Origin of the sequence: Micromonospora sp. NBC_01699, assembly GCF_036250065.1 — a bacterium.
Lineage (GTDB): Bacteria > Actinomycetota > Actinomycetes > Mycobacteriales > Micromonosporaceae > Micromonospora_G.
In genome coordinates this window covers 2,528,654-2,643,996 of sequence record NZ_CP109199.1, presented here as the reverse complement: position 1 = coordinate 2,643,996, position 115,343 = coordinate 2,528,654, and the positions used below count along the sequence as shown (strand labels likewise).

General features: G+C 70.5%; 93 protein-coding genes, 3 rRNA genes, 3 pseudogenes and 1 riboswitch (2 of these 100 running past the window's edge). Of the genes and pseudogenes, 20 read left to right on the top strand and 79 right to left on the bottom strand.

The features are described from left to right. From OG792_RS11875 to OG792_RS11845, 7 genes are all read right to left on the bottom strand, one after another. A protein-coding gene (locus tag OG792_RS11875; RefSeq protein ID WP_329109448.1) for a copper transporter crosses the window boundary here: on the bottom strand, nucleotides 1-889 show its 5' portion. The gene continues 56 nt to the left of window position 1, outside the view; the window shows 889 of its 945 coding nt (coding positions 1-889); it begins with the start codon at nucleotides 887-889; the stop codon falls past the left edge of the window. 27 nt (nucleotides 890-916) lie between these two features. Continuing rightward, on the bottom strand, nucleotides 917-2,095 hold the full coding sequence (steA, locus tag OG792_RS11870; RefSeq protein ID WP_329109446.1) for a putative cytokinetic ring protein SteA: 1,179 nt from the start codon (nucleotides 2,093-2,095) through the stop codon (nucleotides 917-919). A gap of 132 nt (nucleotides 2,096-2,227) precedes the next feature. Further along, on the bottom strand, nucleotides 2,228-3,985 hold the full coding sequence (recN, locus tag OG792_RS11865) for a DNA repair protein RecN (RefSeq protein ID WP_329109444.1): 1,758 nt from the start codon (nucleotides 3,983-3,985) through the stop codon (nucleotides 2,228-2,230). A gap of 253 nt (nucleotides 3,986-4,238) precedes the next feature. Then, nucleotides 4,239-5,123 (bottom strand): NAD kinase, encoded by an 885-nt coding sequence (locus OG792_RS11860; protein WP_329109443.1) that lies wholly within the window; start codon nucleotides 5,121-5,123, stop codon nucleotides 4,239-4,241. Further along, nucleotides 5,120-5,959, bottom strand: a complete 840-nt coding sequence (locus tag OG792_RS11855; RefSeq protein WP_329109442.1) for a TlyA family RNA methyltransferase — start codon at nucleotides 5,957-5,959, stop codon at nucleotides 5,120-5,122. Before OG792_RS11855 ends, OG792_RS11860 begins: the two co-directional genes overlap by 4 nt. Before the next feature lie 33 nt (nucleotides 5,960-5,992). Beyond that, entirely contained in the window at nucleotides 5,993-6,247 is a 255-nt protein-coding gene (locus tag OG792_RS11850) for a hypothetical protein (RefSeq protein ID WP_329109441.1), read from the bottom strand. Next, complete coding sequence (locus tag OG792_RS11845; protein WP_329109439.1) at nucleotides 6,244-6,840, bottom strand: hypothetical protein; 597 nt, start codon at nucleotides 6,838-6,840, stop codon at nucleotides 6,244-6,246. The genes OG792_RS11850 and OG792_RS11845 overlap by 4 nt, the downstream gene beginning before the upstream one ends. A gap of 115 nt (nucleotides 6,841-6,955) precedes the next feature. On the opposite strand from OG792_RS11845, the gene OG792_RS11840 reads away from it, so the two are divergent. After that, complete coding sequence (locus OG792_RS11840; RefSeq protein ID WP_329109438.1) at nucleotides 6,956-7,294, top strand: alkyl sulfatase C-terminal domain-containing protein; 339 nt, start codon at nucleotides 6,956-6,958, stop codon at nucleotides 7,292-7,294. 98 nt (nucleotides 7,295-7,392) lie between these two features. On the opposite strand, the gene OG792_RS11835 is transcribed toward OG792_RS11840, so the two are convergent. Both OG792_RS11835 and OG792_RS11830 read right to left on the bottom strand, forming a co-directional pair. Continuing rightward, entirely contained in the window at nucleotides 7,393-8,442 is a 1,050-nt protein-coding gene (locus tag OG792_RS11835; RefSeq protein WP_329109436.1) for an HAD-IIA family hydrolase, read from the bottom strand. Beyond that, the gene (locus OG792_RS11830; RefSeq protein ID WP_329111220.1) at nucleotides 8,439-9,401 is read right to left on the bottom strand and encodes a Replicase polyprotein 1ab; all 963 of its coding nucleotides are present in this window, start codon (nucleotides 9,399-9,401) and stop codon (nucleotides 8,439-8,441) included. Before OG792_RS11830 ends, OG792_RS11835 begins: the two co-directional genes overlap by 4 nt. Between OG792_RS11830 and OG792_RS11825 the strand changes: the two genes are divergently transcribed. Then, nucleotides 9,372-11,198: a hypothetical protein gene (locus OG792_RS11825; protein ID WP_329109435.1), complete on the top strand. Its 1,827-nt coding sequence runs from the start codon at nucleotides 9,372-9,374 to the stop codon at nucleotides 11,196-11,198. The genes OG792_RS11830 and OG792_RS11825 overlap by 30 nt on opposite strands. Nucleotides 11,199-11,417: 219 nt before the next feature. On the opposite strand, the gene rrf is transcribed toward OG792_RS11825, so the two are convergent. The 4 genes from rrf to tyrS form a co-directional block, all read right to left on the bottom strand. After that, a 5S ribosomal RNA gene (gene rrf, locus OG792_RS11820) occupies nucleotides 11,418-11,534 on the bottom strand. A gap of 91 nt (nucleotides 11,535-11,625) precedes the next feature. Then, nucleotides 11,626-14,734, bottom strand: a 23S ribosomal RNA gene (locus OG792_RS11815). A gap of 372 nt (nucleotides 14,735-15,106) precedes the next feature. Further along, a 16S ribosomal RNA gene (locus OG792_RS11810) occupies nucleotides 15,107-16,621 on the bottom strand. Together the 16S, 23S and 5S rRNA genes form the textbook arrangement of a ribosomal RNA operon. A gap of 663 nt (nucleotides 16,622-17,284) precedes the next feature. Further along, on the bottom strand, nucleotides 17,285-18,529 hold the full coding sequence (gene tyrS / locus OG792_RS11805) for a tyrosine--tRNA ligase (RefSeq protein WP_442932465.1): 1,245 nt from the start codon (nucleotides 18,527-18,529) through the stop codon (nucleotides 17,285-17,287). Between the two features lie 139 nt (nucleotides 18,530-18,668). Between tyrS and OG792_RS11800 the strand changes: the two genes are divergently transcribed. The 3 genes from OG792_RS11800 (at nucleotide 18,669) to OG792_RS11790 (ending at nucleotide 21,580) form a co-directional block, all read left to right on the top strand. Beyond that, on the top strand, nucleotides 18,669-19,115 hold the full coding sequence (locus OG792_RS11800; RefSeq protein ID WP_329109434.1) for a PaaI family thioesterase: 447 nt from the start codon (nucleotides 18,669-18,671) through the stop codon (nucleotides 19,113-19,115). 360 nt (nucleotides 19,116-19,475) lie between these two features. Next, the gene (locus OG792_RS11795; RefSeq protein WP_329109433.1) at nucleotides 19,476-20,402 is read left to right on the top strand and encodes a sulfite exporter TauE/SafE family protein; all 927 of its coding nucleotides are present in this window, start codon (nucleotides 19,476-19,478) and stop codon (nucleotides 20,400-20,402) included. A gap of 233 nt (nucleotides 20,403-20,635) precedes the next feature. Next, nucleotides 20,636-21,580 carry an acyltransferase domain-containing protein gene (locus OG792_RS11790; RefSeq protein WP_329109432.1) on the top strand — a complete coding sequence of 315 codons (945 nt, stop codon included), beginning with the start codon at nucleotides 20,636-20,638 and terminating at the stop codon, nucleotides 21,578-21,580. Nucleotides 21,581-21,652: 72 nt separating this feature from the next. On the opposite strand, the gene OG792_RS11785 is transcribed toward OG792_RS11790, so the two are convergent. From OG792_RS11785 to OG792_RS11760, 6 genes are all read right to left on the bottom strand, one after another. Next, nucleotides 21,653-22,666, bottom strand: a complete 1,014-nt coding sequence (locus OG792_RS11785; protein WP_329109430.1) for an ABC transporter permease — start codon at nucleotides 22,664-22,666, stop codon at nucleotides 21,653-21,655. Beyond that, nucleotides 22,663-24,219, bottom strand: a complete 1,557-nt coding sequence (locus tag OG792_RS11780; RefSeq protein ID WP_329109429.1) for a sugar ABC transporter ATP-binding protein — start codon at nucleotides 24,217-24,219, stop codon at nucleotides 22,663-22,665. Before OG792_RS11780 ends, OG792_RS11785 begins: the two co-directional genes overlap by 4 nt. A gap of 32 nt (nucleotides 24,220-24,251) precedes the next feature. Further along, nucleotides 24,252-25,304, bottom strand: coding sequence for a sugar ABC transporter substrate-binding protein (locus tag OG792_RS11775; RefSeq protein WP_329109428.1), 1,053 nt, complete (start codon nucleotides 25,302-25,304; stop codon nucleotides 24,252-24,254). A 126-nt stretch (nucleotides 25,305-25,430) separates the two neighbouring features. Continuing rightward, the gene (locus OG792_RS11770) at nucleotides 25,431-26,207 is read right to left on the bottom strand and encodes an SDR family NAD(P)-dependent oxidoreductase (RefSeq protein ID WP_329109426.1); all 777 of its coding nucleotides are present in this window, start codon (nucleotides 26,205-26,207) and stop codon (nucleotides 25,431-25,433) included. Nucleotides 26,208-26,250: 43 nt separating this feature from the next. Further along, a complete protein-coding gene (locus OG792_RS11765) occupies nucleotides 26,251-27,561 on the bottom strand; it encodes an L-fuconate dehydratase (RefSeq protein ID WP_442932401.1) in 1,311 nt (436 codons plus the stop codon). Beyond that, the gene (locus tag OG792_RS11760) at nucleotides 27,558-28,412 is read right to left on the bottom strand and encodes a fumarylacetoacetate hydrolase family protein (RefSeq protein ID WP_329109424.1); all 855 of its coding nucleotides are present in this window, start codon (nucleotides 28,410-28,412) and stop codon (nucleotides 27,558-27,560) included. Before OG792_RS11760 ends, OG792_RS11765 begins: the two co-directional genes overlap by 4 nt. Nucleotides 28,413-28,689: 277 nt before the next feature. Between OG792_RS11760 and OG792_RS11755 the strand changes: the two genes are divergently transcribed. The 4 genes and pseudogenes from OG792_RS11755 to OG792_RS11740 all read left to right on the top strand — a co-directional run bounded on the left by OG792_RS11755 (nucleotide 28,690) and on the right by OG792_RS11740 (nucleotide 34,051). After that, the gene (locus OG792_RS11755; protein WP_329109422.1) at nucleotides 28,690-31,146 is read left to right on the top strand and encodes a glycoside hydrolase family 95 protein; all 2,457 of its coding nucleotides are present in this window, start codon (nucleotides 28,690-28,692) and stop codon (nucleotides 31,144-31,146) included. Between the two features lie 79 nt (nucleotides 31,147-31,225). Next, a complete protein-coding gene (locus OG792_RS11750; RefSeq protein WP_329109420.1) occupies nucleotides 31,226-32,140 on the top strand; it encodes a hypothetical protein in 915 nt (304 codons plus the stop codon). Nucleotides 32,141-32,142: 2 nt separating this feature from the next. Beyond that, nucleotides 32,143-33,533 (top strand): annotated as a pseudogene (locus tag OG792_RS11745) (isoprenylcysteine carboxylmethyltransferase family protein). Next, on the top strand, nucleotides 33,461-34,051 hold the full coding sequence (locus OG792_RS11740; protein WP_329111217.1) for a TetR/AcrR family transcriptional regulator: 591 nt from the start codon (nucleotides 33,461-33,463) through the stop codon (nucleotides 34,049-34,051). The pseudogene OG792_RS11745 and the gene OG792_RS11740 overlap by 73 nt, the downstream one beginning before the upstream one ends. A 70-nt stretch (nucleotides 34,052-34,121) precedes the next feature. Here OG792_RS11740 and OG792_RS11735 read toward each other — a convergent pair whose 3' ends face one another. Both OG792_RS11735 and OG792_RS11730 read right to left on the bottom strand, forming a co-directional pair. Further along, the gene (locus OG792_RS11735) at nucleotides 34,122-34,613 is read right to left on the bottom strand and encodes an alpha/beta hydrolase (RefSeq protein ID WP_329109419.1); all 492 of its coding nucleotides are present in this window, start codon (nucleotides 34,611-34,613) and stop codon (nucleotides 34,122-34,124) included. 56 nt (nucleotides 34,614-34,669) lie between these two features. Then, nucleotides 34,670-35,284: a DNA-3-methyladenine glycosylase gene (locus OG792_RS11730; protein ID WP_329109418.1), complete on the bottom strand. Its 615-nt coding sequence runs from the start codon at nucleotides 35,282-35,284 to the stop codon at nucleotides 34,670-34,672. A gap of 301 nt (nucleotides 35,285-35,585) precedes the next feature. On the opposite strand from OG792_RS11730, the gene OG792_RS11725 reads away from it, so the two are divergent. After that, nucleotides 35,586-35,753 (top strand): hypothetical protein, encoded by a 168-nt coding sequence (locus tag OG792_RS11725; protein WP_329109417.1) that lies wholly within the window; start codon nucleotides 35,586-35,588, stop codon nucleotides 35,751-35,753. Beyond that, a complete protein-coding gene (locus OG792_RS11720) occupies nucleotides 35,753-36,010 on the top strand; it encodes a hypothetical protein (RefSeq protein WP_329109416.1) in 258 nt (85 codons plus the stop codon). The genes OG792_RS11725 and OG792_RS11720 overlap by 1 nt, the downstream gene beginning before the upstream one ends. A 51-nt stretch (nucleotides 36,011-36,061) precedes the next feature. Here OG792_RS11720 and argH read toward each other — a convergent pair whose 3' ends face one another. From argH to argC, 8 genes and pseudogenes are all read right to left on the bottom strand, one after another. Beyond that, complete coding sequence (gene argH, locus OG792_RS11715; protein WP_329111216.1) at nucleotides 36,062-37,525, bottom strand: argininosuccinate lyase; 1,464 nt, start codon at nucleotides 37,523-37,525, stop codon at nucleotides 36,062-36,064. Nucleotides 37,526-37,533: 8 nt separating this feature from the next. Beyond that, entirely contained in the window at nucleotides 37,534-38,745 is a 1,212-nt protein-coding gene (locus tag OG792_RS11710; protein ID WP_329109414.1) for an argininosuccinate synthase, read from the bottom strand. A gap of 103 nt (nucleotides 38,746-38,848) precedes the next feature. Next, nucleotides 38,849-39,325 (bottom strand): annotated as a pseudogene (locus OG792_RS11705) (arginine repressor); the annotation flags it as partial. Beyond that, a complete protein-coding gene (gene argF, locus OG792_RS11700; protein WP_329109413.1) occupies nucleotides 39,322-40,317 on the bottom strand; it encodes an ornithine carbamoyltransferase in 996 nt (331 codons plus the stop codon). The gene argF and the pseudogene OG792_RS11705, both read right to left, overlap by 4 nt. Continuing rightward, nucleotides 40,314-41,522 carry an acetylornithine transaminase gene (locus tag OG792_RS11695; protein ID WP_329109411.1) on the bottom strand — a complete coding sequence of 403 codons (1,209 nt, stop codon included), beginning with the start codon at nucleotides 41,520-41,522 and terminating at the stop codon, nucleotides 40,314-40,316. The genes argF and OG792_RS11695 overlap by 4 nt, the downstream gene beginning before the upstream one ends. Then, entirely contained in the window at nucleotides 41,519-42,451 is a 933-nt protein-coding gene (gene argB / locus OG792_RS11690; RefSeq protein WP_329109410.1) for an acetylglutamate kinase, read from the bottom strand. The genes OG792_RS11695 and argB overlap by 4 nt, the downstream gene beginning before the upstream one ends. Continuing rightward, nucleotides 42,448-43,620 carry a bifunctional glutamate N-acetyltransferase/amino-acid acetyltransferase ArgJ gene (gene argJ / locus OG792_RS11685; protein WP_329109408.1) on the bottom strand — a complete coding sequence of 391 codons (1,173 nt, stop codon included), beginning with the start codon at nucleotides 43,618-43,620 and terminating at the stop codon, nucleotides 42,448-42,450. Before argJ ends, argB begins: the two co-directional genes overlap by 4 nt. A 58-nt stretch (nucleotides 43,621-43,678) precedes the next feature. Next, the gene (argC, locus tag OG792_RS11680; RefSeq protein ID WP_329109406.1) at nucleotides 43,679-44,686 is read right to left on the bottom strand and encodes an N-acetyl-gamma-glutamyl-phosphate reductase; all 1,008 of its coding nucleotides are present in this window, start codon (nucleotides 44,684-44,686) and stop codon (nucleotides 43,679-43,681) included. A gap of 254 nt (nucleotides 44,687-44,940) precedes the next feature. Here argC and OG792_RS11675 point away from each other — a divergent pair, with 254 nt between their 5' ends. Then, the gene (locus OG792_RS11675; RefSeq protein WP_329109405.1) at nucleotides 44,941-47,265 is read left to right on the top strand and encodes an AfsR/SARP family transcriptional regulator; all 2,325 of its coding nucleotides are present in this window, start codon (nucleotides 44,941-44,943) and stop codon (nucleotides 47,263-47,265) included. Between the two features lie 15 nt (nucleotides 47,266-47,280). Here the strand turns inward: OG792_RS11675 and OG792_RS11670 are convergent, their stop codons facing one another. The 15 genes from OG792_RS11670 to OG792_RS11600 all read right to left on the bottom strand — a co-directional run bounded on the left by OG792_RS11670 (nucleotide 47,281) and on the right by OG792_RS11600 (nucleotide 60,910). Further along, nucleotides 47,281-49,152 carry an ABC transporter ATP-binding protein gene (locus tag OG792_RS11670; RefSeq protein WP_329109404.1) on the bottom strand — a complete coding sequence of 624 codons (1,872 nt, stop codon included), beginning with the start codon at nucleotides 49,150-49,152 and terminating at the stop codon, nucleotides 47,281-47,283. Beyond that, nucleotides 49,149-49,694, bottom strand: coding sequence for a TlpA family protein disulfide reductase (locus tag OG792_RS11665; protein WP_329109403.1), 546 nt, complete (start codon nucleotides 49,692-49,694; stop codon nucleotides 49,149-49,151). Before OG792_RS11665 ends, OG792_RS11670 begins: the two co-directional genes overlap by 4 nt. A gap of 181 nt (nucleotides 49,695-49,875) precedes the next feature. After that, a complete protein-coding gene (locus OG792_RS11660; RefSeq protein ID WP_329109402.1) occupies nucleotides 49,876-50,454 on the bottom strand; it encodes a MauE/DoxX family redox-associated membrane protein in 579 nt (192 codons plus the stop codon). 475 nt (nucleotides 50,455-50,929) lie between these two features. Further along, the gene (locus tag OG792_RS11655; protein ID WP_329109399.1) at nucleotides 50,930-51,400 is read right to left on the bottom strand and encodes a S26 family signal peptidase; all 471 of its coding nucleotides are present in this window, start codon (nucleotides 51,398-51,400) and stop codon (nucleotides 50,930-50,932) included. Between the two features lie 8 nt (nucleotides 51,401-51,408). Next, nucleotides 51,409-53,937, bottom strand: coding sequence for a phenylalanine--tRNA ligase subunit beta (gene pheT, locus OG792_RS11650; RefSeq protein WP_329109397.1), 2,529 nt, complete (start codon nucleotides 53,935-53,937; stop codon nucleotides 51,409-51,411). A 40-nt stretch (nucleotides 53,938-53,977) separates the two neighbouring features. Next, the gene (locus tag OG792_RS11645; protein ID WP_329109396.1) at nucleotides 53,978-55,039 is read right to left on the bottom strand and encodes a phenylalanine--tRNA ligase subunit alpha; all 1,062 of its coding nucleotides are present in this window, start codon (nucleotides 55,037-55,039) and stop codon (nucleotides 53,978-53,980) included. Nucleotides 55,040-55,217: 178 nt separating this feature from the next. Then, complete coding sequence (locus tag OG792_RS11640; protein ID WP_329109395.1) at nucleotides 55,218-56,078, bottom strand: TrmH family RNA methyltransferase; 861 nt, start codon at nucleotides 56,076-56,078, stop codon at nucleotides 55,218-55,220. A gap of 32 nt (nucleotides 56,079-56,110) precedes the next feature. After that, nucleotides 56,111-56,503 carry a 50S ribosomal protein L20 gene (gene rplT, locus OG792_RS11635; protein WP_329109394.1) on the bottom strand — a complete coding sequence of 131 codons (393 nt, stop codon included), beginning with the start codon at nucleotides 56,501-56,503 and terminating at the stop codon, nucleotides 56,111-56,113. A gap of 34 nt (nucleotides 56,504-56,537) precedes the next feature. Next, a complete protein-coding gene (gene rpmI / locus OG792_RS11630) occupies nucleotides 56,538-56,732 on the bottom strand; it encodes a 50S ribosomal protein L35 (protein WP_329109393.1) in 195 nt (64 codons plus the stop codon). A 19-nt stretch (nucleotides 56,733-56,751) separates the two neighbouring features. Continuing rightward, nucleotides 56,752-57,378 (bottom strand): translation initiation factor IF-3, encoded by a 627-nt coding sequence (infC, locus tag OG792_RS11625; RefSeq protein ID WP_329109391.1) that lies wholly within the window; start codon nucleotides 57,376-57,378, stop codon nucleotides 56,752-56,754. Between the two features lie 337 nt (nucleotides 57,379-57,715). Next, nucleotides 57,716-58,129, bottom strand: a complete 414-nt coding sequence (locus OG792_RS11620) for a PH domain-containing protein (protein ID WP_442932464.1) — start codon at nucleotides 58,127-58,129, stop codon at nucleotides 57,716-57,718. 71 nt (nucleotides 58,130-58,200) lie between these two features. Further along, nucleotides 58,201-59,130: a DMT family transporter gene (locus OG792_RS11615; RefSeq protein WP_329109389.1), complete on the bottom strand. Its 930-nt coding sequence runs from the start codon at nucleotides 59,128-59,130 to the stop codon at nucleotides 58,201-58,203. A gap of 10 nt (nucleotides 59,131-59,140) precedes the next feature. Continuing rightward, a complete protein-coding gene (hisG, locus tag OG792_RS11610; RefSeq protein WP_329109388.1) occupies nucleotides 59,141-59,986 on the bottom strand; it encodes an ATP phosphoribosyltransferase in 846 nt (281 codons plus the stop codon). 61 nt (nucleotides 59,987-60,047) lie between these two features. Then, the gene (locus OG792_RS11605; RefSeq protein WP_121159833.1) at nucleotides 60,048-60,311 is read right to left on the bottom strand and encodes a phosphoribosyl-ATP diphosphatase; all 264 of its coding nucleotides are present in this window, start codon (nucleotides 60,309-60,311) and stop codon (nucleotides 60,048-60,050) included. A 71-nt stretch (nucleotides 60,312-60,382) separates the two neighbouring features. Then, entirely contained in the window at nucleotides 60,383-60,910 is a 528-nt protein-coding gene (locus OG792_RS11600; protein WP_329109386.1) for a SigE family RNA polymerase sigma factor, read from the bottom strand. Nucleotides 60,911-61,142: 232 nt separating this feature from the next. Here OG792_RS11600 and OG792_RS11595 point away from each other — a divergent pair, with 232 nt between their 5' ends. Genes OG792_RS11595 through OG792_RS11585 form a run of 3 tightly spaced genes read left to right on the top strand, consistent with a single transcriptional unit; the run spans nucleotide 61,143 to nucleotide 63,640 of the window. Beyond that, nucleotides 61,143-62,006 (top strand): ABC transporter substrate-binding protein, encoded by an 864-nt coding sequence (locus tag OG792_RS11595; RefSeq protein WP_329109385.1) that lies wholly within the window; start codon nucleotides 61,143-61,145, stop codon nucleotides 62,004-62,006. 50 nt (nucleotides 62,007-62,056) lie between these two features. Beyond that, a complete protein-coding gene (locus OG792_RS11590) occupies nucleotides 62,057-62,872 on the top strand; it encodes an amino acid ABC transporter permease (RefSeq protein ID WP_442932463.1) in 816 nt (271 codons plus the stop codon). A gap of 3 nt (nucleotides 62,873-62,875) precedes the next feature. Then, complete coding sequence (locus OG792_RS11585; protein ID WP_329109383.1) at nucleotides 62,876-63,640, top strand: amino acid ABC transporter ATP-binding protein; 765 nt, start codon at nucleotides 62,876-62,878, stop codon at nucleotides 63,638-63,640. 25 nt (nucleotides 63,641-63,665) lie between these two features. Here the strand turns inward: OG792_RS11585 and ribH are convergent, their stop codons facing one another. The 10 genes from ribH to OG792_RS11535 all read right to left on the bottom strand — a co-directional run bounded on the left by ribH (nucleotide 63,666) and on the right by OG792_RS11535 (nucleotide 78,647). Further along, the gene (gene ribH, locus OG792_RS11580) at nucleotides 63,666-64,166 is read right to left on the bottom strand and encodes a 6,7-dimethyl-8-ribityllumazine synthase (RefSeq protein ID WP_329109381.1); all 501 of its coding nucleotides are present in this window, start codon (nucleotides 64,164-64,166) and stop codon (nucleotides 63,666-63,668) included. Nucleotides 64,167-64,168: 2 nt separating this feature from the next. Further along, nucleotides 64,169-65,470, bottom strand: a complete 1,302-nt coding sequence (locus OG792_RS11575) for a bifunctional 3,4-dihydroxy-2-butanone-4-phosphate synthase/GTP cyclohydrolase II (protein WP_442932400.1) — start codon at nucleotides 65,468-65,470, stop codon at nucleotides 64,169-64,171. Next, nucleotides 65,467-66,072 (bottom strand): riboflavin synthase, encoded by a 606-nt coding sequence (locus OG792_RS11570; protein WP_329109378.1) that lies wholly within the window; start codon nucleotides 66,070-66,072, stop codon nucleotides 65,467-65,469. Before OG792_RS11570 ends, OG792_RS11575 begins: the two co-directional genes overlap by 4 nt. Nucleotides 66,073-66,075: 3 nt before the next feature. Beyond that, the gene (ribD, locus tag OG792_RS11565; RefSeq protein ID WP_329109377.1) at nucleotides 66,076-67,137 is read right to left on the bottom strand and encodes a bifunctional diaminohydroxyphosphoribosylaminopyrimidine deaminase/5-amino-6-(5-phosphoribosylamino)uracil reductase RibD; all 1,062 of its coding nucleotides are present in this window, start codon (nucleotides 67,135-67,137) and stop codon (nucleotides 66,076-66,078) included. Nucleotides 67,138-67,306: 169 nt separating this feature from the next. Continuing rightward, nucleotides 67,307-67,484: riboswitch (FMN riboswitch) on the bottom strand. A 123-nt stretch (nucleotides 67,485-67,607) separates the two neighbouring features. Further along, nucleotides 67,608-68,570: a GGDEF domain-containing response regulator gene (locus OG792_RS11560; RefSeq protein ID WP_329109375.1), complete on the bottom strand. Its 963-nt coding sequence runs from the start codon at nucleotides 68,568-68,570 to the stop codon at nucleotides 67,608-67,610. Continuing rightward, a complete protein-coding gene (gene rpe / locus OG792_RS11555) occupies nucleotides 68,567-69,247 on the bottom strand; it encodes a ribulose-phosphate 3-epimerase (protein WP_329109374.1) in 681 nt (226 codons plus the stop codon). Before rpe ends, OG792_RS11560 begins: the two co-directional genes overlap by 4 nt. 543 nt (nucleotides 69,248-69,790) lie before the next feature. Further along, nucleotides 69,791-70,141 (bottom strand): hypothetical protein, encoded by a 351-nt coding sequence (locus OG792_RS11550; protein WP_329109372.1) that lies wholly within the window; start codon nucleotides 70,139-70,141, stop codon nucleotides 69,791-69,793. Between the two features lie 3 nt (nucleotides 70,142-70,144). Then, nucleotides 70,145-71,338 (bottom strand): polymorphic toxin-type HINT domain-containing protein, encoded by a 1,194-nt coding sequence (locus OG792_RS11545; protein WP_329109370.1) that lies wholly within the window; start codon nucleotides 71,336-71,338, stop codon nucleotides 70,145-70,147. A 66-nt stretch (nucleotides 71,339-71,404) separates the two neighbouring features. Beyond that, entirely contained in the window at nucleotides 71,405-71,812 is a 408-nt protein-coding gene (locus tag OG792_RS11540; RefSeq protein ID WP_329109368.1) for a hypothetical protein, read from the bottom strand. Between the two features lie 10 nt (nucleotides 71,813-71,822). Beyond that, entirely contained in the window at nucleotides 71,823-78,647 is a 6,825-nt protein-coding gene (locus tag OG792_RS11535) for a polymorphic toxin-type HINT domain-containing protein (protein ID WP_329109367.1), read from the bottom strand. A 310-nt stretch (nucleotides 78,648-78,957) separates the two neighbouring features. Here OG792_RS11535 and OG792_RS11530 point away from each other — a divergent pair, with 310 nt between their 5' ends. After that, entirely contained in the window at nucleotides 78,958-83,271 is a 4,314-nt protein-coding gene (locus OG792_RS11530) for a LamG-like jellyroll fold domain-containing protein (RefSeq protein ID WP_329109365.1), read from the top strand. Nucleotides 83,272-83,421: 150 nt separating this feature from the next. Here the strand turns inward: OG792_RS11530 and OG792_RS11525 are convergent, their stop codons facing one another. Then, nucleotides 83,422-84,369: an NAD-dependent epimerase/dehydratase family protein gene (locus OG792_RS11525; RefSeq protein WP_329109363.1), complete on the bottom strand. Its 948-nt coding sequence runs from the start codon at nucleotides 84,367-84,369 to the stop codon at nucleotides 83,422-83,424. 328 nt (nucleotides 84,370-84,697) lie between these two features. Between OG792_RS11525 and OG792_RS11520 the strand changes: the two genes are divergently transcribed. Continuing rightward, the gene (locus tag OG792_RS11520; protein ID WP_329109362.1) at nucleotides 84,698-85,588 is read left to right on the top strand and encodes a septum formation family protein; all 891 of its coding nucleotides are present in this window, start codon (nucleotides 84,698-84,700) and stop codon (nucleotides 85,586-85,588) included. 79 nt (nucleotides 85,589-85,667) lie between these two features. On the opposite strand, the gene OG792_RS11515 is transcribed toward OG792_RS11520, so the two are convergent. The 19 genes from OG792_RS11515 to pyrR form a co-directional block, all read right to left on the bottom strand. Next, nucleotides 85,668-87,062: an RsmB/NOP family class I SAM-dependent RNA methyltransferase gene (locus OG792_RS11515; protein ID WP_329111210.1), complete on the bottom strand. Its 1,395-nt coding sequence runs from the start codon at nucleotides 87,060-87,062 to the stop codon at nucleotides 85,668-85,670. Between the two features lie 179 nt (nucleotides 87,063-87,241). After that, entirely contained in the window at nucleotides 87,242-88,186 is a 945-nt protein-coding gene (gene fmt / locus OG792_RS11510; RefSeq protein ID WP_329111209.1) for a methionyl-tRNA formyltransferase, read from the bottom strand. Between the two features lie 5 nt (nucleotides 88,187-88,191). Then, entirely contained in the window at nucleotides 88,192-88,752 is a 561-nt protein-coding gene (gene def, locus OG792_RS11505) for a peptide deformylase (protein WP_329109360.1), read from the bottom strand. Between the two features lie 112 nt (nucleotides 88,753-88,864). Next, nucleotides 88,865-90,079, bottom strand: a complete 1,215-nt coding sequence (locus OG792_RS11500; RefSeq protein WP_329109359.1) for a cytochrome P450 — start codon at nucleotides 90,077-90,079, stop codon at nucleotides 88,865-88,867. A 103-nt stretch (nucleotides 90,080-90,182) separates the two neighbouring features. Beyond that, nucleotides 90,183-91,181: an AAA family ATPase gene (locus tag OG792_RS11495; protein WP_329109357.1), complete on the bottom strand. Its 999-nt coding sequence runs from the start codon at nucleotides 91,179-91,181 to the stop codon at nucleotides 90,183-90,185. A 144-nt stretch (nucleotides 91,182-91,325) separates the two neighbouring features. Then, entirely contained in the window at nucleotides 91,326-93,467 is a 2,142-nt protein-coding gene (locus tag OG792_RS11490; RefSeq protein ID WP_329111208.1) for a primosomal protein N', read from the bottom strand. A gap of 59 nt (nucleotides 93,468-93,526) precedes the next feature. Next, on the bottom strand, nucleotides 93,527-94,720 hold the full coding sequence (metK, locus tag OG792_RS11485) for a methionine adenosyltransferase (protein ID WP_329109355.1): 1,194 nt from the start codon (nucleotides 94,718-94,720) through the stop codon (nucleotides 93,527-93,529). Between the two features lie 88 nt (nucleotides 94,721-94,808). Beyond that, entirely contained in the window at nucleotides 94,809-96,017 is a 1,209-nt protein-coding gene (gene coaBC, locus OG792_RS11480; protein ID WP_329109354.1) for a bifunctional phosphopantothenoylcysteine decarboxylase/phosphopantothenate--cysteine ligase CoaBC, read from the bottom strand. A gap of 19 nt (nucleotides 96,018-96,036) precedes the next feature. Further along, nucleotides 96,037-96,300 carry a DNA-directed RNA polymerase subunit omega gene (gene rpoZ / locus OG792_RS11475; RefSeq protein WP_007075826.1) on the bottom strand — a complete coding sequence of 88 codons (264 nt, stop codon included), beginning with the start codon at nucleotides 96,298-96,300 and terminating at the stop codon, nucleotides 96,037-96,039. 20 nt (nucleotides 96,301-96,320) lie between these two features. Then, entirely contained in the window at nucleotides 96,321-96,860 is a 540-nt protein-coding gene (locus tag OG792_RS11470; RefSeq protein ID WP_329109353.1) for a guanylate kinase, read from the bottom strand. Between the two features lie 26 nt (nucleotides 96,861-96,886). Further along, nucleotides 96,887-97,204, bottom strand: a complete 318-nt coding sequence (mihF, locus tag OG792_RS11465; protein ID WP_329109352.1) for an integration host factor, actinobacterial type — start codon at nucleotides 97,202-97,204, stop codon at nucleotides 96,887-96,889. Nucleotides 97,205-97,374: 170 nt separating this feature from the next. Beyond that, nucleotides 97,375-98,217: an orotidine-5'-phosphate decarboxylase gene (gene pyrF, locus OG792_RS11460; RefSeq protein WP_329109351.1), complete on the bottom strand. Its 843-nt coding sequence runs from the start codon at nucleotides 98,215-98,217 to the stop codon at nucleotides 97,375-97,377. Between the two features lie 104 nt (nucleotides 98,218-98,321). Next, entirely contained in the window at nucleotides 98,322-99,596 is a 1,275-nt protein-coding gene (locus OG792_RS11455; RefSeq protein ID WP_329109350.1) for an adenosylmethionine--8-amino-7-oxononanoate transaminase, read from the bottom strand. Continuing rightward, nucleotides 99,593-100,603, bottom strand: a complete 1,011-nt coding sequence (locus OG792_RS11450; protein ID WP_329109349.1) for a quinone-dependent dihydroorotate dehydrogenase — start codon at nucleotides 100,601-100,603, stop codon at nucleotides 99,593-99,595. Before OG792_RS11450 ends, OG792_RS11455 begins: the two co-directional genes overlap by 4 nt. After that, entirely contained in the window at nucleotides 100,600-103,974 is a 3,375-nt protein-coding gene (carB, locus tag OG792_RS11445) for a carbamoyl-phosphate synthase large subunit (RefSeq protein WP_329109348.1), read from the bottom strand. The genes OG792_RS11450 and carB overlap by 4 nt, the downstream gene beginning before the upstream one ends. Then, complete coding sequence (carA, locus tag OG792_RS11440) at nucleotides 103,967-105,172, bottom strand: glutamine-hydrolyzing carbamoyl-phosphate synthase small subunit (protein ID WP_329109346.1); 1,206 nt, start codon at nucleotides 105,170-105,172, stop codon at nucleotides 103,967-103,969. Before carA ends, carB begins: the two co-directional genes overlap by 8 nt. Then, nucleotides 105,172-106,449 (bottom strand): dihydroorotase, encoded by a 1,278-nt coding sequence (locus OG792_RS11435; protein WP_329109345.1) that lies wholly within the window; start codon nucleotides 106,447-106,449, stop codon nucleotides 105,172-105,174. Before OG792_RS11435 ends, carA begins: the two co-directional genes overlap by 1 nt. Nucleotides 106,450-106,477: 28 nt before the next feature. Beyond that, nucleotides 106,478-107,404, bottom strand: a complete 927-nt coding sequence (locus tag OG792_RS11430) for an aspartate carbamoyltransferase catalytic subunit (RefSeq protein WP_329109343.1) — start codon at nucleotides 107,402-107,404, stop codon at nucleotides 106,478-106,480. Beyond that, nucleotides 107,401-107,985 (bottom strand): bifunctional pyr operon transcriptional regulator/uracil phosphoribosyltransferase PyrR, encoded by a 585-nt coding sequence (pyrR, locus tag OG792_RS11425; RefSeq protein ID WP_329109341.1) that lies wholly within the window; start codon nucleotides 107,983-107,985, stop codon nucleotides 107,401-107,403. Before pyrR ends, OG792_RS11430 begins: the two co-directional genes overlap by 4 nt. Nucleotides 107,986-108,270: 285 nt before the next feature. Here pyrR and bldD point away from each other — a divergent pair, with 285 nt between their 5' ends. Continuing rightward, nucleotides 108,271-108,759, top strand: coding sequence for a transcriptional regulator BldD (bldD, locus tag OG792_RS11420; protein WP_121159805.1), 489 nt, complete (start codon nucleotides 108,271-108,273; stop codon nucleotides 108,757-108,759). A 116-nt stretch (nucleotides 108,760-108,875) separates the two neighbouring features. On the opposite strand, the gene nusB is transcribed toward bldD, so the two are convergent. Continuing rightward, nucleotides 108,876-109,286, bottom strand: coding sequence for a transcription antitermination factor NusB (gene nusB, locus OG792_RS11415; RefSeq protein WP_329109338.1), 411 nt, complete (start codon nucleotides 109,284-109,286; stop codon nucleotides 108,876-108,878). Nucleotides 109,287-109,309: 23 nt separating this feature from the next. Then, nucleotides 109,310-109,867 (bottom strand): elongation factor P, encoded by a 558-nt coding sequence (gene efp, locus OG792_RS11410; RefSeq protein ID WP_329109337.1) that lies wholly within the window; start codon nucleotides 109,865-109,867, stop codon nucleotides 109,310-109,312. 168 nt (nucleotides 109,868-110,035) lie between these two features. On the opposite strand from efp, the gene mptB reads away from it, so the two are divergent. Next, on the top strand, nucleotides 110,036-111,610 hold the full coding sequence (gene mptB / locus OG792_RS11405) for a polyprenol phosphomannose-dependent alpha 1,6 mannosyltransferase MptB (RefSeq protein WP_329109336.1): 1,575 nt from the start codon (nucleotides 110,036-110,038) through the stop codon (nucleotides 111,608-111,610). After that, nucleotides 111,607-112,833 (top strand): annotated as a pseudogene (locus tag OG792_RS11400) (glycosyltransferase 87 family protein); the annotation flags it as partial. The gene mptB and the pseudogene OG792_RS11400, both read left to right, overlap by 4 nt. Here the strand turns inward: OG792_RS11400 and aroQ are convergent. The 3 genes from aroQ to OG792_RS11385 all read right to left on the bottom strand — a co-directional run. Then, the gene (aroQ, locus tag OG792_RS11395; protein WP_329111207.1) at nucleotides 112,738-113,214 is read right to left on the bottom strand and encodes a type II 3-dehydroquinate dehydratase; all 477 of its coding nucleotides are present in this window, start codon (nucleotides 113,212-113,214) and stop codon (nucleotides 112,738-112,740) included. The pseudogene OG792_RS11400 and the gene aroQ overlap by 96 nt on opposite strands. Nucleotides 113,215-113,219: 5 nt before the next feature. Continuing rightward, nucleotides 113,220-114,299, bottom strand: coding sequence for a 3-dehydroquinate synthase (gene aroB, locus OG792_RS11390; protein ID WP_329109335.1), 1,080 nt, complete (start codon nucleotides 114,297-114,299; stop codon nucleotides 113,220-113,222). 105 nt (nucleotides 114,300-114,404) lie between these two features. Then, on the bottom strand, nucleotides 114,405-115,343 hold the 3' portion of the coding sequence (locus OG792_RS11385; protein ID WP_329109334.1) for a helix-turn-helix transcriptional regulator. It continues 60 nt past the right edge of the window; only the last 939 of its 999 coding nucleotides appear in the window; its start codon lies beyond the right edge, outside the window; it ends in the stop codon at nucleotides 114,405-114,407.

Sequence of the window (115,343 nt, the reverse complement as noted above, 5' to 3'; positions counted from 1 at the left end):
CGTACTGGCCGGCCTTCTTGACGACGATCTGCTCGATCGCCGCCATCGCGGTGACCACCTGTCCCTGGAGGGTGTTGGCGTGGTCGACGGTGGAGATCGTCTTGGCCAGGGCGGGGTCGTCGCGGACGGCCGCGACCACGTTGCCGGCGCTGGTGCCGCTGCCGGCGACGATCAGCGGGACCGCCTTGTCGAACTGTTCGGTCATGGTCACCACGGCCTGGTCCTTCTGTGCGGAGTCGCGGTCGACGTACGGCTGCCCGCTGACCAGGACGACCGCCTCGGCCGGGCCGCCGACCTTGTCGCCGACGGTGAGGTACCCGGCGTTGGCGTACGCGTCGAGCACGGCCCGGCGGTCGGCGTCGGTGACGGTGATCCCGTCCGGCCGGTCGAGTACGGCACCGGCCAGGAACGCGCTGGAGGTTTCGACGCCGTTGCTGTTGCCCGGCAGGCCGTTGGCCGGCACCGTGGGCTTGGCGGACCGTTCGGCGAGCCCGAGCAGGTCGACGCTGTTGTCCGGGTTGACGAACTTGTCCTGGAGGTCGATCTGGCCGGTGATGGTGGCCCCGGTCTGCCGGAGCATCTCGATCACCCCGTCGACGTGTTTCTCCCCGCTGGGCAGGGCGAGTACGAGCAGCCGGCGGCCGGTGAGGGTGCCGCCGAGCAGGCCCGGCGCTGTCTCCCGGGCGTAGTCCTCCTCGCGGGTGACCTCCTCCTGGAGGCTGCCGACCGTCTCGCGCAACTGCTGGTTGTCCTTGCGCAGCGCGTTGACGTTGGCGCTGAGCGAGTCGGCGACCGGGCCGTTGAGCGCCGCCGTACCGACCACCAGTCCGATGGCCAGGGCGAGGAACACCGCGGTGAGGGACACCACGTGGTACCGAAAATTGATCACGCTTGCAGCCCCTTGATCGTGGACGGCCTAGAAGAGCTGCCCGAGCTGGAAGACCAGATTGTCCCACCATTCGGAGACCACTCCGAGATAGGCCTTGCCGACGGTCGAGACCGCCACCGCGGAGGCCATCGCGGCCACCGCCGACAGGACCAGCAGCAGCAGCGACGAGCCGGAGATGTTCTGCCGGTAGAGCCGGCTCACTCCCTTGGCGTCGACCATCTTGCCACCGACCTTGAGCCGGGTGAGGAACGTCGAGGCCATGCCGCCCCGGCCCTTGTCCAGGAACTCGACCAGGGTGGCGTGGGTGCCGACCGCGACGATCAGCGAGGCACCCTTGCCGTCGGCGAGCAGCATCGCGAGGTCTTCGCTGGTGGCCGCGGCCGGGAAGGTGGTGGCGGCGACCCCGAGCTGCTGCACCCGGGCCAGGCCGGGTGCGCGTCCGTCCGGGTACGCGTGCACGATCACCTCGGCGCCGCAGCGCAGTACGTCGTCGGTGACCGAGTCCATGTCACCGATGATCATGTCGGGCGTGTACCCGGCCTCGACCAGCGCGTCCGCGCCCCCGTCGACGCCGATCAGGACCGGCTTGAACTCCCGGATGTACGGCCGCAGCACGTCGAGGTCGGCCTTGTAGTCGTAGCCGCGTACGACGATCAGGCAGTGCCGGCCGCGCATGGAGGTCTCGACGTCGGGCAGCCCGACCCCGTCGAGCAGCAGGTCACGTTCCTGCTTGAGATAGTCCATGGTGTTGGCGGCGAATGCCTCCAACTGCACGGAGAGTCCCTCCCGCGCGTCGGCCATCGCCTTGGCCACGGTTTCCGGGTCCTGCCGGCCACCGTGCGCGATCGGCTCGTCGCCGATGAACACGGTGTTGCCGTCGATCCGGACCGTGTCGCCGTCGCGGACCAGTTGGAAGACGTCCTCCCCCAGGTCGTCCAGGAGCGGGATGCCGGCCTTGACCAGCACCTCCGGCCCGAGGTTGGGGTAGCGACCGGAAACCGAGGGCTTCGCGTTGAGTACGGCGGCGACACCGACCGCGACCAGCGAGTCGGCCGCGACCCGGTCCAGGTCGACGTGGTCGATCACCGCGATCTCACCTGGGCGCAGACGACCGACCAGGCGCTTGGTCCGGCGATCGAGGCGGGCTGTGCCCACGACGATGCCGGGTTCCGCGCTCCGGGTACGGCGCAAGATGGGTAGACGCATCGGGACCATCCTGGCATGCGCGAGCACGACTTATCGGTCGCGACATGCTTGAGCAGGGCCGCAAGCAGGTCGTTACCTGAGGGAAGCACATCCGTTGCCGAATCGATGTGCCAGATGTCACATATTTCCCCGCTACGGGCGACGGTCCCTGGCCGCCACGGCCAACAACTCCTCGGCGTGTGCGATACCCAGATCCGAGTCCGGCAAACCCGCGAGCATCCGGGCCAGTTCCCGGGCCCGGTCGGTGTCCTCCACCACCCGCACCCCGCTGGTCGTCACCGCGCCACCGGTGTCCTTCTGGACCACCAGGTGCCGGTCGGCGAACGCCGCGACCTGCGGCAGGTGGGTCACCACCAGTACCTGGTGGCTGCGCGCCAACCGGGCCAGCCGGCGCCCGATCTCCACCGCCGCCTGCCCGCCGACACCCGCGTCGACCTCGTCGAAGACCAGCGTCGGCGGTCCACCGGAGCCGGCGAACACCACCTCGATGGCCAGCATGACCCGGGACAGCTCACCGCCGGAGGCTCCGCGCTGCAACGGCAGCGAGGGCGCCCCCGGATGGGCCAGCAGCCGCAGTTCGACCTCGTCGGCACCGTCGGGCCCGACTCCGACCTCGGCCCCGTTGACCGTCAGCGCCGGTTCCGTACGCCCGACCGGCCGGGGCAGCACCGCCACCTCGATCCGGGCGTGCGGCATGGCCAGGCCGGCCAACTCGACACTGACCTGCTCGGCGAACCGCACCGCCGCCTCGCGTCGGGCCGCCGACAGCCGGGCGGCCAGTTCGGCCACCTCGCCGGCCAGCCGCAGCCGCTCCCGGTCCAGCTCCTCAAGCAGATCGTCCGAGGTGTCCAACTCGGACAGCCGGGTCCGGGCCCGGTCCGCCCAGGCCACCACCCCGTCGACGTCGTCGGCGTACTTGCGGGTCAGGCCGCGCAGCGCGGCCCGCCGCTCGTAGATCGTCTCCAGCCGGGCCGGGTCGGCGTCCAGGCTGGCGAGATAGCCGGACAGCTCGGCCGAGACGTCCCCGACCAGCGTCGCCACCTCGGCCAGCCGACCGGCCAGGTCGCCGAGGAACCGGTCGACCCCCGCCTGCGCCTCCAACGTCCGCCGGGCGGTGCCCAGCAGCGCGGTCACGTCCGGGGTCTCGTCCGCCGGCTCGGTGCCACCGGCGACACACTGGTGTGCCAGTTGCGCCGCAGTCCGCAGCCCCTCGGCGTGCTCCAGCCGCTGCGCCTCGGCCTTGAGGTCGTCGTCCTCACCGACCTGCGGGTCGACCCGGGTGATCTCGTCCAACCCGAGCCGGAGCAGGTCCGCCTCCTGGTGGCGCTCGCGGGCGTTGCGCCGCCGGTCGGCCAGGTCGTCGGTGACCCGGCGCCACTGGGCGTACGTCTCCCGCAGCGCTTCGAGCAGCTTCTCGTGCTCGGGGCCACCGAACCGGTCCAGCGAGGCGCGCTGTTCGGCGGGTCGCAGCAGGCGCAGCTGGTCCGACTGCCCGTGTACGGCCACCACCTGCTCGCCGATCTCGGTCAGCATCGCCACCGGCATGCTGCGCCCGCCCACGTGGGCCCGCGACCGCCCCTCGACCGTGACGGTACGACTGAGCATGAGCGTGCCGTCGTCGTCCGGCTCGCCGCCGGCGTCGATGATCCGGGTGTGCACCGCGGTCGCGGTCGGCTCGGTCAGCCGCAGCCGCCCCTCGACCAGTGCCCGCCCGGGGTCGGCCCGGACCCGTCCCGCGTCGGCCCGGCCGCCGAACAGCAGCCCGAGACCGGTCACCACCATCGTCTTGCCCGCGCCCGTCTCGCCCGTGATGACATTCATGCCACTGGTCAGTGGCAGTGTGGTGTCCTCGATGACGCCCAGCCCGGTGATGCGAAGCTCTTCCAGCACAGCACCCGACAGTAGTGGCGGGGCCCGACACTTGACCACCCGACGGGCGGCAGCAAACCGAGCGGTCGGGCCGGGACCGGGTCCCACCGCGACGAAACGCCGACCCGCCGCGCCCCGAAGACCGGACAGAACCGGATCGGACAGCGCTGCGTCAGGTCAGGACACCGGTGTGTCACCGACAACGTGGGACAATGTCCGAAAGGTGACAAGAGCCTGTTTCATCACGCAGTCGAGAACGCAACCTCACGTCCCGTCAGCTACGGCCGCCGCGCCAGCCCTGCACCGGCAGGCCGAACTTGGCCACCAGCCGGTCGGTGAACGGTCTCGGCCGGAGCCGGACGATCCGTACCGGCAACACCCCGCGCTGCACCGTCACCCGCGCGCCCGGCGGCAGGTCGTAGACCCGCCGGCCGTCGCAGCAGAGCACGGCCAGGGTGGTGAACGGGTCCACAGTGATCACGAAGGTGGACGTGGGTGCGGTGACCAGCGGCCGGCTGAACAGGGCGTGTGCGCTGATCGGCACCAGCAGCAGCGCCTCCACCTCCGGCCAGACCACCGGCCCACCGGCCGAGAAGGCGTACGCGGTCGAGCCGGTCGGGGTGGCACACACCACTCCATCGCAGCCGTACCGGGACAGCGGCCGGCCGTCGACGTCGACCATCAACTCCAGCATCTGGGCCCGCTCGCCCTTCTCCACACTCGCCTCGTTGAGCGCCCAGGACTCGATCGTCGGGCCGCCCTCGAACTCGGCCCGTACGTCGAGGGTGAGCCGCTCGTCCACTGTGTAGTCCCGGCTGACCACGTCCCGAACGGCCAGGTCGAGGTCGTGGATCTCCGCCTCGGCCAGGAATCCGACCTTGCCGAGGTTGATCCCGAGCAGCGGCGCCTTGGCCGGTCGGGCCAGGTCGGCGGCGCGCAGGAAGGTGCCGTCACCGCCGAGCGCGAAGACGATCTCGGCGCCCTCGGCGGCGGTCGCGCCACTCACCGGCAGCACACCGGGCAGGTCGAGGTCCTCGGCCTCCTCGGCGATCACCCGTACCTCGAAGCCCGCGGCGATGAGGTCCGCCGCGACCGTACGGGCGTGCTCGGTGCTGCGCCGCCGTCCGGTGTGCGTGACGAGCAGTGCCGTACGGCTCATCGAACCTCCTCCTGGGTAGCCGGCCCGTCGCCGGGCAGCCCGGCCGTCACCACCGCGCGCACCCGCTCCTCGTCGGCGGGTGGTGCGCCCCGGCGCAGCCAGACGAAGAACTCCACATTGCCACTCGGTCCCGGCAGCGGGCTCACCGCCACGCCAGCCAGACCGAGGCCGAGGTCGGCGGCGGTGGTGGCCACGTGGAAGACGGCCTCGGCGCGCAGTTCCGGGTCCCGTACCACCCCGCCCGGACCGACCCGGGTCCGGCCGACCTCGAACTGCGGCTTGACCATCAGCGCCAGGTCGCCGTCCGGGCTGGTGCAGCCGGCCAGCGCGGGCAGCACCAGCCGGAGTGAGATGAACGACAGGTCGGCCACGGTGAGGTCGACCTGACCGTCGATGAGTTCGGGGGTCAGCGTACGGACGTTGGTCCGCTCGAACAGCCGTACCCGCTCGTCGCTCCGCAGCGACCAGGCGATCTGCCCATAGCCGACGTCGACCGCGACCACCTCGGCCGCGCCGTTGCGCAGCAGGACGTCGGTGAACCCGCCGGTGGAGGCGCCCGCGTCCAGGCACCGCCGACCGGTCACCACCAGCCCGTCCGGTCCGAAGGCGGCCAGCGCGCCGGCCAGCTTGTGCCCGCCCCGGGATACGTACTCCTGGGTCGGGTCGTCACCGATCACCCGGACCGCGTCCGCCGGGTCGACCATGGCCGCCACCTTGTGGGCGGCCATCCCCCGGACCTGGACCCGTCCGGCCTCTACGAGCGAGGCGGCCTGCTCGCGGGAACGGGCCAGACCGCGGCGGACGAGTTCGGCATCAAGCCGGGTGCGACGTGCCATGCGAGGGCTCTCCGGTGGGAAGGGGTTCTGCCGTCAGGCCTGGTCGATGGTGGCCAGGGTCTCCTGAAGCGTATGGTGCGCGGCTTCGTACTGGGCGATCTGGTCCGCCGGGGGTAGGTCGGCGGCGTTCGCGATGGCGTGCAGGGCCGCGTCGACCGCCGGGTGCCCGGAACCGTCGGTGGCAGCCGGGGCACCCCGGTCGGCCGGACCGGCGACCGGGGGCGGTGCCGGCCGAAAGGCCCCGGGTACGCCGGTACGCGGCGGTCCGGGTACGGGAGCGCTGGTCATGGCGTGTCCGGACCGGTGGCGGGAGGCAGCTTCTCCGCCGTCACCTTCTTAGCCGGCCGGGGCAACCGCTTCGCGGCGATCTTCTTGGCGGTCGCGGGCGGCGGCTGCTCGGCAGCGGCCTTCTTCGCCAGGCTCGCGGCCTTGTTGTCCACCACCGTCTTCGCCACCGCTTTCTTGGCGACGGCCTTCTTCGCGACGGCCTTCTTCGCCGGAGTCGCGGGTGCGGGTACGGGCACCGCCGGGGCCGGCTCCGCGCCGCCCGGCCGGGCCACGTTCGGGGCGGCGGCCGCTGTCCGCGCGGCGCGCAGGTCCCGTTCCAGCTCGGCGACCCGGTCGTTCAGGCTCGCGACCTCGTCCGCCGTCGCCAGCCCGACCGCGCCGAGCGCACGCTCCACCTCGAACCGGACAAGCTTGGTCATCGCCTCCCGGTTGGCGAGCCCGGTGGACCTCAGCTCCTCGGCCAGGGCCTGCAACTGGGCCGCGGTGGCACCGCCCTGACCGACCAGCTTCTTGGCGACCTTCTGGGCCCGCTTCCTGGACGATTCCGTCACGCCCATGGCCAGTTCCAGGTAGGCCCGCCACGCGTCCTGCATACCCGATTCCCTTCGCTGTCGGACTATCGGCTCTCACGCTACCGGGCGCCGGTCACCCCCCGGTGCGGTACGGTGCCGGGGAACGTGCGTGGCGTGCGACGAGGAGGGGCGAGCATTGGCCAGCGTTGACGAGTGCCGACAGGCGTTGCACGACCTGGCAGCGCGGATGGATGCGAACGCGGCACAGGTCCGGGACCACGCCAACCTCGAACGGACCCTGGCCTGCCGGGTCAGTGACCTGGACTACGCCTTCCACGGCCGAATCAGCGACGGACGACTGCTGGACCTGGCCGACGGCGACAATCCGGACGCGAAGATCGCCCTGACCACCACCAGCGAGGACCTGGTCGCCCTGGTCGCCGGCCAGCTCGACATCCCGAAGGCGCTCGCGGCCCGCCGGGTGTCGGTCGACGCCAACCCGTTCGACCTGCTCAAACTCCGCAAACTGCTCTAGCGGAGCAAGCCGGCGAAGCGGTGGCACCGTCCTCGGCCAACCGGGTCGCGAACGTGTGCCGCAACGCGTGCAACCGCGCCGGCGAGCGTGCCCGCCGGTCAGCGCCCGCCGGTCAGGCCAAGCTCGCCCAGTGCCGTGCCGGCGGCGTCCGACCCGGGTCGGACCGCACCAACGGGGTGGCCGGACCAGGCGCACGCGCAGAGCAGCCGGAGTGCGTCCAGAGCACGACCGGCCCCGGTGAGCGTGGGCACCCCGTCGAGGGTGAGCTCCCAACCGTCTCCGGCAACAGCGAGCGGGTTCCCCTGCGGCGTCGGCAGGTCGTCCAGCCGGACCACCGTGCCGGCGTCGAACAGCCCCCGCAGGTCGTGTGCCACGTACGTGGGCCGGGCAGACGGCGGCGTGACGAGCAGGTCGGCGGCCCGGCTGACACCGGTCAGTACGAGCAGGCTGTCCATGCCGGCCCGACCGGCCCCCTCGATGTCGGTGTCCAGCCGGTCACCCACCGTCAGCGGCCGCTGCGCCCCGTGCTGATGCGCGGCGGTGCCGAACAGGGCGGATTCAGGCTTGCCGACAACGAGGTCCGGTTCCCGGTCCAGCGCCGTACGGAGCACCGCCACCAGCGAGCCGTTGCCGGGCAGCGGACCCCGCGGACTCGGCAGGGTGCGGTCGGTGTTGGTGGCGATCCAGAGCGCACCGGCCCGGATCGCCACCGCCGCCTCGGCCAGTTGGGTCCAGCCCACCTGCGGGCCGTACCCCTGGACGACCGCGGCCGGCGACTCGTCGGCCCGTTCGACCGGCACCAGCCCGACGGCACGGACCTCGGCCCGCAGCGCCTCGGCGCCGACCACGAGCACGGGCGCACCCGCCGGGAGACGCTCGGCCAGCGCCGCCGCCGACGCGACCGCAGAGGTGAGCACCTCGCCGGGCTGGGCGTTGACACCCAGCCCGACGAGCAACTCGGCCACCTCGGCGGGGCGGCGGGACGCGTTGTTGGTCGCGTACGCCACCGGCTTGCCCTCGCGGTGCAATCGGGCCACTGCCTCGACCGCGCCCGGAATCGGCCGGTCAATCAGGTAGATCACGCCGTCCAGGTCGAAAATGACCAGATCGTACGCGTCGACCAGCCGTTCGCCCTGGACGACGCTCACGACGCGGCCGGTCCGGTACGGTCCGCCGACTTGTCCTCGTCACGCTTCTCCGACGAGGTCGACTCAGAATCGGTGTCGGTCACCGTCGCGCTCCCACTGACCGCTCCACCCTCGACTCCGTCAGCCTCATCCTCGTCATCGCTGTCTTCATCTTCGTCGTCATCGCTGTCGTCATCATCATCGTCGTCTTCGTCATCGTCATCGTCATCGTCATCGTCATCTTCGTCGTCGTCGTCTTCGTCGTCTTCGTCGCTGTCGTCATCGTCTTCGTCGTCTTCGTCGCTGTCGTCATCGTCTTCGTCGTCTTCGTCGCTGTCGTCATCGTCGTCGTCTTCGTCGGTGACAGCCGCTTCGTCGTCTTCGTCGTCGACCTCTTCGTCGCCTTCAAGCACGACGCCGTCGAGTTCGAGCAGCCGTTCGGCAGCGTCGGTCTCGGCGTCCTCGTCCGCTTCGGCCGCACGGGCGAACCACTCACGCGCTTCCTCACGCCGCCCGACGGCGAGCAGCGCGTCGGCGTACGCGTAACGCAGCCGCGCCGCCCAGGGCTCGTCGACCGCACCGGTGAGCTCGCGTACCTGGAGCATTGCCACCGCCGCGTCGCCCTGTCCCAGGTCGCCCCGAGCACCAGCGGCCACGATCAGCAGCTCGATCGCCTGCGCGGGGTCCATCGACTCGCGGTCGGCCCCGCGGAACAGATCGATCGCCCGCTCCGGCCGCCCCAGCGCCCGCTCGCAGTCGGCGAGTACGGGCAGGTGCGTCTGCTTGCCGCTCATCCGGTGATAGGTGCGCAGCTCAGCGATAGCCGTCTGCCACTCCCCCGCGTGGTACGCGGCCAGCCCCACTGCCTCTCGTACGGCGGCGATGCGCGACGCGAGTCGCCGAGCGGCAAGGGAGTGTGCCAGCGCCAGTGCCGGCTCCTCGTCGATCAGTTGCCCGGCCGCCACCAGGTGCCGGGCCACGGTGTCGGCTACCGGCTTCGCCAGCGACAACAGTTCCGCCCGTACGCCGTTGTCCAGGTCGGTGGCGACGATCTCGTCGGGCAGCGCAGGAGCGTCGGGGCCGCCGAGTTGGTCCCCGTCCCGGGACGTACCCCGGTCGAACCGGTTGGGGCCGCTGTCGCCGCGACCCCGGTCGCCACCCTCGCGGGCACGGTAGCCGCCGCCCTCGCGGGCCGGGCCGGCCGGCCCGCGCCGGTCATCCTGACGCGGGCGATCGTCCCTTGCCGGACGCGGTCCGTTCTGGTCACGTCGGAAGCCGCCACGGGAATCCCCGCCGGCACCACCGTCACGCGGCGGGCCGGAGCGGTAGCCACCGTCGCGGGGACCGCTACGGAAGCCACCGTCACGCGATCCACCACGGGAGTCCCGGTCACCACCGGACCCACCCTCGCGGGGCGGACCGGACCGGAAACCACCGTCACGGGAACCGCCACCGTCGCGGGGGCCACTGCGGAAACCACCATCACGGGAACCGCCACGGGAGTCCCGGTCACCACCGAAACCGCCTTCACGCGGCGGACCGGACCGGAAACCACCCTCACGCGGCGGACCGGACCGGTAGCCACCGTCACGGGAACCGCCACCGTCACGCGGACCCGACCTGAAACCACCATCACGCGAACCGCCACCCTCGCGGGGGCCACTACGGAAACCACCGTCACGGGAACCGCCACGGGAGTCCCGGTCACCACCGAAACCACCCTCACGCGGCGGACCCGAACGGAAACCACCGTCACGGGAACCGCCACCCTCGCGGGGACCACTGCGGAAACCACCATCACGCGATCCACCACGGGAGTCCCGGTCACCACCGAAACCGCCTTCACGCGGCGGACCGGACCGGAAACCACCCTCACGCGGCGGACCGGACCGGTAGCCACCGTCACGGGAACCGCCACCGTCACGCGGACCCGACCTGAAACCACCATCACGCGAACCGCCACCCTCGCGGGGGCCACTACGGAAACCACCATCACGCGATCCACCACGGGAGTCCCGGTCACCACCGAAACCACCGTCACGCGGCGGACCGGACCTGAAACCACCGTCACGGGAACCGCCACCCTCGCGGGGACCACTGCGGAAGCCGCCGTCACGGGAACCACCACCGTCACGCGGACCCGAACGGAAACCACCATCACGGGAACCGCCACCCTCGCGGGGGCCACTACGGAAACCACCGTCACGGGAACCACCACGGGAGTCCCGGTCACCACCGAAACCACCCTCACGCGGCGGACCCGAACGGAAACCACCGTCACGGGAACCGCCACCCTCGCGGGGGCCACTGCGGAAACCACCATCACGGGAACCACCACGGGAGTCCCGGTCACCACCGAAACCACCCTCACGCGGCGGACCCGAACGGAAACCACCGTCACGCGAACCGCCACCCTCGCGGGGACCGGAACGGAAACCACCGTCACGCGAACCGCCACCGTCACGCGGACCCGACCGGAAGCCACCCTCACGCGGCGGGCCGGAGCGGAAACCGCCCTCGCGGGAACCGCCGTCGCGCGAGCTGGAACCACCGGCGCCGTCACGCGGGCCGCCACGGTAGCCACCCTCACGGGAGCCACCGGCGCCATCGCGGGAACCGCCACGGAACCCACCGTCGCGCGATCCGCCACGGGAGTCCCCACCACCAAAGCCACCATCGCTGCGGCCGCCACCTCGGTAGCCGCCGGAGCCCGAGCCGCCGGAGCCGCCCCGCTGCCCAGCGCCACCACCACCGGCGTAGCCGCCACGTTCGCCTGACCCACCACGGGAGTCCCGATCGCCCCGGTAGGGCGGGCGGTCATCCCGGCGCGGGGATCCGCCGCGACCACCGTCGCGGTAGGGGCGATCGTCGTTTCGGCGCTGACGGTCGTCGCCCTGCGGTCCTGAACTCACGGGTACATCCTTCCTCATGGCACTGATGCCGGAACAACGCAGTCAAGGGCCGACCCGGATGGGGCGGCCCTCGACTGGAAGATTGTCCGGCGGCGTCCTACTCTCCCACACCCTCACGAGTGCAGTACCATCGGCGCTGGAGGGCTTAGCTTCCGGGTTCGGAATGTAACCGGGCGTTTCCCCACCGCTATAACCGCCGTAACACTATCGACTTAACAAACAACTCAACCCAAACCATATTTGGGGTGTTGTTCGTTTGTCGGGAATCACACAGTGGACGCGTAGCACCTTAGTAATCAAGTCCTCGGCCTATTAGTACCGGTCAACTCAACCCGTTACCGAGCTTACATCTCCGGCCTATCAACCCAGTAGTCTAGCTGGGGGCCTTACCCCATTTGCATGGGTGGGATACCTCATCTCGAAGCGAGCTTCCCGCTTAGATGCTTTCAGCGGTTATCCCTTCCGAACGTAGCCAACCAGCCGTGCCCCTGGCGGGACAACTGGCACACCAGAGGTTCGTCCGTCCCGGTCCTCTCGTACTAGGGACAGCCCTTCTCAAGTATCCTACGCGCACGGCGGATAGGGACCGAACTGTCTCACGACGTTCTAAACCCAGCTCGCGTACCGCTTTAATGGGCGAACAGCCCAACCCTTGGGACCTGCTACAGCCCCAGGATGCGACGAGCCGACATCGAGGTGCCAAACCATCCCGTCGATATGGACTCTTGGGGAAGATCAGCCTGTTATCCCCGGGGTACCTTTTATCCGTTGAGCGACACCGCTTCCACTCGCAAGTGCCGGATCACTAGTCCCGACTTTCGTCCCTGCTCGACCTGTCAGTCTCACAGTCAAGCTCCCTTGTGTACTTGCACTCAACACCTGATTGCCAACCAGGCTGAGGGAACCTTTGGGCGCCTCCGTTACATTTTAGGAGGCAACCGCCCCAGTTAAACTACCCACCAGACACTGTCCCTGAACCGGATCACGGTCCGAAGTTAGATACCCAAATCAACCAGAGTGGTATTTCAAGATTGCCTCCACCCATACTGGCGTATGGACTTCACCGGCTCCCACCTATCCTACACAAGCTAATTCGGATACCAATGTCAAGCTATAGTAAAGGTCCCGGGGTCTTTCCGTCCTGCCGCGCGTAACGAGCATCTTTACTCGTAATGCAATTTCGCCGGGCCTGTGGTTGAGACAGTGGGGAAGTCGTTACGCCATTCGTGCAGGTCGGAACTTACCCGACAAGGAATTTCGCTACCTTAGGATGGTTATAGTTACCACCGCCGTTTACTGGCGCTTAAGTTCTCAGCTTCGCCCCGAAGAGCTAACCGGTCCCCTTAACGTTCCAGCACCGGGCAGGCGTCAGTCCATATACATCGAATTACTTCTTCGCATGGACCTGTGTTTTTAGTAAACAGTCGCTTCCCCCTGCTCTCTGCGGCCATACAACGCTCCACCCGCAAGGGGCTTCACGTCTCCGGCCCCCCTTCTCCCTAAGTTACGGGGGCAATTTGCCGAGTTCCTTAACCACAGTTCGCCCGATCGCCTCGGTATTCTCTACCTGACCACCTGTGTCGGTTTGGGGTACGGGCCGCTAAGAACTCGCTAGAGGCTTTTCTCGGCAGCATAGGATCACTGACTTCACCTGAATCGGCTCGGCATCACGTCTCAGCCTATATGCGTCGCGGATTTGCCTACGACACGGCCTACACGCTTACCCCGGCACAACCACCGGCCGGGCTCAGCTACCTTCCTGCGTCACCCCATCGCTTGACTACTACCCACCAGGTTCCCAGAATCAACCACCAAAACCCGAAGGCCCCAGCAGAATCAAATGGTTAGCACAATGAGGTTCACCACGGACGCTCTTTCGCGGGTACGGGAATATCAACCCGTTGTCCATCGACTACGCCTCTCGGCCTCGCCTTAGGTCCCGACTCACCCAGGGCGGATTAGCCTGGCCCTGGAACCCTTGGTCATCCGGCGGAAGGGTTTCTCACCCTTCTTTCGCTACTCATGCCTGCATTCTCACTCGTGCCGCGTCCACAACTGGATCACTCCGCTGCTTCACCCGCGGCACGACGCTCCCCTACCCATCCACACACCTGCACAAGATTCCGAAGAACCCCGCGAAGTAAAATATGAATGCCACAGCTTCGGCGGTGTACTTGAGCCCCGCTACATTGTCGGCGCGGAACCACTTGACCAGTGAGCTATTACGCACTCTTTAAAGGGTGGCTGCTTCTAAGCCAACCTCCTGGTTGTCTATGCGATCCCACATCCTTTTCCACTTAGCACACGCTTAGGGGCCTTAGCTGGTGATCTGGGCTGTTTCCCTCTCGACTACGAAGCTTATCCCCCGCAGTCTCACTGCCGCGCTCTCACTTACCGGCATTCGGAGTTTGGCTGATTTCGGTAAGCTTGTAGGCCCCCTAGATCATCCAGTGCTCTACCTCCGGCAAGAAACACGCGACGCTGCACCTAAATGCATTTCGGGGAGAACCAGCTATCACGGAGTTTGATTGGCCTTTCACCCCTAACCACAGGTCATCCCCCAACTTTTCAACGTTGGTGGGTTCGGCCCTCCACGCGGTCTTACCCACGCTTCAGCCTGCCCATGGCTAGATCACTCCGCTTCGGGTCTAGGACACGCGACTGAATGCCCTATTCAGACTCGCTTTCGCTACGGCTACCCCACACGGGTTAACCTCGCCACATGCCACTAACTCGCAGGCTCATTCTTCAAAAGGCACGCCGTCACCCCTAAAGGCTCCGACGGATTGTAGGCGAACGGTTTCAGGTACTATTTCACTCCCCTCCCGGGGTACTTTTCACCATTCCCTCACGGTACTAGTCCGCTATCGGTCACCAGGAAGTATTTAGGCTTACCAGGTGGTCCTGGCAGATTCACGGCAGATTACAGGGGTCCGCCGCTACTCGGGAACATCCACAGAAGACCAGCCACTTTCACCTACCGGACTCTCACCGTCTACGGTTGGCTTTCCCACACCATTCGGCTAGCAACTGGTTTTATAACTTCTCGACCCAATGTCAGTTGAATCAGCAGAGTCCCACAACCCCAACCACGCAACCCCTGACAGGTATCACACGCAGCCGGTTTAGCCTCAATCCGCTTTCGCTCGCCACTACTCACGGAATCACATTTTGTTTTCTCTTCCTACGGGTACTGAGATGTTTCACTTCCCCGCGTTCCCTCCATACACCCTATGTGTTCAGGTGCAGGTGACAGCACATGACTGCTGCCGGGTTCCCCCATTCGGACACCCTGGGATCACAGCTAGGTTGACAGCTCCCCCAGGCCTATCGCGGCCTCCCACGTCCTTCATCGGCTCCTGGTGCCAAGGCATCCACCGTTCGCCCTTGACAACTTGACCACAAAGATGCTCGCGTCCACTGTGCAATTCTCAACAAACGACCAACCCACAACCCACAACCACCACACCAAACCCCACCACCCAAAAAACCAGGCTCCGGAGATCCGTTTGCAGCGACAGGCCATGCCTGGCAACCCGAAACAACAAACACACAGTGTTTGTTCCTTCAGGACCCAACAGGGTGCTCATCATCCACCACCAGCCGCACCACCAACCACACTCCCACCACGATCCAAAGACCGCAGCTGTACTAGCGATTGAGTAGCCGTTGCCAGCCGTGAACTCACCAGTGTCTCCGCCATCTGAGCACCCCACCACCACACTCGGGCGATGCGGGCTCCTGACCCACCTTCGTGGGCAGGTGCTCCTTAGAAAGGAGGTGATCCAGCCGCACCTTCCGGTACGGCTACCTTGTTACGACTTCGTCCCAATCGCCAGCCCCACCTTCGACGGCTCCCTCCACAAGGGTTGGGCCACCGGCTTCGGGTGTTGCCGACTTTCGTGACGTGACGGGCGGTGTGTACAAGGCCCGGGAACGTATTCACCGCAGCGTTGCTGATCTGCGATTACTAGCGACTCCGACTTCACGGGGTCGAGTTGCAGACCCCGATCCGAACTGAGACCGGCTTTTTGGGATTCGCTCCACCTCACGGTATCGCAGCCCATTGTACCGGCCATTGTAGCATGCGTGAAGCCCTGGACATAAGGGGCATGATGACTTGACGTCATCCCCACCTTCCTCCGAGTTGACCCCGGCAGTCTTCGATGAGTCCCCGCCATAACGCGCTGGCAACATCGAACGAGGGTTGCGCTCGTTGCGGGACTTAACCCAACATCTCACGACACGAGCTGACGACAGCCATGCACCACCTGTGAACGGCCCCGAAGGACCCGACATCTCTGCCGGATTTCCGCCCATGTCAAACCCAGGTAAGGTTCTTCGCGTTGCATCGAATTAATCCGCATGCTCCGCCGCTTGTGCGGGCCCCCGTCAATTCCTTTGAGTTTTAGCCTTGCGGCCGTACTCCCCAGGCGGGGCGCTTAATGCGTTAGCTGCGGCACAGAGAACCGGAGAGGCCCCCCACACCTAGCGCCCAACGTTTACAGCGTGGACTACCAGGGTATCTAATCCTGTTCGCTCCCCACGCTTTCGCTCCTCAGCGTCAGTATCGGCCCAGAGACCCGCCTTCGCCACCGGTGTTCCTCCTGATATCTGCGCATTTCACCGCTACACCAGGAATTCCAGTCTCCCCTACCGAACTCTAGCCTGCCCGTATCGGCTGCAAGCCCGCGGTTGAGCCGCGGGATTTCACAGTCGACGCGACAAGCCGCCTACGAGCTCTTTACGCCCAATAAATCCGGACAACGCTCGCACCCTACGTCTTACCGCGGCTGCTGGCACGTAGTTGGCCGGTGCTTCTTCTGCAGGTACCGTCACTCTCGCTTCGTCCCTGCTGAAAGAGGTTTACAACCCGAAGGCCGTCATCCCTCACGCGGCGTCGCTGCATCAGGCTTCCGCCCATTGTGCAATATTCCCCACTGCTGCCTCCCGTAGGAGTCTGGGCCGTGTCTCAGTCCCAGTGTGGCCGGTCGCCCTCTCAGGCCGGCTACCCGTCGTCGCCTTGGTAGGCCATTACCCCACCAACAAGCTGATAGGCCGCGAGTCCATCCCAGGCCGAAAAACTTTCCACCACCAGTCATGCGACCAGCAGTCATATTCGGTATTAGCCCCCGTTTCCGAGGGTTATCCCAAAGCCTAGGGCAGGTTACTCACGTGTTACTCACCCGTTCGCCGCTCGAGTACCCCGAAGGGCCTTTCCGCTCGACTTGCATGTGTTAAGCACGCCGCCAGCGTTCGTCCTGAGCCAGGATCAAACTCTCCAACAAAAATCCTTGGAAAAAATGTCCCGACAACAAAAAAGTTGCCAAAGGAATCCAACCAAACCAACCTGTCCCCAAAAGAACAAGCAAGCCGGCCGGGGTAAAATCATAATTGGCACTGGCTTATCAAGCACCCTGTTGAGTTCTCAAAGAACAAACACACACCGAACCGCCAACCCCAATCAAGGGGCCCACAACCCGGGGCTTTTTACTCCCACATTCACACCCGGCGTTCCCGCCCGGCGCTTTTACTACGCTACCCGGTCGTTTCCGCCGAGTCAAACCGGAAGTTCCCGGTTTGTCTTACTCATCCCCATGGAAAGTCGCGGCGGGTGATCCGCCGTAGAAGATCCAGAGGGATGTGCAGGCCGTCCTGTCTGCGGTTTCACCCGCACGTCGTCCGGTTCCCTGCCGACCTGCAACCATACTCGGTCGGATGCGCGACGCCAAATCGACCCGCTCAGCAGATCATCCGTGTCGCTCCGCCCGCCGGACTCGTACCACGCGGTTGCCCGCTGGAGAGCCTGGAGGTTGTCCAGCAGATCCGGCCTCGCGGTGTTGTTCGCACCGTTTCCGTCCGTTGCCCTGCTGGCAGAGAGAAAGTTACGCGCCCGGTGGATTGGTCGTCAAATCCACCGGGCGCGTTCCGCGTCACATCAGCGGAAGCGACTAGCCGGCCAGCTCGACGCCGGCGAAGGTGCGCTTGCCCCGGCGCAGTACGAGGTACCGCCCGTGCAGCAACGACTGCGGGGCCACCGTGGCGTCCACATCCGACACCCGCTCGTTGTTGACGTACGCGCCGCCCTCGCTGATCGCCCGCCGGGCCTCGTTCAGGCTGCTCACCAGACCGGCCTCCTTGAGTAGCACCGCAACGGGCGGCAGCTCGGTCAGGCGTACGAGTCCGGCCTCGGCGAGCGCGGCCCGCAGCGTGTGCGGGGCGAGCTCGTCCAGCGAGCCCCGACCGAACAGGGCCTGACTGGCGGCGACCGCCTGACGGGTCTCCTCCTCCCCGTGTACCAGCGTCGTCAGCTCCTCGGCCAGCGCCCGCTGGGCCAGCCGGGCCGCCGGCCGTTCCGCCGTCGCCCGCTCCAACTCCTCGATCTCGGCGTGCGAACGGAAGCTGAAGTACCGCAGGTACTGGCCGACGTCCTGGTCGGTCGCGTTGATCCAGAACTGGTAGAAGGCGTACGGGCTGGTCATGGTCGGGTCGAGCCAGACCGCACCACCCTCGCTCTTGCCGAACTTGGTGCCGTCGGACTTGGTGACCAACGGGGTGACGAAGGCGTGCACCGGCCCCGCGCCGCGCCGCCGGATGTAGTCCACCCCGGCGGTGATGTTGCCCCACTGGTCCGAGCCGCCGAACTGCAACTGGCAGCCGTACCGCTGGTGCAGCTCGAAGTAGTCGTGCGACTGCATGAGCTGGTAGCTGAACTCGGTGTAGCTGATCCCGGTCTCCAGCCGGGCCCGGACCACCTCACGGGCCAGCATCTTGTTGACCGGGAAGTGCTTGCCGACGTCCCGCAGGAACTCGACCACCGACATCACGCCGGTCCAGTCGAGGTTGTTGACGAGCCGGGCGGCGTTGTCGCCGGTGTAGCTGACGAACGGGGAGAGCTGGTCGCGGATCCGATCCACCCAACCGGCGATCACCTCGGGCGGGTTCAGTGACCGCTCGGCGCTCTCCCTCGGGTCACCGATCTGCCCGGTCGCGCCCCCCACCAGCAGCAGGGGGTGGTGTCCGGCCAGTTGCAGGCGGCGCGCGGTGGTGATCTGCATCAGGTTGCCGACGTGCAGGCTCGGTGCGGTCGGGTCGAAACCGACATAGAACGTCACCGGCCCGGCGGCGAACTGCGCCCGCAGTTCGTCCGGGCCGGTGGAATCCTGGATCAGGCCCCGCCATTGCAGGTCGTCCATCAGCGGTCCCGACCCGGTCGACCCGGTGGGAGAGGCGCTGCTCTCGGTCACGGTGCTGCTATCGGTCACGCCAGGGATTCTCCCCCATCGGCCCTGCTCGGCCCCACCCGGTTAACCGGCCCGGTAGGCTGTCCGGCGGATGATCACCGCCGGGGCCCGCCGGGCCCGCCCGGGAGGAGCAGCCGTGGAGTTTTCCGAACTGACCGGTGGCTTTGCCGGCCTGCTCGGCCTGCGACTGGACGAGGCGACCGCGGAGCGCGTGGTGATCACCTGGGACTGCCGGCCGGACCTGCACCAGCCGTACGGGATCCAGCACGGTGGCGTCTACAGCTCGGTGGTCGAGACGGCGGGCAGCATCGGCGGCGCGATCTGGTGGGGTGCCCGGGGCCGGGTGGTCGGCGTGTCGAACCAGACCGACTTCCTCCGCGCGGTGCGCGAGGGCGAGTTGACCGCGGTGGCCACCCCGGTACACCAGGGCCGCAGCCAGCAGTTGTGGCAGGTCGACATCACCGACGCCGAGGGCCGGCTGGCCGCGCGCGGCCAGGTCCGGTTGCAGAATCTGACCCCCGCACCGCCCGCCCGATAGCCGCCGGCTCCCCCACCGCAAGCCCGTTCCGGGGTACGCGCACAGCCGCGTACGGCCTTCGTCGCGATCGGCAGTGGTGTCCGCACGGGTGGCCGACGAGGCGTGCGGCGGCGCTCGGCGTACCCCGGTCGGAGGAATGTTGTGGTGAGCCGGCGGCTGCCGGCGGGGCGTCGGCGGGCCGGTGCCGGCGCACCGCCGTTGGAGACGGACCGAATGGGGGATCGACCGCTCTTGACCCGGGGATCCCTATCGCTCACAATCCCTATCAACTAAGTAGGGATCGACTCCGCTCGTGTCCTGTCCTCGCGCCGAACCCCCACGCACCGCTCTCGGCGACCGACCGCAGGGAAAGGAACCACCGTGCGCAAACTCCTCCTTCTCGCCCTGGTGGGCCTCGGCGCCCAACTCGTGGACGGCAGCCTGGGCATGGCCTACGGCGTCACCTCCACCACCCTGCTCCTGGCCATCGGCACCAACCCGGCCGCCGCCTCCGCGACCGTGCACCTGGCCGAGATCGGCACCACGCTCGCCTCCGGCGCCTCGCACTGGAAGTTCGGCAACGTCGACTGGAAGGTGGTCGCGAAGATCGGCATACCGGGCGCGGTCGGCGCGTTCGCCGGAGCGACCTTCCTCTCCGGGCTGTCCACCGAGGTCGCCGCGCCGGTGATGGCACTCATCCTGCTCGCGCTCGGCATCTACATCCTGGTCCGGTTCACCGCCTTCGGCATCCCGCGCGACCGGCTCGGTCAGCCGCTGCGCAAGCGGTTCCTCGGGCCGCTGGGGGTGGTCGCCGGTTTTGTCGACGCCACCGGCGGCGGTGGCTGGGGCCCGGTCGGTACGCCCGCCATCCTGGCCAGCGGCCGGATGGAGCCGCGCAAGGTGATCGGGTCGATCGACACCAGCGAGTTCCTGGTCGCGATCGCGGCCAGCCTCGGTTTCCTGGTGGGCATCGGCAGCGAGAACATCGACTTCGGCTGGGTGGCCGCGCTGCTGATCGGTGGTGTGATCGCCGCGCCGATCGCGGCCTGGCTGGTCCGGCACATCCCGCCGCGCATCCTCGGCTCCGCGGTCGGTGGCGTCATCATCCTGACCAACGCCCGCTCGCTGCTGCGCAGTGACTGGATCGACGCCTCGGACGGCACCCGCTATGCCTTCTACGCGGTGATCTACCTGGTCTGGGCGGGGGCGCTGGCCTACTCGATCCGGCAGTACCGGGCCAACCGGGAGGCGGAGCAGCTTGAGGCGGACGCCGCCGGGCAGCAGCCCTCGACGGTCACCCCGGTCTGACCCGCGACGAGGCCGCTCGCCGGCCCGGTCGTGGCGATCGGGGTGGCCGGGTTGAGCCGGGCCCGCGGCCAGGACGCGGCCGCGGCGACCGGTGTCGTCCTGGCCGGTGGCTTCGCCCTCGGCATCGATCCTGATCCTGTCCCTGGTCTGCGGGCGACGAGGCGGCTGAGCGCCGGTAGGCCGGCGAGTTCGGGCCTGTCGCGGCGACCCCGCCGGTCGGTAGGGTCGTTGGCGTGGACCTGGACGACACCGCCGCCCGGCTGGGCGTACCCGTCGAGGACATCGTCCGCGTGCACCGGCTCGCCGGCGACCGGCCGTCGGCCCCGCTGCCCGCCAAGCCCGACGCGCCCGCGATCCTCGACCGGCTCGCGGTGCGCCCGGACGACGCCGCCGAGATCATGGCGGGCTGGCCCGACCCCGACTCTCCGCCGTGGACTCCGGAGCTGCGCTGGCTGCTCGACCGCTCGATCGCCCTGGTCCGCGCCGACCTCGGGGGCCACGACTGGCTGTCGCCCGGTCCGGTGCTGCCGCGCGAACGGGGCCCCGCCTGGCGGCACCTCTACGTGTACGCGTACCTGGCCCTGGTCGACGTCGTCACGGCGTACCACCGCGACCATGGCATCGCCGATGCCGTGTCCCGGGTGACCCTCGCGGACCTGGGCCGCAACCTCGCGATCGACCGGCGGATGCAGCGCGAGGGCTGGCCGGTCATGCAGAGCTGGCTGACGCTGCACGCGCGCGGCGGCGTCTACGAGCTGGGCCGGTTGCAGCACCAGCGCGGCGGCACCGCGATCGACCTGCACGTCCCCGAGTCGGGGCCGCTGACCCCGGAGGCGGTCACGGCGTCGCTGGACGAGGCGCGCAGGTTCTTCCCGCGCCACTTTCCCGACGAGCACTACCCGGCGTTCGCCTGCGGCTCGTGGCTGCTCGACCCGCAACTGCGGGAGTACCTGCCCGGTGACTCGAACATCGTCCGGTTCCAGCGGAGGTTCGAGCTGGAGCCCTACGAGAAGCCGGAAGGGCTGGACGCCGACGTCGAGGCGCTGCGGTTCGTGTTCCGTACCCTGACCACACCGCTCGGCCGGCTGCCGCGCCGTACCGTGCTCCAGCGCGCGATCGTCGACCACCTGAACGCCGGGCGCCACTGGCACTGGCGCCGCGGCCGCTTCCCGATCTAGCCCCCGGGCGTGCGTGCGTCCGGCGGTCGCGGGTTCCGGGAAACGTACGGAACCCGCGACCGCCGGAGGTGTTCAGTCCTGTGCCTTGCCGGTGGTGAGCCGGGCCAGCAGCAGCGCGACCAGGATGATCAGGCCGTAGATGGCCTGGATCCACTGCGCGGAGACCCCGGCCAGGGTCAGGATGTTGTTGATCAGACCGAGCACGATCACGCCGCAGAGGGCACCGAACAGGGTGCCCTTGCCGCCGTCCATGCTCACCCCGCCGATCACCGCCGCGGCGAACACGGTGAAGATCATGCCCTCTCCCTGGGCGGCGGCGACCGAACCGAGCCGACCGGTCATCAGCAGCCCGGCCAGGGCGGCCAGCACACCGGCCACCATGAACACGATGAACACCACCCGGTTGGTACGGATACCGGCGGCCCGGGCGGCGTCGGCGTTGCCACCGATGGCGTAGATCGAGCGACCCGAGCGGAAGAACCCGAGTACGACGATGCCGATCGCGAACAGCGCCCCGCAGATCCAGATCGAGGCCGGCAGCCCGAGCCACAGCGCGTTGCCCAGGTAGAGCACCGACGGGGGCAGCTCGAACAGGTTCTGCCCACCGGTGATGCCGATCTGCAAACCCCGCAGCACGATCAGCATGCCCAGCGTCACGATGAACGCCGACAGCCCGAGCCGCAGGATCAGCACCCCGTTGAACGCGCCGACCAGCAATCCGATCAGCAGGCAGATCGGGATGGCCAGGGTGGTCGGCCAGTCCGTACCGAGGCCGTTGCTGACCGCCGGGATGACCAACGCGACGGCGAGCGCGGGCGCCAACCCGACGGTCGACTCCAGCGAGAGGTCGAACTTCCCACCGATCAGGATGATCGCCTCGGCCAGCACCAGCAGGGAAAGCTCGGTCTGCTGCTGCAACACGTTGGTGATGTTCGCGGTGCTGAGGAACACCGGATCGACCAGCGCACCAACCAGGATCAGCACCAGGATCGCGGGCACCAGCGCGAGGTCGCGCATGCGGGCCAGGCGCAGCCGGCGTCCGGCGGCCACCGTGGGGGGCGCCACGGCGGTGGTGGTTCCGGTCATTTCTCGGCTCCTTCCGGGGCCGCCGACTGTTCCGCGGCCACTCCTTCCACGGCGGCGACGACGTCCGCGTCCGCCCAGCCGGGTGCCAGCTCCCGCGTCACCCGACCGTGGAACATCACCAGGACCCGGTCACACGTACGCAGGTCGTCGAGCTCGTCGGAGATCATCAGCACCCCGGTGCCGGCAGCGGCCGCGTCGCGTACCGCGCCGAGCAGTGACTCCTTGGACCGCACGTCCACCCCTGCGGTCGGATTGATCAGCACCAACACCCGGGGATCGGTGGAGAGCGCGCGGGCGAGCACCACCTTCTGGGCGTTGCCGCCGGAGAGGCTGTTCACCGGCGCGTCCGGACCGGGTGCCTTGATGTCGTACCGCTCGATCATCGCCTCGGCGGCGGCGTCACGCCGCTTCGGCACGATCAGCCCGGCCGGTCCGAACCGGCCGGAGATCGGCAGGGTGGCGTTCTCGGCGATGCTGAGCAGCGGGATCAGCCCCTCCCGGTGCCGGTCCTGCGGCACCGTGCCGATCCCGGCGGCCAGCGCCGCGGGCACGCTGCCCGGCGGTACGACCCGGTCGCCGACCACTACCGTTCCGGCATCGGCCCGGCGCAGGCCACTGATGCTCTCGGCCAGTGTCACCTTGCCGCTGCTGCCGGAACCGGTGACACCGACCAACTCGCCGGCCCGCACCTCGATGCTGACCTCGTCGTACGCGTCGGCCAGCCGCAGCCCGTCGACCCGCAGCGCCACCGGCGCGTCCGCCGGAAACGGTGGCCGGTTGCCACCGTCCACCAGGCCGACCGCTTCCCCGGTCATCGCCTCGACCAGCGCCTCCCGGCCCAGTTGCGCGACCGGTCGGGTGAGCACCCAGCGGGCGTCACGCAGCACGGTCACCGTGTCGCAGACCTCGTACACCTCCTGGAGGTGGTGCGAGATGAACAGCAGCGTCACCCCGGCCGCGGCCAGGGTGCGCAGCCGGTCGAAGAGCCGCTCGATGGCGACGCCGTCGAGCTGCGCGGTCGGTTCGTCCAGGATGATGAACCGGGCGCCGGTGGACAGCGCGCGGGCGATCTCCACCAGTTGCCGCTGCTCGACGTTCAACTCACCGGCGAGCCGGCTCGGGTCGACCGCCAGGCCGAACTCTTCCAGCAGGTCACCGGCCCGGCGGCGGAGCTGCCGCCAGGCGATCGGCCCGCGTTCGGTCTGCCGGTTGAGGAAGAGGTTCTCCGCCACGCTCAGCGTGGGGATGATGGTCGACTTCTGGTACACGCAGGCGACCCGCCGCCGCCAGGCGTTGCGGTCGGCCAGCGGCGGTGCCGGCTCGCCACCGAACCGGACCTCGCCGCTGTCCGGCCGTTGCAGGCCGGTCAGGATCGAGACCAGGGTGGACTTGCCGGCACCGTTGCGGCCGACCAGGGCGTGTGTCTCACCCGTGGTGATCGAGATGCCGGCGTCGGCGAGCGCGATGGTGGCGCCGAACCGCTTGCTGACGCCCACCGCCTCGACGGCGACACCCGGTGCCGCGCCCGTGCCCGGGGCGGTGGCCCCGGGCACGGCGACACTGTTCGGAAGGTCGGGTGAGGACATCACTTCTTGACCTGGTTGCCCCACAACCCGGCGTCGTCGACGTTGGCCGCGGTGACCAGCGGCGCCGGGAGTTGGTCTTCGAGCAGGCCGTTGCCGACGTCGACGATGGTGCTGTCGTGGTCGGTCGGGCCGGGGGTGAAGGTCTTACCCTCGACCGCGGCCTTGGCGTAGAAGAGGGCGTACTTGGCGTACAGGTCGGCCGGCTGGGAGACGGTCGCGTCGATCTCGCCCTTGCGGATCGCCTCGAACTCCTGCGGGATGCCGTCGTTGGAGACGATGAAGATGTGCTTGGGGTCGGTCGGCGGCACCAGCAGGTTCTTCGACCGCAGCAGTTGCAGGGTCGGGGCCAGGAACACGCCGCCGGCCTGCATGTAGATGCCCTTGATGTCCGGGTGCTGGGCGAGCCGGGTCTGTAGGGCGGCGGACGCCTTGGGGCCCTCCCACTCGGTCGGCTCGGCGAAGACCGTGATGTTCGGGAACTTGGTCTTCATGCACTCGGCGAACGCCTCGGAGCGGTCCCGGCCGTTGACCGAGGAGAGCGAGCCCTGGAACTCGATCACCTTGCCGTTGCCGCCGAGCTTCTCGCCGAGGAACTCACACGCCTTCTGCCCGTACGCCCGGTTGTCGGCGCGTACGACCATGAAGACCTTGCCCTTGTCCGGTCGGGTGTCGACCGACACCACCGGGATCTTCTTCTGTTCCAGCTGGGCGAGCGTGGTGGCGATGGCGCCGGTGTCCTGCGGCGCCATCACGATCGCCTTGGCACCCTGGCTGGTCAGGGCCTGGGCGTTGGCGACCAACTTCGCGATGTCGTTCTGCGAGTTGGTCGGGTCCATCAGGTTGATGCCCTCTTCGGACGCGTACTGCGGGATGTACTTCGCGTACGAGTTCCAGAAGTCCGAGTCCGCGCGGGGCAGGTCGACGGCGATCTGCGCCTTCGCGCCGGCCGCGCCGTCGGTTCCGGTGTCGGCGGAGTCGCCGCAGCCGGTGGCGGTCAGGGCAAAGGTGACGACCAGCGCCGCGGTGACCGCGGCGCGCCTGGTCAGTTCCATGGTGATCCTCACTGTCGGGACGGAAACGCTGGGTGGGGATGCGCTGGTCTTACCGTGTGACAGGTTGCTAACCGTGGTGACAGGTGTCGCTTGGGTGCTGCTACTTCGATTTCCTCGGGTGCGTTGCTACTTCGGTGGTGCTGGTAACCGGAGCCCGTGCATGCCGCCGTCGACGGCGAGCACGGTGCCGGTGGTCGCGCCGGCCAGCGGACTGGCCAGGTAGGCGATGGCCGCGGCGACCTCGTCCGCGCTGACCAGCCGGCCGGTGGGCTGGCGGGCGCGCAGGGCGGCAAGTTCGGCGTCCGGGTCGGCGGCGGCGGCGAGCAGCCGGCGTACCCAGGGGGTGTCCACGGTGCCGGGGTTGACGCAGCAGACCCGGATCCCCTCGCGTACGTGGTCGGCGGCCATCGCCGCGGTCAGCGCCTGCACCGCGCCCTTGGTGGCGCTGTAGAGCGCCCGGTTCGGCAGGCCGGCGTGCGCGGCGATCGAGCAGGTGTTGACGATCACCGGGTGCCGGGACTCGCGCAGCCGGGGCAGGGCGGCCCGGCTGACCCGGACCAGGCCGACCACGTTGACGTCCCAGACCCGGTGCCACTCGTCGTCGGAGTTGCTCTCCACCGTGCCGACCGCACCGATGCCGGCGTTGTTGACCAGGATGTCGAGCCCGCCGAGTTGCTCGACCACCCGGTCGATCGCGGCCCGGACCGAGTTGTCGTCGGAGACGTCGGCGGGTACGCCGAGCAGCGGCTCGGGCACGGCGGTGTGGTCGAGGTCGAGGCAGGCCACCCGTGCTCCCCGGGCGGCGAGGAACCGGGCGGTGGCCAGCCCGATGCCGGAGGCGCCGCCGGTGACCACGGCGACCAGCCCGGCGAACTCCCGACTGATCTGGACCGGTTCGCTCACGACGGTTCCCCCACCTGGACGGATCGACTCATATCGGATCGGCTCATGACGGATCTGCCTTCCACACCGGGCCGTCGGGGTACACGTGGTCGGCCAGGCTGCGCGGGTGCATGGTGGAGCTGAACCCGGCGGTGGTCGGCGCCTGGTAGCGGCCGGCGCGGATGCGTACCGGGTCGACGAAGTGTTCGTGCAGGTGGTCGACGTACTCGATGATCCGGTTCTCCATCGTCCCGGAGACCGCCACGTAGTCGAACATCGACAGATGTTGTACCAGTTCGCAGAGGCCCACGCCGCCCGCGTGCGGGCAGACCGGGACGCCGAACTTGGCGGCGAGCAACAGGATCGCGATGTTCTCGTTGACCCCGGCCACCCGCGCGGCGTCGAGTTGGACGAAGGAGACCGCTTCGAGCTGGAGCAACTGCTTGAACATCACCCGGTTCTGCACGTGCTCGCCGGTGGCGACCGGGATCGGCGCGATCCGCCGGGCGATGGCCGCGTGGCCGAGTACGTCGTCCGGACTGGTCGGCTCCTCCACCCACCAGGGCGAATACTCGGCGAGCGCCTGCACCCAGGTCACCGCAGCGTCCACGTCCCAGCGCTGGTTGGCGTCGACGGCGATCCGGATGTCCGGACCGCAGGTCTCCCGGGCGATCCGCATCCGTCGGATGTCGTCGTCCAGGTCGGCGCCCACCTTGAGCTTGATCTGGGTGAAGCCGTCGTCGATCGCCTCCCGGCAGAGCCGGCGCAGCTTGTCGTCGTCGTAGCCGAGCCAGCCGGGCGAGGTGGTGTACGCCGGGTAGCCCTCGGCGAGCAGCCGGGCCACCCGCTCGTCGCGCCCCTGTGCGCCGGCGCGCAGGATGGCCAGCGCCTCGTCCGGGGTCAGCGCGTCGGTCAGGTAGCGGAAGTCGACCAGTGCGACCAGGTCCTCCGGCGTCATCGAGGCGAGCAGTTGCCACAGCGGCATGCCGGCCCGTTTCGCCTTCAGGTCCCACAGGGCGTTGACCACGGCGGAGATCGCCATGTGCATGACGCCCTTCTCCGGGCCGAGCCAGCGCAGCTGCGAGTCGTGCACCAGCTCGCGCCAGAGCGCGCCGAGGTCGTCGAGCACGTCCTTGACCAGCCGGCCGACCAGGTACGGGCGCAGCGCGGCGATGGCCGCCTCCTGCACCTCGTTGCCCCGGCCGATGGTGAAGGCGAAGCCGTGTCCCTCGTGGTCGTCGGGCGCGTCGGTGCGCAGCACCACGTACGCGGCGGAGTAGTCCGGGTCGGGGTTCATCGCGTCGGAGCCGTCCAGCTCGCGCGAGGTGGGGAAACGGATGTCGTACGTGTCCAGGGCGACGAATCGGCTGCTCACCACGCGACCCCCAGTCGCTGACGCTGGCGACCGAGTCCGTCGATCTCCAGCTCGACCACGTCACCGGGACGCAGGTACGGCTTCGGGTCGGGCATGCCGAGCGCGACGCCGGCCGGGGTGCCGGTGTTGACGATGTCGCCCGGGTAGAGCGTCATGAACTGGCTGACGTAGCGGATGATCTCCGGCACGTTGAAGATCATGTCTTTGGTGTTCCCGTTCTGCCGCAGCGTGCCGTTGACCCAGAGCCGCAGCCCGAGTTGCCCGGGATCGGGGATCTCGTCGCGGGTGACCAGCCACGGGCCGAACGGGTTGAAGGTCTCGCAGGACTTGCCCTTGTCCCACTGGCCGCCGCGTTCGAGTTGGAACGCCCGCTCGGAGACGTCGTGCGAGATGGCGTAACCGGCCACGCACTCCATCGCCTCCTCGTCGGAGGGGAGGTACCGCGCGGTCCTGCCGATGACCACGGCCAATTCGACCTCCCAGTCGGTCTTCTCGCCGCCGTGCGGCACCAGCACCTCGTCGCAGGCGCCGACGATGGTGTCCGGCGCCTTGAGGAAGAGGATCGGCTCGGTGGGAACGGCCGCACCGGTCTCGCGGGCGTGGTCGTGGTAGTTCAGCCCGACGCAGACGATCTTGCCGGGCCGGCGCAGCGGCGGGCCGAGCCGCAGCCCGCGTCCGCGCAGCGCCGGCAGCCGGAGTTCGAGCAGCCCGCGTACGCGGTTGATGCCGCCGTCGGCGAGGAAGTCACCGTCGAAGTCGGTGATCGAACCGGAGAGGTCGAGGATCGTACCGTCCTCGGCCAGTACGGCGGGGCGCTCGCCGCCGGGTGGACCGACCCGTAAGAGCTTCACGGCAGCGGTTCCTTTGTGTCGATGGTGTTTCCCCGCGTCATACATCGGATGTCTATCAGTCCATCGACAAGCGCACAAGGCCGAGGACGGGGCGTTTAGGCCCATCTACTGCGCTCCACACCGGATTGTGCACTCGGGGTAATGCCCGTACGTCTCATCTTGACTGAGCCATACATCCAATGTTAACTCCGAGTGACGGGGTGAGCCGGATCGACGACGGCCACCGACCGGGCCGCAGACCGCAGGTGGACACGTCAATGCGCTGGTGGGAGGGCCGATGAGGGGCGGACCGGAGCGCCCCACCGGCGCCGCGACGGATCCGGCCCTCGCTCCCCGGTACACCCCGCCCGCGACGGATCCGGCGCTCGCTTCCCGGTACACCCCACCCGTGGCGGAGCCGGCGCTCACCCTCCGGTACACCCCACCCGCGACGGATCCGGCGCTCACCCTCCGGTACGACCGGCCCGCCACCGACTGGGAGACCGAATCGTTGCCGATCGGCAACGGGGCACTGGGCGCCAGCGTCTTCGGCGGCATCCACACCGAGCGGCTCCCGTACAACGAGAAGAGCCTGTGGACCGGCGGACCGGGCGGCGCCGACGGCCCCTACCGGCACGGTGACCGGGCGCTGCCCCGGCCGACCGCGCTGGACGAGGTACGGGCCCGGATCGACCGGGACGGCCGGGTCCCGCCGGAGGCGGTGGCGGCCGAACTGGCCGGGCCACGGGCCGGGTTCGGCGCCTACCAGCCGTTCGGCGAGGTCCGGTTGGAACTGGGCGGCACTTCCGCCGGTCCGGTCGACGACTACCGGCGTGAGCTGGACCTGGCCGAGGCGACCGTGCGGGTCGGCTACCGGCGCGACGGCGTACGCCACCTGCGGGAGTACCTTGCCAGCTTCCCCGCCAACGTGATCGTGGTCAGGTTGACCGCCGACCGGGCCGGACAGATCTCGTTCACGCTGCGTCACCGCTGCCCGCACGCCGGTCACACGGTGACGGTCACCGGCGACCGGCTGACCGTGCGCGGCGCGCTGCCCGACAACGGCCTGGTCTACGAGTCGCAACTGCGGGTGGTGGTTGAGGGCGGGATCCTGACGAGCGCCGGTGACCGGATCACGGTCAGCGGCGCCGACCGGGCCACCATCGTCCTGTCCGCCGGCACCGACTACGCACCCGAGTACCCGCACTACCGGGGCGCCGACCCGCACGACCGGGTCCGCCGGGCGGTGGACGACGCCGCCGGGCTGACCTGGGCGGCGCTGCGGCAGGCGCACCTGGCCGACTACACCGCCCTGTTCGACCGGGTCCGGCTCGACCTCGGCCAGCGGATGCCCGACCTCACCACCGACCGATTGCGGGTGGCCTACACCGGCGGCGACGGCGCCGCCGACCGCGCGTTGGAGGCGCTCTTCTTCGCGTACGGGCGCTACCTGCTGATCTCGTCGTCGCGACCCGGTTCGCTGCCGGCGAACCTCCAGGGGGTCTGGAACACCTCGGTCAGCCCGGCCTGGAGCGCCGACTACCACGTCAACATCAACCTACAGATGAACTACTGGCCGGCGGAGGCCACCAACCTGGACGAGACCGCGCAACCGCTGTTCGACCTCGTCGAGGCACTGCGCGCCCCCGGTCGGCGGTCCGCCCTGACCCTGTTTGGCTCCCCCGGCTGGGTGGTGCAGAACGAGACCACCCCGTACGGCTACACCGGTGTGCACGACTGGCCGACCGCGTTCTGGTTTCCCGAGGCGAACGCCTGGCTGTGCCGGCACCTGTACGACCACTTCCGGTTCGGCCGCGACGTCGGGTTCCTGCGTGACCGGGCGTACCCGACGATGCTGGAGGCGGCCGAGTTCTGGCTGGCCAACCTGCACACCGACCCGCGCGACGGCACGCTCGTGGTGTCGCCCAGCTACTCCCCGGAGCACGGCGACTTCACCGCCGGAGCGGCCATGTCGCAGCAGATCGTCCGGGAGCTGCTCGCCGACACCCTCGCCGCCGCCACCCTGCTCGACCGGGATCCGGTGCTGCGCGGACGGCTGCGGTCGGCACTGGACAGGCTCGATCCGGGGCTGCGGATCGGCTGCTGGGGGCAGGTGCAGGAGTGGAAGGGCGACTGGGACGACCGGACCGACACCCACCGGCACGTGTCGCACCTGTTCGCGCTGCATCCCGGCCGGCAGTTGCGGGTCCTGGACGATCCGGGGCTGGCCGACGCGGCCAGGGTGACGCTGGAGGCGCGCGGCGACGGCGGCACCGGCTGGAGCAAAGCCTGGAAGATCAGTTTCTGGGCGCGGCTGCGCGACGGCGACCGGGCCCGCAAGCTGCTGGGCGAGCAGCTGCGGGAGAGCACGCTGCCGAACCTCTGGGACACCCACCCGCCATTCCAACTCGACGGGAACCTCGGCGCGGTCGCCGGCATGGCCGAGATGCTGCTCCAGAGCCAGCACGACATCATCGACCTACTGCCGGCGTTGCCGGGCGGGTGGGCGGCGGGCTCGGTCACCGGGTTGCGGGCGCGCGGCAACGTCACCGTCGACGTGTGGTGGCGGGACCGGGTCGCGACCCGGATCGTCCTGGCCGCCGGCAGTTCCGGCGAGCTGACCGTACGCAGCCCGCTGCTGCTCACCGCGCCCGTGGTCGACCTGGACACCGGCCGGACCGTAGCGGTCGTTCGGAACGGACCGGAGGTCACCTTCGCCGCCGTTGCCGGCCACCGCTACCGCGCCGAAGCCTGACGGACTCCTCTTTGAGCGGTCGCTCAAACATGGGCTATGGTGCCGTTTGAGCGATCGCTCAATTCAGGGGAGGAACAGCATGACCGAGCCCTCGCTGGCCGCACCACCGCCGGACCTGCCCCCGGCGGCGGGTCGCGCCCGTTGGATCCTGGCCGGGCTGATCGCCTGCTTCGGCGTGGCCACCTTCGCCTACGCCGTCCGCAGTGGACGAGGCGACAGCGCCCTGCTCTTCGTCGGCCTGCCGGCACTGCTCGCGGCGGCGCTGGCGCTCGTACCGGCCCGGACGACCCACGGTCGGACGTTTCTCGTCACCACGATCGTCCTGCTGATGAGCGCGGTAGTGCTGCACGAGGGCGCCATCTGCGTGCTCCTGGCCGCACCCCTGGTGTACGCGGTCGTGCACGGCACCGCCGAGCTGATCGACTTCTGCAAGCATCGCAACCGGCGGTACGCCCTGCTGCCGTTGCCGCTGCTGCTGCTCGGCGGGGTCGAGGGCACCGGCGACCAACTCCGGATCAACCCGGACCAGAGCACGGTGGTGACCCGTACCGTCGCGCTGACGCCGGAGCAGGTGCGGGAACGACTGGGCCGGGGACCGGTGGCGACGCCGGCCCGGTCGGTACCGCTGCGGCTGCTCGGGATGCCGCTGCCGGAGCGGGTCACCGGAGACGGGCTGGCGATGGGCGACCGCTGGCTGTTCGCGTACCACGGATCCGCCCACGGACCCGGCGGCCACCTGCTCGCCGAGGTCGACGGGACGGGGCCGGACCGACTCGGCTTCACCTTCGTCGAGGACAGCTCGATCATCGCGCGCTGGATCACCTGGCAGGACGCGGAGCTGCGCTGGCGGGCGGTGGACGCGGGGCACACCGAGATCCGGCTGACCGTCGGCTACCGGCGCGGACTCGACCCCTCCTGGTACTTCGGGCCGGTGCAGGACGCCCTGATGCACTCCGGCGTCGGCCACCTGCTGGACATGCTGGCGCTGCGGTGAGCCTGACCCTCGCCCGTTACGTCAGCCTGGCCATGCCCGTCCTCCTTATGATCCCGGCCCGGTGGACCGACGGGGGCCGCCGGGCCGGGGTCGGGGCACTGCTCGCGTTCCTCACCGCCGCGGTCGGGCTGGCCGCGCTGCACGAGGTCAGCCTGCACACCAACTGGTACGCCTTCGCGTCGGTCGACGGTGCCTACCGCGGTTTCCCGATCGACCTCTGGCTCGGCTGGGCGGTGCTGTGGGGACCGCTGCCAGTGCTGCTGCACCGGATCGCGCCGGTGCCGATCGCGCTGGGCCTGCTGCTCTGGCTGGACGCGGCGGCGATGCCGGCCCTGCACCCGCTGGTGCGGCTCGGGCCGGACTGGCTGATCGGCGAGATCATCGGGCTGCTCGCGGTGGCCCTGCCGGCACAGTTGCTCGGCCGGTGGACCGTACGGCAGCGGCGGCTCGGTGCCCGTACCGTGCTCCAACTGGTCGTCTTCACCGCGCTGACGCTCTGGCTGCTGCCGAGTGTCGCCTTCGAAATCGGCGACGGCTCGTGGGCCCGGCTGACCAGCCTGCCACCGGCCCGGCTGTTCGTCCTCGGGCAGGTGGGACTGTTGCTGGCGGTGCCGGCACTGGCCGCCGTGCTGGAGTTCGCCCGGCGCGGCGGCGGCACACCGTTCCCCTGGGACCCGCCCCGACGGCTGGTCAGCACCGGGCCGTACGCCTATCTCGGCAGCCCGATGCAGTGCAGCATGCTGTTGTTACTGCTGCTCGCGGCGCTGGTGACCGGCAGCACCGCGCTGGCGGTGGCCGCACTCGCCACGGTCGCGTTCGGCTACGGGGTGGCCCGGCCACACGAACGCCACGACCTGTCCGGCCGGTACGGGCAGCCCTGGCACGACTACCACCTGCGGGTACGTGACTGGTGGCCGCGCGCCGCGCCGTACCCGGAGACTTCCCCGGCCGTCCTCTGGCTGGACCAGGACTGCGGACCGTGCGCGGCGACGGCCGGCTTCCTGCGCCGCCGCTCACCGGTCGGGCTGACCCTGGCCCCGGCCGGGGCACACCCGGCGCCGCTGTACCGGGCCCGCTACGAGGCGGCCGACGGGTACCACGCGGACGGGGTGGCCGCTGTCGCCCGCGGACTGGAACATGTCAACCTTGGCTGGGCCTATCTCGGCTGGCTGCTCCGGCTGCCCGGGATCGGCTGGCTGGCCCAGGTGGTGACCGACGCGATGATCGCGCCACCGCACCTGGCGAAGCGGCGTACGCCGGAACCGAGGGAGCGCGATGTCCAGCACGAAGCAGCGGCTGCTCGACGGGGCGCTGACCGCCATCCGTGAACACGGCATCGCCGGTGTCTCGGCCCGGACCATCGCCGCCGCCGCCGGGGCGAACCAGGCGCTGATCTTCTACCACTTCGGCAGCGTCGACGAACTGCTCTCCGCCGCCTGCCGGGCCGCCACCGCCGAGCGGGTCGCCCGGTACGTCGACCGCTTCGCCACCGTCACCTCCCTGCGCGAACTGCTCGACGTCGGCCGGGCGCTGCACGCCGAGGAACGCCGGCTGGGCAACGTGTCGGTGCTGGCCCAGCTGCTCGCCGGCGCGCAGCACGACGTACGCCTGGCCGCCCCCACCGCGGCCGCGTTGCAGCTCTGGATCGACGAGATCGAATCGGTGCTGCACCGCCTGCTGGCCGGCTCGCCGTTCGCCGAGATCGCCGACATCCCCGGACTGGCCCGCGCGCTCTCCGCCGCCTTCGTGGGGCTGGAACTCTACGGCGGGGTGGACGAGGCCGGCGCGGAGCAGGCGCTCGGCGCGCTGGAACAGCTGGCGGTGCTGGTGGAGGTGGTGGACGAACTCGGCCCCGTGTCCCGTCGCGCCCTCCGCTCGAAGATCACCCGGGCGACGACGAGACGGAGCTGAGGGTGGGCGGGGACCACCGGCGGCCGTCGGGGCGTTTCCTGCCAGCAGCGCGGCGATCCGTTCGTCACCGTCACACCACCGGCGGTGTGACGTGCCGTCCACGCTCAGCCAGCGCTTCCAAGCGGTGAACCGGGGCCAGCTCGCGGTCCAGTCCGGGTTGATCAGCAGCCGCCCGCGCCACCAGGCACCAGGCACCGGGCACCGGGCACCGGGCACCGATGATCAGAAACGGTCGATCCAGGTCCCGGTCGAGAGTTGACTGGAAGGCTCCGTCCAGGTTGACCCCGGCCCGGATCCGCCGGTCGACCAGCATCGACCGGACGGCGGCGGCACCGCCCACGGAATGCCCCGCCACCGCGATCCGGGACCGGTCGATCAGTCGACCACCCCACCAGGCCGAATTCGAGCCGATCAGTCGGTCGAGCACGAACGACACGTCGGCGGCCCGGTCACCGGCCACGGTCGGCCCGTCCGGATCCGGCTCGCCGGCCAGACACTCGGCGATCCGACCGCCCGGAAAGGTGATCGCCACCGATTCGTAGGCATGATCGATACCGGCCACCTCGGGACCGGGTCGTGACAGGTGAGCTTGAGTGACGGTTTGGGGACGAGACCGAATCAGGGGTTGCGGGGCACGTGCCGGCGGTAACTGCTCACCGTCGGGTCGCCGGACAGCCAGAACCGCCACGGCAGGTCGTGCGCGCCGGTCACCCCGACCCGTGGCCCGGCCACGATCGCGGCGGCCGGAACCGGTTCGGTGGGCGGCGCCAGGCGTACCGGACCGTCGCCGAGCAGGAACAACCCGTAGGCCGCGCGGTCCACCCCGAGCGCCGCACAGAGCCGGGCCGGCCCACGGGCAAGGTCCAAATCCCGGCGTACGGCGGTTCGCCGGCTCCGCGCCAGGTCGAGGCCGTCGACCACCTCTCCCGCCCGAAGGAGTACGGCCGACGCCTCGCCCTCCGTACCGGTCACCACGTTCATGCACCAGTACATGCCGTAGGTGAAGTAGACGTAGGCGTACCCGGCGGGACCAAACATCACCGAGTTGCGGGGCGTACGACCTCGGTGCGCGTGCGAGGCGGCGTCCCCGCCCGTCCCGGCGTACGCCTCGACCTCGGTGAGCCGGACCGTGACGCCGCCGGCGGAGAGGGTGCAGTTCAGCAGGCCGCGCGCCGCGGGCACCAGGGGCCCGGCCAGCAACGCCGCCAGGTCGGTACGCGCGTCGTCAACCATTCGATCAGCACAGCACAGCCGAGGTCCGGTTTTCCCACCGCCCCCGCTTCCCGCTCCGCCGTTGCGGCTGTTTCGTTCCGGCGGTTTCGTTGCCGCTTCTTCGGCGCGGGTGCTTCGTTACTGACAGGGTGTGACGTGAGCGAATGGAGATGATTCACCGCGCGAATGACTCACTCGCTCGGCAACAAGCGACGAAGTCTTGCAGCTCACACGCTGGTGCCACCATTGTTACCTTCTGTCGCCAATACCCCGGGCGGCGCCCCCGCGCCGCCGCGACCGGTCGATGGACGGAGGACTTGTCGTGCTCGTCACCGTGACAGCGATCAGCGGCATGACGGTGGGCTTCATCGCCGGCCTGTACGCATATCGGGCTTCCCGGCGCTGGTGCGCCGCCTGCGGCAGCAGCCTGTGCTGCCCCGCCTGTTCGACGTTGGGCGTACGACGCAACGCCGCGGCGCGGCGGTTCTGATGGACGCCACCCCGTCACCCCCGCGTGTACCGGCCGGCACCGTGTTGCAGCTGGCCAAGGAAGACTGGCGCTACGGCGGCTTCACCCTGTTCCTCCGCGTCGAGTCGGTACGCGACGACCTGTCCAGCTACTACGACGACGACTGGATCTGGGTCAGCGGACAGCAACTCGCCCGCGACGGCACCCCACTCGGGCAACTGGACGCGCTCGTACGCGTCTCGGCCCTGCCCCGGCCGGGCATCGATCCGCCGTCATAGCGGCGAGAGGAGCCCGGCCGGGTGGTGACGCCTGCGGCAGGCACCGGCCGCTCAGCGCGGGACGACCTGCTCGATCGCCCATACCCGCCAGCCGTCAAGCTGCTCGACGACGGCGGCGAGTTGATCGGCGACCGGACCCGGACCGGTGGAGCCGGGTGTGGTTCGGGCGGCCAGCGCCGACCGGACCGACAGCACACTGCGGACCTCGGGGTCAAGGTGCTCGCTGACCAGGGCGAGGTCGGAGTCGGACACCTCGTCCAGGGCGCAGTCCCGGGCCACGCAGAGGGCGACCAGGCGTCCGGTCACCTCGTGCGCGTCGCGGAACGGCACGCCCCGACGGACCAGCCAGTCCGCGACCTCGGTGGCGAGCGAGTAGCCGACCGGGGCGGCGGCGGCGAGCCGATCGACCCGGACCGTCATGGTGGAGATCATGCCGGCGAGGGCCGGCAGCAGGAGTTGCAGCGTGTCGACCGCGTCGAACGCCGGCTCCTTGTCCTCCTGCATGTCCCGGTCGTATGTCAGCGGCAGACCCTTGAGCATGGTCAGCACCGCCACCAGGCCGCCGACCAGCCGGCCCGACTTGCCCCGGGCCAGTTCGGCGATGTCCGCGTTCTTCTTCTGCGGCATGATCGACGAACCGGTGGCGAAGGAGTCATCCAGCTCCACCCAGCCGAACTCCTGGGAGGTCCAGAGCACGACCTCCTCGCCGAGGCGGGACAGGTGCACGCCGACCATCGCCGTGATGAAGAGGAACTCGGCGACGAAGTCGCGGTCGGCGACGGCGTCCATCGAGTTCGCGAACGAGGACCGGAAGCCCAGTTCCTTGGCCACCGCCGCCGGGTCCAGCGGCAGACCGGAGCCGGCCAGGGCGCCGGCACCGAGCGGACTGATCGCGGTGCGGTGGTCCCAGTCGCGCAGCCGTTCGAGGTCGCGCAGCAGCGGCTGGACGTGTGCCAGCAGCCAGTGCCCGAAGGCGACCGGCTGCGCGTGCTGCACGTGGGTCATCCCGGGTGCCGGGGTGTCCAGGTGCCGTCCGGCCTGCTCGGTCAGGGCATCGGCCAGCTCGACCAGCCGGGCCGCCACCCCACGGGCGTGATCGCGCAGGTAGAGCCGCAGGTCGGTGGCGACCTGGTCGTTGCGGGACCTGCCTGCCCGCAGTTTGCCGCCGAGGCTGCCGAGCCGCTCCAGCAGGCCCCGTTCCAGGGCGGTGTGCACGTCCTCGTCGTCCACTGTGGGCCGGAACGCCCCGGAGGCGCAGGCGGCCTCCAGGTCGTCCAGGGCGGCGAGAATCTGCCCGAGTTCGTCGGGGTCGAGCAGACCCGCCCCGGCCAGCACCCGGGCGTGGGCCCGGGAGCCGGCCAGGTCGTACGGGGCGAGGCGCCAGTCGAACTGGACGCTGACCGAGAGTCGCGCCAGGGCCTCGGCGGGGCCACCGGCGAACCGGCCGCCCCACAGGCTCGTGCGGTTGGTGCCGGCGCTGTTCTCGGTCAGGCTCTTGTCGTCCACGCCCGCTATTCTGAACGTCACTGTGCAGAGCCACCCAACCGGGCGTCCCGGGCCGTGGCGAGCCGGCTGGGCAGGCCCCAGAGCTGCACAAAACCCTTGGCGAGCGACTGGTCGAAGGTGTCGCCGGTGTCGTAGGTGGCCATGCCGAAGTCGTAGAGGCTGGCCTCGGAACGCCGGCCGGTGACAACCGCGCGACCGCCGTGCAGGGTGAGCCGCACCTCGCCGGAGACGTACCGCTGGGTGTCGTCGATGAACGCGTCCAGCGCCCGCTTCAGCGGGGAGAACCAGAGGCCGTCGTAGACCAGTTCGGCCCAGCGCTGGTCGACGCTCTTCTTGAACCGGGCCACGTCCCGCTCGACGGTGACGTTCTCCAGCTCCTGGTGGGCCACGATCAGCGCGATGGCCCCCGGCGCCTCGTACACCTCGCGGCTCTTGATGCCGACGAGCCGGTCCTCGACAATGTCCAGCCGGCCGATGCCCTGCGCACCCGCGCGCCGGTTCAGCTCCACGATCGCCTGGTACGGGGTGACCGTCTCGCCGTCGATCGCCACCGGCACACCGGCCTCGAAGGTGATCACGACCTCGTCCGGGTCACGGGCCTCGGCCGGGTTGGCGGTGTAGGAGTAGACGTCCTCGATCGGCGCGTTCCAGATGTCCTCCAGGAACCCGGTCTCGACCGCGCGCCCCCACAGGTTCTGGTCGATCGAGTACGGCGACTTGTGCGTGACGTCGATCGGCAGCCCCTTCTCCTCGGCGTACGCGATCGCCTTGTCCCGGGTCCAGGCGAAGTCCCGGGCGGGCGCGAGGACCTTCAGGTCGGGGGCGAGGGCACCGATACCGACCTCGAAGCGAACCTGGTCGTTGCCCTTGCCGGTGCAGCCGTGCGAAACGATGGTGCCGCCGTACTTCTTGGCCGCCTCGACCAGGTGCCGGACGATCAGCGGCCGGGAGAGCGCCGAGACCAGCGGGTAGCGGTCCATGTAGAGCGCGTTCGCGCGCAGTGCCGGCAGGCAGAAGTCGGCGGCGAACTCCTCGCGGCCGTCAACCACCTCCGACTCGACCGCACCGCAGTCCAGGGCCCGCTGGCGGATGGCGTTCATGTCCTCGCCGCCCTGGCCCACGTCGATCGCCACCGCGATCACCTCGGCGCCGGTCTGCTCGGCCAAATACGGGATGGCAACCGAGGTGTCAAGGCCCCCCGAGTACGCCAAAACCACGCGCTCAGTCATGGTGTGCTGCTCCTTTCAACATTGGTGAATCCACGACCCACGTCGGCTGGCCGCCGAGTCCCGGTCGGTTCTGGTCGACGATCGGTAGACCGGGGTGGCTCGCGGCCCACCCGGAAAGCTGTTCCCCCAGCGCCGCGCCGCCGGTGGCCTCACGCGCCACGACGAGGATGGTGTCGTCGCCGGCGATGGTGCCGACCACCTCGGGCAGCCCCGCCCGGTCCAGTGCGCTGGCGAGGTACTGCGCCGCGCCCGGCGGGGTACGCAGCACGGTGATGTTGCCGCTGGAGTCGACGCCGGTGAGCAACTCGCGCAGCAGCCGGACCAGGCGCGCGGGGGCTTGCTCGGCGTCGCGCAGCGGCCGCTTGCCGTCCTCCGGGATCAGGTAGACGGCCGGGCCGTCCCCACCGCGCACCTTGACCGCGCCCAGCTCGTCCAGGTCGCGGGAGAGGGTGGCCTGGGTGACCTGCACCCCGTCACCGGCGAGCAGTTCGGCCAGCTCGGTCTGTGAGCGAATCGGCTGCTCGCGGATCAGTTCCACGATCCGGGCGTGCCGGGCGGTCCGGGTGAGTGGGCTGGTCATGATGCCATCGCCCCGGCGCTCGCGGTGGCTGACGCGGCCGGTGCCGTCGGCTCGGTGCCGGCCGCTGCCGTCGTCACGCCCACCAGCCAGGTGAGCAGGGCCTTCTGCGCGTGCAGCCGGTTCTCGGCCTGGTCGAAGACCGCGCTCTGGGTACCGTCGAGCACCTCGTCGGTAATCTCCTCGCCGCGGTGGGCCGGAAGGCAGTGCAGCACGATCGCCTCCGGCGCGGCCGCGCCGAGCAGTGCCTTGTTGACCTGGTAGGGCCAGAACGGGGTGAGCCGGTCCCGACCGTCGCCCTCCTGCCCCATCGAGGTCCAGGTGTCGGTCGCGACGACGTGTGCGCCGTCGACCGCTTCGCGCGGGTCGCGCAGCACCTGTACCGAACCGCCGGTCCAGGCCGCGATCTCGGCGGCCCGGCTCACCACCGCGGAGGAGGGGTCGTAGCCGGGCGGGCCGGCCACCCGTACGTGCATGCCGGCGGTGGCACCGGCGAGCAGGTAGGAGTGGGACATGTTGTTCGCCGCGTCGCCGACGTAGGCCAGGGTCCGGCCGGCCGTGCCACCGCACCGCTCCCGGATGGTGAGCAGGTCGGCCAGGAGCTGGCAGGGGTGGAAGCCGTCGGTGAGCGCGTTGACCACCGGCACGGTCGCTCCGGCGGCGAGCTCGGCCAGCCGGGCGTCGCCGTGGGTACGCAGCACGATCGCGCTGACGTAGCGGGAGAGCACCTGGCCGGCGTCGGCGAGTGTCTCGCCCCGGCCGAAGTGGGTGGCCTGGGTGTCCACGATGATCGGGTGGCCGCCGAGTTCGGCGATGCCCACGTCGAAGGAGATCCGGGTCCGCAGGCTCGGCTTGTCGAACAGCACGGCGACGGCGCGCGGACCGGCGAGCGGTCGGGCGCCGAACCGGTCGGCCTTCAACCGCCCGGCCAGGTCGAGCACCTCGGACTGTTCGGCGGGGGTGAGGTCGTCGTCCCGCTGGAAGTGACGGATCACGACGTCACCGCCGGTACGCCCGATGCCTCGGTCGGTGCCGGGGCGGCGGCGTCGAGGGCGGCCGGCAGGGCGGCGAGGAACGCGTCAACCTGCTCGGCGGTCAGGATCAGCGGCGGCGCGAGCCGGACCACGCCCGGCTGCACCGGGTTGGTGAGGAACCCGGCGTCGCGCAGCAGCCCGGCCAGCGCCGGGGCGGCCGGGGCGTTCAGCACCAGGCCGAGCAGCAGGCCGGCGCCGCGTACCTCCGCCACCAGCGGGTGGCCGAGGGCCTCGACCCCGCGCCGGATCCGTTCGCCGGTCCGCTTGACGTGGTCCAGCAGCCCTTCGTTGGCGATGGTCGAGACGACCGCGAGGGCGGCGGCACAGCTGATCGGGTTGCCGCCGAAGGTGCTGGCGTGGGTGCCGGGGCCGAGCAGCTCGGCGGCCGGGCCGAAGGCCAGGCAGGCGCCGATCGGCAGCCCGCCGCCGAGCCCCTTGGCCAGGGTGACGACGTCCGGCTCGACGCCCTCGGCCTGGTGGGCGAACCAGTGTCCGGTCCGTCCGATGCCGGTCTGCACCTCGTCGAGCACGAGCAGGGTGCCGTGTGCCGAGGTGATCCGCCGGGCCGCGGTCAGGTAACCGGCCGGCGGGACGACCACGCCGCTCTCGCCCTGGATCGGTTCGAGGATCACCATGGCGGTGTCGTCGGTGACGGCGGCCTCAAGCGCGGCCACGTCGCCGTACGGGACGTGGGTGACGTCGCCGGGCAGGGGTCGGAACGGGTCGGCCTTGGTCGGCTGCCCGGTCAGTGCGAGCGCGCCCATGGTCCGGCCGTGGAAGCCGCCGATGGTGGAGACCACGTGGGTACGGCCGGTCCGGCGGGAGAGCTTGAAGACGGCCTCGTTCGCCTCGGCGCCGGAGTTGGCGAAGTAGACCCGACCCTGCCGGCCGGCGAGGGCGAGCAGCAGCTCGGCGAGGGCCACCGGCGGTTCGGCGACGAACAGGTTGGAGACGTGGCCGAGCGTGGCGACCTGCTTCGACACCGCGGCGACCACCGCCGGGTGGGCGTGGCCGAGGGCGTTGACGGCGATCCCACCGAGCAGGTCGATGTACTCACGGCCGGCCTCGTCGACCACCACCGCCCCGTTGCCTCGGACCAGTGCCAGCGACGGGGTGCCGTAGTTGTCCATCATGGCCTGCGACCAGCGGTCGACCAGCGACGTCATGACGAGCTCACCATGGTTCCGAATCCTTCCGAGGTGAAGACTTCCAGCAGGGTCGAGTGCGCGACCCGGCCGTCGACCACATGTGCCGCCGGTACGCCGCCGCGCACCGCGCGCAGGCACGCCTCCATCTTCGGCACCATGCCGGACTCCAGGCTGGGCAGCAGTTCGGCCAGCTCGTCGGCGGTGAGCGCGGAGATGAGGCTGGAGGTGTCCGGCCAGTTCGCGTAGAGCCCCGGAACGTCGGTGAGGACGACCAGCTTGCGCGCCTCCAGGGCGACCGCGAGTGCGGCGGCCGCCGTGTCGGCGTTGAGGTTGTGCAGCACGCCGTCGACGTCGGGCGCCACGGTCGAGATGACCGGGATCCGGCCGGCGGCGAGGATGTCGGTCAGCGCGTCGACGTTGACCGCGTCGACGTCACCCACCTGGCCGATGTCGACCGCCTCGCCGTTGACGTACGCCGGGCGGCGCACCGCGGTGAACAGCCGGGCGTCCTCGCCGGAGAGGCCGACCGCGTACGGGCCGTGCTCGTTGATCAGCCCGACCAGTTCCCGCCCGACCTGGCCGACCAGCACCATCCGGACGACGTCCATCGCCTCGGGGGTGGTGACCCGCAGCCCGCCCTTGAACTCGCTGACGATGCCGAGCCGGCTCAGCATCGCCGAGATCTGCGGGCCACCGCCGTGCACCACGACCGGGCGTAGTCCGGCGTACCGCAGGAATACCATGTCGGCGGCGAATGCCCGCTGCAACTCCGGGTCGATCATCGCGTTGCCGCCGTACTTGATCACGACGGTGGCGCCGGAGAAGCGGGCCAGCCACGGCAGCGCCTCGATCAGGGTGGCGGCCTTGAGCTGTGCCTGGCTCAGGTCACGGGAGAGCGTGCTGCCGGCCGGCGAGCCGCCGTTGCCGGCCGAGGTGTGCGCCGTCATGACGAGTACGCCGAGTTCTCGTGCACGTAGGCGTGCGAGAGGTCGTTGGTCCAGATCGTGGCGGCCTCGGCGCCGGCGTTCAGCCGGACCTGGATGGTCACGTCACGGGCGGCGAGGTCGACCTTGGCCCGGTCCTCGGCGGCGGCGCCGGAACGGCACACCCAGATCCCGTTGACCGCCACGTCGATCCTGTCGGGCTCGAAGGTCGCGCCGGTGGTACCGACGGCGGCCAGGATGCGTCCCCAGTTGGGGTCGTTGCCGAACAGCGCGGTCTTGACCAGGTTGTTCCGGGCCACCGATCGGCCCACCTCGACCGCGTCGTCCTCGCTCGCCGCCTCGGTCACGTCGATCGCGATCTGCTTGGTGGCACCCTCCGCGTCGGCGACGAGTTGCTGGGCCAGGTCGTGGCAGGCGGAGGTCACCGCCGCGGTCAGCTCGGCCTGGGTCGGCTCGATCCCGGACGCGCCGCTGGCCAGCAGCAACACCGTGTCGTTGGTCGACATGCAGCCGTCGGAGTCGACCCGGTCGAAGGTGACCCGGCAGGCCGCCCGCAGCGCCGTGTCGAGCGCCTCCGAGCCGGCGACCGCGTCGGTGGTGAGCACGCAGAGCATGGTCGCCATCGCCGGGGCCAGCATGCCGGCGCCCTTGGCCATCCCGCCGACGGTCCAGCCGGTGCCGGACACGATGGTCGTCTTCGGCCGGGTGTCGGTCGTCATGATCGCCTCGGCGGCGGCCAGGCCACCGTCGCGGGCCAGCCCGCGCACCGCGGCCCGGACGCCGGGCAGCAGTTTGTCCATCGGCAGCCGCTCGCCGATCAGCCCGGTCGAGCAGACCGCCACCTCACCGGCGCCGAGGATGAGCCGGGCGTTGGACCCGGTCAGGCTGGCCGCGGTCTGTTCGGCGGTGGCGTGGGTGTCCTGGAAGCCGGGTGAACCGGTGCACGCGTTGGCTCCACCGGAGTTGAGCACCACCGCGCGGACAACGCCGCCGCGGATGATCTGCTCGGTCCAGAGCACCGGCGCCGCCTTGACCCGGTTGGTGGTGAACACACCGGCCGCGGTCGCGTCGGGTCCGTCGTTGACGACCAGCGCCACGTCGGCCGAACCTGTGGTCTTGAGGCCGGCGGCGACCCCGGCCGCCCGGAAGCCCCGCGGTGCGGTCACGCTCATGATTCGCCCTCCTGACTCGGGTGCGGCGCGGCGTCGCCGCGGCCGATCGTCGATCCGGTCACGGCGCCACCCCGTAGACCGGCAGGCCGGCGGTCTCCGGCAGGCCGAGCATCAGGTTCGCGCACTGCACGGCCTGACCGGCCGCGCCCTTGCCCAGGTTGTCGATCGCGCTCACCACGATCACCCGGCCGGAGTCGACGTCGACGGTCGCCTGGAGGTGGCAGGAATTGGAGCCGTAGGTGGCGGCGGTGTGCGGCCAGCTGCCCTCGGGCAGGACGTGCACGAACGGCGAGTCGGCGTATGCCTCGGCGAGCACCGCGCGGGGGTCGGTCGCACCGGCGCCCAGCGGCAGCGCGGTGACGGTGGCCAGGATGCCGCGCGGCATCGGCGCGAGCACCGGGGTGAGGGAGAGGCTGGTGGCCCCGGTCGCCTGCTTGATCTCCGGCACGTGCTGGTGGGCACCGACCTTGTAGGGCGTCAGGTCGCCCATCACCTCGCTGCCGAGCAGGTTGACCTTCGCCGACCGGCCCGCGCCGGAGGTGCCGGAGGCAGCCACCACCACGACGTCCCGAGCGGCGACCGCACCGGCGGCGACCAGCGGCGCGAGCGCCAGCGTGATCGTGACCGCGTAGCAGCCGGTGGCCGCCACCCGGTTCGAGGCGGCGATGGCGGACCGCTGACCGGGTAGTTCGGGCAGGCCGTAGGTCCACCAGCCGGCGTGGCTGCCCCCGTAGTAGCGGTGCCAGGCCGCGCCGTCACGCAACCGGTGGTCGGCGCCGAGGTCGACCACCCTGACCGTCTCCGGCAGGGTCGCGGCCACGGCCGCCGACTGGCCGTGCGGCAGGGCGAGGAAGACCAGATCCGCGTCGGCGAGGGTGTCCGGGTCGGTCCGGCCGAGGATCAGGTCCAGCCCGACCAGGTGCGGGTGCACGGCCGACACCGGTGTGCCGGCCTGACTGTGCGCGGTGGCGGCGACGAGATCGAACTCGGGATGCCCGGCGATCAGGCGCAGCAGCTCACCACCCGCATATCCACTGGCCCCGGCGACCGCGACTCGGATACCCATGCCCACCTCCGCATTTGTATACGGACAAGTTATCAGGAGAGGAACCCGGAACGCAATACTATGCGGTCCACCGGATGATCACTCATGGCAGGTTTCGGCCATCCCCGAATGGCCGCCCCGTCCACCCGTGGATCTGACATCCGAGCCATCGACGACCACAAAGCCGTCACATCGACTGGCATACTTCTGCCCGAGCCGACGTGAGGCGGTGCCGGTGACAGACCGGCACCTCGGGGGCACACATCGGAGGGCACATGGCGCTTGCCTTTCACATCCTGGGAGCCGTACGGGTCCGGCACGACGGCCGACTCCTGCGACCGCCCACCGGCCGACCGACCGCCCTGCTGGCGACCCTGCTGGTGCAGCACAACCAGATGATCTCCGCCGAGGCCCTGGTCGACGAGCTGTGGGGCGCCCGGCCACCCACCTCCGCCGTGGCCAACCTGCGCAGCCATGTCTGTCAGCTACGCGCGCTGCTCGCCCCGACCGACCCGGCACCCCGGATCGTCGCCGAGGGCGGTGGTTACCTGCTCCGGGTCGGCGCCGACGAGCTGGACGCCACCGAATTCGAGCGGCTGGCCGGTGCCGGACACGCCGCGCTCGACCGTGGTGAGCCGGCGGTCGCGGCGGACCTGTTCGACCGCGCCCTGGAGCTCTGGCCGGCCGGACCCGGCACCGCACCGGCCACCGGCGGCCCGCTGGTCACCGCCGCCCTCGACCGGCTGCGGGAACGGCGGGTCAACGCCGCCGAGGCGTACTACGCCTGTCGGCTGGAGCTGTGGGACGGCGACCTGCCCGGCCTGATCGCCCGGTTGCGGGAGCACGTCGCCGAGAACCCACTGCGGGAACGCCCGTGGAGCCAGCTGATGACGGCGCTGTACCGGGTCGGCGACCCGGTCGGTGCGGCGGAGACGTTCGGCGCCGCCCGCCGGGTGCTGGCCGGGGACCTGGGCGTGGCACCGGGACCGGAACTGGTCGACCTGCACCACGCCGTACTGCGGCGGGACCCGGCGCTGCTGCACCCCCGCCAGCGCCGTCGCCGGCCGACCGGCGACGGCACCGCGTCCGGCCCCCGGGGCGTACCCGGGCCTCCCGGACCCGCGCCGGTCCCGGCGGCCGGCGGCGGCCGGACCCCGGCGCCACCGGTGCCGCACGAGCTACCCACCGCCGCACCCGGATTCCTCGGCCGGCGGGCCGAGCTGGTCCGGTTGCGCGCCGCGCTCGCCCCGGTCGACCACCACCCACGGATCGCGACCATCTACGGCATGCCCGGCACCGGCAAGTCGACGCTGGCGCTACAGGCCGCCGCCGGCCTGCTGGACCTGTTTCCCGACGGTCAGATCTACCTCGACCTCGGCGGCTCCACCATCGACGTCGCCCCGCTCACCCCGGCGCAGGTGCTGGCCCGGCTGAACCGCTCGCTGGGCGCAACGCACGACCGGCCCGCCGGGACCGAGGAGGAGGAGCGTGGCCGGATCCGTTCGCTGCTGTTCGAGCGGCGGATCCTGCTGGTGCTCGACAACGCCACCCGGCCGTCCCAGGTCGCCGACCTGCTCCCGGTACGCGGCGGCGCGGCGCTCCTGGTCACCAGCCGGGACCGGCTCTCCTGCCTCGACGGACCGCACCTGCGCCTCGGGCCGCTCAGCGCCGTCAACGGCATCGAACTGCTCCGCCGTACCGCCGGTCCGGACCGGGTCGACGCCGACTCCGACGCCACCGCGACCGTGGTCGACCTCTGCGAACGGCTCCCGCTGGCGGTCCGGACCGCCGGCAGCCGGCTCGCCGCGCATCCGCACTGGTCGGTCGCGCACCTGGCCGCCCGGATGAACGACGACCGGCACCGGTTGGACGAGGCCGGCGTACGGCCCCGGCTGGCGGCCAGCTACCGCTCGCTCGGCGGGGCCAGAACGGCGTTCCGCCGGCTCGGGCTGCTCCGGCTCGGGCACGTCACCCCCGAGGTTGCCGCGGCGCTGCTGGACACCGACACCGAGTGTGGTCGCGCCGCACTGGACCAACTGGTCGAGGCGCAGCTCGCCGAGCCGGCCGGCCCCGGGCGGTTCCGGATCCCCAAACTGCTCTGGCTGTACGCGGCCGAACTCGCCAGCAGCACCGAGCCGACCAGCCGGGAGGCCGCCGTACGCCGGGTCCTGCTCGACTATTCCGCGACCGCCGCGCGGGCCGCCCGTGCGCTGGGGCTTCCCGCCGCCCGCGCCGCCGACGACCCCGCGCCGACCCGGCGCCCCGGTCCCCGGCTGGGCTTGCCCGCCGAGGCGGCCCGGTGGCTGCGGGACGAGCGCGACAACCTGATCTGCCTGGCCCGGCAGGCCGCGCTGAGCTGCGAGACGGCCGTCTTCGCCGTCCAACTGCTCCGGGTACTGGATGACTATCTCCGCACCGACGGGCTTCGGTCGGAGGCCACCGAGCTGAGCCGGGTGGCGCTCGCCGCGCCCCGGTTGACCGGGGACCGGGACCGGGACCGGGACCGGGACCGGGCGGCGCCGGCGGCGGCGGCGCCGGCGGCGGCGAGCACCGTGGTCGCGGCCCACCGGACCGGGTCGGGCCGGCCCACCCCGGTCTGAGCGGCCCGGCCCCCGTCAGGCCCGTGCCGCCGTCTCCTCCCGGTAACCGCGCGCCTGGAGTCCGAACAGCCGGGCGTACGCGCCGCCGGCGGCGATCAGCTGGTCGTGGGTGCCCTGCTCGGCCACTCGTCCGTCGGCGAGCACCACTATCGCGTCGGCCTCCCGAACCGCGTTGAGCCGGTGCGAGATCAGCAGACCGGTACGCCCGTGCCGCAGCTCACGCAGCCGGGTGTGCAGATCGTGTTCGGCTTCGGCGTCCAGCCCGGCGCTCGGTTCGTCCAGGATGAGCAGGTCTCTGGTGGACCGCAGGAACCCCCGGGCGAGGGCGAGCCGCTGCCACTGTCCGCCCGACAGCACCACCCCGGCGTCCGGGTCGTCCCGGTCGGCGTGATCGAAGAAGATCCGGCTCAGCAACGTGTCGTAGCCGCGCGGCAGGGCCTCGACCGCCTCGGTCAGCCCGGCTGCGGCGACCGCCTCCCGCAGCCGCGCCGGATCCTCCCGCGCGGTCAGGTCGCCCACCGCGACGTTCTCGGTGACCGTCAGGTCGTACTCCATGAAGTCCTGGAACACCGCCCCCATCCGCTCCCGCAGCGCGGCCGGGTCCAGGTCGCGCAGGTCGACCCCGTCCCAGCGGATCTCACCCCGCTCCGGGTCGTAGAACCGGCAGAGGAGCTTGACCAGGGTGCTCTTGCCGGCCCCGTTCAACCCGACGAGCGCCGTCGTCGCACCGGCCGGCAGCCGCAGGTCGACACCGCGCAGCACCCACGGGTGCGCCGGGGAGTACCGGAACCACACGTCGTGCAGCTCGATCCCGCTACGCAGCGGTGGCACCGCCACCGGCAACGCCGGGGTGGGCAGGTCGACCTCGGCCCGCAGCACCTCGTCGTAGTGCTCGAACAGCAGCAGCGCCTGATGGATGGCGCCGACCTGGCCGACGATCCCGGCCAGCGCGGCCTGCACCCCGGGTACGGCGGCCACGAAGAGCACCACGTCTCCGACGGTCAGCGCCCCGTTGGCGGCGACACCGACGGTGTAGACGATGCCGGCTCCCCCGGCGGCCGCGCCGAGCAGCCCGAGCAGCCCCTGGGCGCGCATCTCCCGGCGGTCCAGCCGGTGCTCCTCGGCGTGCATGCCGCGTACCTCGGCGAGCATCCGGTCGCCGAAGAACCGGCCCAGCCCGAACAGCCGCACCTCCTTGGCCGCCGGGATGCCGACCAGCAGTTGGGCGAAGAACAGGTCCCGGCGCTGGAAGTGCTCCAGCCGCAGCATGATCGCCGCCCGCCACCGGTTGAGGCGCAACTGGATCCAGAGCGTCGGCAGCGCCGCGAGCAGCACCAGTACCGCCAACCACGGGTTCAGCACCACCAGGATGCCGAGGAAGCCGGTCATGCCGATCAGGCTCTGTACGGTGGCCAGCGCGTTCCCGGCGAGCTGGCTCGGCCCGAGGTGGCCGGTCTGCTGGGCGATCTGGAGCCGGTCCTGGAACTCCGGGTTCTCCAGCCGGGCGAGTCCGGTGAACCGGAGCACCGCCGCGTACAGCCGCTGGCGGACCAGCCGGGCAACGGCCCGGGACCGCTCGGCCTCGACGTATTTACGCAGGTGTGGCAGGACCGCGGCGGCCGCCCCGAGCCCGGCCAGGCCGACGCCGAGCCCGGCCAGTCCGTCGGCGCCCGCACCGCTGCCGGTGCCGGCGCCGGTGAGCCGGTCGACCAGCAGCTTGGTCAGCCAGGCGGCGAGCACCGGCAGCACCCCGCCGACCAGGACGAGCAGCAGGTCGGCGAGGGTGCCACCGGGCGCCGCCCGCCAGGTCAGGCCGAGTGCCTGCCGGGCGTACCGGGCCGCGCGGCGGGGAGCCAGCCGGGGCCCGACGGCGGCGTCGGCCCTCATCGGGCCACCGGCAGGTCCAGCCTGGCGATGCCGAAGGTGCTTCCCGCGACCGTGCCGTCGTGGTCGACGAGCCCGAACGCGGGATATCCGTTGATCTTGAATGCGAGCGGCAGCTCACCGTTGCCGAGCTGGATGAAGACCGTGGCCACGCCGTGGAACCGGTCCGCGTACTCGACGACCTCCGGATCCCCGCTCTTGCCGACCACCACGACCCAGACGTGGTCCGGCCCACCGGGCATCGACCGGGCCCGGTCCAGCAGGTCCGGGATCTGCCCCTCGCACAGGTCACAGCTGGGGGTCACGAAGGCCACCAGGGTCATCGGTGGCAGGGTGTCCCGGCTGACCAAACGACCGTCCACGGTGGTCGCGACGAACTCCTCCGGGCGACCGCCGGCTTCGATCATCGCCTCCGGACGCTGCGACTGGCGGTCGCCGAGCAGCTCGGTGTGCTCCCGCAGGCGCCGGATCACCCCGAGCATGAGTACGAGGTTGACCAGGCCGAATGCGCCGACGAGGACAACGGCGACGGTGAGGTACCACATGACGGTCTCCTTGATCAGATGGTCGAAACGGATTGCCCCGGACAGGAAGCAGCAGAGCGGACAGCCGGTCCGGGAGTCGGTCGGGGCGGCACGGGCCAAGAGGCAGGCACGGGCCAAAAGGCAGGCACGGGCCAAAAGGCAGGCACGAGCGAAGGGGGCGGACAGCGAGCACCGGGGGCGGTCAGCCGGTCCGGCCGGATCCGGGGCCGGTCAGGGACCTGGTCCGCCCCCGCACGGGCGGAGCCGGGGCGAACAGGGCCGCGAGATCGTCGAGCCGGACGACCAGCGCGGTGAGCGGTACGGCGGCCGCTACCACGAGCAGCAGCCCGGCCGACCGGACCGGACCGGTGGCGGCGTACGACAGCGCCAGCCCGGCGGCGGCCACCACGAGCAGGGCCACGTTGCGCAGCACGTGCCGCAACCCGATCGGGGCGCCGCTGGTGCCGAAGCACAGGCAGGACGGTCGCCGGCCCCGGAGCAGGGCGGTCACCATCGCGGCGGTGAGCACGGTGAGCAGGCCGAGCGCGACCGCGTACCCGATCGGCACCGTCACCGGCGCGACCAGCAGCAGGACGACGGACGCCTCGGCCGCGACCACGACCCCGGCCACCGGCGTCGTCCACCCGCTCGGCAACAGTCCGAACTGGTCGACCGACCCGACGAACTCGGTGAAGGCGTCGCGGCCGCGCACCTTACCGACGACCGCGGTCAGGAAGACCAGACCCAACAACAGCCGGCCGGTCAGTTCGAGGTATTGCATTCCGGACGCCTCCCTGGAGCTCTCTCGGCGAGAAAACCCACCGTAGGAGCCGGGGCTACAGCCGGAATACATCGACGACAACCACCAACCGGTACGGACCGTGGCGCGCTGTATCTCCGCTGTAGCCGGCCGCCGTAGCGTTCCGCCCAACCGATCCTCGGAGGGAGGTGATCGAAGAATGTTTCGTCGTCTCGAAGCTCTGGGCGAGCGCATGCTCGGCCTCGTGCTGCCACGGGTGACCGCGGCGGCCGGCTGTCCGCCGGACCCCTACTGCCGGAGCTGCGGCGCCAGCTGCCGGTTCCAGCGCTGCGCCCTGAACAGTGCCTGCAACGAGTACTGCGGCTCGTGCAGCTTGTCCTGTAGTGCGAACTCCGTCAGTGGCACGATGTCGTTGTGCTGATCGGTGTCCGGTGCTCCGCGAGGGCGGTATCCGCCCTCGCGGGGCACTCCGCGCGCGGGCGGGCGAACCCGCCGGTCACTCCCGCCGGTCCGGCCGCAGCCGGGGGCGGATCACCACCCCGAGCACGCTCTCCGCGGTGAGGTAACCACACTCCCGCGAGTCGTAGCTCCACGGTGGATTGTCGCCGAGCACCACCAGGTGACCCGGCGGCACCTCGGCGTCGGGCAGGCCGCGCAGGGCCGGCACCCGGTCGACCGGTGCCGGATCACCCGGCACCGCGAACGCCCGCTTGATCAGCAGCCCCCGCTCCGCCTCGGCCGCCTCCGGCCGCATTTTCGCCGGAGCGACGACCACCACCACGTCGCCCCGGCGTACCTCGTCGACCCTCGCCCGGCGGGCCAGCACCCGGTCACCGGCCCGGAGGGTGGGCTCCATGCTGCGCCCGACCACCGAGACGAGCAGCAGCCGTCGCCGGACAAAGAGCAACGCCACGGCGGCCGGCACCAGCACACCGGCCACCGCGACGTACACCCAGAACTGGCTCATCCGACGACTCAGGCGCCGCGCAGGGTGGCACCGAGCCGGGACGCGGCCTCGGCGACCGCCGCATCCCGCGCGGCCACCGCCTCCTCCACCGTCAGGGTCCGGTCCGGCGCCCGGAAGGTGAGCTTGTACGCCAGCGACCGGCGTCCCGCCCCGAGCTGCGTCGAGGCGTACACGTCGAACAGCCGGACCGACTCCAGCAGGTCCCCCGCCCCGTCGGCCAACGCCCGCTGTACGTCGGCGGCGGCGACCTCCTCCGGCACCACCAACGCGACGTCGATCAACGCCGGCGGGAACCCGGAGATCCGGGGCGCGGACGGCACCGGGGTCGGCGGCAGCAGTTCCAGGTCCAGTTCCATCGCGCTGGTCCGGCGGGGCAGCTCCAACGCCTCGACGGTCGCCGGGTGCAGCTCGCCGGCGTACCCAACGACGGTGTCGTCGACCAGCACCTCGGCGCAGCGGCCCGGGTGCCAGGGCGCCCGTTGCGCCGCCCGTACCGCGACCCGGCCGGCGGGCAGACCGACGGCGGCGAGCACGGCGCGGGCCGCCTCGACCGCGTCGGCCCAACCGGCCGGCTTGCCGGCACCCCACCAACCGGTGCGCTCGATCTCACCGGCGAGCACCGCGGCCACGTGCCGGGGCTGGTGCGGCAGGACCGCGTCGGCGGCCGCGAACTCGGCGTCGCCGGGCCGGTGCTCGACCCCCATCGGCGGCGGGCTGCCGGCACCGGGGCGCGACTCGAAGACCGTACCGATCTCGTAGAGGGCCAGGTCGCGCTGACCACGGCCGAGGTTGCGCTTCAACGCGCCGAGCAGCGGGCCGAGCAGCGTCGTACGCAGCAACGGTTCCTCGTCGGAGAGCGGGTTGGCCAGCCGGACCGCCCGTCGACGGGTGTCGTCGGCCGGCAGCCCGAGCAGGTCGAACAGCTCCGGTGACACGAACGGGAACGACACCGCCTCGACGTACCCGTTCTCGGCCAGCATCCGGGCGACCGCCCGGACCCGCCGCTGGGCCGGGGTGAGCCCGCTCCCCGGCGGGGCCAGCGGCAGCACCGACGGCACGTGCTCGTACCCGTCCAGCCGGACGACCTCCTCGACCAGGTCGGCCGGGCCGGTCAGGTCGGGCCGCCAGGTCGGCGGGACCACCCGGAGCAGGTCCGGCTCGGCGACGACCGTGCAGCCGACCTCCTCCAGCAGCGCGACCACCCGCGCGGCGGGGTACTCCACGCCGACCCGCCGGGTCGGCAACTCCGGGTCGAGTTCGATCGGCGCCGGGGGGCTGAGCTGCGCGAAATCGAGGATCTCCGCGCCGGCCGAACCGCCGCCGTACGTGGTGAGCAGGGTGACCGCCCGGTCCAGCGCGACCAGCGCCACGGCCGGGTCGACGCCGCGCTCCCAGCGCTTGGCCGCCTCGCTGAACAGCCGGTGCCGGCGGGCGGTGCGCCCGACCATCGCCGGGTCCCAGTGCGCCGCCTCGAACAGCACGTCGGTGGTGCTGGCGATCACCTCGCTGGTCTGACCGCCCATCACCGCGGCGAGCGAGATCGGCAGCCCGTCGCCGTCCCCGGCCACCGGGTTGGGCTGCCCGGCGTCGCAGATCACCATGTCCTCGGCGTCCAGCGCCCGGGTCACGCCGTCCAGCGTGGTCAGCTTCTCCCCCGGTACGGCCCGGCGGACGACCAGCCCGCCGGTCAGCCGGTCGGCGTCGAAGGCGTGCATCGGCTGGCCGAGTTCGAGCATCACGTAGTTGGTGATGTCGACCGGCAGCGAGATGTTGCGGATGCCGGCGACGGTGAGCCGCTGCCGCATCCACTGCGGGCTCTGCGCGGTCGGGTCGACCCCGCGCACCAGGCGGGCGGCGAACCGGTCGCAGCCGACCGGGTCGCGCACCTCGACCGGGTACGCCGGCCGCTCGGTCCCGCCCGGTGCCGGCACCAGCGCCGGGTCCCGGAACGGCACCCCGAAGGCGTGCGACAGCTCGCGGGCGATGCCGCGTACGGACAGGCCGTAGCCACGGTCGGGGGTGATCTCCAGTTCGACCACCACGTCGTCGAGCCCGACCACCGGGCGGGCGTCGTCACCGGGCTTGGCGGCCGTCTCCGGCTGCAGGACCAGGATGCCGGCGTGGTCGTCGCCGAGCCCCAGCTCCCGCACCGAGCAGATCATGCCGTTGGAGTTGTGCCCGTACGTCTTGCGGGCACCGATCGCGAAGCCGCCGGGCAGGACCCCGCCGGGCAGGATCACCACCACCCGGTCGCCGGGGGCGAAGTTGGTGGCGCCGCAGACGATCTCCTGCAACTCGCCGGTGCCGTTGGCGGCGCCGACGTCGACCCGGCAGAACCGGATCGGCTTCTTGAAACCGGTCAGTTCCTCGATCTCGCGTACCTCGCCGACGACCAGCGAGCCGGTGACCGTGGTGCGCAGGTCCACCATGGCCTCGACTTCGAGGCCGAGGTTCACCAACGCCCGTTCCAGCTCCTCGGTGCCGAGGTCGACCGGCAGCTCGACGTGCTCGCGCAGCCAGGAAATAGCAACTCGCATGACTCAGACCACCGCTTCCGAAGTTCGATTCCGCATGCCGCTACGCCTCGACACCGAGCGCGCCGGTGAACCGCACGTCACCCTCGAACAGGTCACGCACCTCGCTCACCCCGTTGCGGACCATCACCGTACGGTCGACGCCCATGCCGAACGCGAAGCCGGAGTAGACGTCCGGGTCGATCCCGCAGGCGCGCAGCACCTTCGGGTTGACCATGCCGCAGCCGCCCCACTCGACCCACTGTGGTCCGCCACGGTGCTCCGGGAACCAGACGTCGAACTCCGCCGACGGCTCGGTGAACGGGAAGTAGTGCGGCCGCCAGCGGGTCCGCGCGTCCGGCCCGAACATCGACCGGGCGAAGTGGTCGAGTGTGCCGCGCAGGTGGGCCATGGTGATGCCCCGGTCCACGACCAGCCCCTCGACCTGGTGGAAGACCGGGCTGTGGGTGGCGTCCAACTCGTCGGTGCGGTAGACCCGCCCCGGGCAGACGACGTAGATCGGGGGCTTGCGGGCCAGCATCGTCCGGGCCTGCACCGGCGAGGTGTGCGTACGCAGCACCAGCCCCGGTACGTCCACGTGGAAGGTGTCCATCAGGCCACGGGCCGGGTGGTCCGGCGGGATGTTGAGCGCGTCGAAGTTGGTCCACTCCAACTCGACCTCGGGGCCCTCGGCGATTTCGTAGCCCATGCCGACGAAGAGATCCCCGATCCGCTCCATCAGCAGGGTCAGCGGATGCCGGGCCCCCCGGGGGCGGCGGTCGTAGGGCAGCGTGACGTCGACCCGCTCCTCGGCGAGCACCCGCTCGGCCTGGGCGCGCTGCAACTCGGCCCGCCACTCGTCGTAGCTCGTCTCGATCGCCCGGCGGGCCTCGTTGACCCGCTTGCCGGCGTCGGACTTGGCCGCCGGTGGCAGCGCGCCGATCTCCCGGCGGGCCAGTGAGACCGGCGCCCGGTCACCGAGGTGCTGGTGGCGTAGGGCGGCGAGGGCATCGGGGTCGGCGGCGTCGGCGAACGCCGCACGGGCGGCGGCGACGGCCTCGTCGAGGTTGTCCTGGTCGAGCAGGGCGACCTGTTTCGGGTCGTACGGATCGTTGCGGTAGGTCATGGCTTACGGGTGCTCCCTCACGGCGGAAGGCCGGCCTCGGCGGCGGCCATCAGAGTTTACGGACGCGCGGCGCCGCCGCAGCCCGCCGGTGGGAGTAGGGAGCAGGAAAGGGTCAGACCCGCCGCCCGCCGACACCGGCGGGCTGGCTAAACGAGTACGTCACAGCACTCATGGGGGTCTACTCCCTGGGTCGCATTGCTCTGGCCGAAGCGTACAGGCAGACGGCGGCGGCAGCAGCCAGGTTAAGGCTCTCCGCGCGGCCGTGCAGCGGCACCCGTACCCGCGCGTCGGCGGCGGCGGCCAACTCGTCCGGCAGGCCGTGCGCCTCGGAGCCGAACAGCCAGGCGGTCGGCCGGGCCAGGCCGCCGTCGTCGGCGAGGTCGTCCAGGTCGGTTTCGCCGTAGCCGGAGGCGGCGAGCACGGTCAGCCCGGCGGCGCGCAGGCTGGCCACGACGGCCGTCGGGTCGTCGGCCCGGACCACGTCGACGTGGAAGAGGCTGCCGGCCGAGGCCCGCACGACCTTTCCGTTGTACGGGTCGACGGCGTCACCGGCGAACACCACCGCCGCTGCCCCGGCGGCGTCGGCGGTACGCAGCACCGTGCCGGCGTTGCCCGGATCCCGGATCTCGGCCAGTACGGTGACCAGCCTCGGGGACCGGTCCAGTGCCCGGTGCAGCGGCTGGTCGAACTGGTCGCAGACGGCGACCAGCCCCTGCGGGGCGACGGTCTCGGTCAGCGCGGCGAGGGCCTCGTCGGTCACCGGGGACACCGGTGTGCCGGCCCGGTGCGCGGCGTCAACGAGTTCGGCGTACCGGTCGAGTGCGGCCGGGGTGCCGAAGAGTTCGCGTACCACGCCGGGGCGGTCGAGTGCCTCCCGGACGGCCTGCGGTCCTTCGGCGAGGAACCGTCCGGTGCTGTCCCGGTCCCGGCGCCGCTGCAACCGTCGGGCGGCGACCACCCGGGGCGTACGCGGCGTGAACGGTTGCGGGTCCGCGCCCCGAACATGGTCGAGGCGCCCCACCTGCGGTCCGGACGGCATTCGGGGCGCCTCGATCAACTGTTTGCGATACCTCAGGCGGCCTGGGCCGACGCGCCACCGGTGCCCTCGGCCGCGACCGCGGCACGGGCCACCTCGACGATGGCGGCGAACGCCGTCGCGTCGTTGACGGCCATGTCGGCCAGGATCTTGCGGTCGACCTCGACGCCAGCCAGCTTGAGGCCCTGGATCAGGCGGTTGTAGGTCATCCCGTTGGCGCGGGCGCCAGCGTTGATCCGGGTGATCCAGAGCTGCCGGAAGTCGCCCTTGCGGTCGCGACGGTCCCGGTAGGCGTACTGCATCGAGTGCAGCACCTGCTCCTTGGCCTTGCGGTACAGCCGGGAGCGCTGACCGCGATAGCCACTGGCGGTCTCCAGCAGGGTACGACGCTTCTTCTGGGCATTTACAGCCCGCTTGACGCGTGCCATCTCAACTACTCCTTCGGGTTAAGTGGCGGGCGCGTCAGCGGCCCAGCAGCTTCTTGACTCGCTTGGCGTCAACCTTGGCAATCTCACCCGTGCCGGTGAGCCGGCGGGTCTGGGTGGAGGGCTTCTTTTCCAGGTTGTGCCGCAGACCGGCGTGCTGGGCGACGATCTTGCCGGAGCCGGTCACCTTGACCCGCTTGCCCATTCCGGTGTGGCTCTTCATCTTCGGCATTTCTTGCGTCTCTCCCCTGTTACTCGCCGGCGGTGCCGGCGGGCTCAACCGCAGGCTCGGCCGACGGCGCCTCAACCGTCTCGCCGCCCTCGGCTGTCTCGGCATCTCGCTCACGCGGTCCGCCGGCCTTGGCTGCCGTTGCGGCGGCCTTGGTGGCGCGGTGCGGAGCCAAAACCATGATCATGTTTCGGCCGTCCTGCTTCGGCGCGGCCTCGACGTACCCCAGCTCCGAGATCTCCGACTCAAGTCGGCGCAGGAGCCGGTAGCCAAGTTCCGGGCGACTCTGCTCGCGACCACGGAACATGATCGTTACCTTGACCTTGTCACCCGCCTTGAGGAACCGCACCACGTGACCCTTCTTGGTCTCGTAGTCGTGCGGGTCGATCTTCGGCCGGAGTTTCATCTCCTTGATGACGGTCTGCTGCTGGTTACGCCGCGCTTCGCGAGCCTTCAGTGCGCTCTCGTACTTGAACTTGCCGAAGTCCATGAGCTTGCACACCGGCGGGCGCGCCATCGGCGCAACCTCGACCAGGTCCAGGTCGACGTCCGCGGCCAGCTGCAGAGCGCGCTCCAGCGGGACGATGCCCACCTGTTCACCCTCGGGGCCGACCAGTCGGACCTCACGTGCCCGGATCTGTTCGTTCACGCGTGGTTCGACGCTGATGGGGCCTCCTCGATTCGGTAACTCCCTCGGTGCCGACGCCTCGCCGGCTCCCGGGTGGGAACCGACCCGGAAAGCAGAAGGCCCCGGCGCATGCCAGGGCCCGCTCGACCGGTCAGTGCGACACGAGGCCACACAGCCGACCCGGATCAGGATCCGGGTCGTTGACCGGACCCGGCCACCGACTGGGGCGACTCGGGTGGGAGCAGGCGCTCCGCTTTACCGCTGTCACCGCGAGGGACAGCATGGTCGACCCGCCAAGGTTAGCAGGTCATGCCGATACCCCGGCAAACGGGCACCCCGCCCGGCGGGTCGGCCCGGGTCAGCTCGCGGCCGGCAGCCGGCGCGCGGCGTCGTGCAGGGCGCGCAGCGCGCGTACCCCGGCGACCGCCGACTCCTTGTCCACCGCCTGTAGGGCGATCATCGGGACCAGCTCGTCTTCGTGCAGTTCCAGGCTCGCCCAGGACGAGCCGTGATCGAACCGCACCGCCCGGACCACGTCCCAGGGCAGGTCGTACGAGCCGAGCACGTTGCGCACCCGCACCCCGCGCGGGTCGGCCTCCACCTTCACCCGGGTGAAGAGCAGGATCACCAGCGCGCCCAGCACACCCAGACCGATCATGGCGAACGAGTCGCCGCGCTGGAAGGTGGCCTCGCCCTGCCCGGTCGACCCGTGCAGCGCCAACCCCAGCGCGGTGAAGACCACCACCAGGGACGGTGCCAGCACCCAGCACATCACCCGCAGCCGGCGGGGGCGCAGCCGTACGAGGTCGGAATCGGTCACGGCGACCATCCTGCCATCCCGGCTCAGCCGCCGGTCGGCGCGGGGCGCGCGGCCCGACCGGAGACCACCACCGCGAGCAGGGTGAGCAGCGCCCCGGCGAGCACCGCCGCGCTGGCCCCCGGCCCACCCGGCCGGAACACGTCGAGCAGCAGCGCACCGCCGAGCTGACCGGCGACGATCGCCAGGCCACTGCGGAGCACCCCGACCGACCGGACACAGACCAGCAGGGCGACCACCACCCCGACACCGACCGGCCCGCCGAGGTAGAGGTACCAGGCGCTCGGCCAGTCGATCTCACCGAACCGGGCGAACGCGCCGGCCACCGCCGCCACGGCGACGATCGCCGGGGTGCTGACCGCGAAGTTGACCGCCGTACCGGTGGCGGCGCCGCCGACCGCCGAGATCCGGCCGTTCAGTGCCGCCGACAGCGCCACCGCGACACCGCCGGCCGCGGCCAGCGCCACCAGGCCCACGGCCAGGTCACCCAGCGGGCGGCCGAACTGGGCCAACGCCACCGCACCGATCCCCAGCAGCGCGCCGAGCAGGCGCGGAGCGGTCACCGCCCGCCGCCCGCCCGGCGCCAGCCCGACCCGGTCGACGGCCAGCCCGCCGGCGCTGTTGCCGGCCACCTGGGCGATGGTGAACACGGCCACCCCGAGCGCCGGCACCACGTACGTCGCGATCACCACGAACCCGCCGCCGCCGATCCCGCCCAGGTAGCTCCACCAGGGCAGCCGGGCCCGGCGCAGGACACCGAACCCGGACCGCATCGACGGCAGCGCCAGCAGGGCGACCAGCAGCAGGGCGACCCCACCGGCGTTGTTGACCACCGCGCCCATGGCCGCGTTGCCGACCCGGGCGCCGAGTTCGGCGTTCGCCGCACTCTGCACCGCCGAACCGACCCCGCCGAGCACCGCCAGTCCGAGTGCCAACCAGGCGGGGAGGATCTTCACCCGGCGAGCATCACAGGCGGCAGGCGTGGATGTCTGTGACCAGGATCGCCCGCGCGCCGAGGTCGTACAGCTCGTCCATGATCCGGTGTACGTCGTTGCGCAGCACCATGGCCTGGACCGCCACCCAGCCCTCCCGGTGCAGCGGCGAGATGGTCGGCGACTCGATGCCGGGGGTCAGCGCGGTGGCCCGGTCGAGCAGGTCGGCCCGTACGTCGTAGGCGAGCATCACGTACCGCCGGGCGACCAGCACCCCGTGCAGCCGGCGCAGCAACTGGTCGGCCTGGTTGTGCGCCGGGGCGCCGAGCCGGCGGATCAGCACCGCCGAGGAGCGCAGGATCGGCTCCCCGATGATCACCAGGCCGGCCTGGCGCAGGGTGGCACCGGTCTCCACCACGTCGGCGACCACGTCGGCGACGCCGAGCCGGACCGCGTTCTCCACCGCGCCGTCGAGCCGGACCACGTCCGCCTTCAGACCGTGCTCGACCAGGTGGCGCTCCACCACGCCGGGGTAGGCGGTGGCGATCCGCCGGCCGCCGATCTCGTCAGCGGAGGAGATCGTCTCCGGGGACGCAGCGAACCGGAAGGTGGCGCCACCGAAGTTGAGGTCGAGCACCTCCTCGGCCGGGCTGCCGGCGTCGATCAGCAGGTCCCGGCCGGTGATGCCGAGGTCGAGGTCACCGGAGCCGACGTAGGTGGCGATGTCGCGGGGCCGCAGGTAGAAGAACTCGACGTCGTTCGGCTCGTCCCGGCAGACCAGGTCCTTCGGGTCGGTGCGCTGGCGGTAGCCCGCCTCGCGCAGCATCTGCGCGGCGGGAGCGGACAGGGTGCCCTTGTTGGGAATGGCGATGCGCAGCATCTTGGGGTGCTCCTTCGATCGGCTGGATCGGGTTACGACCGTTGAATCGGGGCGTGGCACCTCAGAGATGTCGGTAGACGTCCTTGAGCTCCAGTCCGGTGGCGAGCATCAGCACCTGGGCCTGGTAGAGCAGTTGGGAGATCTCCTCGGCGGCGCGCTCGGGGCCCTCGTGCTCGGCCGCCATCCACGACTCGGCCGCCTCTTCGACGACCTTCTTGCCGATCGCGTGCACGCCGCGTTCCAGGGCGGCCACCGTCGCCGAGCCCGGTGTGCCGGCGGCGGCCTTGGCCTGCAACTCGGCGAACAGCTCTTCGAACGTCTTCACGGCAACGGATTCTCGCAGCCGCCCGCCGGTGGGTGCCGCGCCGGGTCGCCCCCCGCCACCAGGTGGACCGGTCAGCCGGCCGGTCCCGCCCCGAGCGTACGACGCAGGGCGGCGGCGCCCCGGGCGGTGTGGCTCTTGACCGCTCCCCGGCTGACCCCCATCACCCGCGCGGTCTGTGCCTCGGACAGGTCGGCGTAGTAGCGCAGCACCATCGCCTCCCGCTGCCGGGCGGGCAGTTCCCGCAGGGCGGCCAGCACCGCGTCGTGCCGCAGCAGTTCGAGCGCCCCGGCCTCGGCACTCGGCGCGTCCGGTCCCGGCCGGGCGACGGTCAGGTGGTTCTGCACCACCCGACGGTGGCGCAGCGCCGACCGGGACCGGTTGAGCACGCTCACCCGCAGGTACGGCAGCGCCCGGTCGGCGTCGCGCAGCCACGGCCAGCGCCGGTGCAGGGACACGTAGGCGTCCTGCACGATCTCCTCGGCCGTACCCCGGTCGTGCAGGAGCAGTACGGCGAGCCGGACCAGCGGGCGGTAGTGGGTGACGAAGAGGTGGGTGATCGCCTCGTCCGCCCCCCACCGAGCTGCCCGCGGGTACGGCATGGTCCTCCCGCCGGGCGCGTCGGGCAGCGGACGGATGGTCACCCGTGGCCGACACGCGGGTCCTGGTTTCGGTTTACGCCCCGGTTGGCCGGAGACACCAGCGCTCCGCCAGAAGCCGACCGATCCCGGCGACGCCGCTCGCGGTGATCCCGGTCGATGGCGGCCGGTAATCCCTACCAATATGGTGGGGCACTCTATGGACGGGTTCCCGCCTCGGCCTATGCTGTCCGCCATGGCTCGCCGTACGGTGCCGGTCGCCCTCGGGGCCGCGACCGCCCTCCTCACCGCCCTCGTCGGCTGCGCCCCGCAGGAAGTGGAACCGACCCCCTCCCAGCCCGCCGCGGCGTCCTGCGAGAAGGGGTCGCTCACCACCAAGACGCCGGGCAAGCTGACCATCGGCACCGACGACCCGGCGTACGAGCCGTGGTTCACCGACAACAAGCCGGACAACGGCGAGGGCTTCGAGTCGGCGGTCGCGTACGCGGTCGCGGAGCGGCTCGGCTACGCCCGTACGGACGTGGTGTGGAACCGGGTGAAGTTCGAGAACGCTATCGCGCCGGGGCCGAAGGACTTCGACTTCGACATCAACCAGTTCTCCATCACCGAGGAGCGCAAGCAGGCGGTCGACTTCTCCGCGCCGTACTATCTGGTCCGCCAGACGGTGATCGCGCTGAAGTCGTCGAAGATCGCCGGCAAGGCCACGCTGGCCGACCTGCGGGACGCGAAGCTCGGCGCCCAGGTCGGGACCACCAGCTACCAGGCGATCACCGACGTGATCAAGCCCGGTCCGCAGCCGCAGGTGTTCAACACCAACGACGACGCCAAGAAGGCGCTCCAGAACGGGCAGATCGACGGCCTGGTGGTGGACCTGCCGACCGCGTTCTACATCACCGGCGCCGAACTGACCGACGCCACGATCGTGGGCCAGGTGCCGCAGGTCGGCGTACCGGAGACGTTCGGGCTGGTGCTGGACAAGGGATCGGCGCTGACCGGCTGCGTCGGGCAGGCGGTCACCGCGCTGCGCGAGGCCGGCACCCTCGGCGAACTGGAGAAGAAGTGGCTCGCCCAGGTGGCGGGAGCACCCGAGCTGACGTGAGCGCGACCACCCGGACCGACGACCGACCGCCGCCGTACGCCCGCTCCGACATCGCCCGCGCGCGGGCCGTGCACCGGCGCCGGCAGACGGTCCGGTCGGTGCTGGTCGCCGCCGCCTCCACCGGGGCGCTGGGCACGCTGCTGGTGGTCGCGGTCACCGGGTCGCCCGGCTGGGCCCGGGTCCGGCAGTCCTTCCTCGACCTGGACATCGCCCGCGCGGCGCTGCCGGACGTGCTCACCGGGCTCTGGCTCAACGTCCGGCTGCTCTTCTTCTGCGCGCTCGGCGCCCTGGCCGTGGGTCTGCTGGTGGCGCTGCTGCGGACCCTGCGCGGGCCGGTCTTTTTCCCGGTCCGGGCGCTCGCCACCGGCTACACGTACACGTTCCGCGGGCTGCCGCTGATCATCGTGCTGTACGTGTTCACCCTCGGCGTACCGGGGCTGCGGTTGCAGGGCATGCCGCCGGTGCTGGTGCTCGGCGGCTGCGCACTGGTGATCACGTACAGCGGTTACCTGGCGGAGGTGTTCCGGGCCGGGATCGAGTCGGTGCACCCGAGCCAGTTCGCCGCCGGCCGCTCGCTCGGGCTGACCTACCGGCAGACGATGCGACACGTGGTGCTGCCGCAGGCCGCCCGCCGGGTCGCGCCGCCGCTGCTCAACGACGTGGTGGCGCTGCAAAAGGACGTCGGGCTGGTCTCGCTGGCCGGTCCGATCGACGCCGTACGGGCGGCCCAGATCCAGACCGCCGAACACTTCAACTACACGCCGTACATCGTCGCCGGGGTGCTCTTCGTGCTGCTCGCCATCCCGCTGATCGCGGTGACCGACTGGGTGACGCTGCGCGCCGCCCGCCGACAGGCGGGACACTGAGCCGTGACGTCACCATCATCGGGCACCGACGTGCTGTCCTGCCGGGGGCTGCGCAAGTCCTTCGGCGGTCGTACCGTGCTCGACGGGCTCGACCTGGACGTGGCCGAACACGAGGTGGTGGCCCTGATCGGCGCCTCCGGCTCGGGCAAGTCGACGCTGCTGCGCTGCCTGAACCTGCTGGAGGAGATCGACGACGGCACCATCCACCTGGACGGCGAGCACATCACCGACCCACGGGTCGACCCGGACCGGGTACGCCGCCGGATCGGCATCGTGTTCCAGTCGTACAACCTGTTCCCGCACCTGAGCGTGCTGGACAACATCACCCTGGCGCCGCTGCGGGTGCACCGGCGGGCCCGTGCCGAAGCCGAGGCGCAGGCCCGTGAACTGCTCGACCGGGTCGGTCTGGCCGAGAAGGCACGGGACTATCCGGACCGGCTCTCCGGCGGGCAGCAGCAACGGGTGGCGATCGTCCGGGCGCTGGTCAACTCGCCCCGGCTGATGCTGCTGGACGAGGTCACCTCGGCGCTGGACCCGGAACTGGTCGGCGAGGTGCTGAGCCTGATCCGCGAGCTGAAGGCGGACGGGATGACGATGGTGCTGGCCACCCACGAGATGGGTTTCGCCCGCGACGTCGCCGACCGGGTCTGCTTCCTCGACGGCGGCCGGGTGATCGAGCAGGGGCCGCCGGCGCGGGTGCTGGGCGAGCCGACCGAGCCGCGTACCCGCCAGTTTCTGCGGCGGATCATCGAGGCCGGCCGGCTCTGAACCCGGCGTACGTGGGGCGGGCGGACTACCCGCCGAAGCCGACCGGGACCGTACGCTTGCCCAGCCCCCGGATCGCCAGCGCGGCGTCCAGCGCGGCGACGGTGGACGCCCAGCCCTTGTCCTCGGCCGAGCCGGGCAGACCGGCCCGGTCCCGCGCCTGCTCGATCGTGTTGACCGTGAGCACGCCCTGGCCGACCGGCTTGCCGGCGTCCAACGCGACCCGGGTCAGCCCGTCGGTGACCGACCGGCAGACGTAGTCGAAGTGGGCGGTGTCGCCGCGGACCACCACGCCGAGGGCGACCACCACGTCACAGTCGCGGGCCAGCGCCTGGGCGACGACCGGCAACTCCACCGAGCCGGCGACCCGGGCCACCCGTACGTCCCGGACGCCGGACGCCTCGGCGGCGGCCACCGCCCGCTCGACCATGTGGTCGGTCAGCTCGGCGTGCCAGCGGGCGCCGACCACCCCGACGGTGAGCCCCTCGGCGTCCACCGTGCTCACTCCCGGTTCTCCGAAACCAGCCATCGTCACGCCGATCCTTCCGTGATCTCGTCGAGCTCACCCAGCAGGTGGCCCATCCGGTCGCGCTTGGTCCGCAGGTAGCGGACGTTCTCCGGGGTGGCCCGCACCGGCAGGCCCTCCCGCCCGGTGATGGTCAGCCCGTAGCCCTCCAGCCCGGCCCGCTTGGCCGGGTTGTTGGTGAGCAGCCGCATCGAACGTACGCCCAGGTCGTAGAGGATCTGGGCACCGGTGCCGTAGTCGCGGGCGTCGGCCGGCAGGCCCAGGTCCAGGTTCGCGTCGACGGTGTCCCGCCCCTGGTCCTGGAGCTGGTACGCCCGCAGCTTGTGCACCAGGCCGATGCCCCGCCCCTCGTGTCCGCGTACGTAGAGCACCACGCCCCGACCCTCCTGCGCCACCCGGTCCAGGGCGGCGTGCAGCTGTGGTCCGCAGTCGCAGCGCAGCGAGCCGAACACGTCCCCGGTCAGGCACTCGGAGTGCACCCGGACCAGCACGTCGTGGCCGTCGCCGAGGTCGCCGTAGACGAGCGCCACGTGCTCGGCGGAGTCGTTCTCGACCGTGTAGCCGAGCGCGGTGAACTGCCCGTACGGGGTGGGCAGCGACGCCACGGCCTCCTGCCGGACCTGCTTCTCGGTCCGCCGCCGGTACGCGATCAGGTCGGCGATGCTGATCAGGGTCAGCCCGTGCTCGGCACTGAACTTCTCCAGGTCGGGCAGGCGCATCATGGTGCCGTCGTCGTTGACGAGTTCGCAGAGCACACCGGCCGGGCGCAGCCCGGCGAGCCGGGTCAGGTCGATCGCGGCCTCGGTGTGCCCGGCCCGGCGCAGCACCCCGCCGGCCCGTGCCCGCAGCGGCACCACGTGCCCCGGCCGGGCCAGGTCGGTCGGCCGGGTGTCCGGGTCGGCGAGCAGCCGGATGGTGTGCGCCCGGTCGGCGGCCGAGATGCCGGTGCTGACTCCCTCGCGGGCATCCACCGTCACCGTGTACGCGGTGCCCCGCCGATCCTGGTTGGTGTGGTACATCGGCGGCAGTTCGAGCCGGTCGGCGTCGGACTCGGTGATCGGGGCGCAGATGTAGCCCGAGGTGTAGCGAACCATGAAGGCCATCAGTTCCGGCGTGGCCAGCTCCGCCGCGAAGATCAGGTCGCCCTCGTTCTCCCGGTCGGCATCGTCGACCACGACCACCGCCCGCCCGGCCGCGATCTGCGCGATCGCCTCCTCGATCGGGGTGAACAAGCTCCCCACGTTCTCGGACTCGGACTCGGACTCGGACTCGACGAGATCGGATTCGATGACGCTCGACTCGCTCATGATGTGGCCTTTCCGGTGCCGAGTAGCCGCTCGACGTACTTGGCGACGACGTCCACCTCAAGGTTGACCGGGTCGCCGATCTTCTTGTGCCCCAGCGTGGTGAGCTTGAGCGTGGTCGGGATCAGCCCGACGGCGAAGGTGTCGTCGCCGATCTCCGAGATGGTCAGGGACACTCCGTCGACGGTGACCGAGCCCTTCTCCACCGCGTAGCGCGCGATGTCGGCCGGCAACGAGAACCGGACCGTCTCCCACTGTTCGGCCGGCTCCCGGCCGATGATCTCGGCCACCCCGTCGACGTGCCCCTGCACCAGGTGCCCGCCGAGCCGGGTGCCGAGCGTCGCCGCCCGTTCCAGGTTGACCGGGTCACCGGCGAGCAGCCCGCCGAGGGAGGACCGTCGCAGCGTCTCGCCCATCACGTCGGCGGTGAACACGTCGCCGTCGACGTCGACCACGGTCAGACAGACGCCGTTGACCGAGATCGAGTCGCCGTGGCTGGCGTCCGAGGTCACCAGTGGTCCGCGGATCGCTATCAGCGCGGAGTCCGTACCCGTGTCGGTCAGTCGGACAACCTCGCCCAGTTCCTCGACAATGCCGGTGAACATGTCTCAGCCCTCCCTCTTCCGGGGCAGCGCGGTGATCCGCAGGTCGGGTCCGACCTGCGCGATGTCGACGAATTCGAGGTCGATGACCTCGGAGATGGTGCGCGGGCCGGCGTCGGCGAGCGCCGCCGGGCCGGCGCCGAGCAGCTTCGGCGCCACGTACCCGATGACCTTGTCGACCAGCCCGAGGGCCAGGAACGCGCCGGCGAGGGTCGGTCCGCCCTCCAGCAACGCGGCCCGGACGCCGCGCTGGTACAGCCCGGTGAGCAGGGCCTCCAGGTCGACCCGGTCGTCCTTGTTGGCGCCGAGCTCCGCGGTGGTCACCACCCAGGTGCGCGCGGCGCCGTCGCGCACGCGGGCATCCACCGGGGTACGCCCGGAGCTGTCCACCACCACCCGTAGCGGCTGCCGGATGGCCAGGCTGCCGTCGCGCAGGTTCCGTGCGGTCAGTCGCGGGTCGTCGGCGAGGACCGTGCCGACACCGGCGATCACCGCGTCCACGGTGCCGCGCAACGCGTGCACGTCCATCCGGGCCGCCTCGGAGGTGATCCACATGCTGGTGCCGTCGGCTGCCGCAGCCCGCCCGTCGAGCGTGGAGGCGTACTTCCAGATGACGTACGGGCGACCTCGGCGTACCGCCGTCAGCCAGGCGATGTTGCCGGCTTCGGCCTCGGCGGCCCGTACCCCGATCTCGACCTCGACGCCGGCGGCCCGCAGGGTGGCCGCGCCCCCGGAGGCGACCAGGTTCGGATCCGGCACCCCGATCACCACCCGGGCCACCCCGGCCTGGATCAGCGCGCCCGTGCACGGCCCGGTACGCCCGGTGTGGTCGCAGGGTTCGAGGGTGACGACGGCGGTGCCGCCACGGGCGCGCTCACCGGCCTGGGCCAGCGCGACGATTTCGGCGTGCGGGCCACCGGCGTAGGCGTGGAAACCCTCGCCGACCAGCTCGCCGTCGGCGTCGAGCAGTACGCAGCCGACCACCGGATTGGGGCTGGTGCTGCCCAAGCCTCGGGCGGCCAGCTCGATCGCCCGGCGCATCGCCGCATCGGCGGAGACGCTCACCATGTCCTGCGCCCTACTCTCGTCACTCGTCGGTCAAACGCGCGACGAGTGGGAGGCATTCCGGCAGGTGGCCGGGCAGGCGGCGGCGGAGAAACCCGGGTACGGCACAGCCGGACCCGGCAGAGTCCCGGACCGGGGCGCCCGAGGGTGCCGGCCGAGACCTGTCCGTCCCGCGCGCTGTCTCCCATCCGGACTGTCTGAGTGCGGGCGGGAAGCCCGCGCTCAACCGTCGGCCCCGGATTCTCACCAGGTCCACCGCTCGACACAGGGTCGATCGGGTCGCGGGCTTACCGTGGCCGAGGCCGCGGATCACCGCCGGTTCGGAATTTCACCGAGTCCCGCCAGCGCGTGGTGGGTACGTTGTGAGTCTTACACGGGTTCGGGCGTCGATCGCCACCGACGCGACCTAGTTCACACGGCTGATCATCACCACAGACCGCCCAATCGGGCGGGAATATCCGGGCGTCGGCGAATCAGCCCTCCACCCGGCGCCGGTCGACCGCCACGTACGAGCCGGGCTGGTTCTTGGCCAGACTCTTCATCTCCGAGGCTGCGGCGATCACCTCCAGCGGGTCGGTGAACCGCCGCTCGGGCACCGACAGGGACACCCCGATGGAGAGCGTGACGAGGTGAGCCTTCTTCACGTTGCCCCGCCGGTCCTTCAACTCCACGAAGCCACGCTGCGCGTCGGAGGGGTCGTACAGCTCGTCGGCGGTCTTCTCGAAGTCGACCACCGCCTTCTCGGTGATCGGGCGGACCTGTTCCGGCGCGCAGACGATGACGAAGTCGTCGCCGCCGATGTGGCCGAGGAACGCGGGGGGCAGCCCGACCGAGACCACCGCCCGGTGCAGGCTGCGGGCGAGCGCGGTGATGAACTCGTCGCCCCGGCTGAACCCGTACCGGTCGTTGACGCTCTTGAAGCGGTCGATGTCGACGTAGCCGACGGCGTAGTCGACGCCGCTGCGTACCCGGTCGGTGATCTCCCGGCGGACCCGGCTGTTGCCGGGCAGGCCGGTCAGCGGGGAGACCTCCCGGAACTCCTTGTTCCGGCGCAGCGTGGAGCTGACCCGGGCGATCAGCTCGGCCGTGTCGAACGGCTTGACCAGGTAGTCGTCGGCGCCGGCGGTGAGGCCGTGCACCTTGTCCACGGTCATCCCCTTGGCGGTCAGCATGATCACCGGCAGGGCGGAGGTCATCGGGTCGGCGCGCAGCCGCCGGGTCAGTTCGAGCCCGTCGATCCGGGGCATCATCAGGTCGACCACGGCCAGGTCGGGCCGGTGCTCCTCGATCATGTCGAGGGCCTCCTGGCCGTCGCCGGCCTTGAGCACGTCGAAGCCGTGCAGGCGCAGGTTGAACTCGACAAAACGGGCGATATCGACGTCGTCGTCCACAACCAGGATGACGTCCTTGCGCTCCTCGACCGGGTCGACGCTCACGACCGCGCCACAGCCCGCTCGGCCAACCCACGCAGGTGGCCGATGGCCGCCGCCGGATCGTCCGCGCCGTAGACGGCGGTGCCGGCCACGAAGGCGTCGGCCCCGGCGGCGGCGGCCTGCTCGATGGTGTCCGCGGCGATCCCGCCGTCGACCTCGATCCGCAGTTCGAGGTGACCGGTGTCCGCGTGCCGCCGAGCGGCCCGCACCTTGTCCAGCAGCTCCGGGATGAACCGCTGCCCACCGAAGCCCGCCTTGATCGTCATGATCAGCAGGGTGTCGAAGCTCGGCAGCAGGTCCAGGTACGGCTCGATCGGGGTGTCCCGGTCGATCGCCAGCCCCGCCTTGGCACCCGCCGAACGCAGGTCCTTGGCCAGCGCGACCGGGTTGTCACACGCCTCCGCATGGAACGTCACGTTGTACGCCCCGGCATCGGCGTAGGCCGGCGCCCACCGTCTCGGATCCTCGATCATGAGATGTACGTCGAACGGCAGCGTGGTGACCGCCAGCAGGCTCTGCACCACCGGCAACCCGATGGTCAGATTGGGTACGAAGTGGTTGTCCATCACATCGACATGCAGCCAGTCGGCCGCTGACTCGACCACCCTGGCCTCGTCGGCGAGATGCGCGAAGTTCGCGGCGAGGATGCTGGGCGCGATGATCGGCGTCGGAGCGGTCACCGCGCCAGTCTACGAACGCCCGCCACCCGTACGGCACCGGCCACCACACCGTCCCACGGTTGGGATGCCACCGGTCGGACGTAACGGGGCCGGGCGGGCAAGGAGGGCGACGAGCACTCGTGCGCCCTTGCACCGTCCCGCTTACGCACCCGCTGCTGGTGAAGACTGACCTGCAACGCCATGTCGTCGCCCCTCCCGGCAGCCGTATCGACACGATCACCCTCCGGAACCGTGGCACTATGCGGATCTGGCCGGAGGGTCGATCGTGCGTACCCCGGTAACCCAAGACAACCGACTCGTGGCGCAAGCCCGCCGACGGCTACCGGGTAGCTGACGCGGCCCACGACGGCCCGTCGGCCATGATCGCGAATAGCGGTCGCTACAGCGCGAGCGCCGGGCGAGTCGAGCAGCGGCTACACGTGATCCGCGAATCGCACGAGGAGCATCACCAAAGATCACGGTTTTCAGATCGAGCAAGACGACCGATTGGATTGCCACCTACACAACACGAGTCGGCATGACTCCTCAGTCATGTCAGCGGGGTCAGGATTTCTTCACAAATACCCTAATGTCACTCAGAGCATTTGGCACGCGTAATTTCAGCTCGGGGTCGTCCGCTAACTCATGCAACCGAGCAATGACTTTCTGAGAAATCGCACGATGCAGCCTCGCTACATGACCGATGCACGTGATAGCAAGCTCTCTCACCTGACGATCGACAGGCGCATCGAGGAGACGAAGTAGCTCATTTTCGATCCATATACGATCGGGCTCATCTAAGGAGAGCGCCAGCAGGGCATCGGTCGCCTCCCTTACATCGTCACCATAGATCACCTGAAGCAACGAGGATCGCCAGCGCTCATCCTCCTCTTGGTCAAAATCTTCGACCATCATACCTCACCCCCGTACCTTTCCTTTACGAGTGGTGAGCCCGGCCTTGATGAGCGCAGATTGCTCATCTTGTTCGAACTCACCCCATTCTCGAACATGACCATGCCAAATATTGTTGATACCACCCTTTACCTTTCCACATCCACAGGCAACCTGCTGAGTACGGTCGAGCATGACACGCTGACCATTTGAGACACCAATCCGCCGTGGCGCCTGACCAGGCGCTTCAGGAGTAATCTCGACGGAATTGTTCAACGCAGCCTGTCCGTCGATCGGCTCGGCACCAGACGTGCCTCGTGAGGTCGTGCGCGCTTGTTTTCCGTGCTTACTTCGCCCTTGCGTGTCGTAGATGTCCTCGCCACAATTGTGTACGAGGACCGGCTTGTTGCCCGCGACCACAAAGTACGTGTGGATGTCGTCGACGGTGAGGTTGTGTACGGTCGCGACGGCGCCGTAAGCGGCGATGTCGATGACCCGGACGCGGGCGCCGTCCGGGGCCAGGACGTCGTCGCCCGACTTGAGATCTGCGGCGTTGGTCCAGCGGGCGGTGTTCGCGACCCAGATGGGGTGGGCGTCGGTGGCGGTGATGGTGGCACTCTCGTCACCCGCCGCACCGTCGGTGTCGATGCTGATCTCGACGAGATTCTTGTCACCGGTGCCGATGATTTCCTTGGTGACGGTTCGCTTGCCGCGTTCCCCGGTTTCGGGGTCAGTGGCGGCGACTTCGTCGCCGACGCGGACCTCTTCGATGGGTTTCGTGGTCCCGTCGGCCACGAGTACCCGCGTGCCGGGCACGAAGCTGTTGTTCTCGCAGAGCTCACCGGCGGCGGTTTCTATCTTGCCGAGTGCTTCGCGGAGTTCGGCCGCCTTTTGTTGAGCAAGGGCGATGGCTTCGTCAGCGCGGGCGATCGCGTCGTCAGCCAGACGGATAGCCGTCTGCCAGGATTTGTACGATGCGAACGCGCGTTTTATACCCTTGTAGATCGCCTTCCCGGCTTTGAAAACCTTGCCCCACGGGATCATGCCGACCAGCGTGTTCACGCAGGCGCCGATGTCGCCCTTGGTGAAGCAGTTGATGATGTCGCTGATACCGAAGAAGTCGAGGAGGAAGGCGAGGCCCTGTTCCTTGATGATGTCGAGGAAGGACTTCTTCTTGACCGCCTCGGCGCGCTCCTTGTCGGCCTTGGCATCCTCGACCAACTGATCGAGCTGCGCCGGAATGTTGGTGTCTTTGGTGGTGTCGGTGCTTGGAACCCCCTTACCTCATTAGTCGATCCTGGCAAGCTCGAAACCATCCATCAGCGCACGCACGATACGAGTCAACCGGTCGGGGGATGAAGCCCTACGCAGACCAGCAAGTGTGGCGGTTCCCACATCAAGCAGCGAAACGCGACCTCGGCCCTCTGGCTTCTCAATGAACCATACGAAGCAGCGAAAGGACTCGGGTTCATCGACGGACCCACCGTTCCGAAAGACTGGACAGATGACACACATCGCCCCGCCCTCCACTTGCCGCCTCAGCGCTTCCGTTGAACTCCATTTCGCCCCCCACAGATGGCGCTTTGCCTCATCATTGAGGCGCACAAGATCATCGATTCCCGCGAGATAGATAATCAGCTCAGGGTCATTGAGTTGCACCTCGGACCATTGGCGTTGCTGGTCTTCATCGTTCACCACATTCACCTCACCAGAAGTCGGGCATTGGCTCAGTTCGCCGTATGTCGATCCTGACACGCGTAGATCCAGTAATCGAACGTTTCGGATCGGCGGCTCGCTGAATTATCTCGTTAATCCTGTGATGCCCATTCCAGATTCGACCGTCGTCGCCCACCAGAGCGTAGCCACCATCTCTCGGATTGTCGAATGAGTTGATAAGATCGTCGTCACTCAAAGTACGTAGGTCTGCGGCTTTGTCAGGATCAATTCCATGAATTGGCTTTGCGTTTGCTAACTCGTCGACAGTCATCGTGTTGCAGTTGTGGACGAGGACTGGCGTGTTGGCAGCGACCACATAGTACGTGTGGATGTCGTCGACAGTGAGGTTGTGTACGGTCGCGACGGCGCCGTAGGTGGCAATGTCGATGACTCGGACACGGGCGCCGTCCGGGGTCAGGACGTCGTCGCCTGACTTGAGGTCGGCGGCGTTGGTCCAGCTTGCGGTGTTGGCTACCCAGATGGGGTGGGCGTCGGTGGCGGTGATGGTGGCACTTGCGTCACCCGCCGCACCGTCGGTGTCGATGCTGATCTTGACGAGGGTCTTGTCGCCGGTGCCGAGGATTTCCTTGGTGACGGTCCGCGTACCGCTTTCCCCGGTTTCGGGGTCGGTCGCCGCAACTTCGTCGCCGACGCGTACCTCTTCGATGGGTTTCGTGGTCCCGTCGGCCATGAGTACTCGGGTGCCGGGCACGAAGCTGTTGCGCTCACAGAGATCACCGGCGGCGGTTTCGATCTTGCCGAGCGCTTCGCGGAGTTCGGCGGCCTTCCGTTGAGCAAGGGCGATGGCTTCGTCGGCGCGGGCGATCGCGTCGTCAGCGAGACGGATCGCTTTTTGCCAGGATTTGTACGATTCGAAGGCGCGGTTCACCCCCTTCCAAACCGATTTGCCGGATTTGAGTACTTTGCCTACTGGGATCATCCCAATCAATGTGCTGACGCACGCACCGATGTCGCCCTTGGTGAAGCAGTTGATGATGTCGCTGATGCCGAAGAAGTCGAGGAGGAAGGCGAGGCCCTGTTCCTTGATGATGTCGAGGAAGGACTTCTTCTTGACCGCCTCGGCGCGTTCCTTGTCCGCCTTGGCGTCCTCGACCACCTGATCGAGCTGCGCCGGAGTGGTGGGGTCCTTGGGAGCGGGGGCTGGCGGTGCGGAGCTGCCCGAGCCGTTGCACGCGGCTTCGCTTTCGGACGTACCGTCGGCGCTGCACGCGGGCTTGAGTCCGTCGGGGTCGGTCAGGGTGGTGGGAGCGTTGTTGGCGTAGGCGTACCCGTGCATCTGCTGGGGGTCGCGGGGGTCGATGATGGGGTCGACGGAGATGAACCGGCCGGTTTGTGGGTCGTATTCGCGCGCGCCGAGGTGGGTGAGACCGCTGTTGTCCTTGGAGCCGCCGACGAAGCCCTTGTCGTCCGGCCAGGCGGTGGGTTGGGTGCCCCGTGCGCCGCCGAAGGGGGTGCTGTAACGGCGCTGGATGGCCTGGGTTGTCTCGTCGACGGTCATGGAGTTGGTGCCATGGTGGTCGGCGAGGAGCCAGGTGAGTTTGTTGTCGTCGGTGCGTACGGCGACGGGTTGTCCGGCGTGGGTGTAGTAGCGGACAGCGGTCTCGGTGACGCCGCCGACGGAGGTGAGCTCCATGCCGGGCAGGTAGATGGTGGTGGTGTTGCCGTCCTTGCGCTTGATCCGGTTCCCGGACGCGTCGTAGACGTAGCTGCTGGTGGTGGCGCCTTCCTGCACCGTTGCCAGGCGACCCTCGGGATCCCAGGTCAGGGTCTGGGTAGCGGTCCCCGTACCGGGTCGGGTGGTGGTGTTGCCGAGCGCGTCGTACCCGTAGTTGACGGTCTTGTTTCCGGCCGGGCCCTGGGTCTGGACCTGGGTGAGGGTGTGCGGTTGGGGTTGCCCCGGGCTCGGGTACGTGTAGGTGGAGGTGGTGGTACCGGCGACGGCTCGGCTGGTTTCGGACGTGCGGTTGCCGGCCTCGTCGAAGGTCCAGGAGGTCCAGTAGGTCGCGGGTCCGCCCAGGGCTGCGGTGGTGGGTGTGGCATTGCAGTCGCCGCTGCCGGGTGTCCATGCCTGGGTGAGACGGTTGAGGTAGTCGTAGTCGAAGCACTGGTGGTCCGCGGTGCCGCTGGTCGGGGTGTCGGAGATCTTCTGGAGGTTGCCGGCGTTGTCGTAGGTGTGGGTGATGTTGCTGACGTAGCCGGTGGTGCCGGAGGTACGGGTGCTGATTCGCCCACCCTGCAACCGGCGGGTACCGGGCTCGTAGAAGAACTCCTGCTTGACCCACTTCGCGTCACTGGTGGTGCGCCCGACGACGGAGAGTTCGGCGAACGGGGTGTAGGTGCTGGTGTTGACGTACACCCGGCTGCCCGACGCGGTCGCGCCGGTCAGCGTCGTCGGTAGGCCGTAGGCGTTGTAGCCGTACGTCAGGGTTTCCTCGGCCAGCCCACCCGCAGCCGGCATCTTCGTGGTGGCGGGACTGCCGTCGGGCAGGTAGGTCGTGTCGAAGCGGTAGGTGCCGGCCAGGCTTCCCTCACTGGCGGGGACGACCATCTCGGTACCGGTCGGCCGGCCGGTGTTGTCGTCGTAGTCCACGACCCGGTTGGTCCACTGGTCGCTGCCGACGTAGCGGGTCGAGGAGGTGGGCATGCCCTTGTGGATGGTGTCGTACACCCACCCGGCGCGCATCGTGCCCGTGACGTCGTCGTCGCGCAGGGAGGTGGTACGTCCGAGGGCGTCGTAGACGTAGGCGAGTGTGTCGCCTGCCTCGTTGGTGACGGTCTTCTTCTCGCCGTACGGGGTGTAGGTGAGGGTGGTGGTGCCACGGTCGGGGTCCTCGGTGTGGTCGAGCCGGCCGAGCATGTCGTAGAAGTACTGCCAGGTGTTGCCGCCGTTCTGGGCGGCGTCGGTGACGGTGGCGAGCTGGCCCTTGTTGGTGTAGGTGTAACGGGTTTCGTCGTACGCACCGGTAGGCGAGGAGCCCTTGTACTGACGCAGGGTGGTGGTGGCACCGCGAGCGTCGGTGATCGTGGTGGAAGCGGTACCGCCGTCCGGTGGGTCGACATCGATCCGGTTGAGGCCGGTGTAGGTGGTGGTGGTCCGCCACCTTTCGGCGCCGCCGGCAATGGTGATCTCGTTTGTCGCGCGACCGGCGGTGTCGTAGAGGGTCTGCACATTGGCCACGGAGGCGTCGTCGACGGCCATTACCTCAAAGTCAGGGGAGCCGGCGTTGTGGTAGGGGCCGCGACGCTTGACGAGCAGTCCTCGGGAATCGTAGATCATGTCCGAGACTGCCCGGCCACCGCCGGGAGCGGGTACCTGGGTTTGTCGTAGTCGGGCAAGGCCGTCGTAAAGCTCGTACTTGGTGTGGTATCCGCCGTCGGGTTGCAGGCGCTTGGTGGTGATCACGTCTGGTCCGTCGAGACGGATGAGATAGTTGAACTCGGCGTCGGGATTGTGTGTCGCCATGGGACGGCCCGGCGACCAGACCTTGCTCATACGCCCGAGCGCGTCGAGTTTGAGGTCGGTACGGAGTCCGTTCGCGTCGACGGAGCCGATCTGGGCTCCGAACGCGGGCTCAAGGAACGCCTGCGTCTCGTGCAGGAGCGGGTTGATGGTCTTCACCGCGGTGACCGGTCCGCCGGAGGCGGGGGTGTAGAGGGTCTGGGAGACGCCGCCCTTGGCGTCGGTGGACGAGGTCATCCGGCCATGGACGTCGCCGTAGGTGGCACGGGAGACGGTGCGGTAGATCGGTTGGGACTGGGCCGCGTTCCAGCCGTCGAACTCGTCGACCCGGCTGACCTGACCCTTCGTGGGTTGGGCACCGTGCGTCTCGTTGCCGTCGTAGTAGCTGAGCGCGTCGGAGATCACGTCGGCCGGACGGCTCGGCGTGGTCTCGCAGGCCTTGGCGACGGTTTCTACACGCTTGGGCAGGTCGATGAGATTTGTGGTGGTGTTCGAGACGTACTCGTAGCGGGTGCAGCGGTCGAACTCCGGCTTGCCCGCCTGCGGTTTGGAGTTGATTGAGGTGACGGTGCCGTCAGTTTCGATCGTCTTCGTCGTCGAGCTGTCCCGCCACCCACCCTCGACTGCGGCTCGGGTCAGCGACGCGGCGGTGTCGAGCAGGAAGGACCTGGTCGTCCCCCAGGGCTTGGTGGAGGTGGCGGTGGCCGGGGAGATCCACGGGTCGGTGATGGTCCGCGACAGCATGCTGGTGCCGTCCACGAGCCAGGTGATGTTCTCCCGTACGGTGCCCGCGAGTCGTTCGTGGTCTTCCCACTCGAAGCCGGCGCCACGGGAATCGGCCACCCACACGTTCTTCTGGCCACCGCTGCCGTTGCGGTCGCCGTCCATGCCGCGGAAGTAGCGGGTCTCGCTGACGATCTGTCCGTCGCCGGGGTTACCGGTACGGGTCTTGACCCTGCCGTAGCCGCGCCACTGTCCCCAGGTTTTTTCCTCGGCGGGGGTGAGGCCGTCGACCTCGTCGTAGTGCCAGGCGGCGCCGTCGAGATACTGGTAGTGGGTTTCGACGTCTGCGGTGGCGGCCGATTCGTCGGACTGGCTGATCGTGCTGACGACATACTTGTGGAACCAGTCGAGTCGCTCGGGCAGGGACGGGTCGGGTGACCAGCGCACCGGTTGGCAGCGTTTGGTGTTGGTTTGCGGGCTTCCCGGCATGCCGCCCGGGGCGACGCAGTCCGGATTCTCGTACGTGACCCCGATAGTGCCGCCGTTCTCGTCCTGGACCCCCGTCACGCGCCACCAGTTATGGGGCGCGACGTAGTCGGCCGTCGCGCCGTCGACCCGGTTGTTGTACGGCGCCCCGGTGAACGTGACGTCGGGGAGGGTGATCTCCTGTCCGGCGGGTGCGACGTGACCGGTGTGGGAGATGCGGTCGAGCCAGAGGCCGGCGCGGGTGAAGTCACCGGGGTCGGCGAACAGGTGCGACAGCGTCCACGAGTCGACCAGCCGGTAGGCGGAGACACCGTCCCAGACCTTTGTCGTGATCTTCGACAGCCGCTTCTGGGTCCAGAACGTCGGCGAGAAGTGGCCGGTGCACGGAGCGGCGGAGCAGTTCTGGTCGACCGGGGTGTCGGGCCAACTGTTGGGGTGGGCAAAGTCGCAGATGGTGCTGGGTGCGCACCGGTCGAGCGCATCGAAGGCGACCTGGGCGACCGGCTTGGTCGAGTAGACCCCGGTTTCGCGCTGACCGTAGTCGATGCGCTTGAGGTAGCCGCCGCGGGTGTAGAGGGCGGCGGCGTTGACGTCGGCGTTTCGGGCGTAGCGGTTGGTCTCGGTGCCGTAGAAGTACGACATCGTGTTGCCGTGGACATCGACGACGTAGTCGAGGTTCCAGCGCCAACCCTGTTCGCGTTGTGAGGCGCCGAAGTTGCCCGCCGTGTAGCCCGGCTCGTTCGGGTGGTTGCCGTAGACGGGCACGGTCCAGGCGGAGTTGGTGGTCTCCTGACCGGTGGCGCCGGTGTAGCCGGGCAGCCGGTGGTAGCCGAAGTAGTAGCGGGTGCCGTCCGGGGTGGTGGCCACCCAGTACTCGCCGTCGGCGTCACCGTTGCCGCGAGCGGTGTCGAGCACCCGCTGGATCCGGGTGCCGTCGTCGTTCTTCATCCGCCAGGTGGTGCCGGCGGCGTCCACCGGTACGAGTTCGCCGGCCTTGCCGTTCAGCGAGATGGTGCCGTTGTCGGTGCCCCAGCACTGGTCGCCGGTGGGTCGGGTGGCGTTGTTCGGCAACTGGCTGTTCTGCGCCGCGGTGTCCAGGGCGCAGGGCTTGTATTTGCGTTCCACCAGACCGGGCCAGAATTCGAAGCCCTCGCCCAGCCACGAAGGCTGGTTGTTGGTGGAGACGGTGCGGCCGTCAACCGAACCGGAAGAGTAGGAGAGGCTGATCTGCGGTGTGGGGCCGTTCACCGCCGGGGGTACCCGCAGCGGATACGACCAGTTGAAGTCGCCCGACGATCCGCCGTGGGACCAGGTTGCCGCACCGGCCAGCGGGGTCGCCGAGTAGGAACCCGAGGCGCCGTCCTCGGCGGCCATCACGGCCAGGACGGTCGGCGCGGCCGAGGTCACGTCCACGTCGGCGGTGAGGGTCGCCGTGGTGGTGTTGTTGCTCGTGGGCAGCGGTCGACCCGAGCAGTCCGGGTGCCCGGGAGTGGTCAGGGCACATTCGGGGAGGACGACGAGGCGGAGTCGGGCGGCCCAGTCACCACCGAAGGCGTAGCCGAACGAGCGGTAGTCGACCTGGACCGAGACTCGATCGGCCGGGCGGCCGGTGTCGGTCGACTGTAGTCGGACGAGGACACCGTCCACCTTGGCCTTGGCGGTCGCGTCGCGGTCGAGCACCTGCACGCGTACCCGCTCGGGGCCGTTCGCGCTGCTGCGCAGGCCCGCTTCGCGGTCGGTGGGGGTGCCGAGCGAAATCGGCGAGCTGCCGGCCCGTACCCGGGTCGAGGTTGTCGCCCGAGCCGCCGTCGCGGTCGCTGAGAGGTCGACGTCGGTCGTGGTGGGAGTCGGCCACACGACCTTGCGGGCGCCGCGTACGGCGGCTTGCTCCGCGCGGTTGGGTGTCTCCGGGCGCAGCGCCAACTTCGTGCCCGGTACGGATGGTTCCTTCGGTGCCGCCCACGATGGTGGTGTCTCGGCTGCCACCGCCGGAGGGACCACCAGGACGTTCGCGGTCAGGCCGGCCACCAGCACGACGGCCAGCGCTTGCGCCCGGCGTAGCCGCGCGGGCGCCCAGTGACGGATCGACCAGCGGGCAGACCGGCGTCTGGGCCGAACAGGCATGGATCCTCCACTGGAGACGAACCGGGGTGACCGGACGGAGTCGCGGGTCATCATCGTGATCGATCTTCGATGAGCTTTCAAGATCTTGACGGAGTGCAGCCGACCCCATACGATCCGCTGTCCTAGTTTCGGATCTTCACGGGGAGGCCCGGTCGTGTTCGTTTTCCAAGACGCATCCAGACGTTCACCACATATTCGACGGCAGGCGTCGTTGACCGCCGTCGCGCTGGTCCTGGCAGCCGGTGTCCTGATCGCGGGTCCAGTGCCAGGCGGTGAGGCGGCGGCCGGCGCCTCAGCCTCCACTGAGGATATGCGGGACGAGATGACGATCCTCGCCGAGGCCTCGGCCGAGGCGGCGCTTCTCGGACAGCCCGTCGAGGTGACGCGCCGGAGGACGGAGGACAGTCGGCTGTTGGCGAATCCCTCGGGCTCGTTCTCGACCGAGAGCTTCGCCCGCCCGATCTACGTCCAGCGGGCCGGCGACTGGGTCGACATCGACGCCACCCTCCAGGTCAACGCCGACGGCAGCATCAGCCCCACGGCGACCCCCGGCAGCCTGACCATCTCCGGCGGAGGCAGCGGGCCACTGCTCACCGTCGGCAAGGCGGACAAAAGCCTGTCACTGACCTGGCCGGCCCCGCTGCCGACGCCCACCCTCCAGGGCAACACGGCAACCTACCCCAACGTTCTGCCCGACGTGGACCTCCAGGTCAGCGCCGAACCCATGGGCGGCTACCGCGAGCAGCTCATCGTCAAGAATCCCACCGCCGCCGACAACCCGGCACTGCACACCATCACCTTCGGGGTCCAGACCAGCGGTCTGACGCTGTCCACCCGCGCCGACGGCGGCATCAACGCCCTCGATTCCGCCGGCACGGCGGTATTCGCCACCGACCCGCCGCTGATGTGGGACACCCCGAGCGAACCGGCACTGAGCCGGATCGAACGGATCGAGGGCAACGGGCCCATCGACGGCGACCCACAGTCCCGTTTCGTGGGGCCGATGGACGTGATCCTCACACCCACCGCGATAACGGTCCTCCCCGACCGGGACATCCTGGACCACCCGCAGGTCAACTGGCCGCTTTACCTGGACCCGAACTCCACCCCCATCGGCCCCTCCGACTGGACCCACATCGCCAAGGAATTCCCGACCCAGTCGTACTGGAACTACGACCGTGACGACGGTGCCAAGGTCGGCGCCGCGAGCGGCGTCACGTACCGGTCCTACTTCCTGTTCGGCATCGGAAACATCCGCGGCAAAATCATCACCAGCGCCACGTTCGGCATCACGCTCGACCACTCGTACCAGTGCTCCACCAACACCCCGGTCGACCTGTACCTCACCGACAACATCAGCCGCTCCGGCGCGGTCACCTGGAAGAACTCCGTCACCGACACCAACAGGTGGCGAACCAACCTCGCCAGCGCCTCCGGGCACGCCAACGAATCGTCCTGCGGCGAACCGGACATGCCACTGGGTTTCGCGAGCGCCGCGCTCACCAGCGCCGTATCGACGGCCGCCGCCGGTACCAGTAATCAGCTCACCTTCGGACTCCGCGCACCGAACGAGAGCACGAACCAGCAGTGGAAGAAGTTCCACCCCGGCACCGCCAAGCTCACCGTCGAGTGGAACACCGCGCCAGGCGTCCCCACCGAGCTGACCACGTACCCGCCGATCTCCTGCGGAAGTTCGACCAATCCGACCCGGCTGTCGGAGAGCATGAAGAATCCCACCTTCACGGCTGGGCTGTCGGACGCCGACGCGAACAATCTCACCGCGTACCTGGAAATCAGAAGGGCGTCCGGGGACGTACTGGTCCACGGACCGGCCGCCTCCGCCACCATCCCCGCCGGCGGTGTGGTCACCTGGCCCACCGTCCCGGACGGCGCTCTGGCCAGCGACGAGACGGTCTACTACTACCAGGCCCGGGCCAAGGACACCGGAGGCGCCTTCGGCCCGTTCACAGCACGCTGCTACTTCCTGGTCGACGGCAATGACCCCGGACAGCCGACGATCACCTCAACCGACTACCCCGTTGGCGCCGAGAACGTCAACGCCGGTTCCGTCGGCACCGTCACAATCAACCCAGCCGTCGGGGACAACGACATCGCCGGCTACCGCTACGGCTTCGACAACAACGTAGGACTCTGGGCGCCGGCCGACGCCACCGGCAAGGCCATCGTCCCGATCACCCTGTGGGGCGACCCCGACTTCCCCGGCACCGCCGCTGCCGACCTCTGGACAAAGGCCGTAGACAAGGCCGGAAACGAACGGGCCGAGGTGACCGGCCCTCGCACTCTCGCGGCCGGCGGCACCGCGACCGTCGCCGACAAGCTCAATGACATCAACGGAGACGGCACAGCCGACGTCGCCACTGTGCTCGACATGGGCAACGGGCGCACCGCCGCGTGGACGATGATGTCCTCCGGTACCGGCTTCCACCCCGCCACCATCGCCTGGGACAACGCCCTCGCCATTAGCAGGGTCCAGACCGCCGGCGGAGATTTCGACAACGACGGCCGTACCGACATCGCCCTGTTCCGACAGGACCCCGATGGCCACGTCCGCCTGGATCACCTTCGCTCCGACACCAACCAGTACCGATCCGAATGGGCCAGCCTCGACGTCGGTACCTGGCTACTCGGCGACGCATGGGTCTTCGCCGGCGACTTCACCGGCGACGGCATCGACGACGCCGCGGCAGTCGTCAACGACCGCGCCGGCGGCTGGCGAGCCTACGTTTACCCCTCCAACGGAACCGCGTTCGCCACCTCCGGCACCCCCTGGTACACCCAGGGCGCCGGCACCTACACCTGGATCAACACCAAAACCATCGCCGGCGACTTCACCGGCGACGGGAAAACCGATCTCGCCGTCGCCGAGGACACCACCGGCAGCCGCACCACCGTACGCGTACACGTCTCCAGTGGAACCGGGTTCGGCGCCGGCACCGGTTGGTGGGACAGCGACACCGACACCGATCCGAGCACCTTCACCGGAAACGCGGCCAAGTACACCGCGATCAACGTCAACGGCACCGGCGCCACCGACCTGGTAGCGCTCTACAACCACGGAGCCAAGACCAGCATCAGGGTGCTGACCGCAACCGGCTCGACCTTCGCTGCCCCTGCGACGTGGTGGGACAGCGACGTCGACAGCGTCGACGGCTGGGACTGGCGACGCACCATCCAGGTCACCAGCGGCGACTTCGACAACGACGGCGACAACGACCTCGCCGCGATCGTCGACTGCTGCGAGCCCGGTAACCGCGAACTGTGGATTTTCCCCCACAACGGCACCGCGTTCGGGCAGGTGGCCAAGAAGGGCAACGCCATCGCGACCACCGCCCGAACCGGCACCGCGCACTGGCGCTTCGACGAGGGCAGCGGCACCACCCTCGCCGACGCGTACGGCAACTACCCCGCGACCGTCGCAGGCCCGACCTGGAACAGCAACGGACACGTCATCGGGGACAAGGCGCTCCACTTCGACGGAACCAACGACTACGTCACCACCGGACGATCGGTCATCGACACCAGCCGCAGCTACACCGTGGCCGCCTGGGTCAAGCTCGACAACACCACCACGTACCGCACCTTCCTCAGCCAGACCGGCAATCATCGATCGGGCTTCTATCTCCAGTACAACAAGCCGATGGACGCCTGGACGATCATCGCCGCGTCGGCGGACACCACCGGATCCGTCAGCTTCTACGCCGCACGTGACTTCGTCCCACCGCGACTCGGCGTCTGGACCCACCTCGTCGGTGTCTACGACGCCGACGCGAACCAACTCAAGCTCTACATCAACGGCGCGTTGCGCGGATCAAGCAGCCAGCCGTCCGCCTGGAACGCCACCGGGGCATTCCAGATCGGCAATGCCACCTCGGGACTGGCAAGCGGTGACTGGGTCGCCGGAGACATCGACGACGTACGCGTCTACGACCTCGCCCTCACCTCGCCCGAGATCGGGCAACTCGCCCGCGAGACGGCGCTGGCCGGACAGTGGAAGTTCGACAACGGCACCGGCTCCACGACCGACAGCTCGGGCAACAATCGCAACCTCACCCTCAACAGCACCACCACCGGAGCCACCGGCAAGTACGGCCAGGCCATCACCCTCAACGGCACCACCAGCTACGCCAGCGCAGCCAGAAGCGTCGACACCCTCACCGGCTACACCGCCTGTGCCTGGGCGAAAATCGACAACGTCGCCGGCCTGTCCTACCGGGCCGTACTCAGCCAGCAGGCCACCCGCAGCAGCGGCTTCTGGCTTCGTACCAGCCCCACCAACCGATGGCAGTTCGTCACCGCCTTCAGCGACAGCGGCTACAGCGCCGTCGAGGCTCCCACCACCATCAGCGTCAACACCTGGACCCACCTCTGCGCCACCTGGGACCCGGGAACCTCACAGATGATCCTCTTCGTCGATGGCAAACTCGCCGCCGCCGCGACGATCAGCAGCCCACCCATCCAGGCCACCGGCCCCATCAACATCGGCAGCTACAAGTACCTCGACGTCCTCGGCGGCTACTTCCCCGGCGCGATCGACGACGTACGCGTCTACTCCGGAGCCATCCTCGACACCACACAGATCGAGGCGATCATGAACGACAAGTAGGGGCACCGGGCCGCTGGGCGTTACTGCCCAGCGGCCCGGCTCCTCGTCGGCACGCGAACAGTCCCGCGTAGCGGCAACCTCGCTCTCGACCAGACCGGGTCACACTGCGGCCGTTCCCCGCGGCCGGACCACGCCGATCAGGCGCGCGGGTCAACGTCGCGCGCCGGGCCAGGCGGCCCAGGCGTCGGACAGGATGCGCGGCAGGGTGGAGTGTTCGGGTTGCCAACCGAGGGTCGCGCCGGCGCGGGTGATGTCGGCGGTCAGCGTCGACGGTTCGGGTTTGAACGGCAGCCGGCGTACCTGGACGGGGATGCCGGTGACCTGTTGGGCCGAGGTGACGACCTCGACCATGCTGGTCCCGGTGCCGCTGCCGATGTTGAGCACCTGGTGTCCGCCCGGCCGGGTACGTTCCAGCGCCAACCGGAACGCCCGCGCCGCGTCGGCGACGTGGACGAAGTCGCGTACGGCCGCTCCGCCGCCGTTCAGTGTGACGTGCGGCAGTTGCCCGGTCATCGCGCGGAACACGTTCGGGATGATCCGGCCCGGATCGGCGTCGCCCACCCCGTCCACCGCTCCGGCGAGGTTGAAGCAGCGCAGCGTGACCGCGCCGATCACACCGAGTGCCGCCTGGGCGGCGACGAGCTGCTCGGCGGCGACCTTGGAGGCGGCGTACGGGCTCTCCGCGTGCACGTCGAGGTCCTCGGCGAGGGCGCCGACCGGGCGGGAGCCGTACACGATGTTGGTCGAGGCGAGCACGAAGGACGTCGCCGGTCGTTCCTCGCTGGCCTGCTCGAACGCCTTGAGCAGGTTCAGGGTGCCGACGGTGTTCACGTCGAAGTAGGTGAGCGGGTCGGCGAACGAGTCGCGGGCGCTGGTCATCGCGGCCAGGTGGCACACCCCGTCGAACCCGCCGAGGGCGACGATCCGGGCCAGTCGTACCCGATCTCGAAGGTCTCCGGTGGCCAGCTCGGCCCCGGCGGCGAGCCGCGCGGCGGTTTTTCTCCGGCTGAGCACGGTTACCCGGTGTCCGGCCGTGAGCAGGTCGACGCTGACCGCGTGCCCGAGAAAACCGAGCCCACCGGTGACCAGTACGTGCACGTGACTCCCTCTATGTAGTGTTTCGCGCACGGCGACTGCCGAGAGTGATCGAGCAGTGGCCCTCCATCATGGTGGGTCGATGTGAGCCGCGCCACCCTGCGTCGGCCGGGCGACCGGACGGCGCTCCCGACCCGGACCGCACGACGCTCCCGAAGTAGACCGAAGTAGGCCCCTGACAGGTAGCCCAGAACGGCAGGTCGGGGTCGGCGACGGGCCGAAGGTGGCGCGCGGCTGTCGGCCCGCGTACCGGTATGCTGCTCGGCCGATGGTCCTCGGCACCCGGCCGGGTGTGGCAGCGGGCCGTCGGGTCCCTGGGGAGGACGAACAGATGCGACGATGGCTGACCGCGGTGGCACTCGGCGGCATGACGGCACTCGTACTGGGCGGTTGTGCCCTGCCCGACGGCGTCGACGGCGACCTGACCGACGAATGGGCGGCGATCGGGGCCCCGGTGAGTTTCACCCCGGCGGTCGGCACCTGCCACCCGCGCCCGGTGGACATCGGCTACCTGAGTTCCTACCAGCCGGTCGACTGCACCACGGAGCACGACACCGAAACCGTGTACGTGGGCACGTTCACCGGCGGCGAAGCCGATCGGACCGCCCCTCCGGCGGAGGGGTCACCCGGACTGCGGGCGGCTCGGGCCGAATGCGAGGGCAAGGTCAACGAGTTCGTCGGCGGTAACTGGCGCGGCGGCCGACTCTCGGTGAGCGTGGTGCCGCCGTCGAGCTACGCGTGGTCCGGCGGCTCCCGCTGGTTCCGCTGCGACCTGGTCGAGATCGGTGGGCTGGACAACCCGGACGTGGTGAGCCGGTCGGTCAGCCTCAAGGGCGCGCTGACCGCACAACCGGATCTGTCGTACGGCTGCTTCACCCCGAAGCTGGTCAAGGACGACATCGACCAGATGCAGCCGGTCTCCTGCACCGCGAAGCACAACAGCGAGTTCGCCGGGATCTGGACCGCGCCGGACATCCCGTACGAGGCGTTCCTCAAGGACGACGCCCGTACCGAGAAGGGGTGCATGGGTGTGATCGCGGCCTTCGCCAAGGTGCCCAACAACGGCGACCTGAAGTACCGCACCGGCTGGATCTTCTACTACCCGGGCGAGGCCGACTGGGCGGCCGGCAACCGTGGGGTGCAGTGCTTCCTCTGGATCGACAGTCGATCCCTGACCCGTTCGATGAAGGGTGCCGGCCCCGGCGCACTGCCGATCAACTGACCGCCACCCTCGACCCGCACGACACTGACGCCCCGGCCGAATGGCCGGGGCGTCAGTGTATGGAGCTCGGGTGCGGCGGTCACTCGCCCCGGCGCAGCACTGCCAGGAACATCGCGTCGGTGCCGTGCCGTTGCGGCCAGAGCTGCACGGTGGGGCCGTCGCCGAGGCCGGGCATGCCGGCCGGCAGCAGCGGACGGGCGTCGACAAAATCGACCGGTACGCCGGACCGCCGCGCCGCCTCGGTCACCGTCACGTGGGTTTCCACCACGTGCGGCGAGCAGGTCACGTAGGCGACGATCCCGCCCGGACGGACCGCCCGGAGCGCCGCGGTGAGCAGTTCCCGTTGCAGCCGGGTCAGCGGCGGCAGGTCGGACGGCTGGCGGCGCCAGCGCGACTCGGGGCGGCGGCGCAGCGAGCCGAGCCCGGTGCAGGGCGCGTCGACCAGCACCCGGTCGAATCCGCCCGCGGGCAGGTCCGGGTCGGCGCCGACGGTTCGTCCGTCCATCGTGAGCACCTTGACCGGCAGGCCACGAACCGCCTGGGAGACCAGCCGGGCCCGGTGTTCGGCCACCTCCACCGCCGTCAGGGTGGCCCCCCGTTGGGCGGCCAACGCGCCGAGCAGACCGGCCTTGCCGCCCGGTCCGGCGCAGAGGTCGAGCCAGCGGCTGTCCTCGCCGTCGACCGGGGCCGCGGCGACCGCTGCGGCGACGAGTTGGGAGCCCTCGTCCTGCACGTGTGCCCGGCCGTCGTTGATCGCGGCCAGGTCACCCGGCGACCCACCGGACAGGTAGACCGCGTACGGCGAGAAGGCGCCCGGTGCGCCACGGACCTCGTCGGCCAGCGCCACCGCGTCGGCCCGGCCGGGCCGGGCGCAGAGGTGCACCGGCGCCGGCTCGTTGTCCTCGATCAGCAGTCGCGTGGTCTCGGTCATGTCGCCGCCGAGCGCCTCGGCGAACGACCGGATGATCCACTGTGGGTGGCTGTAGACGAGCGAGAGGTGGCCGACCGGGTCGGTCTCGAACGGCGGCGCCAGCTCGGCGACCCAGGTGTCGAGGTCCTTGCCGGCGATCTCGCGCATCACCGCGTTGGCGAACCCGGTCGCGCCCGGTGCCACCGAGCGGACCAGTTCGACCGTGGCGGAGACCGCGGCGTGCGCCGGCACCCGGGTGTAGAGAAGCTGGTACGCGCCGATGCGCAGCGCGTCGCGCGGTTGCGGGTCGATCCGGGCCACCTCCCGTGCCGCCGCCACGGCCAGGATCGCGTCCAGGGTGCCCCGTACCCGCAGCGTGCCGTAGGTCAGCTCGGTGGCGAAGGCGGCGTCCCGGCCGTACAGCCCCCAGTCGCGCAGCAGCCCCGGCAGCACCAGGTTCGCGTACGCGTCGTCGCGGTGCACCGCCGCCACGGCCTCGTACGCCGCCTGACGCGGCAGGTCGGCCGGTGGGCCGCCCGGTCGACCTCGTCCGCCCGTACCCATGGACCGGTCCCGGCCGCCACGGGCGTCCCGGGGACGTCCCCGGTCGTCGAAGCGGGGTCGTCCCCGGTCGTCGGAGCGCGGTCCCCCGCGGCCGTCGGAACGGACCGCCGAGCGGTCGTCCGACCGGGCCGGCGGGCGGTCGTCGGCGCGGGTCTGGTCGCGGTTGTCGGACGAGGCGATCACTCGGTCACCTCGGCGGTCTGGAAGGTCTCGCCCGGGGCGACCCGGACGCCGCGCGCCCAGTCGGTGGCCGGCATCGGCTTCTTGCCCGCGGCGCGTACCTCACCGAGGGCGACCGCCGTGGTGGCCGTGCCGACGAGTACCTGGGTCCGTTCGATGAGCAGTTCTCCTGGCTTGAGATCGGGTGAGTTGGCGATCGGGCGGACCGGGCCGAGTTTGACCCGGTCGCCGCGGAAGGTGGTCCAGGCACCGGGGGCCGGGGTGGCCGCGCGGATCCGCCGGTCGACCGCGAAGCCCGGTTCGGACCAGCGGACCTGGCCGTCGGCGACGGTCAGTTTCGGGGCCAGCGACACCCCGTCGACCGGCTGCGCTTCGGCGCGGGCGGTGCCCGCCTCGATCGCGTCGAGGACGGCCACCAGCAGCCCGGCGCCGGAGGCGGCGAGCCGGGTCAGCAGGTCACCGGAGGTGTCGGTGGGGCGGATCTCGTCGGTCAGGGTGCCGAAGACCGGGCCGGTGTCCAGCCCGGCTTCGAGCTGGAACACGCTGGCGCCGGTCAGCTCGTCGCCGTGCAGCACCGCGTGCTGCACGGGCGCCGCCCCGCGCCAGGCGGGCAGCAGCGAGAAGTGCAGGTTGACCCAGCCGTGGGTGGGCAGCTCCAGCGCCACCGGCGGTACCAGGGCACCGTAGGCGACCACCGGTACGCAGTCCGGCGCCAGCTCGGTCAGCCGGGCCAGGAACTCGGGTTCGCGCGGGCGGGCCGGGGTGAGCACCTCGATGCCCCGCTCGTCGGCCCAGGCACCGACCGGCGAGCGGACCAGACCACGGCCGCGTCCGGCGGGGGCGTCCGGGCGGGTCACCACGGCGAGCAGTTCGTGCCGGGAGGCGGCAACGGCCTCCAGGGCGGGCAGCGCGACGGCGGGCGTACCGGCGAAGACCAGACGCATCCGGGTCACCGGCCCAGACCGAAGGGACTGCCGGCGCCGTGCGGGCTGGTCTTGATCACCGGCGGGGCGCCGGAGTCGTACCAGTCCGCCGCGCGGATCGCCTTCATCGCCTCCTTGCGCCCCTCGACGGAGAGCCGGTCGAGGAAGAGCACGCCGTCGAGGTGGTCGGTCTCGTGCTGTACGCAGCGGGCCATCAGCCCGGTCCCGACGATTTGCAGCGGGTCGCCGTACGAGTTGAAGCCCTTGGCGACGACGTTCTGCCGGCGGACTGTGTCGAAGTAGAGGCCGGGGATGGACAGGCAGCCCTCCGGGCCGTCCTGTTCCTCCTCGTCGGGGAAGGACAGCACCGGGTTGATCAGATGGCCGAGCACGTCGTCCACGTCGAAGGTGAACACCCGCAGGCCGACCCCGAGCTGCGGGGCGGCCAGACCGGCACCGTTGCGGTCGCGCATCGTGTCGGTCAGGTCGGAAACCAGCTTGCGCAGCTCGGTGTCGAAGGCGACCACCGGCTCGGCCGGCGTGCGCAGCACCGGATCCCCGAACAGACGGATGGGCTGGACGGTCACGCGGGACGGCTCCTTAAGCTGGTGGGACGGGGGCTCGGCTGGTCGGACGGAACAGCTGGAACAGGCAGCCGAGCGCTGCCCCACCAGTCTACGGCGGCGCTACCGGCGGATTTCAGGCCACCGACACCGGCAGCCGCTGGTAACCGCGCAGGGTGAGCCGGACCCGGTGGGCCGGCACCCCGGCCGCCGCGAGCCGGGGCAGGCCGCGCAGTACCTCGGGCAGGGCGACCTCCGCCTCCAGCCGGGCCAGCGGGGCGCCCAGGCAGTAGTGCGCTCCGGCGCCGAACGAGATCGGCTGGTGGTCCGGCCGGTCCGGGTCGAACCGGTGCGGGTCGGGGAATCTGGCCGGGTCCCGGTTGGCGGCGCCGAGCAGCAGCAGCACCTCCGCCCCGGCCGGCAGTCCGGTGCCGGCGACCTCGATCGGTTCGGCCGCGATCCGGCTGGTGAGCTGCACCGGGGCGTCGTACCGGAGCAGTTCGCGGACGTAGTCCGGGGCGAGCGTGGGGTCGGCCCGCAGCCGGTCGGCGTGCCCGGGATGCGCCAGCAGCACGGCGAGTCCGTTGCCGAGCAGGTTGGTGGTGGTCTCGAAGCCGGCGACCAGCAACAGCACCAGGTTGGCCAGCAGTTCGTCGCCGGAGAGCCGGTCCGGGTCGCTGTCGTGGGCCAGGACCAGCGCGCTGGTCAGGTCCGGACCGGGCGTGCGGCGCCGCCGCACGATCAGCTCCGCCAGGTACGCGGCCAGTTCGGCCGCACCCCGGTTCGCGGTGTCGAGTTCGGCCTGGGTGATCTCGGGTTCGAGTACGGCGGTCAGGTCGGCGGCCCGGACCCGGAACCACGGATGGTCGGCGTCCGGTACGCCCAGCAGCGCGCAGATGACGCCGACCGGCAGCGGGTAGCCGAACTCGGCCAGGAAGTCCACCGGCCGGCCGTCCCGACCCTGTCGCTCGATCCGGCTGACCAGTTCACGCGCCTGGGCGGTGACCACGTCCCGGAGCGCGGCCACCCGGCGCGCGGTGAACGCCCCGGCGACGAGTCGGCGCATCCGGTGATGGTCCGGTGGGTTGGTCTGCAAAATCGAGGTGGCGATCACGGCGACGGCCGGGTTGGTCCGCCAGCCGAGCCACTGCCGGTCGAGCATGGCGGCGTCGCGGACCCGCATCCGGGGATCGCGCAGCAGCGCGTCGACGGCGGCGTACCCGGTGACGACGAAGGTGTCCGAGCCGGCCCGCACCACCGGGCCGTGCCGGCGCAGCGCCTCGTAGAGGGGGTACGGGTCGGTCCGCCCGGCGGGTGACATGAGCAGGGTGAGGGCCTGGGCCGCGTCCATCGGGTACCTCCGGGTCCGGCGCGCGAGGATCCATCATCGCCGCCCGGTGCCAGCCGTCGCCGCGGTGCCCGTCGGCGCCGCCGGACGGCGTCGAGTGGTGCCGTTACGAGGGGATGCCGGCCTCGCTGGCCAGGACCGGGTCGGCCGGGTCGGCGTCGGCCCGGGCGAGCACGTGCTCGGGCAGCGGCAGCCGTACGCCGTGCGCCGCGTCCCAGTCGTAGATCGTGCCCAGCCCGACCTCGGCCCGGAAGAACTCGACCGCGGAGCGGCCGCCGACCACGGGCTCGTCGACCTCGGCGACCAGTCGACCGGGGACCAGCTTGAATCCGTTGCGCAGGGCGGCGCTGAGTCGGCGGTGCCCGTCCACGACGAAGAAGTCACTGCCGGTGTAGCCGATGCGCAGCGGTTCCAGCCCCGCCTCGCCGGCCCGCGCGACGTCGGTCACGAAGTCGGACTCCCAGAGCCCACGCAGCCCCTGGATCTCCTGGGTGGGGTAGATCCGGCCGGGGTCGAGCAGGAGCAGCGGCGGCGCGTCCTGGAGCACCTGCCGGCCGAGGGTGCCCTCGAAGGCGGCGATGACGTGCTCGACCACCTCCATCGCGGAGGCCCGGGTGGTGTCGCAGATCAGGTCGTAGTTGCGCAGTTTTGCCTTGTCCACGCCGTACCGGAGGATGAACCGGCTGCGCTCGCTCTCGCTGCGTTCCCGCAGCTTGGACCGGGCTTCCTCGATCGAGGTGTAGCTCTCGGCCGGGCCGGAGGGGCGGGCCAGCACCCGGCGGGCCGCCTCGGTCGGCTCGGTGATCATGTGAATCTTGAGCGCGTCCCGGAAGAAGTGCCAGGCCAGCCGGCTGTCGACGATCAGCTGCTCGCCGGAGTCGGCGATGTCCTGCTGGAGCTGGTCCACGTAGCCGTCGACCGCCTGGTCGAGCTCGGCGTGCAGGTTGAGCTGGAGGGTGGTCATCTGGCGCCGCTGCGCCATCTCGCGGTACAGGTCGCCGACGCTGATCCGGCGCAGGCCGAGCCGCCTGGCGAGTTCGATCGACACCGTGCTCTTGCCGCTGCCGAGATCTCCATTGAGAACGATCGATTGACGATCGGTCACGACGCACACACCCCTGATCGCAGACTGATTAGGATCACTCGATTACACACCGAACCGGTGGGATCACGGCATCGTCACACCAATGGGCGGCGACATGAGGGGCGATGTTACCACGCGTGAACCAGCCCACCGACGGACGACGGCTCAGAACAGGTCCAGCGGATCGACCTGGATCCGTACCGGCTGACCGGCTTTACGGGCCGTGCGTACCCCGGCCGCCTCGTGCAGCGCGACCGCCAGCGCACCGGCCCGGCCGCGCGGCACCCGGACCAGCATCCGTTCCTGCCCCTCCCCCGCCGGCACCGGCCCCAACACCTCCGCGCCCGCCGGCAGGCGGGTGACCTCCAGCAGGTCGGCGACCGCGTCGGGCACCCCGGTCAGGCTCGCCATCCGGGCCGCCGGTGGGAAGCCCAGCTCGCGCCGCTCGGCCAGCTCGCGGGCGGCGAACCAGGCCGGATCCCAGCGCAGCAGCGCCTGCACCGGCGCCAGCGAACCGTCGGCGACCAGCACCACCCGCCCTCCGGCCGCCGCCGGCCTGGCCAGCGCCGCCGCGGTCAGCCAGCGCCGCAGGGCCTCCTCGGCGGCCCGCAGGTCGGCCCGGGTCAGCAGGGCCCAGGAGTCGAGCAGCAGCACCGCCCCGTACCCACCGGCCGCGAGCGGTTCGGCGCCGGGCGTCGCCACCACCAGCCCGGCCTCCGCCGGCACCTCGCCGAGCACCTCCTCCCGCCCCGAGGTCCGTACCGGCACGCCGGCGAACGCCCGGCCCAGCTCCTCCGCCGTACGCCGGGCACCGACCACCGCCGCGCGCAGCCGCCGACCGCCGCACTGTGGACAGGCGTACGCGGCCGCCACCCGCCCGCACCAGTGACAGCTCGGTACGGCGAACGCCTCACGCAGCGCCAGCGGCCCGGCACAGTGCGGGCACCTGGCCGGGGCCCGGCAGTTGGCGCAGGACACCGACGGCAGGTAACCGCGACGCGGGACCTGCACCAGCACCGGCGTATCGGCCCGTAGCGCCGCCCGGGCCGCCTCCCAGGCCAGGCTGGGCAGCCGCGCGGTGGCCGCCCCCGGATCCCGGGCCAGTTGCGGATCGTCACCGGTCGGCGTCACCTGCGGCGTACGCGCCCGCACGGTCGCCCGGTCGGCCACGATCTCCTTCGCCCAGCCGGTCTCGACCAGCAACTGCGACTCGGCGGTACGGGCGTGCCCCGCCACCAGCACCGCCGCGTCGGCGAGCTGGGCCCGGGTGAGCAGCACCTCCCGCGCGTGCGGGTACGGCGCACGTGGTTCGGAGTGCAGGTCGTCGCCGTCGTCCCAGATCGCCACCAGTCCGAGCCGGTCGACCGGGGCGAACATCGCGGCGCGGGTACCGATCACCACCGGCACCTGTCCCCGCGCGGCGGCGAGGAAGGCCCGGTAACGCTTGGCCGGGCCGAGCGCGGCGGAGAGCGCCACGTGCCGTCCGGTGCCCAGTTCGGCGGTGAACGCCGCGTCGAGGCGGTCGAGGTCGCGGGCGTCGGCGACCACCGCGACCACCCCTCGCCCACCGCGTACGGTGGCCGCCGCCGCTTCGGCGAACCTGGCCGCCCACGCCTCGCCGGGCAGCGCCGACCAGACCGCGCGCGGCTGGCGCCCGTCGGTCAGCGCCCGCAGGAACCCGGCCCCGGCCGGATAGTCCCCCCATCCCCGCGCCGGCCCGTCGTCCGCCGCCACGGAAGCGACCGCAGGCCGGGGTCCGACGGCGGACGCCGGTGCGGACGCGCGCACGAGCCCGGCCGGACCAGGTGCGGCCGCGGGCCCGGGAACCTCCTCGGACGCCGTTCTGACCTCGGACACGGGTCCTGCCGTAGGAACGGGTCCTGCCGCAGAGACGGACTCGGCGGCGGACGACCGGCCCGGATTCGGGTTGGCAACCGTCGGCGCCACCTCGCCGGGTGTGACCGTGGCTTCCGCCGGGGCCGGGCCGGCCTGCGACTCGGCCCGCGCGTGCCGGCGCGGAACGGCGAGCCGGAGCACGTCGGCCAGGCTGCCGGCGTACCGGTCGGCCACCGCTCGGGCCAGCCGGGCGATCTCCAGCGAGAGCACCCGCTCCGGTGAGACGAGACGTTCGAGGTAGGTGAGCCGGCCGTCGTGCGTCGAGGTCTCGACCCGTTCCAACAACCAGCCGTCGACCAGTTGACCGGCGAACCGGACCCGGACGCGGGTGCCGGGCCGGGCCGTCTCGGCCAGCTCGCTCGGCACCAGGTAGTCGAACGGGCGGTCCAGGTGGGCCAGCGGCACATCCACCACGACGCGAGCGACCGGCAGCCCGCTCGCGGGCTGCCGGTCGGTACGCCTAGCGGTGGTCAGGCTCCTGCGGCCGACTTGAGGTCGGCGGCACGGTCGGTGCCCTCCCAGGTCAGATCCGGCAGCTCGCGTCCGAAGTGACCGTACGCGGCGGTCTGCTGGTAGATCGGACGGAGCAGGTCGAGGTCACGGATGATCGCCGCCGGACGCAGGTCGAAGACCTCGCCGATCGCCTTCTCGATCCGCTCCACCGGGACGTTCTCCGTGCCGAAGGTCTCCACGAACAGGCTCACCGGGTGTGCCTTGCCGATCGCGTACGCGACCTGCACCTCGCACCGCTCGGCCAGACCGGCGGCCACGACGTTCTTCGCCACCCAGCGGGTCGCGTACGCCGCCGACCGGTCGACCTTCGACGGGTCCTTGCCGGAGAACGCGCCGCCGCCGTGCCGGGCGTAGCCACCGTAGGTGTCCACAATGATCTTCCGACCGGTGAGGCCGGCGTCGCCCATCGGGCCGCCGATCTCGAACCGCCCGGTCGGGTTCACCAGCAGCCGGTAGCCGTCGGTGTCCAACCCGAGCCCCTCAAGCTCCGGGGCGATGACGTGCTCCCGCACGTCCGGGGTCAGCAGCGACTCCAGCGAGATGTCCGCCGCGTGCTGGCTGGAGACGACAACGGTGTTCAGGCGGACCGGGCGCAGCCCGTCGTACTCGATGGTGACCTGGGTCTTGCCGTCGGGCCGCAGGTACGGGATCGTCCCGTCCTTGCGCGCCGACGCGAGGCGACGTGCCAACCGGTGCGCCAGCGCGATCGGCAACGGCATCAGCTCCGGGGTCTCGGAGCAGGCGAAGCCGAACATCATCCCCTGGTCGCCGGCACCCTGCGCGTCCAGCGCCGACTCCGACGAACCCGACCGCAGTTCGAGGGCACTGTCCACACCCTGCGCGATGTCGGGCGACTGGGAACCGATCGACACACTCACACCACACGACGCCCCGTCGAAACCCTTCTTCGACGAGTCGTAGCCGATGCCGAGGATCGTCTCCCGGACGATGGTCGGGATGTCGGCGTACGCCTTGGTCGTCACCTCGCCGGCGACGTGCACCTGGCCGGTGGTGATGAGGGTCTCGACCGCCACCCGGCTACGCGGGTCCTGGGTCAGCAGCGCGTCGAGGATACCGTCGCTGATCTGATCAGCGATCTTGTCCGGGTGGCCTTCCGTGACCGACTCGGAAGTGAACAGGCGGCGTGCCACGGTGCTCCTAAAGAATCTCGAAGAGTGTCGGCGGCAGTCTAAGCGCCGCGGACCTGGACCATTTCCTCGGTGACAGTGTGCTCAGCGGTTAAGACGAAGCGGTTAAGCGCGTTGTTACCAGGTCCCAGACGGCGTCGGCGAGGTCTTCCTTCGATTGTTCCGGGAAAACCACCCTGGAACCATCGGCACCCAGCACAACAGCAGTATTGGAGTCGGCGCCGAACACCCTGTCCTGCCCCACCTCGTTGACCACGATCAGGTCCGCCTTCTTCCGCGCCAGCTTCGCCCGGCCGTTGGGCTCGGCGTCACCGGTCTCGGCGGCGAACGCGACCAGCACCTGGTGGGCGTGGCGCCGTTCGCCGAGTTCGGCGGCGATGTCGGGGTTGGTGACCAGGTCGATGGTGGGAGCGGTACCGTCACCCGTTTTCTTGATCTTCTGGCTGGCGTACGTCGCCGGACGGAAGTCCGCCGGTGCCGCCGCCATCACCACCGCGTCCGCGCCTTCCGCCGCCGACAGGGTGGCCTTGCGCAGTTCTTCCGTCGTGGACACACGGACCACCTCCACCCCGGTCGGATCGGAGAGCGAGACGTTGGCGGCGATCAGCGTAACCATAGCGCCACGCACAGTAGCAGTGCGGGCGAAGGCGTAACCCTGCTTGCCGGAGGACCGGTTACCCAGGAACCGCACCGGGTCGAGCGGCTCCCTGGTGCCACCGGCGGTGACCACCACCCGACGCCCGGTCAGGTCACGCGGGGCCACCGCGCCCCGGGCCAGCGTCCGCCGGGCGATCGCGAAGATCTCGGCCGGGTCGGGCAGCCGACCCTTGCCGGTGTCCGCGCCGGTGAGCCGCCCGCTGGCCGGCTCGATCACCAGTACGCCACGAGCGCGCAGCGTCGCCACGTTGGCCACCGTCGCCGGGTGCTCCCACATCTCGGTGTGCATCGCCGGCGCCAGGACCACCGGACAACGGGCGGTCAGCAGGGTGTTGGTGAGCAGGTCGTCGGCCAGGCCGTGCGCGGCCTTGGCCAGCAGGTCGGCGGTGGCCGGCGCGACCACGACGAGATCCGCCTGCTTACCGAGACGAACGTGCGGCACCTCGTGCACGTCGGCCCAGACGTCGTCCGCGACCGGCTTACCGGAGAGCGCCGCCCAGGTCGGGGCACCGACGAAACGCAGTGCCGAGGCGGTTGGTACGACCCGGACGTCATGCCCCGATTCGGTGAGGAGCCGGAGCAGCTCACAGGCTTTGTACGCGGCGATGCCCCCGCCTACGCCAAGAACGACCTGAGCGGGCATGAGCGTTCTGTCGGGCTTACTACGGCTGGTCGGTCGGCTCGGCGGTGAGCAGGCCCGCGTTGATCTCGCGCATCGCGATCGAGAGCGGCTTCTCCTGCGGCGTGGTCTCGACCAGGGGTCCGACGTACTCCAGCAGACCCTCGCCGAGCTGGCTGTAGTAGGCGTTGACCTGGCGGGCCCGCTTCGCGGCGAAGATGACCAGGGCGTACTTGGAGGTGGTCTTCTCCAGCAGCTCGTCGATCGGAGGGTTGGTGATGCCTTCGGGATTGGCGATGGAACCCACGAGATAAACCTCTGTGTCTCTCAACCGCCGGTACGCGGCTGAGCCGGAGTCAGAAAGGATGAACCGAGCAAGCCTACCAGTTCCTCCGCTGCCCGCTCGACGAAGTCGTTGACCACCACCCGGTCGATTTCCGCCCCGTCGTGCGGTTGCCCGGCCGGCGGAACCGCCCCCGGCGGGACGAGGTACACCAGACGGGACCCCGGCATCGCGGCCCGTACCCGACGGGCACCGGGCAGGTCGAGGCTGAGCAGCACCGGCTGGCCGGCCCGCAACCGGGTCTGGACCGGCTGTCGCGGGGTGCCGTGCAGGTGACCGGCGTACCGGTCCCACTCCAGCAGTCCGCCGGCGGCGATCAGCGCCTCGAACTCGTCGGCGTCGACGAACAGGCGGGTCCCGTCGACCTCGTACGGGCCACGGGCCCTGGTGGTCATCGCCACCGATACCCACAACACGGGCGAACGCGCCCGGATCAGCTCGATCACGCTGTCCTTGCCGGCCCCGGCAGGACCGGCAAGGAGCGTGAGGCGAGCCGCCGGGCGCGCGTCGTCCTCCGTGCTCACTGCTTGTTTCTACACGCTGCCGCTAGCTAGTTGGCGGCGAACTCACCAAGCAGTGCCTTGCGCTGCTGGTCACCCAGGCCGCGCAGGCGCCGGCTGTCGGCGATCTTGAGCTTCTCCATGATCTGGGTCGCCCGGATCTTGCCGATCCCCGGCATCGCCTGGAGGACGGCCGAAACCTTCAGCTTGCCGACGACGTCGTCGCCCTCCGCCCGCGCGAGGACGGCGGCGAGGGTGGTCTTGCCCTGCTTGAGCTGCTCCTTCAGCTCAGCACGGGCTTTGCGGATCTCCGCAGCCTTCTCCAGCGCGGCTGCACGCTGTTCGGGGCTCAGTTGGGGGAGCGGCACCAGTTCTCCTCAGGTCCCTATCGCGACGGGCGGAACGCACCGCCGCATCTGTGAAACGTGGGGTGGCTGGGAACCAAAGGGGTATGTGGTCCCAGCGCCGGGAAAACTAGCGGTCAGCAGAGTTTTCGGCAACGTGGACGCGCCATGATCATGCGACCGTGATCGAGCTATCACTCAACGACACGGCCGAGTACGGCTCGACAATCGGCCAGCGCGCGGTCCGCCGCGGCGCGCAGCGCGGCGATGTCCGGGCCGTGGCCGAGGACCTCACGGGAGTACGACGGCAGCACCGCGGTCAGGTCCCGACCGAAGACCGTACGCAGGTCGGCAGCGCTCCCGCCCTGGGCGCCGAGGCCGGGCGCGAGCATCGGACCGTGCACGCGGGACAGGTCGTGGCCCGTCTCGCCGATCGTCGCGCCGACCACCAGCCCGAAGCTGCCCAACGGCTCCGCACCTGCGTTGAGCTGGGAAATCTCGTCGATCACGGTTTGCGCGACGGTCCGGCCGTCGGCGCCGCGGGCGTGTTGGACGGCCGGACCCTCGGGATTGGAGGTGAGCGCCAGCACGAAGACGCCGCCGCCGTGCGCCGCCGCCGTGTCGAACATCGGGGCGAGCGAGCCGACGCCCAGATACGGGCTCGCGGTGATCGCATCGACATACAGGGGACTGGATGGATCCAGATACGCGGCGGCGTACGCGCTCACCGTGGAGCCGATGTCGCCACGCTTGACGTCCAGGAGCACAAGAGTTCCGGCATCTCGCAACTGTCGGATAGTTGACTCAAGTACCTCCAGCCCTCGGGACCCGAAGCGCTCGTAGAACGCGGACTGCGGCTTGACCACCGCGACCCGGTCGCCCAGTGCCTCGGCCACCGTCTCGCTGAACCGCGCCAACCCGGTCACGTCGTCGGGCAGCCCCCAGCGCTCCAGCAGCGCGCCGTGCGGGTCGATGCCCACACAGAGCGGCCCGCGCTCGGCCATGGCCCGGTGCAGCCGGATCCCGAAGCTCTCCATCGCGCTCTCCTCTCCTCGCCACGGCGCGGGCGCGCCACGGCTCCAGCGTTCGCCGTGCGGCGACGTGCGGCGGGCCGGCTCGCCACGGACACCCCGGCGGGCGGTCAGCCGGCGGCGACCGCGGCCGCCACCCCGGCGCCGATCCGGGCCAGATCCGCGTCGTCGGTCAGGTACGGCGGCATCGTGTAGACCAGATCGCGGAACGGGCGCAGCCACACGCCGTGGTCGACCGCGGCGGCGGTCGCGGCCGGCAGGTCGACGTCGTGGTCGAGTTGCACCACACCGATCGCGCCGAGCACCCGTACGTCGGCGACGCCCGGCGTACCGCGCAACGGCTCCAGACCCGCCCGCAGACCCGTTTGCACCCTCGCGACCTCGCTGCGCCAGTTTCCGGCCCGCAGCAGCCCGATGGAGGCGTTCGCAACGGCACAGGCGAGCGGGTTGCCCATGAACGTCGGTCCGTGCGCCAACACCCCGCCGGCGCCGATCCCGCGCGCCACCTCCGGCGTGCAGAGCGCCGCCGCGAGGCTCAGGTAACCACCGGTGAGTGCCTTGCCGACGCAGAGCACGTCCGGGGTGACCCCGGCGTGTTCGGCCGCGAACAGCGTGCCGGTACGCCCGAAACCAGTAGCGATCTCGTCGAAAATGAGTAGCACCCCGTGCTCGGCGGTGGCCTCGCGCAAGACCCGTAGGTAGTGCGGATTGTGGAACCGCATCCCGCCGGCACCCTGCACCACCGGCTCGACGATGACCGCCGCCAGTTCGTGCGCGTGCCGCGCGATCCGGTCGACCAGCCCGGCCGCATATTCCTCGTCCACCGGGGCGTCGAAACCGGACGGCGGCACGGGCGCGAACACCTGCCGGGGCAACACGTCCCGCCAGAGATGGTGCATCCCGCCCTCGGGATCGCAGACACTCATCGGCTGGAACGTGTCGCCGTGGTAGCCACCCCGCCAGGTGGCCAGCCGGTGCCGCTCCGGCCGACCCCGGCCGAGCTGGTATTGCAGGCACATCTTGACCGCGACCTCGACGCTGACCGAGCCCGAGTCGCAGAGGAAGACGTGCTCCAGTCCGGGCGGGCTGAGCTCGACCAGGTTGCGGGCCAGTTCGATCGCCGGGGAGTGGGTCAGCCCGCCGAACATCACGTGGCTCATCCGGCCGAGCTGCCCGGTCACCGCGTCGTCCAGCACCGGGTGCCGGTAACCGTGGATCGCGGCCCACCACGACGACATGCCGTCGACCAGTTCCCGCCCGTCGGCCAGCCGCAGGCGTACGCCCTCGGCCCCGGTGACGAGGTACGGCTCGGCGGTCGCCGGCATCGGCGCGTACGGGTGCCAGACGTGCGCGGCGTCGGCGGCGAGCAGTTCGGCGGGGTTCACGGCCGGGCCGAGCGCGCGATCGCACGGGCCAGACCCGGCCCGCGATAAATGAATCCGGTGTAGAGCTGCACCAGGCTCGCCCCGGCGTCGAAGAGTCGGTTCGCGTCGTCCGGTTCCATGATCCCGCCGACCCCGATCACCGGCAGCGCTCCGCCGGTCTCCCGGTGGACGAAGGAGACGACCTCCCGCGCCCGCTCGGTCAACGGTCGTCCGGACAGCCCGCCGGTCTCCGTACCCCGGGGTTGGTCGGCGGCGGCGAGGCCGGCGCGGCGCAGCGTGGTGTTGGTGGCGATGACGCCGGCCGCACCCCGGTCGAGGCAGACCCGCAGCAGTTCGGCGATGGCCGGCTCGGTCAGGTCCGGGGCGATCTTCACCAGCACCGGCTTCTCCCCCACCAGCGCGGCCAGCAGCGCGTCGAGATGCTCCCGGTCCTGCAAGGCGCGCAGGCCCGGGGTGTTCGGCGAGGAGACGTTGACCGCGAAGTAGTCACCGTGCCCGCGCAGCGCCCGGTACGAGGCGACGTAGTCGGCCACCGCGTCGTCCAGCGGGGTCACCTTCGACTTGCCCAGCGAGATGCCCAGCGGCACGCCCAGTGGCCGTCCCGCGTCCAGCCGCCGGGCCAGCGCCTGCGCCCCGTCGTTGTTGAAGCCCATCCGGTTGATCACCGCGGTGCTCTCCGGCAGCCGGAACAGCCGGGGCCGGGGATTGCCCGGCTGGGCGTGCGCGGTGACCGTGCCGACCTCGACGAAACCGAAGCCCAGCGCCGGCCAGGCCGGCAGCGCCACGCCGTTCTTGTCCATCCCGGCGGCCAGCCCGACCGGGTTGGGGAAGTCCAGCCCGAAGACCCGCCGGGGCGCCGCCACCGCGTACGCCGACCGCAGCGCCGCCAGCGCGGCCGGCCGCCCGGCGAGGGCGGCCAGCCGGTGCAGGGTCCACTCGTGTGCCGTCTCGGCATCGCCACCGCCGAGCCGGAACAGCGCGGGGCGGACCACCCGCTCGAAGATCACTCGCCGGCCCGCAGGGCGGCGTGCAGCTCCTGCAACGGCCGGACGGCCATGTCGCCGCGGATCAGCGCCTCGATGCCCATCACCGCCGCCGCCGCACCCGGCACGGTGGTGATGCACGGGATGTCCGCGGTCACCGCCGCGCTGCGGATCTCGTACCCGTCGGACCGGGCGCTCGCGCCGGAACCCTGCGGGGTGTTGATGACCAGGGCCACCTCACCGGCGGCGATCAGCGAGACCGCGTCCGGACCGGTGCCCGCCTCCTCGTAGTGCTTGCCGATCAGCTCGCAGGCGATGCCGTGCCGGCGCAGCACCTCGCCGGTGCCGACGGTGGCGACGATCTCGAAGCCGAGGTCCACCAGCCGCTTCACCGGGAAGATCATGGCGCGCTTGTCCCGGTTGGCGACCGAGACGAAGACCCGGCCACCGGTGGGCAGCGAACCGTACGCGGCCGCCTGCGACTTGGCGAACGCGTGCCCGAACGCCACGTCGATGCCCATCACCTCACCGGTGGACTTCATCTCCGGCCCGAGCAGCGAGTCGACCCCCTGACCTGCCCGGGTACGGAACCGCTTGAACGGCAGCACCGCCTCCTTGACCGCGATCGGGGCGTCGACCGGCATCGTGCCGCCGTCCCCGGTCGGCGGGAGCAGCCGCTCGGCGCGCAGGTCGGCGATCCGCGCCCCGAGCATGATCCGGGCCGCCGCCTTGGCCAGCGGCACCGCCGTCGCCTTGGAGACGAACGGCACCGTACGCGAGGCGCGCGGGTTGGCCTCCAGCACGTACAGGGTGTCGTCCTTGAGCGCGTACTGCACGTTGAGCAGGCCGCGTACGCCGACGCCACGGGCGATCGCCTCGGTGTAGCGGCGTACGGCGGCCAGGTGCGAACTCGCCAGCGTGATCGGCGGCAGGGCGCAGGACGAGTCGCCGGAGTGGATGCCGGCCTCCTCGATGTGCTCCATCACGCCGCCGATGTAGACCTCGCCGTCGGCGTCGCAGAGCGCGTCCACGTCGATCTCGATCGCGTCGTCGAGGAACCGGTCGACCAGCACCGGGTGGTCCGGCGAGATGTCGGTGGCCCGACCGATGTAGTCGCGCAGCGTCGGGTCGTCGTAGACGATCTCCATGCCCCGGCCGCCGAGCACGTACGAGGGCCGGACCAGCACCGGGTAGCCGATCTCGTCGGCGATCGCCTTGGCCTCGTCGTACGAGGTGGCGGTGCCGTGCTCGGGGGCCCGCAGGCCGGCGCGGGCCAGCACCGCGCCGAACGCGCCCCGGTCCTCGGCCAGGTTGATCGACTCCGGGGAGGTGCCGACGATCGGCACCCCGGCGTTCTTGAGCCGCTGGGCCAGGCCGAGCGGGGTCTGCCCGCCGAGTTGGACGATCACCCCGACCACACCGGGTCCACCGGCGGCCTTCCCGGAGCTGTCCTCGGCGTGCCACACCTCGATGACGTCCTCGAAGGTGAGCGGTTCGAAGTAGAGCCGGTCGGCGGTGTCGTAGTCGGTGGAGACGGTCTCCGGGTTGCAGTTGACCATCACCGTCTCGTAGCCGGTGCCGACCGCGCCCGGCACCGGCGCGCCCTGCAACGCCAGTACGGCGTGCACGCACGAGTAGTCGAACTCGATCCCCTGGCCGATCCGGTTCGGGCCGGAGCCCAGGATCAGCACCTTGGGCCGGTCCGAGCCGGCGACCTCGGTCTCCTCGTCGTAGGACGAGTAGTGGTACGGGGTACTCGCGGCGAACTCGGCGGCGCAGGTGTCCACGGTCTTGTAGACCGGGCGCAGCCCGAGCCGGTGGCGCAGTACGCGTACCCCGTCCTCGGCCGCGAGTTCCGGGCGCAGCGCGGCCACCTGGCGGTCGGAGAGCCCGGCCCGCTTCGCCCGGCGCAGCAGCGCCCCGTCGAGTACGGGCGCCGCGACGATCTCCTCGCGCAGGTCGACCAGGCCGGCGATCTGGTCCAGGAACCAGGGGTCGATGCCGCCGGAGGCGGCCGAGACCTCGGCCACCGAGGCACCCAACCGGAGCGCTCGCTCCACTGTGTACAGTCGTCCGTCGTGCGGGGTAGCCAGGGCGGTCAGGGTGGACTCGACCGTCGACCCGACCGGGTCCGGTACGGTCCAGAACCCGGCCGCCTTCGTCTCCATCGAGCGCATCGCCTTGTTCAGCGCCTCCGTGAAGTTGCGGCCCAGGCTCATCGCCTCGCCCACCGACTTCATCGTGGTGGTCAGCTCCGGGTCGGCGCCGGGGAACTTCTCGAACGCGAACCTCGGGATCTTCACCACCACGTAGTCGAGCGTCGGCTCGAACGCGGCCGGCGTCTTCAGGGTGATGTCGTTCGGGATCTCGTCCAGGGTGTAACCGATGGCGAGCTTCGCCGCGATCTTCGCGATCGGGAAGCCGGTCGCCTTGGAGGCCAACGCCGACGAACGGGACACCCGGGGGTTCATCTCGATCACGACGATCCGGCCGTCGGTCGGGTTGACCGCGAACTGGATGTTGCAGCCGCCGGTGTCCACCCCGACCTCGCGCAGCACCGCGATACCCAGGTCGCGCAGCTGCTGGTACTCCCGGTCGGTGAGCGTCATGGCCGGCGCCACGGTCACGCTGTCGCCGGTGTGCACACCCATCGGGTCGATGTTCTCGATCGAGCAGACCACCACCACGTTGTCGTGCCGGTCGCGCATCAGTTCGAGCTCGTACTCCTTCCAGCCGAGCACGCTCTCCTCGATCAGGACCTCGTGCACGGGGCTTGCGGTCAGCCCCGCCCCGGCGATCCGGGCCAGGTCCTCGTCGGTGTGCGCCATGCCGGAGCCGAGCCCGCCCATGGTGAACGACGGCCGGATCACCACCGGCAGCCCCAGCTCGCCGACGGTCTGCCGGACCTCGTCCATCGAGTGGCAGACCCGCGAGCGCGGCACCAGGGCGGTCGTCTCGGGGATGCCGATCCGGGCCCCCGCCTTGGCGACGACCTCCTTGAACAGCTGCCGGTCCTCGCCGCGGCGGATCGCGTCGATGTCGGCGCCGATCAGCTCCACACCGTATTTCTCCAGCACACCCGACTCGTGCAGCGCCACCGCGGTGTTCAGCGCGGTCTGGCCGCCGAGGGTGGCCAGCAGCGCGTCCGGCCGCTCCTTCGCGATGACCAGCTCGACGAAGTCCGGGGTGATCGGCTCGACGTAGGTGGCGTCGGCGTACTCCGGGTCGGTCATGATCGTCGCCGGGTTCGAGTTGACCAGGCTGACCCGCAGCCCCTCGCTGCGCAGCACCCGGCACGCCTGGGTGCCGGAGTAGTCGAACTCGCACGCCTGACCGATCACGATCGGGCCGGAACCGATCACCAGGACGTGCTGCAAATCGGTCCGCTTAGGCATGGTTGCCGCCCTCGTTCTCGTCGCCCTGGTTACGCCCGCCCGAGTGCCGCCCGCCCGGCTGCCGCTCGCCCTCGATCAGCTCCGCGAAGCGATCGAACAGGTAGTCCGCGTCGTGCGGGCCGGCGGCCGCCTCCGGGTGGTACTGCACGGTGAACGCGGGCACATCCCTGGCCCGCAGGCCCTCGACCACATTGTCGTTGAGGCAAACGTGACTGACCTCGACCGCGCCGAAGTCGGTGTCGATGAACTGGCCCGCCGGCACCTCCTGGCCGGGTTCGCGGCCCGGCCAGTCGACGGCGAAGCCGTGGTTGTGCGAGGTGACCTCGACCCGGCCGGTGACCCGGTCCAGCACCGGCTGGTTGATGCCACGGTGGCCGTAGCCCAGCTTGTACGTGCCGAAGCCGAGCGCCCGGCCGAGGATCTGGCTGCCGAAGCAGATGCCGAACAGCGGAATCCGCCGGGTCAGCACCTCGCGGGCCAGCGCCACCGGGTGGTCGGCGGTGGCCGGGTCGCCCGGACCGGGCGAGAAGAAGACCGCGTCCGCGCCGGTGGCGAGCAGGTCGTCGATGGTCGACGAGGCCGGCAGCACGTGGGTGGTGACCCCACGGGCGGCGAGCCGGCGCGGCACGTTGCGCTTGATCCCCAGGTCCAGCGCGGCGACCGTGAACCGGTGCGCGCCCACCGCCTCGACCGTGTACGGCCTGGACGTGCTCACCTCGGCCGACAGGTCGGCGCCGACCATCTCCGGGGTGGCCCGGACCCGGGCCAGCAGGGCCCTCGGGTCGTCGTCGAGGCTGGAGATGCCGACCCGCATCGCGCCCCTGTCGCGAAGATGGCGGGTCAGCGCACGGGTGTCGATGCCACTGATGCCGACCACGCCCTCGGCGGCCAGCCGGTCCTCCAGAGAGCCGGTCGCCCGCCAGTTGGAGCCCAGCCGGGCCGGGTCGCGGACCACGTAGCCGGCCACCCAGATCCGGCCCGACTCGTCGTCCTCGCCGTTGACCCCGGTGTTGCCGATGTGCGGCGCGGTCTGCACCACCACCTGACGGTGGTAGGACGGGTCGGTCAGCGTCTCCTGGTAGCCGGTCATGCCGGTGTTGAAGACGGCCTCACCGAAGGTCTCCCCCACACTGCCGTACGCCTCACCGTGGAACGTCCGACCATCCTCCAGTACGAGGATCGCGGGCCTGCGTCGCATTATTTAACGGCCTTTCCATCGAGAACAGTCGCTTCGCCGCGCAGGAACGTGGCCATGATCCGGCCGGGCAGCACGGTGCCGGCGTACGGGGTGTTGCGGCTGCGGGAGGCCAGCTCGGCGGGGTCGACGGTACGGCGCACGGCCGGGTCGACCAGGGTGAGGTTGGCCACCACCCCCGGTGCCGGGTCGCGCCCGTGCTCGGTCAGCCCGGCGATCCGCGCCGGCACCCGGGACATCCGCTCGGCGATCAGGTCCCAGCGCTCGCCGAGCACCGAGAGCAGCACCGGCAGGGCGGTCTCCAGCCCGAGCATGCCCGGCCGGGCGTACGCCCACTCGCACTCCTTGTCCTCCAGCGCGTGCGGGGCGTGGTCGGTGGCGACGATGTCGATGATCCCCTCGACCAGGGCGGCGCGCAGGGCGGCCACGTCGGTGGCCGTACGCAAGGGTGGGTTGACCTTGAAGACCGGGTCGTAGCTGGCCGCCAGCTCGTCGGTGAGCAGCAGGTGGTGCGGGGTGACCTCGGCGGTCACCCGGACCCCGCGCGCCTTGGCCTGGCGCAGCACCTCGACGCTGCCGGCGGTCGAGACGTGGCAGACGTGCAGCCGGCTGCCGACGTGCTCGGCCAGCAGCACGTCCCGGGCGATGATCGCCTCCTCGGCCACCGCCGGCCAGCCGGTCAGGCCGAGCCGGGTGGAGACCTCGCCCTCGTGCAGCTGGGCGCCCTCGGTCAGCCGGGGCTCCTCGGCGTGCTGCGCGATCACCCCGTCGAACGCCTTGACGTATTCCAGGGCCCGACGCATCAGCCTCGGGTCGGCCACGCAGTGGCCGTCGTCGGAGAAGATCCGCACCCGGGCGGCGGAGTCGGCCATCGCGCCGAGTTCGGCCAGCCGCTCCCCGCCGAGGCCGACGGTGACCGCGCCGATCGGCTGCACGTCGACCAGACCGGCCTCCCGACCGAGCCGCCAGACCTGTTCCACCACTCCGGCGGTGTCCGCGACCGGCGAGGTGTTCGCCATCGCGCAGACGGCCGTGTAGCCGCCGAGCGCGGCGGCGCGGGAACCGGACTCGACCGTCTCGGCGTCCTCCCGACCCGGTTCGCGCAGGTGGGTGTGCAGGTCGACCAGGCCGGGCAGGGCCACCAGGCCGTCGGCGTCGACCACCGTGGCGCCACGGGCGTCAAGGTTGCGCCCGGTGGCGACCACCAGGCCGTCGCGCAGCAGCAGGTCGGTCGGCTCGGCGCCGACCACCCGGGCGCCCTTGATCAGGTACGCGGTCATGACGTCGTTCCCCTCGGGAGCGGACGGTTCACTGGTTCTTTCCCCCCAGGAGCAGGTACAGGACGGCCATCCGTACGGAAACCCCGTTGGTGACCTGTTCGACGATGGTGGAGCGGGGTGAGTCGGCCACCTCCGGGGCGATCTCCATGCCCCGGTTCATCGGGCCGGGGTGCATGACGATCGCGTGGTCCGGCAGCCGGCGCATCCGGGGCCCGTCCAGGCCGTAGCGGCGGGCGTACTCGCGGGCGGACGGGAAGTAGGAGTCGGCCATCCGTTCCCGCTGCACCCGCAGCATCATCACCACGTCGGCGCTGGGCAGCACCGCGTCCAGGTCGTACGAGACGTCGGTGCCGGGGGCGAGCGCGGCGGCGATGTCGACCGGGATCAGGGTCGGCGGCCCGACCAGGGTCACCTTCGCCCCGAGGGTGGACAGCAGCAGCACGTTGGAGCGGGCCACCCGGCTGTGCAGCACGTCGCCGACCACCGCCACGTGCAGTCCGGCGAGCCGCCCCAGCCGGGACCGCATCGTGTACGCGTCCAGCAGCGCCTGGGTCGGGTGCTCGTGGGTGCCGTCACCGGCGTTGACCACCACCCCGTCGACCCAGTTGGCCAGCCGGTGCGGGGCGCCCGAGGCGGGGTGCCGGATGACCACCGCGTCGGCGCCCATCGCCTGGAGGGTCAGCGCGGTGTCCTTCAGACTCTCGCCCTTGGAGACGCTCGACCCCTTGGCCGAAAAGTTGATCACGTCGGCGGAGAGCCGCTTCGCCGCCGCCTCGAACGAGATCCGGGTCCGGGTGGAGTCCTCATAGAAGAGGTTGACCACGGTCCGGCCGCGCAGCGCGGGCAGCTTCTTCACCTCGCGCCCGGCCACCGTCGCCATCTCGGCGGCGGTGTCCAGGATCAGCGTGGCCGTGGTCGCGTCCAGATCGGCCCCGGAGAGCAGGTGCCTGATCACAGCGTGGGCCTCCCGAACAGCTTGACCTCGTCCGCACCGTCGACCTCGGCGAGCGTGACCCGGACGCTCTCGGCCAGCGCGGTGGGGATGTTCTTGCCGACGTAGTCGGCCCGGATGGGCAGTTCCCGGTGGCCGCGGTCGACCAGCACGGCCAACTGCACGGAGCTGGGGCGACCGAGGTCGCTCAGCGCGTCCAGCGCGGCCCGGACCGAGCGGCCGGAGAAGAGGACGTCGTCGACCAGGACCACCCGCTTGCCGTCGACCCCACCGGGCGGCACCTCGGTCGGCCCGATGGCCCGGGTCGCGTGCCGGCGTAGATCGTCGCGGTAAAGGGTGATATCGAGCACACCGACGGGCACCGCAATGCCCTCGAAGGTGTTGATCCGGGCGGCCAGCCGGCGGGCCAGCGGAACCCCACGGGTGGGAATCCCGAGCAGCACGGTGTCGGCGGCGCCCTGGGTTTTTTCGAGAATCTGATGTGCGATCCGGTCGACCACGCGTTGCAGATCGGCGCTGGTCAGGATGACCTTCACAGACGGTGGCGAAGCGACCGGGGGTTGGGCGGCCTGCGGGAAGGCCACGGCGGACCTCCTTCCCCGCCTCGCTGGACGGGTCGTTAAAGGATGTCGGATCCGGCCCGGACCGCACGCGGTCAGGCCGGGGGCTGATCACCACGTTACCAGCGACCGGTCGGCGGGCCCGGGCGGGGCGCTGACCGTCCGGTCAACGAACAGATTTCAGGTTCGTGACCACGATCTTGCCAACGGGAAGGTAACGACCACTTGACCACGTGTCGCAATCCCCGTACCGTCACGCTCCGTAGCGACCGCTGGGGAGATCCCCGAGCCAGCACTGGGAGTGTCCGAATGCCCTCTGAATACGCCAAGTCGTTGGGCGCCCGCCTGCGCTCTATCCGTCAGCAGCAGGGGCTGTCCCTGCAGGGGGTGGAGGAGAAGTCGAACGGGCGTTGGAAGGCCGTCGTCGTCGGGTCGTACGAGCGTGGTGACCGTGCGGTCACCGTCTCGCGCCTCGCCGAGCTGGCGGACTTCTACCGGGTGCCCGTCGCGGAACTGCTGCCGGACGGCAGCGGGGTCCGGCACGAGCCCACGAACAAGATCGTCCTGGACCTGGAGCGCCTCTACGACGAGGCCTCCGAGGAGCTCGCGTACGTCGCCCGTTATGCCCGCGCCATCCAGCAGCAGCGGGGCGACTACAACGGCCGGGTGTTGTCGATCCGCGCGGACGACCTGCGCGCGCTCGCCATCGTCTACGACTCGTCGCCCTCCGGGCTGATCGAGCGGCTGACCGAGCACGGCGTACTCGTCGCCGACCCGCGGGCGCTCTTCGCCTCCTGATTTACCCCCGCAGGACAGTACGAAGGCAGTATGAAAGGGGGCGCCCTGCCGGGCGCCCCCTTTTCACGTCCACCGGGTCGCGCGTCCGGGGTACGCCCCGGAGCGCGGGCTCGGGGTCAGCGGGTGGCGTACTCGGCGATCCGGCCGAGGATCCCGTTGAGGAAGCGCGGCGAGTCGTCGGTCGACATCTGCTTGGCCAGCTCGACCGCCTCGCTGATCGCCACCGCGTCGTCGATCTCCTCGGCATAGAGCAGCTCGTAGACGGCGATCCGGGCCAGGTTCCGGTCGACCACCGGCATCCGCTCCAGCGTCCAGCCCTCGGCGTAGCTGGCGATCAGCTCGTCGATCCGGTCCAGGTGACCGGCCACACCCTCGACCAGCCCGATGGCGTAGTCCATGTGCTCCGGCCGGGGCGGAGTCAGTCGTTGCAGATAACCGGCCAACACCTCGACCGGGGGTAGATCCCGCTGGTCGGCCTCGTAGAGGACGTCCAGCGCCCGCTTACGCGCCTTGCGACGCGCGGGCATTTGTTGCTTGGGGCCCTCGGCCATCAGCCGCGGCCGAGGTAACGGCCGTCGCGGGTGTCGACCTTGATCTTCTCACCGGTGGTGATGAACAGCGGCACCTGCACGGTCGCACCGGTCTCCACGGTCGCCGGCTTGTTGCCGCCGGTCGAGCGATCGCCCTGCAAACCCGGCTCGGTGTACGTGACCTCCAGGATCACGCTGGTCGGCAGCTCGATGTAGAGCGGCACCGCCTCGTGGGTGGCGACGATCGCCTCGGCCTCGGGCAGCAGGTAGTTCACGGCGTCGCCAACGGTGGCACCGGGCACATGGATCTGGTCGTAGGTCTCCAGGTCCATGAACACGTAGTCTTCGCCGTCGGCGTAGAGGTACTGCATGGTCCGCTTGTCGACGGTGGCCGTTTCGACCTTGGTGCCCGCGTTGAACGTCTTGTCGACGACCTTGCCGGACAGCACGTTCTTCAATGTGGTGCGCACGAACGCACCACCCTTGCCGGGTTTGACGTGCTGGAACTCCACGACAGCCCAGAGTTGGTCGTCGAGGTTGAGGACCAGACCGTTTTTGAGGTCGTTGGTGGTGGCCATTTCCTGCCTTGATCTTCAATTGGCGGACAGACCTAACGAGTCTACTTGCCGGGACGCCCTCCGCGCTGGCACGGGTACGGGCGGTTGATCGAGACCGGACGCGTGTCGGTCACGCCCCGGACAACTCGCGGTCGCGTTCGGGACATCCGTCGCTGACAGCGTGCACGGGTGCCGCACCCGGTCACCCGACTCTCCGTGCTCGCCCGCTGCCGCGCCCTGGGAGTGGCCGGGGTGATCCTGTTGGCGCTCGGCGCCGCCGGGGCCGGCGCGCTGCCCACCCGCGACCCCTTCCCCGTCCTGGACGAACTGCGCCGGCACCCCGGGCTCGGCCTGGTCTGCGCCTCGTTCGGGCTGGCCCTGCTGGTCGCGGCCTGGTGGTTGCTGGGCCGGCTGGTCCGGGGCGACGACCCGCCCCGCCCGGCGGCCCTGCTCGGCACGCTGGCGCTGTGGGCGGCGCCGCTGCTGGTCGCACCGCCGATCTTCAGCCGCGACGTCTACAGCTACCTGGCCCAGGGAGCGATGGTCGGCGCCGGACTGGACGTCTACCGGCACGGACCGGCGACCCTCGGTGGGCCGCTGGCCGCCGAGGTGCCGGCGATCTGGCAGCACACCACCACCCCGTACGGTCCGGTCTTCCTGGTCCTGGCCACGGCGGTGGCGACGGTGACCGGCACCCATGTGGTCCTCGGCGTCCTCGGCCTGCGGATGATCGCCGTGCTCGGCGTGGTCCTGCTCGCCGTGGTCCTGCCCGGCCTGGCCCGGCGGTGCGGGGTCGACCCGGCCGCGGCGCTCTGGCTCGGCGCGCTCAACCCGCTGGTCCTCATCCACCTGGTCGGCGGCGCCCACAACGACGCCCTGATGGTGGGACTGCTCGGCGCCGGACTGGCCGCGGCGGTGGCCCGCCGGCCGGCGCTGGGCACCGCCCTGCTGACGCTGGCCGCCCTGGTGAAGGCGCCGGCCGCGGTCGCGCTGGTGTTCGTCGCCCCGCTCTGGGCCGGGCAGCTCGCCGGCCGCTGGCGGATCGTCCGGGCGCTGACCGGCACCGCCGTGGTGGCGGTCGGCACCACCGTGGCGGTCACCGCCGTCGCCGGCACCGGGTACGGCTGGATCGCCGCCCTGGACACCCCGGTCTCGGCCGCGAACTGGTCGGTGAGCAGTGCCCTGGGCCGGGCCACCCGCGCCCTGCTGGAACTGATCGGCGCGGACGTGGCGCCGCACGCGGTCTCCTTCTGGCGGTGGGCCGGCCTGGCCGTGGCGCTCGCCGCCGGGCTGCTGCTCTGGCTGCGCCGCGACGAACTCGGACCCGTGTACGCCCTCGGGCTCGGCCTCGGCGCCCTGGTGATCTTCGGCCCGGCGATCCGGCCCTGGTACCTGCTCTGGGGACTGGTGCCGGTCGCCGCCGCCGCGGCCGACGGGGCGCTGCGCCGCTGGGCCGCGCTCGCCTGTGCCGTACTGGCGCTGGTGATCCTGCCGGACGGGTTCGCGCCGGGGCTGACCGAGCTCGGTCAGGTGACCCTCGGCGGCGGGCTGGCCGTACTGCTGGTCCTGGCGCTGCGCCACCGGGGCCGATTCCGGTTCCACCCGGCCGGACCGGGGCTGCCCGCAGCCCGTCCCGGACCGGGTCTACCCGCAGTCCGTCCGGGGCTGGGTCTACCCGAAGCACATCCGCAGCTGCCCGCCCAGCGGGTACCCGCCCGGCGGCTGCCCGCACCGGATCCGTCACCATCGGGAGGAACACGTTGAGCCGACTCCGGGCTCCCCGCCGTACCCGCGACCGGGTGCTGCTGATCGGCACGCTGGTCGCGCTCTGCGCGCTGTTCCTGGCCACCGTGCCGGTGCATCGGGGCTTCTTCGACGTCGGTGTCTACCAGGGCGCGGTGACCCACTGGCTGCGCGACGGCGGGCAGCTCTACGACTACCTGCGCCCCGGCACCCGGTACGGCTTCACCTACCCGCCGTTCGCCGCGCTGATCATGAGCCCACTGGCCCTGGTCGGCTGGAACGCGGCGATCGTCACCAGCATCGTGGTCAACGTGGCCGCCGCCGGGCTGGTGATCCACTGGCTGCTCGACCCGATCGCCCGCCGCCAGGGCTGGCCGCGCTGGTGGGCGTACGCGCTGATCGGGTGTGCGGTGGCGGTCTACGAACCGGTCCGGGACACGGTCAGCTTCGGGCAGGTCAACCTGCTGCTGCTGATGCTGGTGCTGACCGATCTGATGCTGGCCCGGACCGGCCGGCACCGGTTCGCCGGGATCGGTATCGGTCTCGCCTCGGCGATCAAACTGACCCCGGCGGTGTTCATCGTCTACCTGGTGCTGGCCGGGCGCTGGCGGGCCGCCGCCGTGGCAACCGGTACCGCCGCCGGCGCGACCGTGCTCGCCGCCGTACTGGCCCCGCAGCCGTCGTACGTGTTCTGGACGCACGCGCTGTGGAACACCGACCGGGTCGGCGACCTGGGCTACGTGTCGAACCAGTCGCTCCAGGGCCTGCTGACCCGGCTCGACCCGGATCTGGGTCGGGGCGTCTGGCTGGTGGCGGTGCTGGCCGTGCTCGCACTCTGGGCGGTACGCGTACGCCGGGCGGCCCGCGCCGACGACCAGCTCGCCGGCCTCGCCCTCACCGGGATCGTCGGCTGCCTGGTCAGCCCGATCACCTGGGTGCACCACCTGGTCTGGCTGCTGCCCGCGCTGGCGGTGCTCGGCAACGCCGCGCTGCGCGCCGGACCGGGCGGGCGCCGACGCCGGCTCGGCACCGCCACCGGCGTCGCCTACGTCCTGCTGTGCAGCAGCGTCGTCTGGCTCTGGTGGGACGACGCCAGCGGGTTGGACGGGCTGATCGGCGCCAACGCGTACGTCTGGATCAGCCTGGCGCTACTGGTCGGCCTGCCGATCGGCACTCACACGGTCGGCACTCGCGCGGTCGGCACTCACACGGTCGGCGAGGTGGAGCAGCGCCAGCCGGTAGCCGTCCACGCCCAGTCCGCAGATCACACCGGTGGCGACGGCGGAGACGACCGAGTGGTGGCGGAACTCCTCCCGCGTGTGGATGTTGGAGATGTGCACCTCGACCAGCGGCCCGCGGAGCATGGCGCAGGCGTCCCGGACCGCGTACGAATAATGTGACCAGGCGGCCGGGTTGAGCACCACCGCCGCCTGTTCGTCGGCGGCGGTGTGCAGCCAGCCGAGCAGTTCGTGCTCGGCGTCGGTCTGCCGTACCTCGACGTCGAGGCCGAGTTCCCGGCCGGTGCGCTCGCAGAGGTCGACCAGCCCGGCGTAGCTGGTCAGCCCGTACACGTCGACCTGGCGGGTGCCGAGCCGGCCGAGGTTGGGACCGTTGAGGACGTACACCTTCGTCACCGGGCCACCGCCTCGTCGTACGCCGCCCGCAGCAGGTCCTCGTCGGGTCCTTCGAGGATCGCCGGCCGGGCCAGCCCGTCGAGTACGACGAACCGCAGCCGGTCGCCGCGCGCCTTCTTGTCCACCCGCATCGTGGCCAGCAGGTCCGGCCAGGCGTCGGCCCGGTAACCGGTGGGCAGGTCGAGCAGGTCGAGCACGGCGCGGTGCCGGTCGGCGGTGAGCGGATCCAGTTTGCCGGCGAGCCGGGCCAGGGTGGCGGCGTAGACCAGGCCGACCGACACCGCGTGCCCGTGCCGCCAGCGGTAGCCCTCGGCCTTCTCGATCGCGTGGGCCAGGGTGTGCCCGTAGTTGAGGATCTCGCGTACCCCGGACTCGCGCAGGTCGCCGGAGACGACGTCCGCCTTGACCTGGATCGCCCGTTCGATCAGCTCCCGGACCACCGGTGCCCCGGCCCGCGTGGCCGCGACCGGGTCGGCCTCGACCAGGTCGAGAATGACCGGGTCGGCGATGAATCCGCACTTGACCACCTCGGCCAGCCCGGCGACCAGGTCGACCTGCGGCAGGGTGTCCAGGGTGGCCAGGTCGCAGAGCACCCCGGCCGGCGGGTGGAAGGCTCCGACCAGGTTCTTCCCGGCCCCGGTGTTGATACCGGTCTTGCCGCCGACGGCCGCGTCGACCATGCCGAGCAGCGAGGTCGGCACCGCCACCCAGCGGACCCCGCGCAGCCAGCAGGCGGCCACGAAGCCGGCCAGGTCGGTGACCGCGCCGCCGCCGACCCCGACAACCGCATCGGTACGGGTGAAGCCCGCCGCCCCGAGCCGGTCCCAGCAGCGGGCGGCGACGTCGATGTTCTTGCCCGGCTCGGCGTCCGGCACCTCGACCAGCAGCGGCGTATGGCCGTCGGCGCGGACCCGTTCGGCGAGCGCGTCGGCCAGCGCCTTCAGTGGGGGCGCGTAGAGCACCGCCACCCGGTCCGCGCCGGGCAGCAGCCCCGGCAGACTGTCGAGCAGGTCCCGGCCGACGAGGACGTCGTACGCCTGCTCGCCACCGATCGATATCTTCGTCAACTCGTCCATCGGGGCCGAGCCTAGTGCGCCCCCGTCCGGGTGCCGTGCAACCGGCTACTCAGGTGTCCGCATGGCGGGCGGCTTGCTCAGATGTCTTGATGGCAGGCGGGCTGCTCAGGCGTCCGGACGGCGGGCGGCGAGGGTGGCGAGGCGGGTCGCGTGTTCGGCCAGCGCGGTGCGCAGTTCGTCCGGCTGCCGGATGGTGAACGGCCAGCCGAGCCCGGCGAGCAGTTGTGCCATCCCGTCCAGGTTCTCCGCACGGGCGCGCAGCAGCACCCCGTCCGGCGCCTCGGTCAGTTCGGCCAGGCTCGGCGGGATCCGGCGGCGGGCCTCGGTCACGTCGGTCTCCAGCAGCACCTCGACCGACCATGTGTAGGGCACACCGGCCAGGGACCGGGCGACGTGGCCGACCGGGTCGAACCCGTCCGGCACGTTGAACTGCCCCGCTCCCCCGCCGCCCGAGTCCGCTGGGTCTGCCGACGGTTCGACGGCGGCGATCCGGTCGAGGCGGAAGGTGCGCACCTCGTCGCGGCGGTGGTCGTGGCCGGTGACATACCAGCGGCCGGCGTGGAAGACCAGGCCGTACGGGTCGAGGTCGCGGCGGGACTGCTCGCCCCGCCACGAGCGGTAGGTCAGGCTGACCCGACGGCGGGACCGGGTCGCCGCCCCGAGGGTGAGCAGCACGGTCGCCGCCGGACCGGCCGTCTCCGTACGCCGCCGGGCGGTGAAGCCGAGCGTCTGCCGTACGGCGGTGAGCCGGTCGGCCAGCGCCTCGGGCAGCACCCGACTGATCTTGGCCAGCGCCACGGCGGTGGCGGGCGCCTCGGTGCCGAGGCCGAGCTGTTCCGCCGCGACCAGCCCGAGCACCACCGCCACGGCCTCGTCGTCGGTGAGCATCAGCGGCGGCAGCTTGTAGCCGGGCAGCAACCGGTAACCGCCGTACCGGCCCCGGGCCGCGGTCACCGGGATGCCGAGTTCCTCCAGGGTGCGGGCGTAGCGGCGGACGGTGCGCTGGTCGACCCCGAGCCGGGCGCCGAGTTCCGCACCGGTGAG

Excerpts from the sequence above, each read along its gene's own strand:
- steA (WP_329109446.1), bottom strand. The coding sequence starts at position 2,095 with ATGCGTCTACCCATCTTGCGCCGTACCCGGAGCGCGGAACCCGGCATC.
- OG792_RS11860 (WP_329109443.1), bottom strand. The coding sequence starts at position 5,123 with ATGAGCCGTACGGCACTGCTCGTCACGCACACCGGACGGCGGCGCAGC.
- OG792_RS11855 (WP_329109442.1), bottom strand. The coding sequence starts at position 5,959 with ATGGCACGTCGCACCCGGCTTGATGCCGAACTCGTCCGCCGCGGTCTG.
- OG792_RS11850 (WP_329109441.1), bottom strand. The coding sequence starts at position 6,247 with ATGACCAGCGCTCCCGTACCCGGACCGCCGCGTACCGGCGTACCCGGG.
- OG792_RS11845 (WP_329109439.1), bottom strand. The coding sequence starts at position 6,840 with ATGCAGGACGCGTGGCGGGCCTACCTGGAACTGGCCATGGGCGTGACG.
- tyrS (WP_442932465.1), bottom strand. The coding sequence starts at position 18,529 with ATGGACGACCTGCAATGGCGGGGCCTGATCCAGGATTCCACCGGCCCG.
- OG792_RS11800 (WP_329109434.1), top strand. The coding sequence starts at position 18,669 with ATGATCACCGCCGGGGCCCGCCGGGCCCGCCCGGGAGGAGCAGCCGTG.
- OG792_RS11785 (WP_329109430.1), bottom strand. The coding sequence starts at position 22,666 with ATGACCGGAACCACCACCGCCGTGGCGCCCCCCACGGTGGCCGCCGGA.
- OG792_RS11775 (WP_329109428.1), bottom strand. The coding sequence starts at position 25,304 with ATGGAACTGACCAGGCGCGCCGCGGTCACCGCGGCGCTGGTCGTCACC.
- OG792_RS11755 (WP_329109422.1), top strand. The coding sequence starts at position 28,690 with ATGAGGGGCGGACCGGAGCGCCCCACCGGCGCCGCGACGGATCCGGCC.
- OG792_RS11750 (WP_329109420.1), top strand. The coding sequence starts at position 31,226 with ATGACCGAGCCCTCGCTGGCCGCACCACCGCCGGACCTGCCCCCGGCG.
- OG792_RS11730 (WP_329109418.1), bottom strand. The coding sequence starts at position 35,284 with ATGGTTGACGACGCGCGTACCGACCTGGCGGCGTTGCTGGCCGGGCCC.
- OG792_RS11720 (WP_329109416.1), top strand. The coding sequence starts at position 35,753 with ATGGACGCCACCCCGTCACCCCCGCGTGTACCGGCCGGCACCGTGTTG.
- OG792_RS11710 (WP_329109414.1), bottom strand. The coding sequence starts at position 38,745 with ATGACTGAGCGCGTGGTTTTGGCGTACTCGGGGGGCCTTGACACCTCG.
- OG792_RS11695 (WP_329109411.1), bottom strand. The coding sequence starts at position 41,522 with ATGACGTCGCTGGTCGACCGCTGGTCGCAGGCCATGATGGACAACTAC.
- argB (WP_329109410.1), bottom strand. The coding sequence starts at position 42,451 with ATGACGGCGCACACCTCGGCCGGCAACGGCGGCTCGCCGGCCGGCAGC.
- argJ (WP_329109408.1), bottom strand. The coding sequence starts at position 43,620 with ATGAGCGTGACCGCACCGCGGGGCTTCCGGGCGGCCGGGGTCGCCGCC.
- argC (WP_329109406.1), bottom strand. The coding sequence starts at position 44,686 with ATGGGTATCCGAGTCGCGGTCGCCGGGGCCAGTGGATATGCGGGTGGT.
- OG792_RS11675 (WP_329109405.1), top strand. The coding sequence starts at position 44,941 with ATGGCGCTTGCCTTTCACATCCTGGGAGCCGTACGGGTCCGGCACGAC.
- OG792_RS11670 (WP_329109404.1), bottom strand. The coding sequence starts at position 49,152 with ATGAGGGCCGACGCCGCCGTCGGGCCCCGGCTGGCTCCCCGCCGCGCG.
- OG792_RS11665 (WP_329109403.1), bottom strand. The coding sequence starts at position 49,694 with ATGTGGTACCTCACCGTCGCCGTTGTCCTCGTCGGCGCATTCGGCCTG.
- OG792_RS11660 (WP_329109402.1), bottom strand. The coding sequence starts at position 50,454 with ATGCAATACCTCGAACTGACCGGCCGGCTGTTGTTGGGTCTGGTCTTC.
- OG792_RS11655 (WP_329109399.1), bottom strand. The coding sequence starts at position 51,400 with ATGAGCCAGTTCTGGGTGTACGTCGCGGTGGCCGGTGTGCTGGTGCCG.
- pheT (WP_329109397.1), bottom strand. The coding sequence starts at position 53,937 with ATGCGAGTTGCTATTTCCTGGCTGCGCGAGCACGTCGAGCTGCCGGTC.
- OG792_RS11645 (WP_329109396.1), bottom strand. The coding sequence starts at position 55,039 with ATGACCTACCGCAACGATCCGTACGACCCGAAACAGGTCGCCCTGCTC.
- OG792_RS11640 (WP_329109395.1), bottom strand. The coding sequence starts at position 56,078 with ATGCCGTCCGGACCGCAGGTGGGGCGCCTCGACCATGTTCGGGGCGCG.
- rplT (WP_329109394.1), bottom strand. The coding sequence starts at position 56,503 with ATGGCACGCGTCAAGCGGGCTGTAAATGCCCAGAAGAAGCGTCGTACC.
- rpmI (WP_329109393.1), bottom strand. The coding sequence starts at position 56,732 with ATGCCGAAGATGAAGAGCCACACCGGAATGGGCAAGCGGGTCAAGGTG.
- OG792_RS11620 (WP_442932464.1), bottom strand. The coding sequence starts at position 58,129 with ATGTGCTGGGTGCTGGCACCGTCCCTGGTGGTGGTCTTCACCGCGCTG.
- hisG (WP_329109388.1), bottom strand. The coding sequence starts at position 59,986 with ATGCTGCGCATCGCCATTCCCAACAAGGGCACCCTGTCCGCTCCCGCC.
- OG792_RS11600 (WP_329109386.1), bottom strand. The coding sequence starts at position 60,910 with ATGCCGTACCCGCGGGCAGCTCGGTGGGGGGCGGACGAGGCGATCACC.
- OG792_RS11595 (WP_329109385.1), top strand. The coding sequence starts at position 61,143 with ATGGCTCGCCGTACGGTGCCGGTCGCCCTCGGGGCCGCGACCGCCCTC.
- ribH (WP_329109381.1), bottom strand. The coding sequence starts at position 64,166 with ATGGCTGGTTTCGGAGAACCGGGAGTGAGCACGGTGGACGCCGAGGGG.
- OG792_RS11575 (WP_442932400.1), bottom strand. The coding sequence starts at position 65,470 with ATGAGCGAGTCGAGCGTCATCGAATCCGATCTCGTCGAGTCCGAGTCC.
- OG792_RS11570 (WP_329109378.1), bottom strand. The coding sequence starts at position 66,072 with ATGTTCACCGGCATTGTCGAGGAACTGGGCGAGGTTGTCCGACTGACC.
- ribD (WP_329109377.1), bottom strand. The coding sequence starts at position 67,137 with ATGGTGAGCGTCTCCGCCGATGCGGCGATGCGCCGGGCGATCGAGCTG.
- OG792_RS11550 (WP_329109372.1), bottom strand. The coding sequence starts at position 70,141 with ATGATGGTCGAAGATTTTGACCAAGAGGAGGATGAGCGCTGGCGATCC.
- OG792_RS11535 (WP_329109367.1), bottom strand. The coding sequence starts at position 78,647 with ATGCCTGTTCGGCCCAGACGCCGGTCTGCCCGCTGGTCGATCCGTCAC.
- OG792_RS11530 (WP_329109365.1), top strand. The coding sequence starts at position 78,958 with ATGCGGGACGAGATGACGATCCTCGCCGAGGCCTCGGCCGAGGCGGCG.
- OG792_RS11520 (WP_329109362.1), top strand. The coding sequence starts at position 84,698 with ATGCGACGATGGCTGACCGCGGTGGCACTCGGCGGCATGACGGCACTC.
- OG792_RS11515 (WP_329111210.1), bottom strand. The coding sequence starts at position 87,062 with ATGGGTACGGGCGGACGAGGTCGACCGGGCGGCCCACCGGCCGACCTG.
- fmt (WP_329111209.1), bottom strand. The coding sequence starts at position 88,186 with ATGCGTCTGGTCTTCGCCGGTACGCCCGCCGTCGCGCTGCCCGCCCTG.
- OG792_RS11500 (WP_329109359.1), bottom strand. The coding sequence starts at position 90,079 with ATGGACGCGGCCCAGGCCCTCACCCTGCTCATGTCACCCGCCGGGCGG.
- coaBC (WP_329109354.1), bottom strand. The coding sequence starts at position 96,017 with ATGCCCGCTCAGGTCGTTCTTGGCGTAGGCGGGGGCATCGCCGCGTAC.
- pyrF (WP_329109351.1), bottom strand. The coding sequence starts at position 98,217 with ATGGAGAGCTTCGGGATCCGGCTGCACCGGGCCATGGCCGAGCGCGGG.
- carB (WP_329109348.1), bottom strand. The coding sequence starts at position 103,974 with ATGCCTAAGCGGACCGATTTGCAGCACGTCCTGGTGATCGGTTCCGGC.
- carA (WP_329109346.1), bottom strand. The coding sequence starts at position 105,172 with ATGCGACGCAGGCCCGCGATCCTCGTACTGGAGGATGGTCGGACGTTC.
- OG792_RS11435 (WP_329109345.1), bottom strand. The coding sequence starts at position 106,449 with ATGACCGCGTACCTGATCAAGGGCGCCCGGGTGGTCGGCGCCGAGCCG.
- bldD (WP_121159805.1), top strand. The coding sequence starts at position 108,271 with ATGCCCTCTGAATACGCCAAGTCGTTGGGCGCCCGCCTGCGCTCTATC.
- nusB (WP_329109338.1), bottom strand. The coding sequence starts at position 109,286 with ATGCCCGCGCGTCGCAAGGCGCGTAAGCGGGCGCTGGACGTCCTCTAC.
- efp (WP_329109337.1), bottom strand. The coding sequence starts at position 109,867 with ATGGCCACCACCAACGACCTCAAAAACGGTCTGGTCCTCAACCTCGAC.
- aroB (WP_329109335.1), bottom strand. The coding sequence starts at position 114,299 with ATGGACGAGTTGACGAAGATATCGATCGGTGGCGAGCAGGCGTACGAC.